Source organism: Roseibium aggregatum IAM 12614, assembly GCF_000168975.1.
GTDB lineage: Bacteria > Pseudomonadota > Alphaproteobacteria > Rhizobiales > Stappiaceae > Roseibium > Roseibium aggregatum.
Map to the genome: position 1 here is coordinate 55,768 of NZ_AAUW01000020.1, position 98,397 is coordinate 154,164.

At 60.0% G+C, this 98,397-nt stretch carries 87 protein-coding genes (1 of these 87 only partly in view); 58 read left to right on the forward strand and 29 right to left on the reverse strand.

Translation table 11 applies throughout. The annotated features are described in order from the left end of the window. The 3 genes from SIAM614_RS23610 to SIAM614_RS23620 all read left to right on the forward strand — a co-directional run. Positions 1-784 carry the 3' portion of an ABC transporter substrate-binding protein gene (locus SIAM614_RS23610; protein WP_006938466.1) on the forward strand. The gene continues 158 nt to the left of window position 1, outside the view, so 784 of the gene's 942 nt are visible here — the last part of the coding sequence; its start codon lies beyond the left edge, outside the window; it ends in the stop codon at positions 782-784. 74 nt (positions 785-858) lie between these two features. Continuing rightward, positions 859-1,650, forward strand: coding sequence for an ATP-binding cassette domain-containing protein (locus SIAM614_RS23615; RefSeq protein WP_006938467.1), 792 nt, complete (start codon positions 859-861; stop codon positions 1,648-1,650). Further along, positions 1,647-2,684 (forward strand): zinc-binding alcohol dehydrogenase family protein, encoded by a 1,038-nt coding sequence (locus tag SIAM614_RS23620; RefSeq protein ID WP_006938468.1) that lies wholly within the window; start codon positions 1,647-1,649, stop codon positions 2,682-2,684. Before SIAM614_RS23615 ends, SIAM614_RS23620 begins: the two co-directional genes overlap by 4 nt. A gap of 59 nt (positions 2,685-2,743) precedes the next feature. On the opposite strand, the gene SIAM614_RS23625 is transcribed toward SIAM614_RS23620, so the two are convergent. Genes SIAM614_RS23625 through SIAM614_RS23645 form a run of 5 tightly spaced genes read right to left on the reverse strand, consistent with a single transcriptional unit; the run spans position 2,744 to position 8,055 of the window. Then, positions 2,744-3,655, reverse strand: coding sequence for an SMP-30/gluconolactonase/LRE family protein (locus tag SIAM614_RS23625; protein WP_006938469.1), 912 nt, complete (start codon positions 3,653-3,655; stop codon positions 2,744-2,746). After that, positions 3,652-4,614, reverse strand: coding sequence for an ABC transporter permease (locus SIAM614_RS23630; protein ID WP_006938470.1), 963 nt, complete (start codon positions 4,612-4,614; stop codon positions 3,652-3,654). The genes SIAM614_RS23625 and SIAM614_RS23630 overlap by 4 nt, the downstream gene beginning before the upstream one ends. Then, positions 4,607-5,548, reverse strand: coding sequence for an ABC transporter permease (locus SIAM614_RS23635; RefSeq protein ID WP_006938471.1), 942 nt, complete (start codon positions 5,546-5,548; stop codon positions 4,607-4,609). Before SIAM614_RS23635 ends, SIAM614_RS23630 begins: the two co-directional genes overlap by 8 nt. Further along, positions 5,545-6,996 carry a sugar ABC transporter ATP-binding protein gene (locus SIAM614_RS23640; protein ID WP_006938472.1) on the reverse strand — a complete coding sequence of 484 codons (1,452 nt, stop codon included), beginning with the start codon at positions 6,994-6,996 and terminating at the stop codon, positions 5,545-5,547. The genes SIAM614_RS23635 and SIAM614_RS23640 overlap by 4 nt, the downstream gene beginning before the upstream one ends. 42 nt (positions 6,997-7,038) lie before the next feature. After that, complete coding sequence (locus tag SIAM614_RS23645) at positions 7,039-8,055, reverse strand: ABC transporter substrate-binding protein (protein ID WP_006938473.1); 1,017 nt, start codon at positions 8,053-8,055, stop codon at positions 7,039-7,041. Positions 8,056-8,312: 257 nt separating this feature from the next. Here SIAM614_RS23645 and SIAM614_RS23650 point away from each other — a divergent pair, with 257 nt between their 5' ends. Together SIAM614_RS23650 and SIAM614_RS23655 are read left to right on the forward strand one after the other, a co-directional pair. Continuing rightward, on the forward strand, positions 8,313-9,551 hold the full coding sequence (locus SIAM614_RS23650; protein ID WP_157140038.1) for a GAF domain-containing sensor histidine kinase: 1,239 nt from the start codon (positions 8,313-8,315) through the stop codon (positions 9,549-9,551). Further along, the gene (locus SIAM614_RS23655) at positions 9,548-10,291 is read left to right on the forward strand and encodes a response regulator transcription factor (RefSeq protein WP_006938475.1); all 744 of its coding nucleotides are present in this window, start codon (positions 9,548-9,550) and stop codon (positions 10,289-10,291) included. Before SIAM614_RS23650 ends, SIAM614_RS23655 begins: the two co-directional genes overlap by 4 nt. 76 nt (positions 10,292-10,367) lie before the next feature. Here the strand turns inward: SIAM614_RS23655 and SIAM614_RS23660 are convergent, their stop codons facing one another. Further along, positions 10,368-11,297, reverse strand: a complete 930-nt coding sequence (locus SIAM614_RS23660; protein WP_006938476.1) for a LysR family transcriptional regulator — start codon at positions 11,295-11,297, stop codon at positions 10,368-10,370. Positions 11,298-11,382: 85 nt separating this feature from the next. Here SIAM614_RS23660 and SIAM614_RS23665 point away from each other — a divergent pair, with 85 nt between their 5' ends. Further along, positions 11,383-12,297 (forward strand): PhzF family phenazine biosynthesis protein, encoded by a 915-nt coding sequence (locus SIAM614_RS23665; protein WP_006938477.1) that lies wholly within the window; start codon positions 11,383-11,385, stop codon positions 12,295-12,297. A gap of 42 nt (positions 12,298-12,339) precedes the next feature. Here the strand turns inward: SIAM614_RS23665 and SIAM614_RS23670 are convergent, their stop codons facing one another. The 3 genes from SIAM614_RS23670 to SIAM614_RS23680 all read right to left on the reverse strand — a co-directional run bounded on the left by SIAM614_RS23670 (position 12,340) and on the right by SIAM614_RS23680 (position 14,585). Next, positions 12,340-13,518, reverse strand: coding sequence for a PAS domain-containing protein (locus SIAM614_RS23670; protein WP_006938478.1), 1,179 nt, complete (start codon positions 13,516-13,518; stop codon positions 12,340-12,342). Between the two features lie 264 nt (positions 13,519-13,782). Continuing rightward, a complete protein-coding gene (locus SIAM614_RS32150; RefSeq protein WP_157140039.1) occupies positions 13,783-14,076 on the reverse strand; it encodes a hypothetical protein in 294 nt (97 codons plus the stop codon). A 131-nt stretch (positions 14,077-14,207) separates the two neighbouring features. After that, the gene (locus tag SIAM614_RS23680) at positions 14,208-14,585 is read right to left on the reverse strand and encodes an ArsR/SmtB family transcription factor (RefSeq protein ID WP_006938480.1); all 378 of its coding nucleotides are present in this window, start codon (positions 14,583-14,585) and stop codon (positions 14,208-14,210) included. Positions 14,586-14,635: 50 nt separating this feature from the next. Here SIAM614_RS23680 and SIAM614_RS23685 point away from each other — a divergent pair, with 50 nt between their 5' ends. Then, positions 14,636-15,082 carry an SRPBCC family protein gene (locus SIAM614_RS23685; protein ID WP_006938481.1) on the forward strand — a complete coding sequence of 149 codons (447 nt, stop codon included), beginning with the start codon at positions 14,636-14,638 and terminating at the stop codon, positions 15,080-15,082. Positions 15,083-15,109: 27 nt separating this feature from the next. Continuing rightward, positions 15,110-15,442, forward strand: coding sequence for a hypothetical protein (locus SIAM614_RS23690; RefSeq protein WP_006938482.1), 333 nt, complete (start codon positions 15,110-15,112; stop codon positions 15,440-15,442). A gap of 102 nt (positions 15,443-15,544) precedes the next feature. On the opposite strand, the gene SIAM614_RS23695 is transcribed toward SIAM614_RS23690, so the two are convergent. After that, positions 15,545-16,234 carry a LytR/AlgR family response regulator transcription factor gene (locus tag SIAM614_RS23695; protein WP_006938483.1) on the reverse strand — a complete coding sequence of 230 codons (690 nt, stop codon included), beginning with the start codon at positions 16,232-16,234 and terminating at the stop codon, positions 15,545-15,547. Between the two features lie 43 nt (positions 16,235-16,277). Then, on the reverse strand, positions 16,278-17,423 hold the full coding sequence (locus tag SIAM614_RS23700; protein WP_006938484.1) for a sensor histidine kinase: 1,146 nt from the start codon (positions 17,421-17,423) through the stop codon (positions 16,278-16,280). A gap of 281 nt (positions 17,424-17,704) precedes the next feature. Between SIAM614_RS23700 and SIAM614_RS33345 the strand changes: the two genes are divergently transcribed. Beyond that, on the forward strand, positions 17,705-24,340 hold the full coding sequence (locus SIAM614_RS33345) for an autotransporter outer membrane beta-barrel domain-containing protein (protein WP_006938485.1): 6,636 nt from the start codon (positions 17,705-17,707) through the stop codon (positions 24,338-24,340). 74 nt (positions 24,341-24,414) lie between these two features. Here the strand turns inward: SIAM614_RS33345 and SIAM614_RS23710 are convergent, their stop codons facing one another. Next, on the reverse strand, positions 24,415-25,257 hold the full coding sequence (locus tag SIAM614_RS23710) for a universal stress protein (protein ID WP_006938486.1): 843 nt from the start codon (positions 25,255-25,257) through the stop codon (positions 24,415-24,417). Between the two features lie 253 nt (positions 25,258-25,510). On the opposite strand from SIAM614_RS23710, the gene SIAM614_RS23715 reads away from it, so the two are divergent. Continuing rightward, entirely contained in the window at positions 25,511-28,207 is a 2,697-nt protein-coding gene (locus tag SIAM614_RS23715; protein ID WP_229598005.1) for a cation-translocating P-type ATPase, read from the forward strand. 93 nt (positions 28,208-28,300) lie between these two features. Here the strand turns inward: SIAM614_RS23715 and SIAM614_RS23720 are convergent, their stop codons facing one another. Both SIAM614_RS23720 and SIAM614_RS23725 read right to left on the reverse strand, forming a co-directional pair. Then, on the reverse strand, positions 28,301-28,774 hold the full coding sequence (locus SIAM614_RS23720) for a fasciclin domain-containing protein (RefSeq protein ID WP_006938488.1): 474 nt from the start codon (positions 28,772-28,774) through the stop codon (positions 28,301-28,303). A gap of 274 nt (positions 28,775-29,048) precedes the next feature. Then, a complete protein-coding gene (locus SIAM614_RS23725) occupies positions 29,049-29,579 on the reverse strand; it encodes a Crp/Fnr family transcriptional regulator (protein ID WP_198137388.1) in 531 nt (176 codons plus the stop codon). A gap of 65 nt (positions 29,580-29,644) precedes the next feature. Here SIAM614_RS23725 and SIAM614_RS30795 point away from each other — a divergent pair, with 65 nt between their 5' ends. Then, positions 29,645-30,238, forward strand: coding sequence for a hypothetical protein (locus SIAM614_RS30795; RefSeq protein WP_157140040.1), 594 nt, complete (start codon positions 29,645-29,647; stop codon positions 30,236-30,238). Here SIAM614_RS30795 and SIAM614_RS32155 read toward each other — a convergent pair. From SIAM614_RS32155 to SIAM614_RS23745, 3 genes are all read right to left on the reverse strand, one after another. Beyond that, a complete protein-coding gene (locus tag SIAM614_RS32155) occupies positions 30,159-31,295 on the reverse strand; it encodes a hypothetical protein (protein ID WP_157140041.1) in 1,137 nt (378 codons plus the stop codon). The two genes, SIAM614_RS30795 and SIAM614_RS32155, sit on opposite strands and share 80 nt — an antisense overlap. A 48-nt stretch (positions 31,296-31,343) precedes the next feature. Beyond that, positions 31,344-32,660, reverse strand: a complete 1,317-nt coding sequence (locus tag SIAM614_RS23740; RefSeq protein ID WP_006938491.1) for an APC family permease — start codon at positions 32,658-32,660, stop codon at positions 31,344-31,346. A gap of 66 nt (positions 32,661-32,726) precedes the next feature. Then, complete coding sequence (locus SIAM614_RS23745; protein WP_040440994.1) at positions 32,727-32,933, reverse strand: heavy-metal-associated domain-containing protein; 207 nt, start codon at positions 32,931-32,933, stop codon at positions 32,727-32,729. A 160-nt stretch (positions 32,934-33,093) separates the two neighbouring features. On the opposite strand from SIAM614_RS23745, the gene SIAM614_RS23750 reads away from it, so the two are divergent. Then, positions 33,094-35,601, forward strand: a complete 2,508-nt coding sequence (locus SIAM614_RS23750) for a heavy metal translocating P-type ATPase (protein WP_006938493.1) — start codon at positions 33,094-33,096, stop codon at positions 35,599-35,601. A 159-nt stretch (positions 35,602-35,760) separates the two neighbouring features. Here SIAM614_RS23750 and SIAM614_RS32160 read toward each other — a convergent pair whose 3' ends face one another. After that, positions 35,761-36,120, reverse strand: coding sequence for a hypothetical protein (locus SIAM614_RS32160; protein ID WP_157140042.1), 360 nt, complete (start codon positions 36,118-36,120; stop codon positions 35,761-35,763). A gap of 166 nt (positions 36,121-36,286) precedes the next feature. Between SIAM614_RS32160 and SIAM614_RS23760 the strand changes: the two genes are divergently transcribed. From SIAM614_RS23760 to SIAM614_RS23810, 11 genes are all read left to right on the forward strand, one after another. Further along, the gene (locus SIAM614_RS23760; protein WP_040440972.1) at positions 36,287-36,922 is read left to right on the forward strand and encodes a c-type cytochrome; all 636 of its coding nucleotides are present in this window, start codon (positions 36,287-36,289) and stop codon (positions 36,920-36,922) included. A gap of 3 nt (positions 36,923-36,925) precedes the next feature. Next, positions 36,926-37,816 carry a c-type cytochrome gene (locus SIAM614_RS23765; protein ID WP_006938496.1) on the forward strand — a complete coding sequence of 297 codons (891 nt, stop codon included), beginning with the start codon at positions 36,926-36,928 and terminating at the stop codon, positions 37,814-37,816. A 41-nt stretch (positions 37,817-37,857) separates the two neighbouring features. After that, the gene (locus SIAM614_RS23770; protein ID WP_006938497.1) at positions 37,858-38,346 is read left to right on the forward strand and encodes a c-type cytochrome; all 489 of its coding nucleotides are present in this window, start codon (positions 37,858-37,860) and stop codon (positions 38,344-38,346) included. A gap of 96 nt (positions 38,347-38,442) precedes the next feature. Beyond that, the gene (locus SIAM614_RS23775; protein ID WP_006938498.1) at positions 38,443-39,777 is read left to right on the forward strand and encodes an MFS transporter; all 1,335 of its coding nucleotides are present in this window, start codon (positions 38,443-38,445) and stop codon (positions 39,775-39,777) included. Then, entirely contained in the window at positions 39,774-40,487 is a 714-nt protein-coding gene (locus SIAM614_RS23780) for a HoxN/HupN/NixA family nickel/cobalt transporter (RefSeq protein WP_040440995.1), read from the forward strand. The genes SIAM614_RS23775 and SIAM614_RS23780 overlap by 4 nt, the downstream gene beginning before the upstream one ends. Positions 40,488-40,749: 262 nt before the next feature. Then, positions 40,750-41,124, forward strand: coding sequence for a hypothetical protein (locus SIAM614_RS23785; RefSeq protein WP_157140043.1), 375 nt, complete (start codon positions 40,750-40,752; stop codon positions 41,122-41,124). A gap of 86 nt (positions 41,125-41,210) precedes the next feature. Next, complete coding sequence (locus SIAM614_RS23790; RefSeq protein WP_006938501.1) at positions 41,211-43,424, forward strand: efflux RND transporter periplasmic adaptor subunit; 2,214 nt, start codon at positions 41,211-41,213, stop codon at positions 43,422-43,424. Further along, positions 43,424-46,606: an efflux RND transporter permease subunit gene (locus SIAM614_RS23795; protein WP_006938502.1), complete on the forward strand. Its 3,183-nt coding sequence runs from the start codon at positions 43,424-43,426 to the stop codon at positions 46,604-46,606. The genes SIAM614_RS23790 and SIAM614_RS23795 overlap by 1 nt, the downstream gene beginning before the upstream one ends. 40 nt (positions 46,607-46,646) lie before the next feature. Further along, complete coding sequence (locus SIAM614_RS23800) at positions 46,647-46,988, forward strand: copper-binding protein (RefSeq protein ID WP_006938503.1); 342 nt, start codon at positions 46,647-46,649, stop codon at positions 46,986-46,988. Between the two features lie 272 nt (positions 46,989-47,260). After that, positions 47,261-48,370 (forward strand): COG3904 family protein, encoded by a 1,110-nt coding sequence (locus SIAM614_RS23805; protein ID WP_006938504.1) that lies wholly within the window; start codon positions 47,261-47,263, stop codon positions 48,368-48,370. 222 nt (positions 48,371-48,592) lie between these two features. Then, positions 48,593-51,088: a DNA translocase FtsK gene (locus SIAM614_RS23810; RefSeq protein ID WP_081455328.1), complete on the forward strand. Its 2,496-nt coding sequence runs from the start codon at positions 48,593-48,595 to the stop codon at positions 51,086-51,088. A 72-nt stretch (positions 51,089-51,160) separates the two neighbouring features. Here SIAM614_RS23810 and SIAM614_RS23815 read toward each other — a convergent pair whose 3' ends face one another. After that, the gene (locus SIAM614_RS23815; RefSeq protein ID WP_006938506.1) at positions 51,161-51,619 is read right to left on the reverse strand and encodes a MarR family winged helix-turn-helix transcriptional regulator; all 459 of its coding nucleotides are present in this window, start codon (positions 51,617-51,619) and stop codon (positions 51,161-51,163) included. Between the two features lie 122 nt (positions 51,620-51,741). On the opposite strand from SIAM614_RS23815, the gene SIAM614_RS23820 reads away from it, so the two are divergent. Genes SIAM614_RS23820 through SIAM614_RS23855 form a run of 8 tightly spaced genes read left to right on the forward strand, consistent with a single transcriptional unit; the run spans position 51,742 to position 60,015 of the window. Beyond that, entirely contained in the window at positions 51,742-52,674 is a 933-nt protein-coding gene (locus tag SIAM614_RS23820; protein WP_006938507.1) for a PDR/VanB family oxidoreductase, read from the forward strand. Between the two features lie 27 nt (positions 52,675-52,701). Next, positions 52,702-54,012, forward strand: coding sequence for an aromatic ring-hydroxylating dioxygenase subunit alpha (locus SIAM614_RS23825; RefSeq protein WP_006938508.1), 1,311 nt, complete (start codon positions 52,702-52,704; stop codon positions 54,010-54,012). Further along, positions 54,012-54,485 carry an aromatic-ring-hydroxylating dioxygenase subunit beta gene (locus SIAM614_RS23830; RefSeq protein WP_006938509.1) on the forward strand — a complete coding sequence of 158 codons (474 nt, stop codon included), beginning with the start codon at positions 54,012-54,014 and terminating at the stop codon, positions 54,483-54,485. The genes SIAM614_RS23825 and SIAM614_RS23830 overlap by 1 nt, the downstream gene beginning before the upstream one ends. Further along, positions 54,482-56,095, forward strand: a complete 1,614-nt coding sequence (locus SIAM614_RS23835; RefSeq protein ID WP_006938510.1) for an AMP-binding protein — start codon at positions 54,482-54,484, stop codon at positions 56,093-56,095. The genes SIAM614_RS23830 and SIAM614_RS23835 overlap by 4 nt, the downstream gene beginning before the upstream one ends. Then, positions 56,095-57,270: a thiolase family protein gene (locus SIAM614_RS23840; protein WP_006938511.1), complete on the forward strand. Its 1,176-nt coding sequence runs from the start codon at positions 56,095-56,097 to the stop codon at positions 57,268-57,270. Before SIAM614_RS23835 ends, SIAM614_RS23840 begins: the two co-directional genes overlap by 1 nt. Beyond that, a complete protein-coding gene (locus tag SIAM614_RS23845; protein ID WP_040440973.1) occupies positions 57,267-58,523 on the forward strand; it encodes an SDR family NAD(P)-dependent oxidoreductase in 1,257 nt (418 codons plus the stop codon). Before SIAM614_RS23840 ends, SIAM614_RS23845 begins: the two co-directional genes overlap by 4 nt. Next, positions 58,520-59,293: a cyclase family protein gene (locus tag SIAM614_RS23850; protein WP_006938513.1), complete on the forward strand. Its 774-nt coding sequence runs from the start codon at positions 58,520-58,522 to the stop codon at positions 59,291-59,293. The genes SIAM614_RS23845 and SIAM614_RS23850 overlap by 4 nt, the downstream gene beginning before the upstream one ends. Continuing rightward, positions 59,290-60,015: an SDR family NAD(P)-dependent oxidoreductase gene (locus SIAM614_RS23855; protein ID WP_006938514.1), complete on the forward strand. Its 726-nt coding sequence runs from the start codon at positions 59,290-59,292 to the stop codon at positions 60,013-60,015. Before SIAM614_RS23850 ends, SIAM614_RS23855 begins: the two co-directional genes overlap by 4 nt. 61 nt (positions 60,016-60,076) lie before the next feature. Here the strand turns inward: SIAM614_RS23855 and SIAM614_RS23860 are convergent, their stop codons facing one another. Further along, the gene (locus SIAM614_RS23860; protein WP_157140044.1) at positions 60,077-60,505 is read right to left on the reverse strand and encodes an acyl-CoA thioesterase; all 429 of its coding nucleotides are present in this window, start codon (positions 60,503-60,505) and stop codon (positions 60,077-60,079) included. Between the two features lie 380 nt (positions 60,506-60,885). On the opposite strand from SIAM614_RS23860, the gene SIAM614_RS23865 reads away from it, so the two are divergent. The 5 genes from SIAM614_RS23865 (at position 60,886) to SIAM614_RS23885 (ending at position 67,987) form a co-directional block, all read left to right on the forward strand. Beyond that, positions 60,886-61,902 carry a TRAP transporter substrate-binding protein gene (locus tag SIAM614_RS23865; protein ID WP_006938516.1) on the forward strand — a complete coding sequence of 339 codons (1,017 nt, stop codon included), beginning with the start codon at positions 60,886-60,888 and terminating at the stop codon, positions 61,900-61,902. A 53-nt stretch (positions 61,903-61,955) separates the two neighbouring features. After that, positions 61,956-62,453 carry a TRAP transporter small permease gene (locus tag SIAM614_RS23870; protein WP_006938517.1) on the forward strand — a complete coding sequence of 166 codons (498 nt, stop codon included), beginning with the start codon at positions 61,956-61,958 and terminating at the stop codon, positions 62,451-62,453. Then, positions 62,446-63,759: a TRAP transporter large permease gene (locus SIAM614_RS23875; RefSeq protein WP_006938518.1), complete on the forward strand. Its 1,314-nt coding sequence runs from the start codon at positions 62,446-62,448 to the stop codon at positions 63,757-63,759. Before SIAM614_RS23870 ends, SIAM614_RS23875 begins: the two co-directional genes overlap by 8 nt. 78 nt (positions 63,760-63,837) lie before the next feature. Then, complete coding sequence (locus SIAM614_RS23880) at positions 63,838-66,186, forward strand: cytochrome P450/oxidoreductase (protein ID WP_006938519.1); 2,349 nt, start codon at positions 63,838-63,840, stop codon at positions 66,184-66,186. 328 nt (positions 66,187-66,514) lie between these two features. After that, positions 66,515-67,987 carry a PAS domain-containing methyl-accepting chemotaxis protein gene (locus SIAM614_RS23885; protein WP_006938520.1) on the forward strand — a complete coding sequence of 491 codons (1,473 nt, stop codon included), beginning with the start codon at positions 66,515-66,517 and terminating at the stop codon, positions 67,985-67,987. Positions 67,988-68,278: 291 nt separating this feature from the next. On the opposite strand, the gene SIAM614_RS23890 is transcribed toward SIAM614_RS23885, so the two are convergent. From SIAM614_RS23890 to SIAM614_RS23905, 4 genes are read right to left on the reverse strand one after another with little or no spacing between them, the layout of a single operon-like run. Continuing rightward, positions 68,279-69,664 (reverse strand): tripartite tricarboxylate transporter permease, encoded by a 1,386-nt coding sequence (locus tag SIAM614_RS23890; RefSeq protein ID WP_006938522.1) that lies wholly within the window; start codon positions 69,662-69,664, stop codon positions 68,279-68,281. Between the two features lie 14 nt (positions 69,665-69,678). Beyond that, on the reverse strand, positions 69,679-70,116 hold the full coding sequence (locus SIAM614_RS23895) for a tripartite tricarboxylate transporter TctB family protein (RefSeq protein ID WP_006938523.1): 438 nt from the start codon (positions 70,114-70,116) through the stop codon (positions 69,679-69,681). After that, positions 70,113-71,063, reverse strand: a complete 951-nt coding sequence (locus tag SIAM614_RS23900; protein WP_006938524.1) for a tripartite tricarboxylate transporter substrate binding protein — start codon at positions 71,061-71,063, stop codon at positions 70,113-70,115. The genes SIAM614_RS23895 and SIAM614_RS23900 overlap by 4 nt, the downstream gene beginning before the upstream one ends. Positions 71,064-71,089: 26 nt before the next feature. Then, entirely contained in the window at positions 71,090-71,818 is a 729-nt protein-coding gene (locus tag SIAM614_RS23905; RefSeq protein ID WP_006938525.1) for a GntR family transcriptional regulator, read from the reverse strand. 87 nt (positions 71,819-71,905) lie between these two features. Here SIAM614_RS23905 and SIAM614_RS23910 point away from each other — a divergent pair, with 87 nt between their 5' ends. Further along, a complete protein-coding gene (locus SIAM614_RS23910; protein WP_006938526.1) occupies positions 71,906-72,673 on the forward strand; it encodes an amidohydrolase family protein in 768 nt (255 codons plus the stop codon). Positions 72,674-72,871: 198 nt separating this feature from the next. On the opposite strand, the gene SIAM614_RS23915 is transcribed toward SIAM614_RS23910, so the two are convergent. Both SIAM614_RS23915 and SIAM614_RS23920 read right to left on the reverse strand, forming a co-directional pair. Then, positions 72,872-73,327 (reverse strand): MarR family winged helix-turn-helix transcriptional regulator, encoded by a 456-nt coding sequence (locus SIAM614_RS23915; protein WP_006938527.1) that lies wholly within the window; start codon positions 73,325-73,327, stop codon positions 72,872-72,874. Positions 73,328-73,478: 151 nt separating this feature from the next. Further along, entirely contained in the window at positions 73,479-74,519 is a 1,041-nt protein-coding gene (locus tag SIAM614_RS23920; protein WP_081455330.1) for an AraC family transcriptional regulator, read from the reverse strand. 164 nt (positions 74,520-74,683) lie between these two features. Between SIAM614_RS23920 and SIAM614_RS23925 the strand changes: the two genes are divergently transcribed. The 8 genes from SIAM614_RS23925 to SIAM614_RS23960 all read left to right on the forward strand — a co-directional run bounded on the left by SIAM614_RS23925 (position 74,684) and on the right by SIAM614_RS23960 (position 84,132). Further along, entirely contained in the window at positions 74,684-76,051 is a 1,368-nt protein-coding gene (locus SIAM614_RS23925) for an aminotransferase class III-fold pyridoxal phosphate-dependent enzyme (RefSeq protein ID WP_006938529.1), read from the forward strand. Then, complete coding sequence (locus tag SIAM614_RS23930) at positions 76,048-77,124, forward strand: maleylacetate reductase (protein ID WP_006938530.1); 1,077 nt, start codon at positions 76,048-76,050, stop codon at positions 77,122-77,124. Before SIAM614_RS23925 ends, SIAM614_RS23930 begins: the two co-directional genes overlap by 4 nt. 27 nt (positions 77,125-77,151) lie before the next feature. After that, a complete protein-coding gene (locus SIAM614_RS23935) occupies positions 77,152-78,009 on the forward strand; it encodes an intradiol ring-cleavage dioxygenase (RefSeq protein WP_040440974.1) in 858 nt (285 codons plus the stop codon). Between the two features lie 223 nt (positions 78,010-78,232). Next, on the forward strand, positions 78,233-79,078 hold the full coding sequence (locus SIAM614_RS23940; protein WP_208984086.1) for a tripartite tricarboxylate transporter substrate-binding protein: 846 nt from the start codon (positions 78,233-78,235) through the stop codon (positions 79,076-79,078). 50 nt (positions 79,079-79,128) lie between these two features. Beyond that, positions 79,129-79,668 carry a tripartite tricarboxylate transporter TctB family protein gene (locus SIAM614_RS23945; protein ID WP_006938533.1) on the forward strand — a complete coding sequence of 180 codons (540 nt, stop codon included), beginning with the start codon at positions 79,129-79,131 and terminating at the stop codon, positions 79,666-79,668. Positions 79,669-79,680: 12 nt separating this feature from the next. After that, positions 79,681-81,189, forward strand: a complete 1,509-nt coding sequence (locus tag SIAM614_RS23950) for a tripartite tricarboxylate transporter permease (protein WP_006938534.1) — start codon at positions 79,681-79,683, stop codon at positions 81,187-81,189. A 27-nt stretch (positions 81,190-81,216) separates the two neighbouring features. Further along, positions 81,217-82,722 (forward strand): aldehyde dehydrogenase family protein, encoded by a 1,506-nt coding sequence (locus SIAM614_RS23955; protein WP_006938535.1) that lies wholly within the window; start codon positions 81,217-81,219, stop codon positions 82,720-82,722. 255 nt (positions 82,723-82,977) lie between these two features. Then, a complete protein-coding gene (locus tag SIAM614_RS23960) occupies positions 82,978-84,132 on the forward strand; it encodes a muconate/chloromuconate family cycloisomerase (RefSeq protein ID WP_006938536.1) in 1,155 nt (384 codons plus the stop codon). A gap of 123 nt (positions 84,133-84,255) precedes the next feature. Here the strand turns inward: SIAM614_RS23960 and SIAM614_RS23965 are convergent, their stop codons facing one another. Together SIAM614_RS23965 and SIAM614_RS23970 are read right to left on the reverse strand one after the other, a co-directional pair. Further along, the gene (locus tag SIAM614_RS23965; RefSeq protein ID WP_040440999.1) at positions 84,256-85,146 is read right to left on the reverse strand and encodes a LysR family transcriptional regulator; all 891 of its coding nucleotides are present in this window, start codon (positions 85,144-85,146) and stop codon (positions 84,256-84,258) included. A gap of 95 nt (positions 85,147-85,241) precedes the next feature. Further along, positions 85,242-86,111 carry a dioxygenase family protein gene (locus SIAM614_RS23970; RefSeq protein WP_006938538.1) on the reverse strand — a complete coding sequence of 290 codons (870 nt, stop codon included), beginning with the start codon at positions 86,109-86,111 and terminating at the stop codon, positions 85,242-85,244. A gap of 239 nt (positions 86,112-86,350) precedes the next feature. On the opposite strand from SIAM614_RS23970, the gene SIAM614_RS23975 reads away from it, so the two are divergent. From SIAM614_RS23975 to SIAM614_RS23995, 5 genes are all read left to right on the forward strand, one after another. Beyond that, a complete protein-coding gene (locus SIAM614_RS23975; RefSeq protein ID WP_157140045.1) occupies positions 86,351-86,725 on the forward strand; it encodes a hypothetical protein in 375 nt (124 codons plus the stop codon). After that, positions 86,722-87,570: an alpha/beta fold hydrolase gene (locus SIAM614_RS23980; RefSeq protein ID WP_006938540.1), complete on the forward strand. Its 849-nt coding sequence runs from the start codon at positions 86,722-86,724 to the stop codon at positions 87,568-87,570. Before SIAM614_RS23975 ends, SIAM614_RS23980 begins: the two co-directional genes overlap by 4 nt. 393 nt (positions 87,571-87,963) lie before the next feature. After that, on the forward strand, positions 87,964-88,998 hold the full coding sequence (locus SIAM614_RS23985; protein ID WP_006938541.1) for a TRAP transporter substrate-binding protein: 1,035 nt from the start codon (positions 87,964-87,966) through the stop codon (positions 88,996-88,998). Positions 88,999-89,049: 51 nt separating this feature from the next. Continuing rightward, on the forward strand, positions 89,050-89,562 hold the full coding sequence (locus tag SIAM614_RS23990; RefSeq protein ID WP_006938542.1) for a TRAP transporter small permease subunit: 513 nt from the start codon (positions 89,050-89,052) through the stop codon (positions 89,560-89,562). 6 nt (positions 89,563-89,568) lie between these two features. Next, entirely contained in the window at positions 89,569-90,894 is a 1,326-nt protein-coding gene (locus SIAM614_RS23995) for a TRAP transporter large permease (RefSeq protein ID WP_006938543.1), read from the forward strand. 68 nt (positions 90,895-90,962) lie between these two features. On the opposite strand, the gene SIAM614_RS24000 is transcribed toward SIAM614_RS23995, so the two are convergent. After that, the gene (locus tag SIAM614_RS24000; RefSeq protein WP_040440976.1) at positions 90,963-91,526 is read right to left on the reverse strand and encodes a nuclear transport factor 2 family protein; all 564 of its coding nucleotides are present in this window, start codon (positions 91,524-91,526) and stop codon (positions 90,963-90,965) included. 159 nt (positions 91,527-91,685) lie between these two features. Between SIAM614_RS24000 and SIAM614_RS24005 the strand changes: the two genes are divergently transcribed. From SIAM614_RS24005 to SIAM614_RS24040, 8 genes are read left to right on the forward strand one after another with little or no spacing between them, the layout of a single operon-like run. Then, positions 91,686-92,837, forward strand: a complete 1,152-nt coding sequence (locus SIAM614_RS24005) for an amidase (protein WP_006938545.1) — start codon at positions 91,686-91,688, stop codon at positions 92,835-92,837. Beyond that, entirely contained in the window at positions 92,834-93,973 is a 1,140-nt protein-coding gene (locus SIAM614_RS24010) for an acyl-CoA dehydrogenase family protein (RefSeq protein ID WP_006938546.1), read from the forward strand. The genes SIAM614_RS24005 and SIAM614_RS24010 overlap by 4 nt, the downstream gene beginning before the upstream one ends. 25 nt (positions 93,974-93,998) lie before the next feature. Then, positions 93,999-94,370, forward strand: coding sequence for a hypothetical protein (locus SIAM614_RS24015; RefSeq protein WP_040441000.1), 372 nt, complete (start codon positions 93,999-94,001; stop codon positions 94,368-94,370). Between the two features lie 3 nt (positions 94,371-94,373). Next, positions 94,374-95,654 (forward strand): aromatic ring-hydroxylating oxygenase subunit alpha, encoded by a 1,281-nt coding sequence (locus SIAM614_RS24020; RefSeq protein ID WP_006938548.1) that lies wholly within the window; start codon positions 94,374-94,376, stop codon positions 95,652-95,654. A gap of 1 nt (position 95,655) precedes the next feature. Continuing rightward, positions 95,656-96,138: an aromatic-ring-hydroxylating dioxygenase subunit beta gene (locus SIAM614_RS24025; protein WP_208984087.1), complete on the forward strand. Its 483-nt coding sequence runs from the start codon at positions 95,656-95,658 to the stop codon at positions 96,136-96,138. Beyond that, positions 96,138-96,899: an SDR family NAD(P)-dependent oxidoreductase gene (locus SIAM614_RS24030; RefSeq protein WP_006938550.1), complete on the forward strand. Its 762-nt coding sequence runs from the start codon at positions 96,138-96,140 to the stop codon at positions 96,897-96,899. The genes SIAM614_RS24025 and SIAM614_RS24030 overlap by 1 nt, the downstream gene beginning before the upstream one ends. A gap of 6 nt (positions 96,900-96,905) precedes the next feature. Beyond that, positions 96,906-97,853 carry a PDR/VanB family oxidoreductase gene (locus SIAM614_RS24035; RefSeq protein ID WP_006938551.1) on the forward strand — a complete coding sequence of 316 codons (948 nt, stop codon included), beginning with the start codon at positions 96,906-96,908 and terminating at the stop codon, positions 97,851-97,853. A gap of 20 nt (positions 97,854-97,873) precedes the next feature. After that, complete coding sequence (locus SIAM614_RS24040) at positions 97,874-98,371, forward strand: flavin reductase (RefSeq protein WP_006938552.1); 498 nt, start codon at positions 97,874-97,876, stop codon at positions 98,369-98,371. The last annotated feature ends 26 nt before the right edge of the window (positions 98,372-98,397 follow it).

Consider the following 98,397-nt stretch of genomic DNA (forward strand, 5'->3'; position numbering starts at 1 on the left):
CGCCCATACGATGACGTTCAATGGCCCGGCATCGGAATCGGCTGTCGCCGATCAGGTCAACCTCGTTGAAAACGCCATCAACCGCGGCGTATCGGGCATCGTCCTGGCTCCGTCCGATCCGGAAGCCCTGATCCCGGCAGTGAAGAAGGCGTTTGAATCCGAAATCCCGGTCGTCATCATCGACTCCAGCCTCGCCGACAACGGCAAGGAATATTACCAGTCGTTCCTGTCGACCGATAACTGTGCGGCAGGACAACTGGTTGCCGACAAGATGATTTCGGAAGTGGGAACCGAAGGCAAGGTCGCCGTGATGTCCTACGTCGCCGGTGTTGGCTCCGAACTCGGCCGCGTTGGCTGCTTCGTCAAGCGGATCGAGGATCAGTCCAAGATCGAGATCGTCGGCCCCTATTACTCCCAGTCGCAGATGGCCACTGCCTTGAACCAGACCACCGACGTTCTGGCGGCAAACCCGGATCTCGTCGGCATTTTCGGTGCCAACGAACCGACAGCCATCGGCATGGGCCGGGCCCTGGCGCAAGCTGGCAAGGCCGGCAAGGTGACCGCAATCGGCTTTGACGGCAACACCGACCTGCAGGATTTCGTCCGTGACGGCACCCTGGCCGCAACGGCCGTTCAGGGCTCGTTCCAGATGGGCGAGATCGGCGTTCAGACCATTCTGAAGCTGTTGAACGGTGAACAGGTGCCGAACTTCATCGATACCGGCGTTGTCCTGGCGACCAAGGACAACATCGATCATCCGAGCGTTCAGAACGTCCTGTACTAACGCCATAAAACACGGCCGGAAGCCTGACATTGCCAGGCTTCCGGTCCTTTCAACCGTCGATCGGGACACGGAATATGAAACCAGATGCTCAGTCCGCGACACCGCTGGTGCAGATGGACCAAATCGAAAAGCACTTTGGCGGCATCAGGGCCGTGAACGACGTCTCCCTTGACCTTTATCCGGGAGAAGTCGTCGGCGTTCTCGGCCATAACGGCGCCGGCAAGTCGTGCCTGATGCGGATCTTGTCCGGAGCCATGATCCCCAACTCGGGGACGATCAAGGTCAACGGCGAAGTTGCAGATATCCAGTCGCCTCATGATGCGCGTGATCTGGGTATCGAGACCATTTATCAGACACTGGCACTGGCAGATCATCTGAACGCGCCCGCCAACCTGTTTCTCGGCCGGGAGCTGAAAACAAGGTTCGGCAATCTGGACGACAGCAGAATGATGGCTGAAGCGGTCCGTGTTCTAAAAAGGCTCAACCCGAATTTCAAGAACCTGAACGACCCTGTGTCCAGCCTGTCCGGCGGCCAGCGGCAGGTTGTTGCCATCGCCAGAGCGATCTATTTTGACGTCAAGATCCTGATCATGGACGAACCGACCGCCGCTCTCGGCCCTTCGGAAACGGCCATGGTCGGATCCTTGATCAGACAGTTGCGCGAGGAAGGGATCGGTATCCTTCTGGTCAGTCATGACATGCATGACGTGTTCGAACTTTGCGACCGTGTCATTGTCATGAACAAGGGCCGTAAAGTCGGCTCGCACCGGATTGAAGACGTGACCAAGGACGACGTTCTCAGCCTCATCATCAAGGGCGATCTGCCTCATGACTGGGCTCCCCGGAGCCAGAAAGCCGTTCAATGACACTTGAAAACACCAAGTCGCCGGCGGTGGCACAATCGATGGTCTGCGGCACCGTTGTCGAGCCGGGCGTCTTCACGCTCGAAACGCGGGACCTGCCGGACCATGCCCCGGAGGGTTGGGCACTCATCGACATTCAGGCTGTCGGCATCTGCGGTACCGATTATCACATCCTGGAAGGCAAGCACCCATTCCTGAACTACCCGCGCGTGATCGGGCATGAACTGAGCGGCAGGATCGCGGAAAGCACCGGATCCTGGACGGCGGGCCAGTTGGTGGTGGTCAACCCGTATCTGTCGTGCAACGCCTGCCGGGCCTGCACGCGCGGCAAACCGAACTGCTGCAGCAATATCGAGGTTCTCGGCGTTCATCGGGATGGCGGCCTGTGTTCCCGCATCGCCGTTCCGCAGCAGAACCTCTATCCGGCAACCGGCCTCACCGAACTGCAGGCCGCGATGGTCGAGTTTCTGGCTATTGGGGCCCATGCAGTGCGCCGGGCAAACCTGACAGCCGAGGACCGGGTTCTGGTCACCGGCGCCGGTCCCATCGGCATTGGCACGGCCCTTTTCGCCCGCCTTTCGGGAGCCGAGGTCCATCTTATGGACATGAGCCGCGCGCGTCTGGACCAGGCCACGGCAAAATTCGGCTTTGAAAATACGCATCTTGCCGGCACCGATATTCTGTCGGGCCCGCTGCAAGATGGTTTCGATGTGATCTTCGACGCCACCGGCAATGCGGCCGCCATCGAGGCCGGTTTTCCCCTGCTCGCCCACGGCAGCCGCTACGTTCTGGTCAGCGTCGTCAAGGAAACCATCAGCTTCAGTGATCCGGAGTTCCACAAACGCGAAACCCAGATCATCGGCAGCCGGAACGCAACCCGTGAAGATTTCGAGACCGTCATGTCGGCAATTCGCGAAGACAGGATCGATACGGGGGCGCTGTGTACACTGACCCTGCAGCTTGAGGAGCTACCAAACAAATTCAGCGAGCTTGCGAAAGACCGGGAAGGCCTGATCAAGGCCATCGTGACTTTGTAAGGGCCTGACCGGCGATCCCGGTCAGACCCTCAACACGGAGTTTTTCTATCGGCGATCCTTCAGATCGCCGATTTTGCGTTGACTGCAATCTCGTAGACCGACGTGGTTGCGGTGATCAGCAACCGGTTGCCCCGAACGCCGCCGAAACAGAGATTGGCAACCACCTCCGGCACCAGGATCTTTCCGAGGCGCGTGCCGTCCGGGTGGAAGCAGTGGATACCATCGGAGGCCGAACTCCACAGATGTCCTGCGGCGTCGACCCGCATGCCATCAGGCAGGCCCCGGTCTATCGTGGCGAACACCTCGTCCGACAGGATCCGGCCGGTGGCGTCCAGTTTGAAGGCGCGAATGATGGAGGGGACGTCCGGATCGTGACTGGAACCGGACTCCGCTACATAAAGAACGCGCTCGTCCGCAGAAAACGCCAGGCCGTTCGGCTGGGTGAAATCGGCGATCATCGCCTCCACCTCACCCGTTGCGGGGTCGATGCGGTAGACGTTGCGCGCGGTCTGTTCCGGCTCTGCCAGGAAGCCTTCATAATCGCTCAAGATGCCGTAGGTCGGATCTGTAAACCAGATCGCCCCTGTCGACTGGACAATGACGTCATTGGGCGAATTGAGACGTTTTCCCTGGTAACGGTCGGCAAGTACGGTCAGGCTGCCGTCCAGCTCGGTGCGGGTCACCGACCTTGTTCCGTGCTGGCAGGAGACCAGGCGTCCCTGGCGGTCCCGTGTGTTGCCGTTGGCATAATCCGACGGCTGGCGATAGGTGCTGACCTGGCCGTCGAGGGTCAGGCGCATCATCCGGTTTGCGGGAATATCGGAGAACAGAAGAAGCTGCTGGTCAGCGAACCAGACAGGGCCTTCCGTCCACTCGAAACCGGTCGCAAGCTGGCGCAGCCTGGCATTCTTCTGGATCAGGGCTGTGAACCGCGGATCATCGATCTGATAGGGGGACGAGAAACTGTTCATGCGGATCTGCCCTTTCCGGATGCGGCAGCGACAATGGCGATAATGATTGCGCCGGTCATGATCAGGCGCACGCCTGCGCCAAACCCGTAGGAATTCAACATCGAGACGACCAGGAACATCAGCAGCGCCCCGCCCCAGATGCCCGGCACATTGGAATTGCCGCCGGCGATGGAACAGCCGCCGATAACAACGACGGCGATGGAAATCAGAAGATATTCCGTGCCCATGTTGAGCGCAGCCCCTCCCGAGAAACTTGCCAGAAGGTAGCCCGTGAACGAAGCGAGCACGGCAGACAGAACATATGTCACCGCCCTAACCGTCTCCACCGGTATCCCGCTCAAACGGGCTGCACGCGTGTTCTGACCGAAGGCAGACACCCAGCGGCCGAAAATCGACCGTTCCAGAACCACCCAGCTCAACAGCGCGATCAGCACGCCGATGATCGTCAGGTTCGGCAAGCCGGCGATGGAACCGGTCGAGAAATCCGCAAGCGCTTCAGGCGGTTTGATCCTGAGACCGCGGTTCCACCAGATCGCCAGCGACTGATACAGGAAGGACGCCGATAGGGTCGCGATGATCGGCGGGATCCGCAACAGACGGATCAGCAGGTAATTGAAGATGCCTGTGGAAATGCCAACGGCAATCGCAAGCGCCAGTCCCGGCAAGATGAGATCCGCCGCCCCGTCCATGAACTTGAGAGACAAGGTACCGGCCAGCGTCATGGTGGCCGGTATCGACAGATCGACATTGCCGGGGCCCAGCGTGATGACGAACATCTGGCCCAGCCCGACAATGGCCGAGAAGGAAGCAAAGGTCAGTGCCGCAGACAGAAGCTCTCCGCCGCCCCGCCCTTCTGTCAGCGAAAGGGTTGCGAGATAGGCGATGGCACTGGCCGCGAACGCCCAGAACCAGGGGCGCTTGGGGATGGCAAGCACTGTCGAAAGACGGGAGTTATCCATTTTCGGCTCCCTTCCATTTCCGTCCGCGGCGGGAGAAGATCAACCGCACGGCGAGCACGAGGATGAGGATGGCGCCCTGGGCGCCGATCTGCCAGTCGGGGGACAGGCGCATGAACGACAGGAAGCTCCCGGCAAGGGCAAGCGTCAAAGCACCCAGAACAGCACCGACAGGCGAAACCCGTCCGCCGGTAAACTCCCCTCCCCCCAGGATCACGCCCGCAATGGAAAGCAACGTGTAGCGCAGGGCAATGTTGGCATCAGCCGAAGTGGTCAACCCGACGAGACACACTCCGGCGAGAACACCGAAGAAACCGGCGAGCGCATAGGCCCCCGCTTTCAGTTTCGTGACAGACCAGCCGGAGCGTGCGACCGCCTGGGCATTGCCACCGACTGCCCGCAACAGCGTCCCTGTCGAGGACCGCATGATCAAAAGATGCGTTAGCCCGGCAATGACGACGCAGGCCACCACCGCCATCGGCACCAGCGGTGGCTTGACGGTCATCACGGTCCGGATCCACGCCGGAGCCGCACCACCCGGCGAAGGCAGCAGTAAAACCGCCAGACCACCCCAGACGAACGACATGCCGAGCGTGACCACGATCGCCGGAAGCTGGCGAATGTGAATCAGCGCGCCGATAGCCGCATAGGCAAGGATCGACGCCAGCAGAATGGCGACGCCCAAGAGAGGTGCGTCGTTCAGGAATGTTGCCGTCACGCAGGCAACGAAGCTGACGAAGGTCCCGACCGACAGGTCAATATCGTTGACCATGATGATCATCATCTGCGCAATCGTTGCCAGCGCGATGGGCACGGCGAGATTGAAGAGCAGGTTCAGGCCGAAATAGCTCATCGCCCGGGGCTGAAGGTAAAAGACGGCCGCCAGCAGAACCGTCAGGGACAGAACCGGAAGCAGAATGCGGTACTTGCCGTTCATGCGCCGGTTCCCTGCATCTGGAAGGAGGCTGCCAGAATGTTTTCTTCCGTGATGCCGTCCCCCGACAGTTCCGCTGAAATCTGACCGTTTCGGAACACGAACACCCGGTCACACTGGCAGACTTCATCCGTTTCCGTGGAATACCAGAGGAAGGTTCGCCCGTAGGCAGCTTCCGTTCGGATCATGTCGTATGCTTCCTGTTTGGTGCCGACATCGACACCGCGCATCGGATCGTCCATCACCACGATGGGCGCGGTGGAGGCCAGGGCACGGGCGAAAAGCACTTTCTGCTGGTTGCCGCCGGACAGGGACAGGATGAGGTTGTCCAGATTGTCCGTCCGAATGCCGATACGCTTCTTCCAGTCTGCGCCCAGAGCCTGTTCCGCAACCGCGTCGACCAGCCCGCGCCGGGTCAGGCTTGGCAGGTGGGTCAGGGTGAGGTTTCGAAGGATCGACCAGAGCGGCATGACGCCGTCCCGGCCGCGGTCACCGGCAACGAAAGCCACTTCAGGGTCTTTCACCCGTCCGAGTTTTCCCGACCGGGACATGAAAAACCGGGCGAGCGCTTCGGCCTGCCCATGTCCGGCAAGCCCCGCCAGACCGACGATCTCGCCTTTTCGCGCGTTGAGGCCTTCAGGGGTTTTCAGAACTTCCCCACCAATGCGCTGGTCGCTTTCCACGGCGGTTCGGGCCGCGGCCTTTTCGGCAGCGACATGTCCCATGGCATCGATCAGGCCCTGCTGCGTAAACTCGGATGCCGGTCTGCTGGCGATGATCTTGCCGTCTTTCATCACGTCAATGCGCGATGCGACTTCGAAAACCTCGCCCAGCATGTGCGAAATGAAAATGACCGCACCGCCCTTGGCGCAGAAACGGCGCACATGCTCCAGCAATTGCCGGGCGATGGAGGCATCAAGCGACGACGTCGGCTCGTCAAGGATGACGAGGCGCGGCGGTGTCGGACCACTGGCAAAACCGGCCGCGATCTCGACCATCTGCCGTTCGGCCAGGGTCAGGTCGCCAACGATCATGCCCGGTTCGATCCGGTGCCCCGGAAAGATCTCGTCAAGCGCACCGGCAATCCGCGCCGCTGCGGTTTTGCGCCAGCCGAACCCCGTCAGATCACGATGTGGAACCCTCAGGTTTTCCAGTACGGACAAGTTGGGGCACAGCGAGAGCTCCTGAAAGACGCTTCGGATACCGCATGCCCGGGCCCGAGCCGCACCCGTGCCGTGCTTGCCATCTTCATTCCCGTACCGAACGTGCCCTTCCGTCGGTGTCAAACCGCCGTTGATCACGTTGACGGCAGTCGACTTGCCCGCTCCGTTGTGTCCCATCAGACCGACACATTCGCCGGGACTGACAGTCAGACTGACCCCGTCGAGCGCGCGCATTGCACCGAAGTGAACGCACGCGCCCGATAGGGCAACCAACGGGACATCCGGCATCGACCTGCCGGCGCCAGTTGCCACTTCCAATTCCGTCACTCCTTAATTGGCAGCAGCAATGACGGACTTGGCGTCTTCCTGACTGTATTCGACGTTCGCCACCGAACCGGCCGGTGTCGCGGCGAGCGTTTCATCGAGCGTGTCCTGGGTCACCTTCAGGAAAGGAACGGTGAGGTCCTTCGGCACTTGGGCCCCATCGAGAACCTGCTGGGCCACCCAGAACGCAAGCGTGCCGACACCCGGTGCGATGGAAAGCGACAGGGTTTCATAACCGTTTTCGTCACGGGCTTCGGCCCACCATTTCATTTCGTCCTGACGGTTGCCCATCACTATGATCGGCATATCCCGGCCGGCGGCCTTGATCGCCTGTGCGGCACCATAGCCATCGCCACCCTGGGTCACGACCCCGACGATTTCCGGCAGGCTCGGCAAAACGCCGGCAACCGCTTTTTGAGCGACATCCTGCGCCCAGTCACCGTGGACCGAGCCGACGATCTTGAATTTCGGAAACTCCGCAACGCCCTGTTCGATACCGGCATGGATTTCGTCATCCACGAAAACGCCCGCAAGACCGCGGATTTCCAGAAGGTTGCCGCCATCCGGCAGGTGTCCGGCAAGGTATTCAACCTGCTGGCGGCCCATTTCCTTGAAATCGACAGCGATGCGCCATGCGCAGGGTTCGGTGACAATGCCGTCGAAAGAAACGACGATGATGCCTGCGTCGCAGGCTTCCTTGATTGCGCCGTTCAGGGCGGTGGGCGAGGCTGCGTTGACCACGATTGCGTCGTAGCCCTGCAGGATCATGTTCTGAATCTGGGCGGCCTGTTCGGTGGCCTGGTTTTCGGATGTGGTGAATGCGTCGGCCGCAGCGACCACACCGTCTTCAACGGCCTTGTCGCCAACTTTGGCCCAGCTTTCCAGCATGGCCTGCCGCCAGGAATTGCCGGCGTAGTTGTTGGAAAGAGCGATACGTTTGTCGGCGGTGTCCGCGACAGCATGGCCCGGCAGGGCAACCGCAACGAGCGCGACAGCCCCCAAGAGCTTGGCTTTGGTGTTCATGTTTCCTCCCTGACGCCAACAGGCGTCTTTCAAAAAGGGACACGGTTCTCCCAACGCATCCCGGGTTCAGATTGCTGAGCAGAAGGAATTGCGTAAAGCAGGAGAAACGCATCACGGTTGCGGGAACCCGCAACCGTGATGCACTTGAACGCCGAACAGATGGGTTGCCGAGGCAGGCGGCGTACCGCACACTGGCGAACAAGAAACGGGAGGAGCTTGTTGTTGCCATGCGACAGGAAGCCAATGAAAATCAAGAGATGTCAGAGCCGACGGCTCTGGTCTCGCTGCTGCGCATTTCCAGCCATCTGGCCGGCCAGGTGGAAATCCGGGCCGCCCTGAGATCGGTCAAGGCCGAGATCGAGAACCTGCTGCCGATCGATCACCTGGATGTTTGCCTGGTCGATGACAAGGTCACCTGGAACACAAGTTACGAAGTCGGCATCAAGACGCGCTGGAGCCTGTCGCGCACCCCTGTGGTCATCTCGCCCGTGCGCAGCATCCTGCTTGGTGAAACGGACTACATGCTCACCGGCAACGCGATGGAAGACGAACGCTACACCTACGAAGGCGCGCTCGCCCAGCCGATCATCAAGCACAAATTGCGCAGCCGGGTGAATGTTGCCATGAAGGTGCTCGGCCGCACGATCGGCGCGCTGAACTGTTCGTCCTGCACCCCGGATATCTATGACGAGGCAACGGTCGTACGCGTCAGGCAGATTGCCGATGTGCTTGCGCCCTATTTCTATTCCCTGCGCGCCAACGAAAAAGCCAAGCGCGCCGCTGTTGTGCGTGCGGAAGCCCAGGCCCGCGAGGAAGGCCTGCGGCAAGGTGCGCTGGAGCTGACACGGGTTCTCGAACAGGAACGCCAGCGTATCGGCATGGATCTGCACGACCAGACCCTGGCAGATCTGACCCGGATCATGCGGGATGTCGAGAAAATGGATACGGCTGCGGACAAGGCGCGGGTAATCAGCAGCATTCAGCATTGCATCGGCGATCTCCGGCGGATCATCGACACCGCCGTTCCGACGATCCTGGATCTGTTCGGATTTGCCCACGCCTTGCGGATACACCTGGAGCGCGCTGTGGAGGATGTCTCTTCCACGTCCCTTGAAACGCTGGACGAAACCGACGGGTTGATCGATACACTTGATCCCACCATCCGCATCGCCCTGTTTCGCATTGCCCAGGAAGCCATCAACAATGCCGCCCGCCATTCCGGCGCCGACCAGATTGGCGTCACCGTGAAGCGCCTGAAATCCGGCCTGCAGATGACGATCAAGGACAATGGCAAGGGGCTTCCCGGTTCCCGCTTCGGTCGGCAGACCAGCAAGGCAACAGGCGGCATCGCCCATATGCGCACACGGGCCCGGCTGATCGCTGCGGATTTCAGCATGTCGAGCAAGGAGGGCACCACCATTACGGTGAAGCTGCCGCTGACCTGCGCCCCCAGCCAGGAGAATGCACCGCAGACTTTCGAGGAAGAACTGGCATGAAGGTGCTTCTTGTCGAAGACGATCAATTTCATGCCGGGTACCTGAGCGAAGCCCTGCAACTGGCGTTGCCGGACGTGAAGGACATCTTTCACGCGACCAACGGCCTTGAAGGTGAATTGCTGGCGCGCAAGCACTCCATTCAGTCGGTGGTGATGGATCTGCAGATGAAGGAGCGCAACGGCATCGATGCGGCCCGGACGATCTGGCGCGAACGCCCGCAGACACGCATCCTGTTCTGGTCCAACTATTCCGACGAGGCTTATTTGCGCGGCATTGCGCGGATCGTGCCTCAGGAAACTTCCTATGGCTACGTGTTGAAGACCGCCACGCAGGAGCGGCTTCATCTGGCGCTGCGCGGCGTGTTCCTGGAATCCCAGATTGTGGTGGATCAGGAAATCCACCGGGTTCAGCAACGCCACATCCGCACCCACGACACACTCACCGACAGCGAATATGCGGTACTTCTCGACATGGCCCTCGGCCTGTCGGACAAGATCATCGCCGTGCGGCAAGGCTTGTCGCTGCGCACGGTCCAGAACCGATTGTTGTCGCTCTACGACAAACTGGGCGTCGACAATCTTGAAACAGTTCCCGCCGACTTTGCGATCAACAAGCGGACGCGCGCCATCACGCGTGCCCTGAACCTGCGCGCCATCAACGCCGAAAGCCTGGAGAGCGCCGAGCGGGACCTGCAGAAGTGGCTGGATACCTACCACGACCAGATCGAGAAGGTGCGCTGAAGCAGCAGCGCGGCGCATAAGCCTCACCGCGGAACCGGGCGGAGCCTGATGGATAGACCCTGAAGAGTGACCGCGCTCAGAGCCCGGCGATCAATTGCCTGAACTGGGCCCGCGCCATCTCGACCTCACTGCCAAGCCAGGCGCGCAGGTCCCGATATCCTTCCGTGCCGGCATAGGCGGGTGTGGTGACCAGCCAGTATTTCGATCTGGATGCGACAGGCTCACCGACGACCTCCAGAAACCCAGCCTCGATGTCGTTTTCGACTAGAAGTGTCCGTCCGAGCGCGACACCCATGCCGCTGATGGCAGCCTGGATCGCCAGATCCGCCCGGGCGAAGGAGCTGAGAGGCCTTGCCGGCGGTTCCATCCAGTTCCTACCCTTGAAATAGTCGTTCCAACTGAAGCCCGTGCCGTCCGACATGCCTGCCCGGTCGGCAAGAAGGGCAGCCCCCGGCCCGCCAGGGGTCATCTGCCCTTTCAACAGACCGGGCCGGGCAACCGGAACGAGATGTGCGGTCAACAACGCTTCGGCGTGAAAACCGGGATAGGGCCCGGCACCGTAGCGGATTGCTGCCTGGGCTTCGCCCGCGTGCAGGTCAACAAGCCTGTCCTCCACGTCGACCACCAGATCGAGACCAGCGGCCTGTGCACGGTGGAGGGCCGGGATGACCCATTTCATGGCAAGCGAAGACGACACGGACAGGCGGATGGTTCTGGAGGTCCTTACGTCCGCTATCCGGGACAACGCACTATCCCAGACCTCCTGACAGCGCTTGGCGGCGGCGCAGACGATCCGTCCCGCTTCAGTGGGTACGATCCGCCGGGTCGTCCGCTCGAAAAGCCGGATGCCGAGCGCGGCTTCCAGAGACTTGATGCGATGGCTGACAGCCGATTGCTCCAGCCCAAGTGCAACGGCCGCCCGGGAAAAGTTTCCCTCTTCCGCAATGGCGTTGAGCAGCACTGCGTTCAGCATCAGGCGACTTTGCAGGTCGTCCCGCTCATTCATGAATCTCACTCATGTATTCAGGCATTGAAGTAGCAATAATCCGACATCATTCTTGTGTCCAGTTAATGATGGAAAGGTGCATGAAATGAATGGCGCAAAAGAAGTTATTGCCCGCATCGTGAACGGGTTCGTGACCCGCCAGAACGACTCGGACGCCTTTGGCGGGAATCCGGCGGGCGTCGTTCTGGACGCTGACAACCTGTCGGAAGCGGACATGCTGGCTATTGCCGGCAAGATCGGGCTGTCTGAAACAGCCTTCGTGTCGAAATCGGCGACAGAGGGCTTCAAGCTGGACTTCTTCACGCCAAACCGACGGATTGCCCATTGCGGCCATGCGACGATCGCGACCTTCAGCTACATGGCCGAACTGGGCAAGGTGCGGGAGGGTGTAACCTCTAAGGAAACCGTCGATGGCCCCCGAAAGATCGTCATCAAGAACGGTGCGGCCTACATGGAACAGCTCGCCCCGAAATATGAACAGAGCCTCGCCTGGGCCGACCGCGCTGTTAGTGAAGCCGAGGTTCTGGCTTCGCTCGGTCTGAAGGAAGGCGACCTGGATGAGCGCCTGCGACCGGTGCTCGTGAACACAGGCAACAGCTTTGTTGTCGTTGCCGTCCGCGATGCCGCTGTCCTGAATGAGATCGCACCGGACCAGCAGAAGATCAACGACATCAGCACCAGGCTGGACCTGATCGGATACTACGTCTTCACCTCCGATCGGAGCGCGACACAGGCCGACGCCACCACCCGCATGTTCGCACCGCGCTATGCAATCGAAGAGGAATCAGCCACCGGCATGGCAGCAGGTCCCCTCGCCTGCCTGCTTTATGACCTGCTCGACGAGAAGAAATCACGGTTCGTCATTGAACAGGGTCACTTCATGACCCCGGCTTCGCCAAGTGTCATAACCGTTGAGCTGGACCTTGAGGATGGCAACATCACGGGCCTGATGGCGGGTGGTTACGGATCCGTCATGGAGGAAATGATCGTCACGATCTGACGGCAACCGACCGGCAAGGTTTGGCGCACAACGGCCGCCGTTTCAGTTGAAACTCATGTCCAGCAGACGCGTAAAGAAGTTCTGAGCCTTCTCATTGCCGGGTTTGTCCTTTTCAAGCCGGACTGGAAGAAACTCGAGCACGATTTGCCGGGCCGACTGTTTGCCGATGAAGCAGGTACGAATGCGGTAATGCCGTTTGAGGCCGATGTGGCTTTGAACCTGCCACACCCGGCCGGCATCCCAGCCGACCTTGTCGAGGACAAGGGTAAGATCGCGCACATCGTTCGCGCTCATCAACGTGTCGGAAAGCCGCTCGGTGCCGATCTGCCTCGCGGACAGGCCAAGTTCGCCGCGCCCGGCCTTGTTGGCGTATTTGATCCGGCGGGAATCCAGATCGGCAACCAGAATGGGCGTCGGCACCGCATCCAGAACTTCAGAGGCCGAGATCTCCATCGAATGGGCCGCAAGTTCGCCAGCGAAGATGATACCGCCGTTTGGATTGTCGAGCGCCATCGGATGCAGATCGTAAAGGACTTCGACAGGCTCCCCTGCCGCCTGAGGCAGTTTCAGCGTTCCCTGCGCAGCAAGACTGCTTCTTAGGATATCGGTGAATGCCGAAGCGAGCTTCTTGCCGATGTAATTGGGGATCGTTCTGGCATCCCGGCCGATGATCTGCTTGGCGTTACTGATGCCAAAGAGTTTCAGGAACTGGCGATTGGCGGACCGGACCACACCCTTGGTGTCCGTAATCAGCACCGCACTGGCGTTGGAAATGAAGACGTTGGACAGGTTCTCCAGGATGTCCGGCAGTTCCGCGTTGACAGGCGCTTCCGGCAGGCACTCCTTCATCAGTCCGATGATCAGAAACGCCGGTTTGCCTGAAATTCGGGAAGCAACCAGATCATAGGACTTGTAACTGCCATCCGCTTTCATGGTGACGCGGGTGGTCTGGGACAGACCATGCTCGACGGCGTTGGAAATCACCTGCAGAAAGCGGGTTCTGTCCCGTTGAATGTAGAAATGGAGCGCCTTGTGAATCGACAGTTTTGCCAGACGATATCCTCTGACCGACGTCGGATCCGTTCTTTGCCAGCACAGCTCTTCGGCAACAGGGTCATACGCCCAGTAGGAAACACCCATGGCCGTCAGAATGGCGCTCGTTTCCGGGTTGGGAACGAGCTGACGCATGGACCGAATGAGAACGTTGACTTCTGTAGGCATGCTGCGACTTCGTGATTGGCGCCAACTGCATCAGATCATTGAGCAACCCAAAGCTGAAGAAAGGCTGAATCCTTCTAATTGAAACCGGTTCATCGATGCCAAAATGACGAAAAAAGTCCGGTGTCACATCGATTGGCCCGAAAATGCCGCTTATCCGCTTGCAAAAACGAACGTACAGCGGAGCACGATCATTATTTCGAATTATACTTAAGTAGTCCCCCGAATTGAGATCACTTCGCAACACACGTAAAACAAGACCTGCTTTCAAGTGCCCCATCGCCTAAAATCAAAAAAACAAGGCATTGAAACTGCTTGAGCCAATAGCAACGGTGCGCCCAAATGTCTTGCAACGTCAGAATTCTTGAGCCTTTGGACACGAGTCACTGCACGACGCTCGAGGATTTGCAGGAAAAGGGATATACGCTCAGCAGTTATTGCAAGACCTGCAATAATCTTGATAATCTGGAAATTGATTACTGGATTCAAACGCTTGGAAGAGCGTTTCCGCTTTATCTCATCGGAACCAAGATCGATTTGTCCGGCACTGCGCAGTGCCATCCCGAAGCCAGGGTCTGCTGTCTGTCGCGCAGTGCCGATCAAGCGTAAGCGCTAGGGGTGATTTCCCCTTCCAGAAAGCTTCCGCAGCAAGTGCCCCGCCTCAAAGGGCGCATGTACCGGCCAGTGACACGTCACCCGTTTGCGCTGTCGTCACTGCCACCTTCTGCCCTCACTGGCGTCTTGCCGCCTGTTTCCACGTTCTTGCGGAGAGCGCCCAGCATATTTGCTGCATAAGCAGCGTATGGACCGATCCAGCGCTCATGCACCCCGTGGATAGGAAGCGCATCCAGGTGGTTCCATCGTTCCCGCCCACGCCGCTCAACCACCACCAGGCCGGCTTTTTCAAGAACTTTGAGATGCTGCATCACGGTGCAGCGATCCATCTGCGGTATGGCTTCGCACAGATGGCCGGTGGTTTGCGGACCGTTCTTCAAAAGGTCGAGAATGTGTCTGCGGGCCCTGTGGCCTAGCGCCTTGAAAAGCGCGTCATCCTGATCGTCTGTTGACATGTTATAATTATATAACATAATCTCTCTGAGAGGCAATAAGGAACACTGCGATGGACCTCAAATTCACTGTTGGCGGGCGGATATCAAAACCTATCGCTGAGGTGTTTGAAGCTGTCGTCAACCCGGACCAGCTCTCGGAATTCTTCACCACTGGCGGCGCGCGTGGCCGCATCGAGCCAGGAACCGAGGTCACATGGGATTTTCACGACTTTCCCGGCGCCTTCCCTGTGCGGGTGCAGGAAGTGGTGGCAAACGAAAAGATCGTCCTGCAATGGGAAGCAGATGGCGCGCCTGGAACCTGGACGACGGTGACCATCACCTTTCAAGCCCTTGAAGACGGGCGCACTTATGTTCGCATCAGCGAATACGGTTGGCCAGGAACCGACACGGGTTTGAAATCCTGCCTGGGAAATTGCGAAGGCTGGACGGGAATGCTCTGCGCAATGAAGGTCTGGCTCGAACACGGCATCAGGCTTCGGGACGGATTTTATAAATAGGGATCATGCTGCGAGAGGTGGTCAAGGATGGAACCTGGCAAAAACATCGCAATCAAGGTGCCCCTCTACAGGTGGGACGAAACCGTTGCGTTCTACCGGGACAAAGTGGGATTGAAGGTGACGCGGGAACTGGAAAACAGTACCGGATTTTCCTTCGGATCGATGACCTTGTGGATCGACCGGGTGCCGCATCAAAGCCAGACGGACGTGTGGATAGAACTGTTCGACGACGCGCCTGAAACTGCGCTGGCAGCCTTGGGAACTCCCAGACGCGACGAGCTGGAACCGTTGGACGGCGTCACCGGTCACTGGACCTGCGACCCAGCCGGGACCGTCATTCTTCTGCGCAAGAATGCCTGAGGGTCACACAACGCATCAAGGCAGCGGCCATCGCTCCTACGGCAGCGCAAAGGCGGAGAGGCTTCCGTAAGCCGGCAAGCATTGTCGTCTTCCTTCAGGCTGTCATCTCGCACGTGATCCCAGGATGGCCCGCAATCGTTTTGAAGCGGGACGGCCGATTTCAACGACATGGGCATTGGTGGTGAAGTGGATGGTGCTGCGCCCGGATAGCTGCCAGTTGACACGCTGAATCTGTGCGCTGTTCACGATGGTGGAGCGGTCCAGACGGTGAAACGGCGGTGACGGCAGTTTCGTTTCGAAGACGCGCAGCAGTCCGGTTGCCAGATGGTGCTGGCCGTTTTCCAGATATATCCGCGTGTAGTCCCCTTCTGCCCGCAGAAAGGAGACTGCGTCGTAGGAAACGAGGATCGAAGCCGAGCTGGTCTTGAGCTGAAGGCGGTCTGTAACCGCTTCCTGGGCTTGCGCGCCGGATTTATCCGGCGCTGACGGACGGTCCGGCAACCTGTCGCGCAAGCGGCCGATTGCGGTTTCCAGCCGCTCCGGCTTGACCGGTTTGACGAGAAAGTCGAGCGCCGCAACGTCAAAGGCCTCGATTGCATAAAGATCATACGCACTGACGACGATCACGAAGGTTTCGGGCGGCAGATCCGCTGCAAGGTCGAAGCCCTTGCCGTTGGTCAGCTCCACATCCAGGAACACCGCGTCCGGGCGAACCTCCCGCATCAACTGCCGTGCGGATACGAGATCACCCGCTTCCCCGGCAATCGAAACGTCGGAAAAGTCGGCAAGCATGCGCTTGAGCCCGCGCTGGCGGAGGGTTCGTCGTCGACCAGGACTACACGGAAACATGCCGAGACCCTTTCAGCAGGATGCGGGCGATCACGGTTCCCTGATGTTCGCTGAGACTGAATTCATGCTTGTCTGGATAGTGAAGCTGCAGGCGTTTTCTGAGATTTGCATGGCCGATGGACTTTCGCGTCGGATCCGTTTCTGAAATCTCGCCCGAATTGGTAACGGCAATCTCGATGCCGTAGCTGTCCAACTCGCGGATGGTCACCTGGATATCGATCTGGCTGGACTGATGTTTCAACCCGTGCTTGACCGCATTTTCAACCAGCCCCTGAAGCATCATGTGCGGAACAATCGTGTTCCTGACGGATTCATCAACGCTTACAGTGCATTGAAGCTTGTCCTCGAAGCGAATTTCCTGGATCCGCAAATAGGCATTCATCGCCTCCACTTCCTCCGAAAGCGGACAAAGGTCGCGCCGCTGCTGGTTGAGGCAATAGCGCAGGTACCCCGCGATTTCCCGCACCATTTCAAGGGCCGTGTCCGGCCTTTCATGAATTTCCGATGCAACGGAATTCAGCGCATTGAACAGGAAGTGCGGCGCAAGTTGCAGCCGCAATTGTTCAAGTTCCGACCGCGTGGTTTCCGCGAGAGCCTCGCTTTGCCGCAGCCGCGCAATGCGCGCATCGTAATCGGACCTCAGACAGAAATAGGCCAGCATCCAGCCGAGAAGAACAGAGGTGTAAAAAACCACCGGCGTCAAGGGCGTGTTGAAAGGCAGCGCATCGGGAAAGAAGGTGTCACGGATCACCCATGCCACACCCATCTGCATGGTGCCGCCGATGAGCGAGAACGCCGCGGCTGCCAGAAATACCGGTATCGTGATGAGCCGCTGAACTCTACGGAAGAAATAAAGATGCGCCGCGCTTGTGAGCAGAAAGCCGACGGTGTCCATCGAAAGCGTCAACGTGAGAGCGAGCTTGACGTCGGAAAACGTCACCATCCGCGCGAAGAAACCGTAAATGGCGATGAACAGCCAACCGCCGATCTGCAGTTTCCAGAAGAGATGCTCCGTCTCGGGCTGCAGGCTTTCGCCTGAACGAAGCGTGCCTGCTTCTTGCGGGTTTCGAACGACCTCTGTTGTCGCGAAGGTCCCGCGCACCTTGCCCGGATGGGCTTCGTCTAACAGCATGTTTAAGGCGATCTCAGTTGGAAATGACTTTGCTCACTATAGGATAGCCATGTCGGAGCGGCTGACAACTTCATCGAAGATTTCAGCAGGTTCATCGAATTTGCAGTGAAATTCATGAACCGGCAACCATAGTGCCTCCTGAAAAAGATCAAAAATACCGACTGCACATATTTCAAGACAATTGCTTCAGGGAAACGACCATGGGCCGCGGCGTCGTAACCGCAGGAAAAGACCAGGCTTCTCGCCCGTACACCAGGGAAAATAGCCTAAAAAAGTCTCTTATGCTTTCCACCGCTTCCCTGGCAAGTCTTTGCCTTGCGTCCCCAGTGCTGGCGAATTCCCTGTGCGATCAGTCGGGCGATCCGTGGGTCTGCACATTCGATACAAACTCGGATGTCAGTTACGTAGATCTGACCTCTTCCGGCGCTTCCGCCGGAGCGAAGGCCCCTGGGATTACGATCCAGAATGACGGCCAGCAGAACATGGTCATCCCAACAAGCGAAGGGCTTTACGCAAACTGGTATGTCGAATCCAGAGGCGCGGACGGCGAGGACTCCGGCGCGGCCGGGGCAGGCGGAACGGTTACGATCGTCAATCAGAGCAGTCTCGACATTGATGTGTCGGAAGTCAGCCAATTTGCCATGGGCATCTTCGCCCGGTCCAGCGGCGGCGAAGGCGACCAATCCAACGGAGACAACAATTCGAACGGCGGCTCCGGCGGCAATGGAGGCTCGGTTCAGGTCACCAACACAGGCGTCGCAAGCTATTCCGCCGTCGGCTACGCCAACTTCGGATTTGCCATCTTCGTTGCCGAGAGCAACGGTGGAACCGGGGGCAACCAGAACAACAGCATCCTGTCGGACCAATACGGCGGTCAGGGTGGCAGCGGCGGCAGCGTCACTGTCAACAACTCCGCCCCGAGCAATTTCACCGTCGGGTCGAGCACCAACCGTTTCCAGGGCCTTGGAGAAGGCGGCGGGTTCATCGCCAGATCCTTTGGCGGCAGTGGCGGCGACAACAACGGCAATGCCGGTGCCGGTGGAACGGTCACGATCAACAACGCCATGAATGGCGACATCTACTGGGATGTCACCACGATAGACGGCGACGGCCTGTTCGTTCTCTACGGATTGAGTTTAGGCGGTTCTGGCACCGCTTCGACGGACAACAGCGACGATGGCGGCGATGGTGGCAACGGCGGCACTGTGTCGATCACCAACTCTGCAAGGCTGGTTCTCGACGTTACCGGCGGCAGCTACGAACCAAGCGCTGCAATCGGCGCCAAAAGCCTTGGCGGCAAGGGCGGCACCGGCCCCACCAAGGATAGTAGTGGCGGCGATGGCGGCACGGCAGGTTCTGTTTCAGTGTCCCTTCAAAATGGAAAATCCATCGAAACGAGCGGTGCCAATGTGTACGGCGTGCTGGCACAGAGCATCGGCGGTGAAGGGGGCGACGGCGGCGACGGCACGGCTCTCGCCGGCACCGGTGGCGGCGGCGGTTTCGGTGGCGATGCCGGCGCGGTTTCCGTCGCGGTTTCGGGCGGCACCAGCATTGAAACAAGCGGTGCCTTTTCCGCGGCCATCGCGCTGCACTCCATCGGCGGCGGCGGTGGAACGGGGAGCGATTTCCAGAGTGTTCTTGGCGGTCAGAGCGGCAACGGCGGCAATGGCGGCGATGCCGGAAACGTCACCCTCTCGCTTGGCAATGCCACAGTTTCAACGGCTGCGGATCATTCCTTTGGTGTCGTCGCACAGTCGATCGCGGGAAGCGGCGGCACCGGCGGGATCGATGCCTCCACCCTGGTTGGACTGGGCGGCGATGGCGCCGGTGGTGGCGCTGCCGGTACCGTAACGGTCAACTCAAGCGCCGACATCACGACCAACGGCTTCAACTCGCTCGGCATCATCGCCCAGTCGGTCGGCGGTGGCGGCGGTGCCGCCGGCTCTTCCAGCGGGTTTGTCAGCATCGGCGGCAGCGCTGCCGGATCGACAACGTCCAATGGAAGTTACGTCGGCGTTTCGAATACGGACACCGTCAGGACCAAAGGCGCTTCCTCAGCCGGTATTCTGGCGCAATCGATTGGCGGCGGCGGCGGGTCCGGCGGCGACAGCACCGGCACTGTCGGCGTTGGCGGTCAGGGATCGGCTGGCGGAAATGGTGGCACGGTCGCCATTCCGAACATCGGAACCATCGTTACCTCCGGCGGCTATTCGCCGGGCGCCATCTTCCAGTCCATTGGCGGCGGCGGCGGCAACGGCGGCAGCGTGCAAACCCTGTCGACCATCGCCTCCATCGGCGTCGGCGGTTCTGCAGACCTAGGCGGTGACGGCGGCGAAATCTGCGTCGACAACACCGGCGGATGTGTTTACGCCGACCTCTCGTCCCTGGGTGCCGCCACAAGCAACGGCAACGCCAACATCACCACCACCGGCGTATTCGCGCCCGGGTTGATCGCCCAGTCCATCGGCGGCGGTGGCGGCAACGGCGGCAGCGTCAAGAATTTCAGCGTCCTGTCCTTCCTCGCCTTCCAGATGGGTGGCAGCGGCGGTGATGGTGGAGACGGGGGAACCGTTTCCCTGACCCAGAACCAGTTTTACGCCGCGACCTCGGGCGCTCAGTCGACAGCTGTCCTCGCACAGTCCATCGGTGGTGGTGGGGGCACAGGTGGCAGCGCCAATTACTTTGACGCGACCATCGGCTTCAACGCCGCCTTTGTCCTCGGTGGCAGCGGCGGGGCCGGAGGCGACGGAGACGACGTCACGGTCGACCTTTCGAATGGCACCATCGCCACCGGACTTTCCGCGTCGTCCACCTCCAAATACGCCCCCAACAATGCCACCGGCATCCTGGCTCAATCGATTGGTGGCGGTGGCGGCAATGGCGGCTCGACATCCGCCGGCGATTTCCTGGTTGCCGCACCAACCGGCACCGGGGTTCCCCTCGCCTTCAACTATGTGGCAACCGTTGGTGGCAACGGTGGTAATGCGGGAGCCGGCGGCAACGTAACCGTCACCTATGACCAACCCTCCAGGCTCACCACAATCGGCGATGCCTCTCACGGGATCCTGGCCCAATCGGTTGGCGGCGGCGGCGGCAACGGCGGCGACGCGTCCGCGCTGACAGCAACGCTCGGCGACAAGGACACGGTGGAATCCACCGCTACCGTTGCTCTGGGGGGCGGCACCGGCAATGCCCTGAGCGACTTCAATTCGGATTATGCTTTCACGACATCCGGTGGCGGCAATGGTGGGGAAGTCAACGTAACCCTCGGAACCTACGGCTCGTCCTCCAATTCAGGCGGCACCACCGCAACGAAACTGACAAACCTGGCCCCGGAAAGCACGCTCTTTACTTTCGGCGACGGTGCCCATGGCGTTCTGGCCCAATCGATTGGCGGCGGTGGCGGTAACGGCGGCCTGGGCAACAGCAACGCCTATTCGCAAGGTGGTATCGCGTCGCTGGAAGCGAAGATTTCCCTGGGTGGCCAGGGTGGTTCGGGCGGCGATGGCGCTTCCGTCGAGATCCATAACTTTGCCGGCTACACGGTCCAGACGCAGGGATCGGGCTCCAAGGGGCTGGTAGGACAGTCCATTGGTGGCGGTGGCGGCAACTCCCAGGGCGGTACCGTCTACCTTGGCGTTGGTGCCGGCAGTGTCTCCGGCAGTATGAGCCTGGGCGTTGGAGCGATTGGTGGCAGCGGGGGCGACGGCGGCACCATCTACACCGAACAATACGGCCGCATCGAAACCTTCGGCGGCGACGCGGACGGTGTCGTGCTGCAATCCATCGGCGGCGGTGGCGGCATTGGCGGATCGCTCGGCAATGACGCGTCGTCTCACAAGGTTCTTGACGCCATTGGGGCCTTGAAGAAACAGATCAAGCGCCTGTCGGATGCGGGAGCTTCCTATTCGTTCACGGTCGATGTCGGTGGTGGTGGCGGGTCCGGCGGTGACGGCAATCAGGTCAAATATTACCATGATGGCCAGATCATCACGCAAGGTGCCTGGGCGGACGGGGTCGTTCTGCAATCGATTGGCGGCGGCGGCGGTCAGGGCGGCTCATCCACGGCCAGCGGCAGCGAAGTCAGCGCTTCTGTCGAGCTTGCCGTCGGCGGCAGGGGCGGCTCCGGCGGTGACGGTGGTGAAGTCGCCGTCTGGCTGGCTGACGGTGACAACAATTTCATCAACACCGCCGGTTTTGCTGCCACCGGCATGACGATGCAATCCATTGGTGGCGGTGGCGGCCAGGGCGGCGACGGCTCGGACAACCAGACCGGCACACTGGCAATCGGCGGTGACGGCGGCGGCACGGGTGGTGCAGGCGGCGATGGCGGCGAGGTTCACACCTATGACACAAGCGCGGTAACGATCACCACCAGCGGCAACGATGCCACTGCCCTGGTTGCCCAGTCGATCGGCGGTGGCGGCGGGACCGGCGGGGTCGGCAGCAGTGCAGAAACAACCCGTGTCGACGGTAGCGAGCTGAGCGTCTCCGTTGGCGGTTCAGGCGGTGTGGCCGGCAATGGCGGCACAATCGACCTGACGATGGACACGACGATTGCCACCTACGGCAACCGCTCTCACGGCGTTCTGCTCCAGTCCATCGGCGGCGGCGGTGGTTATGGCGTCACCGGTAGCGTCGAAGGCGGGCTTGATCTGGCAATCGGCGGCACGGGCGGTGCGGCGGGCAACGGCGACGCGGTGACTTTCCAGCTAACCGGTGGCGCAGGCATCCAGACCCGCGGTGATGGCGCTTTCGGCCTGGTGGCACAATCCATCGGTGGCGGCGGCGGATTGGCGGGCGATGCGACCGGCGGTTCCATGACCAACGCCACGGCGAACCTGACCTCCGGCGGCGCCAGTGGCAACGGCGGCCAGATCACACTGGATATCGATGCACCGATCTACGTCACGGGGGACGAGGCCATCGGTATTATCGCCCAGTCCATCGGTGGCGGCGGCGGTATATCCGGAACCGGCAACGGAGGCTTGGCGGGCCTCATGTCAACGGACAGCACGGGGACCGCGGGCGCTATCGATCTGGAAATCGCAAGCCAGGTGACTGCCACCGGGTCGCGCTCGTCAGGCGTCTTCGCGCAAAGCCAGGGCGCAGACGGCAACGGCACAATCGGGATCACGGTTGATGGACAAGGCAACGTCCAGGGGGGCACGGATACGGACGCCGCCGCCATCAGGGTCTCCAACGGGCTCAACAACACGCTGGTTCTGAACGACAATGCCATTGTCCAGTCAGGCGCATCGCGCAACGGCACCGACGACACCGGCTCCTATGCGGTCTGGTATACCGGCACGGGCACGACGGCTGACGGGGCAATCCTTGACGTGACCGTCAACGACACCGCGTCCCTTTACGGGGATGTCGTCCTCACCAATGCCAGCGGTGGCAGCGCCGGTACGGTCACCAACAACTCACCCAACACCCTTGCTGACGGCTATCTGTACGATGCAAATGTGGTCAACAACGGCCGCTTCGTGCTGGGCCGCGCACGCGACCCCGGCAAGACCGTGATCACCGGCAACTTCACGCAAAGCGCACAGGGTTTTCTGGTCGCGGACATCGACCTGAACAACTCCGATTCCGATTGGCTGGAAGTGCGCGGCGACGCAACGCTTGCAGGAACACTCGGTCTCAAGACCATCAGCCTTCTGCCGGACAGGAAGACGAAGGTTCTGTCGGTCGGCGGGTCTGTTACAGGCACCCTCACCCCGCAGGACTCTCTCATATTCGATTACCTGTTCAATCCGGAAGGCTCCGACTATTATTTCCAGGTGACCGGCGCCGACTTTACGCCCAACGGCAAGGTGAAGCTCAACCGGGATCAAAAAGCCGTTGCGGAAAACCTTCAGGATATCTGGGATCGCGGCGGCAACAACATCTTCGGCACGTTGTTCGGGGCCATTGCCGATGAGGTCGACAATCAGTCCGGCGACTACGCGGACACCCTGAACCAGCTTCTGCCGCGCACCGGGCTCGCCGCCGTCGTTGAACAGACATTCGAAATGCTATCCTTCGGCGACAGCCTGATGAGTTGCCCCGTCTTCGAAGGCGATGGCGCGGGCACAACCGAGGGCTCCTGTGGCTGGGCACGGGCAACCGGCGGCACAGGCCACCGTGCCGCCATCGGCAATTCGCCGAGCTATAACGCCGACGCGCTGACCTATCAGCTCGGCGGGCAACGGGAAATCGCCCCGGGCTGGTTCATCGGCGGCGCTGCGGCCTTTCAGCAGACTTGGATTTCCCAGGCCTCCGGAACCGTCAAGGGAGACGGCAAGTCGGGTTATCTCGGGGCAAGCCTGAAGCGGGAGATGGGCCCCTGGACCCTTTCGGCCGCGGCTGCCGGCAGTTACGGCAGCACCCGGTTCGATCGCAACCTGTCGATTTCAGACCTTTCCGAAACCATCTCAAGCTCTCCCGACGTGCTGGCAGGCTCCGTCAGGGCACGGATCGCCCGCACGTTTGCGGCAACCAATGTCTACGTCAAACCCTACATCGACTTTGACGCGATCTATTCCAGGGTCGGCAACTACCGGGAAAGCGGAGATTACGGGCTGGAGTTCGACTCCACAGGCCATTGGAATTTCGCCGCAACGCCCTCTGTCGAGTTCGGCAGCCGTCTGCGCTACAAGGACGGCAAGGACCTGCGGGTTTACGGCAAACTCGGCGTCTCGTTTCTGTCCAGCAACGAGTGGCAAACCGATGCCCGCTTCACCAACCGCTCCGGCGGAACCGGGTCTTTCAAGACATCTGTCGAGCATGAAGACCTGTTTGCCACCATTGGCGCCGGTCTGCAGCTCACGTCCATCGAAGGGGTCGACCTGCGGCTTGAGTACAACGGCCGCTTCTCGGAAAAACTGGCCACCAACAGCGGCTCTCTCAGGCTCAGCATTCCCTTCTAGGTCTGTGCGTCCTGGGCTGGCGATGTGACCACCTCAAACGTGACGAGCTTCGCGAGACCTAATGCGAGACGCAGTCAGTGCGACAAGAACAGGGGTACGCTGGTTTGCTCCAGCATTTCCCGGGTTGTGCCTCCCAGAATGTTCTGCCGCAGACGCGAATGGCCGTAGGCTCCCATCACCAGGAGGTTGGCACCCAGTTCGCGCAGGCTGTCGAGAAGAGCCTCAGACACGGCTCTGTCGGCAGACACCACACTTTGAACGTTGACGCCGAGGCCATGGCGGGCAAGCACCGTGGCGATGTCGCTGCCGGGATCTTCGCCGTGATCATTGTCTCCGACGACCGGATCAACCAGCAGCAACGTGATTTCCTCAGCCCCCTTTAGAAAGGGCAGTGCATCTGAAACAGCGCGGGCAGCCTCCCGCCGGGAATTCCAGGCGATGGCCACTTTGGTGCCTATGCGGTCTGACTTGAATACATTGGGCACATAGAGCACAGGCCGGCCGGAATCGAAAAGCGCTCCATCGATTGCATTCTTTTCGATGCTGTTCAGACCGTTTTCGCCGGAACGCAGGACAACGGCCAGATCGCAATAGATGGCGTGGCGCGCGACAAGATTGTCTTCACGGGCCTCTGAAGACAAGACTGGTCTGACATCGAAAGAGATCCCCTCCCGTGTGAGCTGATCCTCAAGCCGGGAAGCAAGGGTGATCAACTCGGTTTTGCGCTGATCGAATTCCTTCGCCCAGATATCGATGTAACCATGACCTCCGGAGCCGTAGAACGGCAGATTCGGAACTTCGCCGATGGGAAGCAGCGTGAGATGGGCGTCAAAAGCTCTGGACACGCCCAGGGCCTTTCCGATGGTATCGGCCGAGACATCGCGTTCCGTGATGGCAAGTATCGTCTTGTAGGTCATCGTTCCAGCTCCCTCACGGACGCCTACCACACGCGCCCTACCTGACATGATCAGTCTATTGTCAGGGAAATCAATGCAGAGGCAAGCTGGTGGTGATTACGTAGGCTGCCGGAGTTATGTTCCCGTGCGGCGTAAGCATTGATCCCGACTTGGCGGGACAAGATGAATCCACAACCAAGTGTCTTTATCGGCTACGGTATGCCTCGTGCGGCGATGCCGCTGTTGAAAACACATTCCTTTGGACCAGACCCGGTTGATCCAAACCAGCATGGACATCCCCTTCGCACAAGACGCCGACGTGCTTGCACAAGAGCTTTCGGTTCAACCGACGACTGGGCTGGCAAACGATGACGTTGCCAAACGCCGCGCGTTGTACGGTCCCAACACATTCCGGAAACTGAAGTCCAAGAGCGCCCTTGCGATCTTTGCCCACCAGTTTGCCAGCATCATCGTCTGGCTTCTGGCTGCTGCCGTCGTCATGTCGCTGCTCCTCAACGACATCGCGGACGCTATCGCGATATCAATCGTCCTTGTTCTGAACGGTGCGATCGGGTTCTTCACCGAGTTGCGCGCAGCCCGGTCGATGGAAGCTCTGCTGCGGATCACAACGACCCATTCCCGCGTGCGCCGAAGTGGCAAGGTTTACGAGGTCGAGGCTACGGAGCTCGTCCCCGGCGATATCGTGATCCTGGAGGCAGGGGATGTCGTCACGGCTGATCTTCGTCTGACTGCCGCTTCGGATCTACATTGCGATGAATCGCTGCTGACTGGAGAAAGCGTTCCGGTCGAAAAACAGACCGCGACGATGCCCGCAGACACGTTGCTTGCTGAACGCCTCAACATGGCCTTCAGCGGAACCGCAGTCACTCAGGGCCTTGGTGAAGGCATTGTTGTGGCAACGGGAATGACCACCGAACTTGGTCGCATCAGCACCCTCGCGCAGGAGGCGGAGGCCGAAGTCTCGCCGTTGGAAAAGCGACTGGACAGGCTGGGGCGGAAGCTGGTCTGGCTGACGGCTGCGCTGGCAATGCTGACCATTCTTGCCGGCATTCTCTGGGGCCATCCGCTGCCGGACATGCTGAAGACCGGGATCGCGCTAGCGGTTGCCGCCATTCCGGAAGGTCTGCCTATCGTGGCCACGCTCTGTCTGGCACGGGGCATGTGGCGCATGGCGGCGCGCAACGCGCTTGTCACGGAGCTCTCGGCTGTTGAAACGCTCGGCGCGACGACGCTCATCCTGACCGACAAGACGGGAACGCTCACCGAAAACCGGATGTCGGCCGCGCGTTATCTTCTCGATGGCACCTCCGTCGACATTCTGCAACAGGACAAGGGCCTTCGCTTTTGTGCGCAAGGCCAGGACATTGCGCCGGCTGCCATGGAACCTCTTTCGGCCGCGCTGAGAATTGGCGCGCTGTGCAACACGGCGGAATATGGAGAAAGCGCCGATGCCACCCGGATCGGTGATCCGATGGAAATATCGCTGCTGGCCACGGCCGCCGCGGCAGGTCTTGCAAGGTCTCAATTGTTGCAGACCCTGACCCCGGCCGGCCAGCATGCCTTCACGCCGCTGCGCAAGATGATGGCAACGGTGCATCACGACGGTGAAGATCACTTCCTCTATGCGGTCAAGGGCGCCCCGGAAGCCGTGCTCGATGCATCGGAGGCCGTTCTTGGTCCTGCCGGCACCCGGCTCTTGACGGATGAGGATCGCGCCTCGTGGCGCAAGCGTCAGTCGGAGGCGGGCCGTCGCGGAGAGCGCCTCCTCGCCCTCGCCTTCAAAACAGCAGCAACACCTTCCGAAGACCCCTATGAGGGACTGACGCTCATCGCCCTGGTCTGTTTTGTCGATCCGTTACGCGACGACGTTCCGACGGCGATCCGGGCAAGCCAGCAGGCAGGTGTACGCGTTGTCATGATGACCGGCGACCATGCGGAAACCGCTGCGAAGATTGCCGAAGATGCGGGCATCGGAACGTCCGGGCTGAAAGTCTTGTCCGGCCGGGACATAAGCGGGTTCGACATGGAGACGGCAACGGCCGAGCAGCGCGCGCAGCTCATGACGACCGATGTCTTCGCGCGGGTGGCCCCGGACACCAAACTGAACCTGGTTTCGCTGTTTCAGAAGGGCGGTCACGTGGTCGCCATGACGGGCGACGGCGTCAACGATGCTCCGGCTCTCAAGAAAGCGGATATAGGCATTGCGATGGGCAAGCGCGGCACTCAGGTCGCCCGCGAAGCTTCCGATATCGTGCTCAAGGACGACGACTTTGCGACGATCATCGCCGCGATGCGCCAGGGCAGGATCATCTTCGAGAACATCCGCAAATTCGTCGTCTATCTGATGTCCTGCAATGTGAGCGAGGTGTTGATTGTCGGCATTGCCGTCGGTGTCGGCCTGCCTGTCCCGCTGTTGCCGCTTCAGATCCTGTTCCTCAATCTCGTCACCGACGTCTTTCCCGCCTTTGCCCTGGGGTTCGGCAAGGGCGATGACGGGGTCATGCAGCGACCACCGAGGGACCCGCGCGAGCCCATTGTCGACCGATCCCGCTGGATTTTGATCGGATATGTCGGTTGCCTGATTACGATCTCGACGCTTTCCGCATTTGCCGTTGCGCTGTTTCTGCTTGGTCTGGAAACCGACAGAGCCATTACGGTGGCCTTCCTCACGCTGGCGCTGTCTCAGCTCTGGAACGTCTTCAACATGCGTGTGGCGGCGGGATCAGTCTGGAAAAGCGATGTGCTGCGTAACGGTTATGTCTGGGGTGCTATTGCCCTGTGCCTGGGGCTGATCGCCCTTGCCATGCTGAACAGGGATCTGGCCGCACTTCTGGCATTGCCCTGGCCGGGACGACTCGGCCTAACGCTGGCGGTTGTGACCAGCTTTGTGCCGCTGGTGTTCGGGCAAGTGTGGATCTGGCTGATGTCGAGGAACTGCGGTTCCAGGTGAGTGGCCGGCCTTCCAGCCGCAGCACTTTGTTGTCGGGAGCAGGTTTGCCGGTGCTTGTTTGTGCCCCGGCAAACCTGCTTTTCCAGGGCCGGATTACATCGGCGGCATGATGACCTTGTCGATCACGTGAATGACGCCGTTATCGGCTGCAACGTCTGCGGTCACGACATTGGCATCGTTGACCATGACGCCGTTATCGAGATCTACCGAGATTTCGCTGCCTTCCACGGTCTTTGCCGTCATTCCATCCGAAAGATCCGTCGACATGACTTTGCCGGCAACCACATGGTACGTCAGGATGGCGACAAGCTTTTCCTTGTTTTCCGGCTTCAGAAGATCGTCGACGGTGCCGGCGGGCAGCGCGGCAAAGGCTTCGTCGGTGGGTGCGAAAACGGTGAAGGGACCGTCGCCTTTCAAGGTGTCAACAAGGCCTGCTGCCTGAACGGCGGCAACGAGCGTACCGAACGAACCTGCATTGACCGCCGTGTCGACGATATCGGCGGCTTTGGCCGGAAGAGACATCACGGATGCTACGAGACCGATTGCAAGATACTTGGCAAATTTCATTTGATCCTCCTTGTCACGTACTCAAACTGGCTTTGCACCAGCGATCCCGATACGTGACCGCGTGAGTGGGAGATCTGCGCAATAGACGGATCTTTGAACACATTAATGTCAGCTTAATTTGATGATCCAAAAGTGATCCAAACCCCGGATAGCGCAATCAGTGATAGGCGCTAAGAACGAACGCATCTCCAGTTGCGACCTGCGCGATATTTCCAGCCGAGACCTGGCATTCAACGTGAAGCGAATTGAGCTTTCATTCGATGAACAGGCTCTTTCACCTGCGGCGTCTCGCAATTTCCCGGTAGAGCGCTTCCGGGCTGACGGCTATCTGCCGGGCGATTTGATGCCACTCCCCTTTCGGCGGCAAGGAGCCGTGCCAGGCAAGCCAGGCGTCCAGCCTGTCTGCCACTGTCTTGAGCGCCAGAATTTCGCTCCTCAAACGGGTGGTCTGGACCTCGCGTGCGAGCTGCGCCGCCCAGGCTTCCGCAAGGTTCGGGTCCGTTCGAAACAACTCCAGAAAACGAGGCTTGGAGATCCCGCGCACCGATGTGTCCGGTCCGGCGACCGCATCGCAGTGATACGTCTCGGCGAAGGCAGAGGCTTCAGCCACGACGGCTCCGACAAAGGCGCGCTGCAGAACGAGAGCGTTGCCTGCGGTCTGATGACGGACAAGCTGTATCTCACCGGCCGTTACCACAAACAGGCTTTCCACCTTTTTGCCCTGGTGGAACAGATACGCTCCGGGCGACAGCCGGCGCTCAAAGGTCCCGGCCGTTCTGAAGAGTGAGGGAATATCCATTAACATGATAGCTATCATGTTCCGATTTGCGCCTCTGCGGCAAGATGGAACGCAAAGCCAAAGGAGACATCATGAACCGGTACATTCTTGCCCTGACAGCCGCCATTGCGTGCACAGCTCCGGTCCAGGCCCAAGTCCAGGCCCAGACAACGCAGCATCATGACCATACAGCCATGCAGCATGCCGCGCCCGGCGCTGGACTGTCATCCGCAACGGCGGTGCCGCGTGAGCCGGGGCAATCCGCCTTCGCGGCGATTCAGGAAATCGTGACTATCCTGGAGTCAGACCCGGAAACCGACTGGTCCAGGGTCGATATCGAAGCCCTGCGCAACCATCTTGCAGATATGGACAACGTCACCCTGCGGGCAGATGTGCAAACCACGCCGGTTGAAGGCGGCTATCGTTTCACCGTGACGGGGGAAGGCAAAGTTACCAGCTCGATTAGACGCATGCTGAACGCTCATGCGGCCACCATGAACGGCACCCGAGGTTTCAGTTACGAAGTGGCGGAAACGCCGGGCGGTTCTATTCTCACCGTTACTGCCAGCGAGCCCTCGGACCTGCAGATGCTCTCGGGTCTCGGGTTTATCGGGGTGATGACGCTGGGTGCGCATCATCAGGAACACCATCTCGCGCTGGCCTCCGGACAATCGCCCCATCATTGATCTTCGACGTGATTTCCGTATCGATATCAATGGCCATTGACGGCAACAGATTGCGCAGTCTCGTCAGGGCGGCCTCAACCGGCATGTGGTCGGAAATGGTGGTCAGCCCTGTCCGGTGAGCGTCGCCAGAACCGACCTGCAGCAAGGTTGCGACGATCGTCGCGGCGGTGAGGTCGGCCTGGTCGCCTGCCGTCAGGCGGCTCGTTCCGACCCGGCTGCCGTCCGATGAAAAGCCTTCAACGGCGAGCCGCGTTCTTGCTCCGCCCAGTGCGGGTAGAGCCAAGGTAACCCTTGTCCAGGCGCCTGCATGGCGGGCGAGAGAAGGACCGAGGCCAAGTCGCAGAAGCCCACCGACAAGCCTGGTCACCAGCGGTGGATCGACGGCAAGAAAAGTTCGTACGCCGGTTTTGGTGCCAGACGTTGCGATGCCCTGGTCCGGGAAACCTATCCCGACCGCGAGTTGCGGCTTTCCGGACCTCCCGAACAGGAACGTCCGTTGCAGACTGCCAGGCAATATACTGTTCGTTCGGTCGGGTCCGGAGGGACAATACGGCGTGCCGAGCGCGTGGAAGAACCATTCGGTTGCGGCGCGGCCATAGTGGCGCCCCATGCCCAATTCAATTCCGACATCAACCAGGGTCGCGCCTGTTCTTGCTGCCAGATCGGCCGCCAGAAGCGTGCTGAGCCCCGGCGCCGTGCCGACGCACAGAATTCCTGTTCCGGGGCCTTCAACCGCCGATATTTCCCTCTCAAGAGCCGAAACATAATCGGGAGACGCGGATGTATCGATGAACACTCCGCCCTTCCGGACAACCGCGGCAGAAAGAGCGGGAGGAGTTGTTTCCGTCAGGTTCACGACCGCCGCACCATCGGGGATTTCTTTCCGGGCGTCTTCCGCTCCGAGGTCGATTTTCAGATGCCTGACCCGATCGGTCTCCGTCCCCCCTGTTCGCGAGACCAGAAAAATCCGGCAATCCGTGTGCTCGCTCAGCAGTTTGACGACCCGGCGGCCGACGTCACCGGTGCCACCCAGCAAGACAATTGACGAAAACTTCATGCGATAACCCGAAAATGGCTGCCGGTGTTGCGATCAGGGGCATTCAGCTCAGTGCGAGTGCTTTTCCTGCGCGTCCGGCGGATTGAAATGCAGAAAGGCCTTCACGAACACGAAGACCACGGCGATACCCACAACGGCGTAGACGACAATCGCCGGGTCCTGCTGCCACTTGAGCAGTGCAAAGGCAGTGAGAACGACAGCGTCGAGACCGATTGCCGTGAGCAGGACCCATCCTCTGGCGCCGATATCGGAGCGCAGATGCCTGAACACGCCCCAATGAATGATGATGTCCATCACGAGATAGAAGAATGCCCCCAGCGAGGCGATCTGGCTAAGATCGAAGAAGACGGCCAGCAAGCCGGCGAAAACGACCGTGTAGACCAGCGTGTGGTCCCGGATCACGCCTGGCATTCCAAAATGGCTGTGCGGGATCAGCTTCATCTCGGTCAGCATCGCAAGCATCCGAGAGACCGCAAACATGCTGGCGATCAGGCCGGAACTGGTTGCGACAAGCGCAAGCGCCACGGTCAGATAAAAGCCGACCGACCCGAGCGCCGGCTTGGCCGCTTCCGCCAGTGCATAGTCCTTGGCCTGGATGATTTTCTCCAGCGGCAAACTGGACCCGACGGCAAAGGCAACCAGCAGGTAGACCAGGATGCAGACGATGATCGCCGCGATGATCGCCCTGCCGACATTGTGGTGCGGATCGGTAATTTCCGCGCCACTGTTGGTGATTGTCGTGAAGCCCTTGAACGCGAGAATTGACAAGGCGGTTGCGGCAATGAAGCCCGTCAGTCCTGACTGGTCCGCGCCGCCACCCGTCGCTTCGAAAGAAAAGCCACCGGCCCATAAGGCGGCAAATCCGAACAATGCAATGCCGCCCACCTTCAGGGCCGCCATGATGGTGGAAAACAGGCCTATCGACTTGTTTCCCGAAATGTTGATCAGGAAAGCGAACAGGATCACCCCGACGCTGATGGCCGGAAGTAGCCAGCCCGAGGGAGACATGTCCAGGCCGCGCAGGAGGTAACTTGCAAAGGTCCGTGCGACGAGGCTTTCGTTGATGACCATTGAAAGCGCCATCAGCAGCGCTGCCCCCGCCGTCACTGTTGTCGGACCGTAGGCTTTTTTCAGGATCATGCCGATGCCGCCCGCCGACGGATAGGCATTCGACATCTTGATATAGGTATAGGCGCTGAAGGCGGTGACGACCGCACCGGACAGGAAGACAAAGGGGAAGAGAGGACCGGCCAGTTCGGCGATCTGACCTGTGAGGGCGAGAATACCCGCGCCAATCATGACACCGGTGCCCATGGCAACCGCATCAAAGAGTGTCAGGCTGTTTTTCTCATAGTCTGATGACAAGGCCCGTCTCCGTCAAAACAAGGTCCCGGATGTGCCGATTGGCCAATCCGGGACGACATGTACCCTTCAGCGTGTTTGCTGAAGCAGTTCGGAGCTGTAGCCCGCCTCCTTGAGAACGCCCGCAATTTCATCTGCAGACCGGGTGCTTGTTACGGTCACTGTCCTGTTCTCCATGTCGAACTCGACCTGGGCAGTGCCATCCGCTTGCTCAATGGACTTGCCGATAGTCGCCTTGCAGTGACCACAGCTCATATCTGGAACGCTGAACTTCATGATTGGCTCCATGGTTGGTTGATTTCCCGCTTGTCGCACTTCCAGCGACTGGAGGGTCAAGAAGAAAAAGTTCGGAAAAAATTGGCTCTGGTTCTTGACCTTCCAGTGACTGGAAACCTCATTTGAGAGACATCGATCAATTCATGCCGGAGTTGGACCCATGTCTGGGCAACAGAAAATCTCCTTGTCGGTTCAGGGAATGTCATGCGCATCCTGTGTGGGGCGCGTCGAGCGCGGCCTCGCGTCTGTCGAGGGGCTCGAAGAGGTCGGCGTGAACCTGGCAACTGAAAGTGCGCAATTTACTGCCGCCCCCGACAAGATTGCGGCGGCCGTCGCCAAGCTGGACGATCTCGGCTATCCGGCGCGAACGCAAACAGTCACGCTGACCATCCAGTCCATGTCCTGTGCTTCCTGCGTCGGACGCGTCGACAAGGCGCTGCAGGCCGTTCCCGGCGTCATCAGCACCAGCGTCAACCTTGCGGCCGAGACGGCAACGGTCGTCTTTGCGGAAGGCACTACGACCGTTCAGGATGTGATCAAGGCCAGCACCGATGCCGGCTATCCGGCAAGCCTGGCAGACGCGGGCACGTCACAGGACCGCAGTGAACGCAAGGCCGAAGAAGCACGGGAACTGGCGCGCAAGATGGCACTCGCCGCCGCCTTCGCCCTGCCCGTTTTCCTGATCGAAATGGGCGGGCATCTGATCCCCGCCTTTCATCATCTGATCGCAGTGACAATCGGTCAGCAGGCGAGCTGGATTCTGCAGTTCGTGCTGACAAGCATCGTGCTTTTCGGTCCGGGCCGGTCCTTCTACCAGAAGGGCATTCCGGCCCTTTTGAAAGGCGCACCCGACATGAACAGTCTGGTGGCTGTGGGAACCGGGGCCGCCTATCTCTATTCGGTGGTTGCCACGTTCCTGCCGGAACTGGTTCCCGCCGAAGTTCGCGCAGTCTATTTCGAGGCTGCGGCCGTGATTGTCGTTCTGATCCTGCTCGGGCGCTTCCTTGAAGCGAGAGCAAAGGGGCGCACCGGCGCGGCCATCCAGAGCCTGCTGGGCCTGCAGGTCAAGTCGGCCCGCGTGCTGCGGAATGACGAGATTGTAGAAGTGCCCATCGAAACGCTGGCCATAGGTGACATCGTCGTCGTGCGCCCCGGAGAGCGGCTCGCGGTTGACGGCGAAGTGGTCGAGGGCTTCTCTCACGTCGATGAAAGCATGATCACCGGTGAGCCTGTGCCTGTCGCGAAGACGGCCGGCAGCGCGGTGACCGGCGGCACGGTGAACGGCACCGGCGGACTTCAGTTCAAGGCCACGCGTGTCGGCGCCGACACGACGCTGTCGCAGATCATCCGCATGGTCGAAGAAGCTCAGGGCGCCAAGCTGCCAATTCAGGGGCTGGTGGACCGCATCACGCTGTGGTTTGTTCCCGCCGTCATGGCCGTTGCCCTGGCGACAGTCCTGGTGTGGCTGATCTTCGGCCCGGACCCGGCGCTGACACTTGCTCTGGTGGCCGGTGTGTCGGTGCTCATCATTGCATGTCCGTGTGCCATGGGTCTTGCGACGCCCACCTCCATCATGGTGGGCACAGGCCGGGCTGCGGAAATGGGCGTTCTGTTCCGCAAGGGCGACGCGCTCCAGCAACTTTCCGACGTGGACATTGTTGCCCTGGACAAGACGGGCACCGTGACGGAAGGCCGTCCGGAACTGACCGACCTGGTTCTGGCCGACGGTTTCGAACGTGCATTCGTGCTGTCGCGCATTGCTGCCGTCGAGGCCCGCTCGGAACATCCGGTTGCCGAGGCGATTGTGCGGGCAGCAGGCAAGGAAGGCGTGGAGAGGTTCGCGATCAGTGACTTCAACTCCATCACCGGCCATGGCGTCTCCGCTGTCGTGGACGGTCAACGGGTGCTTGTCGGTGCTGATCGCTTGATGGCGCGCGAAGGTATTGCGACCGGTGCCCTTTCCGACGAGGAGACCAGGCTGGCGAGACGCGGCCGCACGGCGCTCTATGCTGCCATTGACGGCAGGCTTGTCGCTGTTGTCGGAGTTGCCGACCCAGTCAAATCCTCGAGCCGGGCCGCAATTGCAGCTCTTCATGAGCTGGGGTTGAAGGTTGCGATGATTACCGGCGACAAGCGGGAAACCGCTGAAGCGATTGCCGCGGAAACCGGGATCGACACCATCATCGCGGGCGTCTTGCCCGACGGCAAGGTCGACGCCCTGACGGACCTCAAAGGCAACGGCAGCCGCATTGCCTTCGTCGGAGATGGCATCAACGACGCCCCAGCCCTCGCCCATGCCGATGTCGGCATCGCGATCGGCACCGGTACGGACGTGGCCATTGAATCGGCGGACGTCGTCTTGATGTCAGGCGATCTGAGGGGCGTCGTGAATGCTTACGAAGTCTCCCGCAGGACCATGCGCAACATCAGGGAAAACCTGTTCTGGGCGTTTGCCTACAACACGGCCTTGATCCCCGTGGCAGCGGGGGTGCTCTACCCCGCCTTCGGCGTATTGTTGTCTCCCGTTCTGGCGGCCGGTGCCATGGCTTTGTCATCGGTGTTCGTGCTGACGAATGCGCTGCGGCTTCGCCGGATATCGCCGGTGATGGATGAAGCAAGAACCAGAATCGCTGCCGCCCCAAGTACAACGGCGGTGGCTGCCGAATAGGAGGTTGCTCCTGTCAGCCATGGCCATTTGCGTCATCAAGGGAACCTGCCTCATCAGCCCGCTAAGACCGGACATTTTTTACAGGGCGCTTCAGGATCGCCGCCGTTGTTCGGCTTGTCTTCGTGGCGGCAAGGACATTTGTTCTTGCCGCCATAGCGCTTAAAGGTGTGCTTTAGCCATATCACGGCTCAAGAAGGGTTGACCGAGGCGCGACTTCACCGGATTGTGAAAGTTGTTCAGGTTCGACACAGGCAAACAGGAGCCGACAGGTCTTTGCTGATACGGCAGCAGTCTTTCTTTTGGACGACTTTGAAAATGGTCCTCGTGGCAGCATTCGTCGCTGCCGGTGGATCGTTCAGCCATTCGTTTGCCGAAACGGCCCATGAACATTCGCATCAAACCGCCAGCGGCGGCGGTCATGCCCACGACCATGCCTCGAGCCAAGCCGACCATCAGGTGGCGGATCATGAGACGGTGCATTGCGGCGCCTATCTCCTGGCGCTGACCTATGATGAGCATCTGAGCCTCCCGGACCTCGTTGACGAAAGTATCGGCGAAGCTGCGATATCCACCGTATCCCGTGCCTGGAAGGTCGAGCCACCACCTCCACGACGGGCTCCTTTATCCGTTTGAAATCGCTTGGGGCGGTGTGTCCGCCACGCAATCTGGATACAGGAATTTATCAATGAAATTTACGGTTATGTCCGTTACCGGCGCTCTGCTGCTTGCAGGCGTGGCTGGTGCTTACGCCCATGGAGGGGCGTCTGGTATCGTCAAGGAACGCATGGAAGCAATGGAGGAAATGGGCGACGTGATGAAATCGCTGACTGCCATCATGCGTGGAGACAAGGACTATGATGCGGATGCGGTGCGTGCAGGCGCCGCCGTGATCAAGTCCCATTCCGGTGAAGCCTTGACCAAGCAGTTCCCCGAACACAGCCTTGAAGGCCCGTCCGAGGCAAAGCCGGAAATCTGGACCGACTGGGAGGAATTTGAAGCGCTCGCGAAACAGTTGGACATTTTTGCCACCGGGCTTGGCGCGGCAGCCGGCAATGGACTTGCACATGGCAAGGGCGGCGCCGGCATGATGGGTCAGACGGGCATGATGGGGCAGGACACCATGATGGGTGGAAATTCCATGATGTCCCAGGGCGGGATGATGGGCTCCGGAGGAATGATGGGTTCGGGCGGCATGATGGGGAACGCGGGCCACATGGCCGATCCGGACATGCTTGCCCAGATGCCTGCGGACGGGCTCTTCAACATGGTCGCGCAGACCTGTTCAGCCTGTCACTCCCAATTCAGGGTCGAGAAAAACTGAGCGATGCGCCTTTGGCTCGTTGTTGCGATTGCTGCTCCCGCGTTGGCGGGTGCGGCGGTCGCCATGCTTTACCTCTGGCCTGTCGATAAACCGGAACCGATCGAAACCCTGGCTGGCGATCCGGGGCGGGGTGCCTATCTTGCCAGAATGTCGGGATGCATCGCCTGCCATACTGACACGGAAGGTGGCGGGAAACCTCTGGCTGGCGGGGTCAAGTTACCGACAGACTTCGGCACGTTCTATTCGCCCAATCTGACGACCGATCCGGATCACGGCATCGGAAACTGGAGCTTGCAAGATTTCGCAACGGCGGTGCGCCACGGTATTTCGCCGGACGGGGAGCCCTACTATCCGTCCTTTCCCTACCCGTTTTATGGCTCCCTGAGCGATCAGGATGTCGCGGACCTGTGGGCAGCCTTCAAGACGGTTCCTCCTGTTGCCGAGGCTTCGATACCGCACGAAATGTCGCCGCCCTTCAATCTCAGAATGGGCCTGAAACTCTGGCGCGGTCTGTTTCACCATCCAAACGCCTTCGTCCCGGACCCGGAACGCGGCGAACTCTGGAACCGGGGCAATTTCATTGTTCAGGGCCCTGCCCACTGCGGAGCCTGCCACACACCCAGAAATTTTCTGGGTGCCCGACAGGCGGAAATGGCCTTGCATGGCGCCGGCAAACTGCCTGACGGCGGCAAGTCTCCGCCAATCACGAGCGATGCTTTGAAGAAGCAGGGCTGGACGGTAAGCTCACTGCAATATGCATTGAAAACCGGGATTATGCCGGATGGGGATGTCTTCGGCGGCTCCATGGGTGAGGTCGTGCGCGACGGCACGGCTTTCCTGTCCGAAGAAGACCGGGAGGCAATTGCAACCTATCTGATGGACACGGACGGCTGACCACGTTCAGCTTGCACAAGACCAATCGAAGGAAAGAAATCATGACGAGGCGCATCCGGTTCGGCGCCCTTGCCGCAGTGTTGGCGATTGTCATTGGCAGTGCGGTTTTCTTCCTTGCAAAACCCGGCGCCGAAAAAGACATCGTCCGGCTTCAGCCGGACGCAGCGGAGCTCGTTCGTTTGGGAGCTGACATTTACATGCAGAATTGCGCATCTTGCCACGGAGACGACCTGAAAGGAGAGCCGGACTGGATGGACGCCAATCCGGACGGCACCCTGAAGGCCCCGCCGCATGATGAAACCGGACATACCTGGCATCATCAGGATGAACTGCTGTTCCGCATTACAAAGCACGGAACTGCCAAGGCTCTCGGCCTTCAGGATTTCAAATCGAACATGCCGGCGTTCGACGGCGCGCTGACAGACACCGAAATCATCGCCGTCCTGTCCTGGATCAAGGCACAGTGGCCGCAGGAGGTTCGCGCAAGACATGACCTCATCAATGCGCAGGGAGGGGCTCCATCGTCTTGAAGGCTGGGGGTTTTCGCCATACGGGTATGCGTGCGATCCGGGTGTTGCTCAGGTTTGATCGTACGCTGTGGTGTATCTGAACGGCTGGAGAAATAAGTGTTTTCGGTTCTTGCCAATCAAACCTACCGCCATCTTTTTTCCGCGCAGGTCATCGCGTTGTTCGGCACGGGTCTGATGACGGTTGGCCTGGCACTGCTCGCCTTCGATCTTGCGGGCGATGAGGCTGGAGCCGTGCTGGGAACGGCCCTTGCGATCAAGATGATCGTCTATGTTGGCATCAGCCCGATTGCCGCCGCTTATGCCGGCCGTTTTCCGCGACGGATGTTTCTCGTCACTCTGGATATCGTCCGGTCTCTGACCGCGATAGCCCTGCCCTTCGTTGACGCCATCTGGCAGATCTACGTTCTGATTGCCCTGTTGCAAACCGCGTCCGCAGCCTTCACCCCTGCCTTCCAGGCCAGCATTCCCGATATCCTTCCGGACGAAAAAGACTACACAAACGCCTTGTCGCTCTCGCGCATGGCGTACGATCTTGAAAATCTGCTCAGCCCGATGATTGCCGCCGTCCTGGTGGGACTTGTCGGCTTCCACTGGTTGTTTGGCGGCACCGTTGCCGGGTTTCTGATATCGGCCGCCTTGATCCTGACCGTTCGGCTCGTCTCGCCGCGGGCTGACGAAGAGGAGCCCGCCTTCCGCAGAACCGTCAAGGGCCTGCAGATCTATCTGAAGACACCACGCCTCAGGGGCTTGCTGGCCCTCAATCTCGCGGTTGCAGCGTCTGGAGCCATGGTGATCGTCAACGGTGTCGTCATCGTGAAATCCTATCTTGGTTTCAACGACACCGACCTGGCCTTGTCGATGGCCGCTTACGGCGGGGGCTCCATGGTCGTCGCCCTGACGCTGCCAAAGCTTCTTGCAAGTCGCTCCGAGCGCACCGTGATGCTTGCCGGCGGTGCATTGCTTCCCGTTTCATTGCTGATATTCGCCGGCCTGTTGAGCGTCTTGCCCGGAACCCTCGTGTGGCCGACCCTGCTGCTCATCTGGTTTGCCATGGGGGCAGGTATGTCGGCGGTCCTTGTGCCCTCCGGAAGGCTGCTGAAAAACTCTGCCCATCCGCAAGACCGACCATTGGTGTTCGCGGCGCAGTTTGCTCTTTCGCACGGCTGCTGGCTGATTGCCTATCCGCTTGCCGGCTGGCTTGGTGCAAACACCTCGCTGTCTGCAACAATGGTCGCGCTTGCTGGTTTGGCTGTACTTGGCTGGGCTGCAGCGGCCGGGTTTTGGCCTGCAGAGGATCAAAGTGTTCTCGACCATACCCACCCAGATCTGCCCGCCAACCATCCGCATCTGGCAAAAGCGCACGGAAAACGTCACGCACATGCTTTTGTGATCGACAGCCTTCACCACACATGGCCGGACCGGCCGCCATGATGGATTTTCTCATTTCCTGGCAACGCTGGATCTATGGCGGTGTGCGGGCTTCCCTGCTGGAATTCAGCCAGTCGGGAGATCTCTGGCTGCTCGCAGGCATGATGGCGACCGGAGTGCTGTTCGGCGCCATCCACGCTCTGACACCCGGACACGGCAAGACGATCCTGGCAAGCTACGTTGCCGGAGCCAGAAGCAGCTTTGCCCGCGCGTTCACGGTATCGGCACTGCTGGCGGCTACACATGTCCTCACCGCCGTTCTGATCGCCTTCTTTGCCTCTCAGCTCGTGGAAAGATCCTTTGTCGGCGGTGGACGGGCCCCTGCCCTTGAAATGATCAGCCGGGTCACGCTGATCGGGATCGGTGCCTGGCTCTTCGTCCGGGCCATTCGTGCGAAGCCCGGCAGGAAGCGGGCGGAAGGCTTCTGGGTGGCCCTTACGGCCGGTCTCGTACCATGCCCTCTGACCTTGTTTGTCGTCGTGGCCGCCTTGTCTCAAGGCGAGCCTGGTGCGGGCCTGGTATTTGCGGCGTCGATGCTCGTCGGCATCACCCTCACGCTCAGCGCCGTTGCAGGGCTGACGGTTGCCGGCCAGCGACTGTTTCTCGATGTCGCTCTCAGGAACGGTGCGACCATCAGCGTGGTTTCCCGGGTCCTCGATGCGGCAGCCGGATGTCTCATCATGCTCTTTGCCGGCCTCCAGTTGCTTGGCTAGATGCTGGTCTCTGGGAAACCGTTTCAATCCCTCAGGTCCTTACGAAAATTTGATTGGGTGTCCGGCATATTCACTTCTGTTTTCGCACGCACCAGCGTATGCACGATGAAGGTTGTCTTGTGAGCCGACGACCTGCCGGAGCGCCGGTAGTTTCCCGATTATGGACCAACAACGGGCAATTTGTTCACCGTTGTTCGAAGGCGACCTGAAGAGTACCTATCAAGCACTTGTATTTGTGCTGGACTGGATTATATCGCGCATCATGACCCGACCCGTGCATCACATCAGCAGACTGGCCGCGACGTTCCTGTTCGCGATTGCCTTGCTGTTTGCGGGCTTTGCACCGGCTCACCAGGCAATGAAGGCTCCCGGCGAACATGTCGCGGCCAATGCCTACATGCCGTGTGAAACGATGATGGGTCATGCACCGGCAATGATGGCCGATGAAATGCCGGACAACGGCCAGACGAATTTCGATCTGTGCTGCGGCGGTGCCTTATGCGCAGCCGATACGATCCGCGACGGCCAGGACATCACTCTGGGCGTGCCCCAGACCCTTGCCTTCGCGCAGATGCCGCCCGATGCCCTGCACGTGTCGGATAATGCCCTTCCCGAACGACCTCCCCGCCTCCTCTGAAAACATCGTTCCTCTGCGGACTTCCGCGGAGCCAGACATGATGGACATGCCTTCGGCTGACCGCCGCTGGCAACTCAGAGGTTACAATGCGTGGACGCTATTATGCGCTCAGCATCATCGCCCTTGCCGCAGGTGTGGCAGGCGGGGTGTTTCTTGAGCGCCTTTATCTGAACCCGGGCGACGGCAACGCGTCGGGGGAAGCTGAAATTCTCTATTGGGTCGCTCCCATGGACCCGAACTTCCGCCAGTCAGGCCCCGGCAAGTCGCCCATGGGAATGGATCTGATACCGGTTTACGCCGGACAGGAACCTTCGGCCGATCCGGCTGAAGTCAGCCTGTCGGCAGCCGAGGTCAATGCCATCGGCGTGCGTACCGCGCTGGCCCGGGTCGGCGAAATCTCCCAGCAGATCGAAACCGTCGGCTTCGTCGGCTACGACGAACATCTGACCAGCCACGTTCACACCAGAGTGGACGGCTGGATCGAGACGCTGAATATTCGCGCCGTTGGCGACAGGGTGAAAAAGGGTGAAGTGCTCTTCGAGCTGTTTTCGCCCGAATTCGGCATTGCCAGTTTCGATTTCCTGCGATCACTTTCGAACGGCAACGGGCTGTCGGTGGAAGCTGCCCGAAACAAGTTGCGCAGCCATGGAGCCTCCGAGGAGCAGATTGCCGAGATCGAGGCAGACCGCAAGGTCGCCCGCAGGATCAAGGTTGCCGCACCGCGCGACGGTGTCGTCATTGCGCTCGCGGCCGCCGACGGGATGTTCCTGCAACCCGGTGCGCAGGCCATGTCGATCACAGACCTCAATCAGGTCTGGCTGATTGTCGATGTCTTCGAGCGCGATATCGCGCGACTGACAGAAGACATGCGTGCGGTCGCCCGGTTCGAGCATCTGCCGGGGCGCACCTTCGAGGGGCAGATCGATTACATTTATCCGGAACTCGATCCCAAAACACGAACCCTTCCGGTCCGGCTTCTGTTCGACAACACGGAAGGTCTGTTGCGGCCGAACATGTTCGGAACAGTCCGGCTCTTTCCGAACGAAACCCGCACCGCTGTCACCATTCCGTCCGAAGCCGTTATCCGGACCGGAACGGCCGAGCGGGTTATCATCAAGGTTGACGAAGGCACCTTCAAGCCACGGCTGATTACCAGCGGGTTGCGAGACAATTTTGGAGAAAACGGGCGAACCGAAGTCGTTCAGGGTCTGGAGCCCGGTGAAGAGGTCGTCGCGTCGGCCCAGTTCCTGATCGACAGCGAAAGCGCGCTCAATGCGGGCCTGATGCGCATGGCGCCAACCAACGAAGCCCCTGCCCGGGGAACGGGCGACCTGATCGCCCTCGACCGCGTGTCCCGGATCGCGACCATCCGGCATGACAGCCTGGAAAGTCTCGACTGGCCGGCGATGACAACCCGTTTTCCGGTTGCAGCGTCCATCCCTCTCGACCGGTTGCGTGAAGGCGAGCAGGTTTCATTCAAGGCAGCGCGTGGTGCGGACGGCCTGTTGGGGCTGATCGACCTCAGCACGTCCGACGGCATCGCAGCCACCGGGTCGGGAACCGTTCTTGCTGTTACCAGCGACGGCAAACTGACAATGGAACATGGCCCGATCCCGGATCTCGGCTGGCCCGCCATGAAGATGGACCTGGATGTTGCCGGTTTCGATCCCCAGACAGTTCCGGTGAACGTTCCGGTGGAGTTCGATCTGGCCAAAGGCGAAGGCGGTCTCTTTTCGATTGTAGCAGTAAGGCAGCCGGGTGAAGCCGAGAAAGCTGCCGACAATCCGGCAACGAAGCCCGCTGAGGAGGTTGCCGAAGATACGCCAGCCGAAGCCGCACCGATTGTGGTGACAGGCACGATCGACTCGATCGATACGGAAAACGCGAAGGCAACGATCACCCATGGCCCCATTGCCGAGATCGGCATGCCGGGCATGACCATGGCCTTTGCCGTAGACGAGGATCTGGATCTTGCCGCCATTCCCGTTGGCACGGAAACCACGCTCACCTTCGCAAGACCCGACGGAATGACGATGGTCCTGGCAAAGGCAGAGCCGGTCACCCCGCCGATGGAGGTTCGCGGCACCATCAACGCCCTTGATCAGGATGCCGGCACGGCCAACATCACCCACGGGCCGATGGCAGAGATCGGCATGCCGGGCATGACGATGGATTTCGCAGTCGCTCCAGCCGTAGCCGTTGGTGATCTGCCTCTGGATCAGGAGGTGACCCTCCTGCTGCAGCGCAATCCGGACTTCTCCATGACATTGGTCGGCGTCCGACGTGAGGAGGGTTTGTGATGATTGCCGCAATCATTCGTGCCTCCATCGCCAACCGGGTGATCATTCTGGCGGTCGCCGCCATGATTGCCGTCGCCGGGATCTGGGCGGTCCGCGAAACGCCTGTCGATGCAATCCCGGACCTGTCGGACGTTCAGGTCATCGTCCGCACCCCCTACCCCGGACAAGCGCCGCAGGTGGTGGAAGACCAGGTCACATTCCCGATTGCCACGGCGATGCTCGCCGTGCCCGGTGCCAGTGACGTTCGTGGTTTTTCGTTTTTCGGGGACAGCTACGTCTACATCGTTTTCGAAGACGGAACCGATCTCTACTGGGCCAGAACCCGAGTGCTGGAATACCTCGGGCAGATTGCTGCAAACCTGCCTGACGATGTTTCGCCGCAGCTTGGCCCCGATGCGACGGGTGTCGGCTGGATTTACCAGTACGCCCTGATCGACCGCACCGGCAACCATGACCTTGCCCAACTGCGCGCCCTGCAGGACTGGTTCCTGAAATACGAACTCCAGACCGTCGACGGCGTGTCGGAAGTCGCCACGATCGGCGGCATGGTGAAGCAGTACCAGGTGGTTGTGGATCCCAACAAGCTCAGGGCCTACGACATCACGCTGTCGCAGATCCGCGGAGCCATCCAGGCCGCCAACCGGGAGACCGGCGGCAGCGTGATCGAGATGGGCGAAGCGGAATTCATGGTGCGTTCGACCGGTTACGTCGATGAGCTTGCCGATCTTGCCAAGGCACCGCTGATGGTCAACGACCGCGGTGCACCACTGACGCTCGGAGATGTTGCCGACATTCGCCTCGGCCCGGAAATGCGCCGCGGTGTCGGTGAATTCGGCGGCGAAGGCGATGCTGTCGGCGGGGTTGTCATCCTGCGCTGGGGCGGCAACGCGCTGGCGGCCATCAAGGCGGTCGAGGCAAGGATAGGAGAACTGCGCAGCAGCCTGCCCGAAGGGGTCGAGATCGTCACGACCTATGACCGCTCCGGCGTTATCGAGAGGGCTATCGAAAATCTTCAGACAAAGCTGACGGAAGAGTTCATCGTTGTCGTTCTGGTCTGCGCGGCCTTCCTCCTGCACTTGCGCTCATCGCTCGTCATCCTGTTCTCCCTGCCCCTCGGCATTGCGGCGGCCTTCATCATCATGAAGCTGCAAGGCGTGAACGCGAACATCATGTCGCTCGGCGGCATCGCCATCGCCATCGGCGCGATGGTGGATGCGGCCATCGTGATGATCGAGGCGATGCATCGGCGGCTGGAACACGAAAAACTGACCGCGGAGAACCGATGGCGGATCGTGGGGGAATGTGCTTCGGAAGTCGGCCCTGCCCTGTTCTTCTCCCTTGCGATCATCACCGTCAGCTTCCTGCCGGTGTTCGTTCTGGAGAGCCAGGAAGGAAGGCTCTTCAAGCCGCTGGCTTTCACAAAGACCTACGCCATGGCGGCCGCGGCCATCCTCTCCATCACGCTGGTTCCGGTGCTGATGGGCTACTTTGTCCGTGGGCGCATTCTTGCGGAGAACAAGAACCCTCTCAATCGCATCGTCATCTGGCTCTACCGGCCCTTTCTGGATGCGGCCATTGCCTGGCCCTGGGCAACGACCATCCTTGCAGGTGTCCTGGTTGCCTCCATGTGGTGGCCTCTTCAGAGGATCGGTACGGAGTTCATGCCCGCCCTCAATGAAGGCGATTTCCTCTACATGCCGACGCTGTATCCCGGCGTTTCCATCGGCAAGGCACGCGAAGTGCTGCAGCAGTCGGACCGCCTTATCGCAACCGTGCCGGAGGTTAAGACGGTCCACGGGAAGCTCGGCCGTGCCGAAACGGCAACCGACCCTGCCCCGCTGACGATGATCGAGACGACCATTCAGCTAAAGCCCCGCTCCGAGTGGCGAGAGGGTATGACGATGGAGCGGATCCGCGACGAACTTGACCAGGTCGTCCAGATACCGGGCGTTACCAACGTCTGGATCCAGCCCATCAAGAACCGCATCGACATGCTGGCTACCGGCATCAAGACCCCTGTCGGGGTCAAGATCACCGGTGCGGACCTTGGCGTCATCGAAAAGATCGGCATTGAAGTCGAAAACGCGGTTGCGGGGATCGACGGGACGGCTTCGGCCTACGCCGAACGGCCTGTCGGGGGTCGCTTCATCGAGATCGACGTCGATCGGGAAGCGGCTGCCCGCTTCATGATGAGCGTGCGGGACATTCAGGACGTCGTGCAGACCGCGATTGGCGGCATGCAGGTGTCGGAGTCCGTTGAAGGTCTGGAACGCTTTCCGATCAACCTCCGCTACCCGCAGGACTGGCGCAACAGTCCCGAGCGCTTGCGGGAACTTCCGGTGGTCACACCGTCTGGCGCCCATATTCCACTTGGAGCCCTGGCGGAGGTCAGCGTTGTAGACGGACCAGGCATGATCCGGTCTGAAAACGCCCGTCGGACCGGATTTGTCTTCATTGACATCACCGGCCGGGACCTCGGTGGTTATGTGGATGAAGCGCGCAGGACGGTTGCCGAGAAGGTTCAACTGCCGCCCGGCTATTCGATCGCCTGGTCGGGCCAGTATGAATACATCGAGCGCATGCAGGAACGGCTGAAACTCGTGGCCCCGGCAACCTTGCTGATCATCACCTTGATGCTCTTCATGGCGTTCAACCGGGTTATTGAAGTCGGCATCATCCTTGCGGCCCTTCCCGTAGCGCTCGCCGGAGGTGTCTGGTTCCTCTGGTACCTCGATTTCGACATGTCGGTCGCGGTGATCGTCGGCTTCATCGCCCTTGCCGGTGTTGCGGTCGAGACAGCCATCGTGATGCTGCTCTACCTCAATCTGGCCTGGGAAAAACGCAAGAAGCTTGCTGCTGCCGAGGCCCGTTCCCTGACGAGTGTCGATGTCGAAGAGGTCGTCTTTGAAGGTGCGCTTCTGCGTGTCCGACCGAAGGTGATGACCGTGGCGACGATCTTTGCCGGGCTGATCCCGATCATGTACGGCGACGGCACGGGCTCGGAAATCATGCAGCGGATCGCGGCTCCCATGGTCGGCGGGATGGCAACCGCCACCCTTCTGACCCTCTTCGTCATTCCCGCCATTTTCACGATCTGGAAGCGTCTCGCTCTCTCACGGGTCAACCGTGAGCTGAGCGTTGCCGCCCCGGACATGAAAGGTGCAGTCCAACCGGCCGAATGAATTGGCAACTCACAAACAAACCCAAAGAAAGGCAACTGAAATGAAGACCCTCATCCTCGCAGCGTTCCTGTCCATGACAGCCACACCGGCCGTCCTTGCCCAGTCATCACATGGCATGGACCATTCCAACATGCCGATGACCGATGAACAGATGGACGGCGCGATCCATGCCAAGGCTGTCGTCAACTCAATTGGCGACGGTACCGCCAATGTCAGCCATGATCCCATTCCGGAAATCGGCTGGCCGGCGATGACGATGGATATGACCGTTCTGGAAGGCGCACAGATGTCGGATGATCTGGCCCCGGGTGACAGCGTGATCCTGATGTTGGTGAAAGGCGACGACGGCATGTACGCAATTGGCGCGATGATGCCGAACTAAGCCCCCAGACAAACGGCAGCAGCCCGTGGCACCTGCCTCGGGCTGCTGCCGATCCCCTTCCAGACCCCTTCCACCTTCCCCAAATAGGGGTTGGCGAAAAACGCTTCCCCCTTTCCTGTTCTCCCGGTCACATCGCGGCAAAGCCATTGAATATTGAAAAGACAACGGCCTGAGGGATCGCTGTCTTGCCCTGATTTTTCAGGTTCTTTTTAATGACTACATTGTTTTGTGTTTTGACTGTTATTCAGGGTCAAACGGTTCAGGGAAACGAAATGAAGAAGTCTTTTGGGCGGATTTCTGCCGCGCACAATTCGCGGGCGGCAATGTTCGCGGTTCTTACCTGCCTTGCACTGTTTCCAGGTGCAGCTCTTGCAGAAAGCATGACGTTCGAAAACGTGTGCAAGGGCAACAACGCGGCAAGCTGTTATGTGCGGGCCGAGGGGCAGATTACCGACGAAACACCTGCGCAGTTTTCCAGCTATCTCGAAAACGAGCATTCCGACGGCAACAAGGTTCTGCTGCACAGTCCCGGCGGCAGTCTGATTGCGGGGTTGAAGCTGGGTGAACTGATCCGCGCCAGGGGGATGGAAACGGAAATCGGCATCTGGAAACCAGAGGGCGCATTCGGCGACACCGTCGACGGCGGCTACTGCATGAGCGCCTGTTCCTACGCATTTCTGGGCGGCGTAGTCAGGCGTATTCCCGCCGGCAATCGTCTGGGGTTTCACCAGTTTTTCTTGTCCGGGGAGAGGACCGGTCAGGTGTCATCGAGCCAGGTGGACCAAGCCCTGATGTCTGCGCAGGAACTGTCCAGCCGGATCGTGCGCTACCTGCTGGAAATGGGGATCGATGCCCGCATTTTCGTTCTGGGAACGGGGGCGAAGCCGGACGACATGTTTGTCCCCGACGCGGCACAGCTCGAGGAGTTTGCCCTTGTCACACCGGAGGGGTTCGGGGCTTTCTTTCTCGAGCCCTACAAACAGGGTCTTGTTGCGGCAAGCAAACGCAAGAGCACCACGCGCCTTTACGATCTCGCCAGCCAGTTCTCCAGCTACTGCCGCAAGAACAAGCCATATGTGCTGATTACGACCGATGGCGGCATTCTGAACCCGGATGACCTGCCGGAAACCAGAATCAACATGTATTCAAAGGGCCGCGGCATCACGGCGACGGCGACAAAGGACCTCCTGCGTGTCGTCGGCGATCGCAGCGTCGAGGTGGAAATCAACGACAAGGTCGTTGACTTGTTGTCGGCGTCCGAGCGCATCGAGTTCAACATGTTTCTTGGAATGGCATCCGGCGGCGAAGTGCGCGGCGCTATCGATCTGAGCGACATGGATCGCAAGATCATCGCCGCCAGCTTTCGTTTTTGCATCGGCTAGACAGGCGCAGCCCGGCAAAAACTCTCAACATATAAAAGCGGCACCGATAACGCTGATCTCAAGGCACTTTTCGTTGGATTTCCGCCGAAAAGTGCCTGTCAGGCGCACCGGTAGAAAGGGCTTTCAACACACGAAGGACACGGTTTGGATAGAGACTGTTAACCTAAATTTCCTACATCTCTCTCAAAGGCGTTCAACCCGAAACACTAGTCTTCTTTGTCCATGCGTATTTCCCGGAAGAATTTCTCAATTTCGAATTCGAACGATGCCGGCCAGCCTGCTCCCGACGATGAAACCAATCGGGAAGCTCAGGGTGGGCCTCTGCTCGGACAAAGCGTCCCCCTGGAAGGGGAGCGGGTCGCCGAGGCGCGCCGGACACCGCACGTTACCGGCAATCCGCAACAAACGGCAGCAGACTCAAACCGGGCAATAGACACATCTTCGGACGAGTCCTGCCAGAGTTACTTCTATCTCGCACCCAACGTCCGGTTCACCCGGACACCGGACCGTGGCGCGAAGCAGCGGTCCGTTCCGGCGGAAAGCGCAAGCGAAGTCACGGCTCCTGAGGTGGTTTCACCGGTCGAGGCAGAGCACCTAACGCAGGCTCCCCTTACCGCCTCGACGCCTTCCCCAGCTGTCGCGTCATCAGTACCGGTCACGCACATGCGTAGCCCTGTCGTCGATGGCAGACCAGTGGACGTGCAAGCCGTCGCCAACGATACCGGGTCCGGTGTGGCCCCCCTTGGTTTCCTGTCTGATCACGCCTTCTTTGAATTCATGTCCGACGATGCCCTCGCCCCGCAGGCGAGCACCGCGGCACCCGTTCAGAAAGTTGAAGAACCGGTGCTGCCCGTCAGGACGGTTTACGAGGAGGTTCCCGTTGCCGGACAGGTGACCTGTTCAGCAGAAGGTATCGTATCGCTCTACCGGGTCGTCGAATGCAACGGGTCCGCATCGGCAGCACCAGAGCCTGCGTCTGCCAGACAAGTTGCGGCTAAGCCTTCAAATCCGGCAACGCAGCCAGCAGACCAGAGGCTGGAAGCGGTTTCTGGTGTCGAGAGCACCGACCCTGCACCTGCTCCGTCGAAGGTGCAGGTCTCGATGCCGAGCCCCACATCCCGGTCCCTGTCCTCCAGCACGCACGCTCTTCCGCCAATTGGTGCAAGATCCGGGCAGCAATCGATGTTCGGCAGCTACGAGTTTCCGTCGGGCGATCTTCTGCAACTCCCTCAGGATGGCCCCGGCTTCCAGATGACGCAGGAGCAACTGGAACGGAACGCAGGGCTTCTAGAAAGCGTTCTGGAAGACTTCAAGGTCCGCGGCGAGATCATTCACGTCCGGCCCGGCCCTGTTGTCACACTCTACGAGTTCGAGCCGGCTCCGGGCATCAAGTCCTCGCGCATCGTCAACCTGGCCGACGACATTGCCCGCTCCATGTCGGCCATCTCGGCACGCGTTGCGGTCGTCCCCGGCCGCAATGTCATCGGGATCGAACTGCCGAACACGGAACGCGAAACCGTCTACTTCCGCGAGATGATTGATTCCAACAGCTTCCGCGCCACCAATTGCAAGCTCGCGCTGAGCCTCGGCAAGACAATCGGCGGAGAGCCCGTTGTCGCCGATCTGGCAAAGATGCCGCATCTGCTGGTGGCCGGCACGACCGGCTCGGGCAAGTCGGTTGCCATCAACACCATGATCCTGTCGCTGCTCTATCGCCTGAAGCCGGAAGAATGCCGATTGATCATGGTTGATCCGAAGATGCTGGAACTCTCGATCTACGATGACATTCCACACCTTCTGACGCCCGTGGTCACCGATCCCAAGAAAGCCGTGACAGCGCTCAAATGGGCGGTCCGCGAGATGGAGGATCGCTACCGCAAGATGGCGCGCCTCGGTGTGCGCAACATCAACGGCTTCAACCAGCGAGCTGCCGTTGCAAGTCAAAAGGGCGAACCGGTTGTCGTGACCGTGCAGACCGGGTTCGACCGGGATACGGGCGAGCCGCTCTACGAGCAGCAGGAAATGGACCTCGCTCCGATGCCCTATATCGTCATCATCGTTGACGAGATGGCCGACCTGATGATGGTCGCCGGCAAGGAGATCGAAGGGGCAATCCAGCGGCTGGCGCAGATGGCCCGCGCCGCGGGCATCCATCTGATCATGGCAACGCAGCGCCCGTCGGTGGATGTGATCACCGGCACGATCAAGGCGAACTTTCCGACGCGGATTTCCTTCCAGGTGACCTCGAAGATCGACAGCCGCACGATCCTGGGTGAGCAAGGCGCAGAGCAATTGCTGGGCATGGGCGACATGCTGCACATGTCCGGCGGCGGCCGCATCAACCGTGTCCACGGCGCTTTCGTCTCGGATGAGGAAGTCGAGCAGGTTGTCGCTCATCTGAAGAGCCAGGGCCGTCCCGCCTATCTCGAAACCGTGACCGCGGAAGAAGAGGAAGAGCTGGAAGAAGACGAAGCAGTCTTCGACAAGGGTGCGATCGCTTCCGAAGACGGCGACGACCTCTACGACAAGGCAGTGAAGATCGTCCTGCGCGACAAGCGCTGTTCGACCTCCTACATCCAGCGCCGTCTCGGCATCGGGTACAACCGTGCCGCCACGCTGGTGGAGAAAATGGAAAACGAAGGCCTGGTGGGTGCGCCCAACCACGTCGGCAAGCGCGAAATTCTGGCTACGAAAAAAGAGCCGCCTTCCGAAGAATAGGAAGCCCGGCTCGCTTGCCGGTATGGGCTCAAGGTGTCAGTTCAAGGTGTCAGGGAAACTTCAGCCCTGCACCTACTCCCTGGTGCTGTTCCAGCTGTTGAGGGACGCCAGAAGGCGTTCCAGAGACGGCTTGATCCTGTCCGCATCCGCCTGGTTCAATGCCGAAAGCAGGGTTCTTTCGTGCTCCATTGCTTCTTCGACCACATCTGAGCTCAGTTTCTGCCCGGCATCCGTCAGATGGACGCGAACACGGCGGCCGTCGCCCTCGTCGCTTTTGCGAACCACCAGACCACGCTTTTCCATCTGGTCGACAATGCGCGTCATTCTGGATTGTTCCATCAGTGAGTATCGCGCCAGCTGCGTGATCATCAGTCCGTCCTGATCGTAAAGGCAGGCGAGGACGCGCCATTCCGGAACGCGCAGGCCCAACTCGCGGACACGAATGTGAAACTGGTGGCTGGCCGCTTCGCTCGACGCCGCCAGCAGGTACAGCAGATAAGAAGAAACGAATTTTCCCGGCGTCTGGGTCAAAACCCTCCCCCCAATTATGTACCTCTTTTGAAGCTGTCCTTTATCCCGGACCGACCGGGAAAAAAAGAGGCTTGACTCATATTATATGAAATTTCATATTTTTACAGGAGGAGGCAGTACAGGTGAATCTTGTTCTTCAAAGTGTGGAACCGGAAACCGATCAGATTCGTGTTTTCAGGTTTCGGGCGGAAGCGGGCGCGCCGTTGCCCGGCTATGAGCCAGGCGCTCACATAAAATTCGATCTCGGTTCTCTGGGGGAACGCGAGTATTCGCTGATCGACTGGCCGGAGCCGGATGAGCTCTATACCGTGGCTGTGCAGCGGGAAGACGATGGCCAGGGCGGCTCCAAGGCCATGCATGCCTTGACCGCAGGCCAATCGATCTCCGTCAGCGAACCGAAAAACGACTTCCCACTTGCAGAAGATGTCCCGCACGTCCTGCTTTTGGCAGGCGGCATCGGCATCACGCCGCTGATCTCCATGGCAACGCGCTTGAAAGCGACAGATCGTTCTTTCGAGCTGCATTATTCTGCCCGCACGGCATCCCGGATGGGCTTTGCCGACAAGCTGACAGCAGCCTTTGGCGACAGCGCCCATTTTTATTTTGACGACACCGCCCCTCTCGACCTGGCCGCTCTGATGAAAGCGCAGCCTTCCGGAACGCATCTTTACATCTGCGGCCCCAAGGGAATGATCGATGCCGCACGCACGGCCGCAGCCGATGCGGGGCTTCCGGAAGATGCCATTCACATTGAACTCTTCAGTGCACCGCAGGCGCATTCCGGCGACGCGGCCTTCGAAGTGGAGGTTCACAGTACGGGACAAGTTGTGACCGTTGCCCCGGACCAGAGCATCATCCAGGCATTGGAGGATGCCGGCATCGACGTGATGTATGACTGTCAGCGCGGCGACTGCGGCATCTGTCAGACGGATGTGATCAGCGGTACGCCCGATCACCGCGACGTCGTGCTGTCGGATGCCGAAAAGGCATCGGGAAAGGTCATGCAGATTTGTGTCAGCCGCGCGAAATCCGCGCGGCTTGTCCTCGACCTATAAGGTTTCGCATTCCAGGGAGGAGCCAGCATGCGAACGGCCAGCCAGATCGCCGCTCTGTTTACAGGGCCACAGGTCCATCGGGACGTCTACACGTGCCCGGGAATCTACAAGCTGGAAATGCAGCACCTGTTCGCAAACACCTGGGTGTTTGTCGGTCATGAAAGCCAGACCCCGAACAAGGGCGACTATTTCACCACGCAGATCGGCGACCAGCCGGTCATCCAGGTGCGCCACTCGGACGGTGAGATCTACGTTCTTTACAATCGCTGCCCGCACAAGGGCACGAAGATCGCCATCGACCGGGAAGGCAATACGGGCAAGTTCTTCCGATGTCCCTATCACGCCTGGTCGTTCAAGACGGACGGCTGCCTGCTCGCGATCCCCCTGAAGAAGGGCTATGAGAACACCGGTTTCGAAGACACCGAGAATGCCAAGGGCATGACAGCCGTCGGGGCGGTCCGCAACTATCGCGGTTTCGTCTTTGCCCGCCTGGCTGCCGAAGGCATCGGCTTTGAAGACTATTTCGGCGACAGCCTCAGCTCCATCGACAACATGGTCGACCGGTCCCCGGAAGGGCGCCTGGAAATCGCCGGTCCGCCGCTGCGCTACATGCACAAGTGCAATTGGAAGATGCTGGTCGAAAACCAGACCGACACCTGCCACCCGATGGTTGCCCACGAAAGTTCCGCCGGAACGGCAGTAAACATCTGGAAAGAGATGGGCAATCCGGAACCGCGCCCGCCCGCGATGGAAATCATCGCGCCGTTCATGTCGCCCTACGAGTTTTTTGAGAACATGGGCATCCGCACCTGGCCGAACGGCCACGGGCATACGGGCGTCCATCATTCGATCCATTCCGACTATTCCGCGATACCGGGCTATTTCGAGGCTCTGAGCGAGACGCATGGCAAAGAGCGCGCGAAGGAAATTCTCGGCGAAAACCGGCACAACACGGTCTATTTCCCGAACATCATGATCAAGGGTCCTATCCAGCAATTGCGGAACTTCATTCCGCTGGGGCCCGACAGGACGCTGGTCGAAAGCTACATCTACCGGCTGGTCGGAGCGCCGGACGAACTCCTGGCGCGCACCGCCATGTACAACCGGATGATCAACGCACCGACGTCGATGGTCGGGCACGACGATCTGGAGATGTACGAACGCGCCCAGGAAGGCCTCATGTCGAACGGCATGGAATGGGTGAACATTCAGCGCCTGAGAACCGGCGAGGAAGATTTCACCGAGGAGGCCGTGGAAAACGGCACCACGGAACGGCAGATGCGCAACCAGTTCGATGCCTGGGTGAAATTCATGACAGCGACGATGGAGAAGGCGTGATGGCAATTTCCAGAGAAGAGGTCATCGACTTCATCTATGACGAAGCAAGAATGCTGGACGAGGGGCGCTACAGCGAATGGCTGGCGCTGTGGCTGGAGGACGGCCACTACTGGATGCCGCTCGACTACAAGCAGACCGATCCGCATCTCGTGACGTCCCTGCTTTACGAAGACATGTTCATGCTGCGCTTGCGCGTGGAACGACTGAACGGGGCGAGAACCTTCAGCCAGAAGCCCAAGAGCCGTTGCCATCATGTCATCCAGCGGCCCTTCATCGACGAAATGGACGGGGATCGGATCGTCACCAACACATCCATGCATTACGTCGAAACACGCCTCGACGAACAGTTCCTGCTGGCGCTAACGGCCACGCACGAACTGAGGGTAGTCGACGGCGCGCTCAGGATCGCCAACAAGCGGGTCGATATCCTCAATTGTGACGCCGCTTTCGGCAATATTCAGTTGCTGCCATGACCGCGACACTACCTGACACAGTCTATGCCGCCTTCGCTGCCACTGCGGAGAGATATCCGGATCGGCCGTTTCTGAACGTTCTGCCCGGGACTTCTGACATCTACGGCATCCCGGCCGGGGAAATGACTTATGGCGCCGCGCGCCAAGAGGTCGACACGCTCGCACGGGATCTGGCAGAGGCCGGCTATGGTGCGGGCATGCGCGTTGCCCTGCTTCTGGAGAACCGGCCAACGTTCTTCCTTCACTGGCTCGCGGTGAACCGGGTCGGCGGGTCGGTGGTGCCTATCAACCCGGATCTGAGGGCCGCGGAGCTGGAATATCTCATCGGTCATTCCGAACCGGCACTGATCGTTTCGATTGCGGACCGCAAGACGGAGCTTGAGACCGCTGTCGCCGCTGCCGGGATCGATGCGGCTGTGATTGCTCCCGGAGAGCCAATCCCCCGACCACTGGATGAAGCGGTGACCGCCCGGCCGCTGGAGGGCGAAGCCCGCGAGGCTGCCATCCTTTATACCTCGGGCACCACCGGCAAACCGAAGGGTTGCGTGCTGCCCAATACCTATTTCCTGCTCGCCGGGCGCTGGTATGCCGACGTCGGCGGACTGGCAACGCTGACGGAAGAGGGCGAACGCATGATCACGCCCCTGCCCGTCTTTCACATGAACGCCATGGCGTATTCCCTCATGGCCATGGTCACGGTTGGCGGGTGTCTTACCGTTCTGGATCGCTTCCATCCGCGTGCCTGGTGGCAAGATGTTGCCGCATCCCGGGCCACCTGCCTGCACTATCTGGGCGTCATGCCGTCCATGCTGATGGGGTTTGATCCCTCTCCCGCAGAGCGCGCGCATCAGGTGCGTTTCGGCTTTGGCGCAGGCGTCGATCCGAAGCTGCAGATTGCCTTTGAGGACCGCTTCGGCTTCCCCCTGGTCGAAGCCTGGGCGATGACGGAGACCGGCGCCGGCGCCGTGATTGCAGCCTCTGGCGAAGATCGGCTGGTGGCTCAGGCAAGCATCGGCAAGCCGAGCACGGGCGTCGAATGCCGGATTGTCGACGAGAATGGCAAGGAGGCGGTTCAGGGGGAACTGCTGGTGCGCCATGCGGGGCCGGATCCGCGCTACGGCTTCTTTTCGGAATACTACAAGGACGCGGCTGCAACGGATGAGGCCTGGAAAGGCGGCTGGTTCCACACCGGCGACATCGTCCGCCAGGGCAAAGACGGCAACCTGTTTTTTGTCGACCGCAAGAAAAACGTCATCCGGCGGTCGGGCGAGAATATTGCAGCCGTTGAGGTGGAATCGATCCTGATGCGTCATCCGGACATCGATGCCGCCGGCATCGCGCCTGTTCCCGACCCTGTTCGCGGCGATGAGGTGTTTGCCTGCCTGAAAGTGAAGAACCCGAGCCGAGAAAAGGCCGAGGCGATCACACGCTGGTGCCTGGAGCAGATGGCCTATTACAAGGCGCCGGGCTACATCGCCTTTGTAGACAAGCTGCCGTTGACGCCGACACAGAAGATCCAGCGGGCCGCCCTGAAGGAATTGGCCCTGCAGCTTCTGGACGATCCCGATACAATCGCCACCGGACACATGAAAAAGCGACAGGCCAGTTGATGGGGAAACGTCAGAGCTATGAGGGGGTTGCGGTCACCGCACCGGTTTCAGTTCCCTACCAGCGATATTCCATCGAGACAGCCCATTGGTGGATCGCAAGCGCGCTGCGTGGATCCCTTCAGGCCGCAGGTTTGAGACCGGCGGACATCGACGGGTTTTCGGTCGCCAGTTTCACCCTGTTTCCGGACACGGCCGTCGGGCTGACCCAGCATCTGGGTCTCTGCCCCAGGTGGCTGGAAAACATTCCGATGGGCGGCGCCAGTGGCGTGATCGCCCTGCGCCGCGCCGCGCGCGCGGTGCAGGCGGGCGATGCCGACATCGTGGCCTGCGTTGCCGGCGACACCAACCACATCGACAGCTTCAGAAATCTGCTGTCGAGCTTTTCCCGCTTTGCCCAGGACGCTTCCTACCCCTACGGCTTTGGCGGCCCCAATGCTAATTTCGCACTTCTGACCGACCGCTACATGCAGGAATATGGCGCAACACGCGAGGATTTCGGCATGATCTGTGTGGCGCAGCGCGACAACGCCCTGCGCAATCCGAACGCGTTGATGAAGAAGCCGCTGACGCTCGAGCAATATCTCGAAGCCCGCCCGATCGCCGATCCGATTGCCCTGTTCGACTGTGTCATGCCTTGCGCCGGGTCCGAGTGCTTTCTCGTCATGTCCGTTGAAGAGGCGCAGCGGCGGAACCTGCCTTATGCGGTGATTGGCGGCACGATCGAACGTCACAATGCCCATGCCCAGGATCCCGTGCAGTTGCGCGGGGGCTGGACGCTCGACGTGGAAGAACTTTACGCCATGGCGGACTGCACGCCGGACGACATCGATCTCCTGCAGACCTATGACGATTATCCCGTGATTTCGATGATGCAGATCGAGGATCTCGGTTTCTGCGACAAGGGCGGCGCTCCCGATTTCGTCAGGAACCGCGACCTGACGATTACCGGAGATTTTCCGCACAACACATCCGGCGGACAACTGTCTGCCGGTCAGGCTGGCGCTGCGGGCGGGTTCATCGGCCTTGTGGAAGCGCTTCGCCAGGTTCTGGGCAGTGCCGGAGGCACGCAGGTGGCAGACGCGACGACCGCGATGGTCTCCGGCTTCGGCATGATCAATTACGACCGTGGTATCTGTACGAGCGCGGCCATTGTGAAAACAGGGAGCCCGGCATGAGCTCACCGCTTTCCCCTCCCCTCAAGAAAGATCCGCAAAAGCGCACGCAGTCCCCGCTACGTCCCCCGGAGGCCCGATCCCGCGCGGCACTTGGTCTTACGGCGGCAGCAGCGGAGGGTCGCTTCGCGCTGCAGGTCTGTGACGACTGCGGCACCGTGCAATATCCGCCCCGGGACGTTTGCGGAAGCTGTTTGTCGGCCGCACTGGAATGGCAGGACATCTCGCCGGCGGGCACTCTGCTGGCGGAGACGCGGATCCGCACGTCGATCAATCTATACTTCCGGGAACGCACGCCCTGGCGCATGGGGTCGGTACAACTGGAGGCCGGCCCCGTGGTCCTGTGCCATGTGCATGGTGACTGCGAGCGCGGCGGGGCAGTCACCCTTCTCAACCGTCTGGACGCGTCGGGCCAGGGCGTTTTGCTGGCAGTGCCCAAGGACAGGACAAGCAATATGGAAGACGATCCGCAAATGCGTGCCCTTTCAGCCGCCCCGAAACACAGGCGTATCCTGATCACGGACCTGCGAAACCCGAACACGCCGGCTCTGGTATCCGCGCTGCTGGAGGCGGGAGCCTCAACCATCTTTGTCGGCGAGGCCGAAAGCTGGCGCCCACATGCCAACCGCGATCTGATTTCCGGATTGGAAAAGGTCAGCGTGCTGCCGCTCGACGTGACGGACACGTCTTCGGTGCAACGGCTGGCCGGGGAAATCGGCGGCAAGACGGACATTCTGGTCAACAACGCCCGGTTCCTCAGGCCGGGCGGCGTTCTGGCAAGAGGCGACACCGCCTTTGCGCGCGAGGAAATGGAGACCAACTATCTCGGTCTGATGCGCCTTGCCCAGGCCTTCGGGCCGGGCATGTGCACCCGCACCAACGATGGCGTCAATTCGGCGGTGGCCTGGGTGAATGTCCTTTCCGTCTTTGCCCTGTCCAACACACCGGATTTCGGCTGCTTTTCCGCCTCCAACGCGGCGGCCTATTCGCTGTGTCAGTCCCTGCGCGGCGAATTCCGCGCCTCGGGCCTGCGCGTCATGACCGTCTTCACCGGGCCGGATGACGATGACTGGACCCAGCCGGTACCGCCGCCCAAGGTCACCTCCAAGGCACTGGCAAAGGCGATCGTCTCAGGGCTGCAGCAAGGTCTTGAAGACGTGTGGTGCGGCGATGTTGCCATGGAGATCCGCGAGCGTTGGCGGCGGGACCCGAAGGTGCTGGAACGTGAACTCACGCAAGGGGGAGAAGGCGCATGAGCAGTCTGAACCAGCTGGTCTCCGGCCTTGCCTCCGGAGCCGTCAGGATTGTGGATCTGACCCACACGCTCGATCCGGACTTTCCGGTGATCGTGCTGCCGCCCGAGTTCGGTCAGTGTGCACGTTTCCGGATGGAGGAAATCAGCGCCTACGATCATCGTGGCCCGGCATGGAAATGGCACAACATTTCCATGAGCGAACACACAGGCACTCATTTCGATGCGCCCTCCCACTGGATTTCCGGCAAGGACGTGCCGAACGGCTCGGTTGACGAAATCCCGGCAGAGGCTTTTGTAGGTCCCGTGGTTGTCATCGATTGTTCGAAGGGCGCCGCAGAAAACGACGACTTCGAACTGACACCGGAGATCATCGCGGGCTGGGAAAGTGAGCATGGCCGCATTCCGGAAGATGCCTGGGTGCTGATGCGTACCGACTGGTCCAAGCGCAGAGGCGCCGACTACCTGAACATGCGCGCGGACGGGCCGCATTCGCCCGGACCGACGCCGGAGGCCATCCGCTTCCTGATAGAAGAGCGGAACATCCGGGGCTTCGGCACAGAGACGGTCGGAACGGATGCAGGCCAGGGCGCACATTATGTTCCGCCCTACCCCGCTCACTACTTACTCCATGGCGCAGGAAAATACGGTCTGCAATGTCTGGCCAATCTGGATCAGCTGCCCGCGACAGGCGCCGTGCTGATCGCAGCCCCCCTTAAAATCAAGAATGGAACCGGCAGCCCGCTTCGGGTTCTGGCGATGGTGACGGAATGAGTGAATTTACGGCAGTCGTTACCGGCGGCAACAAGGGGATCGGTGCGGATCTGGCCGAACGCCTTCTTGGGCGCGGCTACAGGGTGGTGTCCGTTGCCAGATCCGCCCCGGAAAAGTCTCACCCCAACCTGCACTCGGTAGAAGCCGATCTGCTTGACGCGGATGCCGTTGCAAACGCCGCCCGCGCCATCGCGGCGGAGTTCGAAGTCACCCACCTCATCCATAACGCCGGCCTGATCTGGCCCAACCTTGTCGAGGATGCCAAGCCCGAGGACATCACCGGCCTTGCACAGTTGCACCTGGGATCGGCGTTGACACTTCTGCAGGCGGCCCTGCCGAACATGAAGGCCCGACAGTTCGGCCGGGTCATGTTCAACGCCTCCAGGGCGGCGCTCGGTGCACCGACTCGCACGGCCTACAGCGCCAGCAAAGCCGGTATGATCGGCATGGCCCGCACCTGGGCCCTGGAGCTTGCTCCCCACGGTATCACCGTCAATGTGGTCGCCCCCGGGCCGATCCTGACCGACAATTTCTGGGGCATCGTCGAAAAGGACAGCCCGCAACAGGAAGCCCTTGCCAAACGCATTCCGGTCGGTCGCATTGGCAATGTGCGCGACGTGACCAATGCCTTCCTGTTTTTCTGCGATCCCGAAAACAGCTTCGTGACCGGACAGACGTTATACGTCTGCGGCGGCGCAAGCGTCGGAACCCTGACGATCTAGCGTGCGTCGCGTTTGACAGGAAACAACTTGCACCGCGACTTGCTCTGAAGCGTCTGAGCGCTCAGCTATCGTTTTGATCTTGCGGCATGCAGGCCAGAAGGGCCGCCTTCACGTCGTCCGGCCAGGGGATGGAGCAATGCTTGTCGAGATCGCTGGCCGCCAGCACCTGGGTGCTCGACCAGCGCTTTTCGCCCTTGCAGCTAATCTCGTGATGCATGGTGACGGACGACCGCCCGACCCGCTGCACGGTTACCTCGAATTCCAGCTCTTCGCCGAAAAAGGAAGGGCTTGAGAAGTCGCTGGAAAGATGGACGGTCGGGGTGCCCCAGCGTTCCTCCCAGATAATCTTGTGCCACGGATAGCCGAGTTTCAGCCAGAATTCCTCGTTCACACCATTGAGAATGTTCAGATACGACGGGAAATAGGCTGTCCCGGAGATATCGCAGTCTCCGAAGTTGAGCATGCGGGTGGTTTTGAATGGAACGTCCAAGTTGCCTGTCTCCCTGCGTGTTGCCAGCCTGCCCCACAAGGGTGGCCGGACTGTAATTTATTTGATTTTGCACATATCGCAGACAGGCTTCAACACAGGCCTCATCCTCGAAACAGGGCTCTCCTTCCCCAAGCCAGTCTGATCCAGGTTTATGAAACCACTGCAATTCATTGATTTCATGTAATAAACCGGAACCACTCCACGATTCCATCCCCTAAAAATCTGATTGTGCATTTTCTCTATATTCTATCCTTGATTGCAAAAAATACATGCAGTTTCATATTTATTGACAAGACATGCTCATCAATGAAAGTATTCAAAACGGTCTCGGCATGCGGAGGAGCCCAGCCAGACAGACGCATCATTCAAGGGAGAGGAAGATGAAGTCGCTTTTCAGGATTGTTGGCGCTGCCGCAGTTTCACTGAGCCTCAGCGTTTCGGCACTTTCGGCAGAAACCGTCCTTAAGATTTCGAGCTGGCTGCCGCCAACACATGGCGTGAACACCGATATTTTTGCAAATCTCATCACGATGATGGAAGAAGCTTCCGGGGGAGAAGTCTCCGGTGAACTCGTCTTCGGTCTGGCCCCGCCGCCGGCCCAGATGGATCTGGTTCTCGATGGTGCCGCGGACATGGCTATCATCTTCCACGGCTACCAGCCGGGCCGTTTCATCGGTACAAAGCTGATTGAGCTGCCGGGCTACGAAGGCAACGCGGAAGCAGCATCCGTCGCCTATTGGCGCGTCTATGAAAAGTACCTCGCCGACCTGAACGAGCATCGCGGCGTCAAGGTCATTTCGCTCAATACCCATGGTCCCGGCCAGATCCATTCCAGCAAGGAAGTCAGCAGTCTTGCCGAGATGAACGGCCTGAAAACGCGTATCGGTGGCGGCGTTGCCGGTGATGTTGGGTCCGCGCTCGGCCTGATCGGCATCAACGTTCCGGCTCCCAAGGTTTATGAAACCCTGGAATCCGGTGCCGCCGACGCAGTGGCGATGAACGTCGGCGAGCGTGTCGGCTTCAAACTGAACGAAGTTGCCAAGTATCTTTATGACATGCCGGGCGGCCTCTATCGCGGTTCGTTCGCCATCATCATGAGCCAGGAAAAGTTCGACAGCCTGCCGGAAAATGTCCAGAAGGCCCTGGACGAGCAGGTCTTCGGCGAGCCTGCCAGCCGGATGGCAGGTGCGGCCTGGGACAAGTCCGACAAGATTGCCTATGAAGCGACCAAGAACGCCGAGGGCACGAAAATCACGCCCGCGAGCGACGATGACATCGCCGCGTTCAAGGAAATCAGCAAGGAAGTCACGGACAAGGTTCTGGCCGAACTGCAGGAAGCCGGGGTGGACGCAAAAGCCGCCTACGAGATGGTCAAGCAGGAAATGGCCGGAAACTAACGAGACCGGGCGGTCCGGTTCGTCCGGACCGTCCGTAGCTGAAGGATCTGGACGTGTCCCGTCTTCTCAAGTTTGCGGCCAGTCTGCCGGCGCTGCTTGCCTCGTTTGCCTTGTTCATCCTCATGGTCATGACGTTTTGCGACGTGGTGCTCCGGTCGGTGTTCAACGCACCGATTGAAGTTGCCGCCGACATGACGCGCCTGCTCATGGCAATCATGGTTTTCTCCGTCCTGCCGGTCGTGTCCGCAAAGGACGGCCATATCTGCGTCGACCTGACGGACGGCATGTTCAAGCGGGCCGGACTGACCCGCTGGCGCAACGCCTTTACCGACCTCTTTTGCGGCCTGATGCTGATCCTGCCGGCCATGCGCGTGTTTGATCTGGCCGAACGCAGCCGGTCTTACGGCGACGTCATGGAGTACCTGCGCCTGCCCCTGCACTATGTCGGATGGTTCATCGCCATCGTTACGGCAATTACCGCCGCAGTCCTCATTTTCCGTGGGCTCGGCCATATTTTCGCACCGAAATTGATGAGCCCCCGGCATGCTTGAAGGAATTCTTGGATTCGCAGCGGTTCTCGCACTGGTTCTGCTGCGCGTTCCCATCGCCTTTGCCATGGGCTTTGTCGGCATGATCGGCTTCATGATTGAATCGGGTTACCGTGCCTCGATTTCCATGACCGCCCGCCTGATCATCGACACCAGCCAGGACTACGGCCTTTCGGTCGTGCCGCTGTTCATCCTCATGGGCCTGTTCGTAAACAAGGCGGGGATCAGCCGCGAGCTTTACGCGGCTTCCAATGCGTTTCTGGGTCATTTCCGCGGTGGACTGGCCATGGCAACCATCGTTGCCTGCGGCGGTTTTGCCGCCATTTCCGGATCGTCGCTTGCAACCGCCGCTACCATGTCGAAGGTTGCCATGCCGGAAATGCGCCGGTTCGGCTATGCCGACAAACTGTCGACGGCCTCGATTGCCGCGGGCGGAACGCTCGGCATTCTGATCCCGCCTTCGGTGATCCTGGTCATTTACGGCCTCCTGACCGAAACATCTATTGGCAAGCTTTTTGTCGCCGGCATCCTTCCCGGGCTTCTGGGTGTCGTGCTCTACCTCGTCGCCGTCCAGTTCACCGTCTGGCGCGATCCGGAAGCCGGTCCGGCAGGCGAACGCGTCAACCTGCGCGGCAGACTATCCGCCTTGAAGGAAGTCTGGGCCGTGCTGTTGTTGTTCTTCCTGGTGATCGGCGGGCTTTACGGCGTCTTCGACGTGCCGCCGATCAACTTGAGCTTCTCGCCGACGGAAGCGGCCGGGATGGGCGCGATGGGAGCATTTCTGATTGCCCTTGCCCGCAGGCGCCTGTCTCTCGCAGATGCCCTGGAAGCCCTGCGTGAAACGGCCATGACCGCAGCCAGCCTGTTTGCCGTGCTGATCGGCGCCTGGATCTTCTCAAACTTCGTCAACATTGCAGGCCTGCCGACCGCGCTCAGCGATATGGTGACCGCCTACAATCTGCCGCCGTGGATGGTCATGGGGCTGATCCTGCTGATCTATATTGCGCTCGGCTGCGTCTTCGAAAGCCTGTCGATGCTGCTGTTGACCGTGCCGATCTTCTTTCCGGTCGTGACCGGGCTTGGCTATGATCCGATCTGGTTCGGTATTATCGTCGTGGTGGTGACGGAAATCAGCCTGATCACACCTCCGGTCGGCCTCAACGTTTTCGTTTTGCGGGCAGTTGTCGGCGATGTGCCGACGGCCACCATCTTCAAGGGCGTCACGCCTTTCTGGATGGTCGACATTCTTCGGCTGATCATCTTGCTGACGTTGCCGGGGCTTGTGCTCTTGCTGCCAAATCAGATGTAGCGCCAGAGGCTGACAACGATCGCACAATCACCGTATCTTTCGGGTTGTGCGATCAGGAAATTTTCCTGGGAGGAGAAAATGGAACGTACTGCGAACCCTGCAGACGTGCCTGCAGGCGGAAAGTCTTCGGAAGGCAAAGCGGGCACTCCGCCTGCAGCCGAAGCCCAGTGCCCGTTTTCAAAGATGGCGGCCGATTTCGATGCCTTCGCCGGTCCCTACCAGGCGGACCCGGCAGAGGCGCTACGCTGGTCGCGCGACCAGTTGCCCGTCTTCTACAGCCCCAATCTCGGCTATTGGGTGGTCAGCCGCTACGACGACATCAAGGCTGTCTTTCGCGACAACATTCTTTTCTCGCCCCGCAATGCCCTTGAGAAAATTACGCCGGCAACACCGGAGGCCATGGAGGTTCTCAAGGGCTACGGCTATGCCATGAACCGGACCATGGTGAACGAGGACGAGCCGGTGCACATGGAGCGGCGGCGCGCCCTGATGGGTCATTTCCTGCCGGACAATCTGGAAGCCAGGCAGGAGATGGTGCGCCGACTGACCCGCGAAAAGATCGACGCCTTCATTGACAGCGGCCGGGTCGATCTGGTCGAGGCCATGCTCTACGAAGTTCCGCTGAACGTCGCCCTGCATTTTCTCGGTGTGCCGGAAGACGACATTGCCATCCTGAAAAACTTCTCGGTCGCACACTCGGTCAACACCTGGGGCAAGCCCACCGACGAACAACAGGTCGCCATCGCGCATGACGTCGGACAGTTCTGGAACTATGCGGGCAAGATCATCGAAAAGATGCGCAAGGAGCCGGACGGAACCGGCTGGATGCATGAAACGATCCGCAAGAATGCGGAAATGCCCGACATCGTGCCGGACAGTTACGTGCATTCAATGATGATGGCGATCATCGTTGCCGCCCATGAAACGACGTCGCTTGCCTCGGCGGGCATGTTCAAGACACTGCTCACCCACAGGCAGGCCTGGCAGGACATCTGCGAGGATCCGAGCCTCATCCCGAATGCGGTGGAAGAATGCCTGCGCTATTCAGGCTCGATCGTCGCCTGGCGGCGACAGGCGACGGCGGCGACCCGTATCGGCGGCGTGGACATCCCGGAAGGGGCGAAGCTGCTCATCGTTCAGGCATCCGGCAACCAGGATGAACGGCATTTCGAAGATGGCGACAAGTTCGACATCTACCGCGACAACGCCGTCGACCATCTGACGTTCGGTTATGGCAGCCACCAGTGCATGGGCAAGAACATCGCCCGCATGGAAATGCGGATCTTCCTTGAAGAGATGACCCGCCGGTTGCCGCATCTACAGTTGGCCGAACAGGAATTCACCTACCTCTCAAATACCTCCTTCAGAGGCCCCGATCATGTCTGGGTCGAGTGGGATCCGGAAAAGAATCCCGAAAGGGCGGATCCATCGCTTGCAAACGGGAACCATCGTTTCCCGGTCGGGGCGCCTGCACGCCGAGACATCGCCCGCAAGATCCGCATCAAGACTGTCCGCCGGGAAGCAGACGGTATCCTCGGGCTGACGATTGAAGACGCCAAGGGACGGTCCCTGCCACGCTGGAGCGCCGGGGCTCATATCGAAGTGTGCGTGGACGGCTTTGACCGCAAATATTCGCTGTGCGGCAGAGCGGATAGCCGGGACTACGATATCGCCGTGCTTCTGGAAGAAGGTGGGCGGGGCGGGTCCCGCCGTATTCACGAAGTTGCCGCAGAGGGGCTGGAACTGCGCCTTCGCGGGCCCAGCAACCTCTTCCGGCTCGACGAGCAGGCCAGATCATACGTCCTGATTGCCGGAGGGATCGGCATCACGCCAATCCTCGCAATGGCAGACCATCTGAAGGCATTGGGACGGGACTATACAATCCATTATTGCGGACGGTCCCGTCGAAGCATGGCGTTTCTGGATCGGTTGCAGGCCGATCACGGCGAGCGGCTTTCGGTTCATGCCGGAGACGAAAACCGGCACGCAGAGTTGGCAGGCATCGTCGCCAGCTTGCCGGAAGGCGGGCAGATCTATGCCTGCGGGCCGGAACGCATGATTTCCGAGCTGGAAGATCTCACCGCCAGGCTTCCCCACGGTACGCTGCATTTCGAGCATTTCTCGGCGCAGGAGACCGCTCTCGACCCATCGAAGGAAAACGCCTTCCAGGTCGAACTGAAAGACTCCGGCCTGACGCTTGAAGTCGCCGCCAATGTCACCCTGCTCGATGCGCTACTTGCTTCAGGTATCGACATTTCCTGCGATTGCCGGGAGGGCCTTTGCGGGAGTTGCGAGGTCGAGGTTCTCGAAGGAGAGATAGATCATCGCGATGTGGTGCTGACGCGCACCGAACGCGCGGAAAACCGGCGCATGATGTCCTGCTGCTCGCGTTCGGTGAAGGGCGGCAAGCTGAAGCTGGCGCTGTAAATCTGCCCAATCCTGAAATGTGCGGACGCTCTCCTTCCCGATTTACGATGCACGAAGGGCGTGACGGCTAATTACAATTTCGGTGAGTGCGTCATGCCGGACACGTCGACACAACCGCCCCGCAATTTTTTACGAAAAATTCTACCATTAGTAGTAAATCTACGTTTAATCAGATTAATTTCGATTGTTATTTTCTAATTTATACAACCTATATTGCGATAACCACGTGAAATAATCTAACAAATTTACGAATAATTACCTATAGACAGTCTATTAATACATCGCTGGCAAAATAAAATTGTTAGATCCAGTTTTATGGAGCCTGGGGATGTTTGGAAAAGCGCAAAGCGCACTTGTTGCTGCTGCCGTGGAAAAGTTGACCGCCAATGTCATGATCGCCGATGGCAACTACAACATCACTTACATGAACTCGGCGGTCCAGGAACTTTTGCAGGATGCGGAAGAGGAAATTCGAAAGAAGTTCCCCGACTTTCGTGCTGATGAACTTCTAGGGAAGTCCATTGACATCTTCCACAAGGACCCTGCACACCAGAGAAATCTGCTGGACAGCCTCACCAAGACGCATCGGGCAACCATCAAGATCGGTCAGAAGTCCTTCGACCTCGTTGCCAACCATGTCTGGTCGGGCAAGAAGCGCATCGGAACTGTCGTTGAATGGGCCAACGCCGAGGAACGGCTGCAGAACCTGGAATTCAAGGAAAAGCTGAACGCCATCGGGCGATCCCAGGCCGTCATCGAATTCGACATGGAGGGAACGGTTCTCCATGCAAACGAGAATTTCCTGAACGCACTCGGCTACACGCTCAACGAGATCGCAGGCAAACATCACAGCCTGTTCGTGGATGTGAAAGAGCGCGAGACCGCGGACTACCGCCGCTTCTGGGAGGACCTCAGAGCGGGAAATTTCCAGTCAAGCGAGTTCAAGCGTATCGGCAAGGGCAACAAGGAGGTCTGGATTCAGGCGACCTACAATCCCATTTTTGATCCTGCGGGCCACCCTTACAAAGTTATCAAATTTGCCACCGACATAACCGAACAGGTTATGGAGCGTCAGCGCCGGCTTGTCCTGCAGGAACAAATCGACAAGGACCTTTCGGAGATCGCAATGGCGATTTCAAATGCGAAAGATCAGGCCACGAGTTCGGCCTCCGCTTCGGAAGAGACGTCCTCCAGTGTGCAAACTGTGGCCGCCGCCGCCGAGGAACTGGTCGCCTCGATCCAGGAAATCAGCCGCCAGGTGCAGACCGCGCTCGATGTATCAAGAGACGCTGCCACTGAAGCGCAGCGCTCCGGAGAAATCATGTCCGGGCTTTCCGAGAATGCCAAGACAATCGGGTCTGTCATTGAGTTGATCGATGGCATCGCCAGCCAGACCAATCTCCTGGCCCTGAACGCGACGATTGAAGCCGCACGCGCCGGTGAGGCAGGCAAGGGCTTTGCCGTGGTCGCCTCGGAGGTCAAGAACCTGGCCTCGCAAACCAGTAAAGCGACCGAAGAAATATCCAGTCAGATCAATTCGATGCAGGACACCACCGGAAGTGCCGTGATTGCCATCGAAGCCATTATGGCGGTGATCACAAAGATCGGTGATATTGCCGCCAGCATCGCCTCTTCCGTGGAAGAACAGACAGCAGTCACAAACGACATTTCCGCCAACATGCAATCCGCGGCGCAAGGGGTTGAGCATATCACCACCAGCATGCAGTCGATTTCCTCGGCAACAGCTCAAATCGATGTCGCAACGAAGAATGTCAGGGAAGCATCCCAATCATTGATGTGACCAAAAGGCAAAACACTCGTCACATGAGTGTTTTGCCTTGAAGTTGACCTTTGCCCGCGAAGGGCAAGAGCTGACTGAAAATCGGATTTGACCTCATAAGGTCCGCGCTTCAGCAAACCGAGCCGGCAAAGTGATGCTATGCCGACTTCCGGAAGAGACTACTCCTGTACGTCTCCGTCCAGCATTTCGCGTGCTGCCTTCCTGCGCCGGAAAAGGGCCGAGCCGATGGGCCACACGATGAGGCCGAGGGTGGCGATCGCGATGGTGGCTGATATTGGCCGCGTCACCAGGTCACTGAAGTCCCCCCGGCTGATCAGCAGGGCGCGGCGGATGTTCTGCTCGGCCATCGGCCCAGGATAAGGCCGAGACGATCGGGGCGAGAGGCACTTCCATCTTTTCAAGGAAATAGCCGCAAGCGCCGGCTGCAAACATGATCCACAGATCGATGACACGGCCGTTGATGACATAGACACCGACAGCCATCAGAACGAGAACGGTTGGAACGAGAAGCACGCCGGGCAGACGCTGAACCTGCGCGAAGACGCGCGTCGCTGCCGCGCCCCCGACGATGAGGATGATCAGCGACGTGAGCAGCATTTCGACCATGAACCCGCCGACCAGTTGGGGGTTCTGGTGGAACAATTGCGGCCCCGGCTGCAAGCCGTGGATCAGAAGAGCTCCAAGCACGAGGGCTGCCACGACGTTGCCCGGAATACCAAGTGCAAGCGCAGGGATCATCGACGCCGCGTTGTCGGCGTTGTTACCGCATTCGGCGGCAGCAACGCCCCTGGGGTTGCCTTCGCCGAAGCTCTTCGGGTCGTCACTGGCGTTCTTCGTCGCGTTGTAACTCAAGAAAGCCGCCACATTGCCGCCAGCACCCGGCAGAATGCCTACGCTGATGCCGATCAGTGACGAGCGTATCCACGTCGGGATCAGCGATTTGACTTCGCTCCAGAGAACCCGAACGTTGTCGAGTTTGAGATCGCTGGCCGACAGGCCGGACAGATCCGCCTTCTCGGCGAGCGAAAGAACAGGCGGCAGTGCATAGAGACCGACGAGGATCACGATCAGGTCCAGCCCGCTCAGCAGCCAGGTCTGGTCGAAGGTGTAGCGCGGCACGCCGGAAAGCTGGTCGAGCCCGACCGTCCCGAGCAGCAGGCCGAACACGGCGGCCATCAGGCCCTTTACCGCGTCGGTGCCCACCAGGACGCCGACGGAGGCCATGCCGAAGACGGCAATCCAGAAATATTCGGCCGGCCCGAAGGCGAGCGTGGCGCGGGCAAGCAGAGGGCCGACGGTGATCAGCGCAATGGCCGATGCCGTGCCGCCGATCGCGGAAGACCAGCAGGCGATCTTCAGCGCGCGTGCGGCTTCGCCCTTCTGCGCCATCGGGTAGCCGTCAAAGGTGGTCGCGATTGCAGCCGGTGTACCGGGAATACGCAGCAGGATCGCGGGGATCGCGCCACCGTACATCGAGCCGTTATAGATGCCGGCGACCATCGCAAGGGCAACCAGCGGATCCATGGAATAGGTCAACGGCAGCAGCAAGGCGATCGCCATCACGGGGTTCAGTCCCGGCAGCGCGCCGATGAAGACGCCAAGAATGGAAGAGCCGATCATGGCCAGGAACGGTCCCGTGGCCAGAACGCTGGAAAGTATAGATGCAATCATTTCCATGAGGGTCTCCAGACCTAGAACCGCATCCAGATTTCAGCGGGCAGCGGCTTTTCGAGCAAAAGCGAGAAGACCGACCAGACGATGCCGATGAAGACGATTGTGACCACGCCCAGATAGACTGGCTGCCGGAAGCCAAGCACAAGGGGCAAGGCGATCACGACCAGTGCCGACGTGGTGTAGAAGCCGAGAACGGGGACGAGCGCAAGGTAGAGCGCACCGCACACGAGTGTCAGAAGCATGCGCGGCATGTGCTGCGTAAGCGGCCTCGCGTCGAGCCGCTTTTCATTGAACGCCTTCAGGGAAACGAGGCAGCCGAGCCCGGCCAGCACCAGTCCCAGCACCATCGGATATCCACCCGAGGCACCGGGATAAGCGGCGGCTTTGAAAGCCGCCGCCGCCCCTATCACCGCAAAAACGGTGCCGAGCAGTATATCTTGCCGCTGCTCGGTCACTGCGAGAGACCGAGCTTTTTGGCAGCTTCCGCCAGACCGTCGAATTCGGACTGCAGCCGCGCCGTGAGCGCCTCTCCGGCAACGACGTTCGGAAGCTCGCCCTTGGTTGCGAGAAACTTGACATATTCCGGATCGTTCACGGTTTTTTCCAATGCGGCGACGAGCCGATCGGCGATAGCCTGGTCAAGCCCGGCCGGTGCAAGGAACATGCGCCACAGCAACGTTTCCTGAGCCCCCAGACCGAGGCTTTCAAGACCGGCTGCTTGCGGAAGTGCCTCAACCGGGGCTGCCGACGTGACGATCAGGCATTTTGCCTCGCCGGATTCCACATAAGGGAGAACCGGAGAGATCGAACCGCCATAGATGTCGATATGACCGCCGAGGAAGTTCTGCAGCGTTTCGCCGGCTCCGCCGAAGGGAATGGCCACGGCCTTGATGTCACGCTGCTGGAAGATACGTTCTGCGGCGAGCTGCATGGTGCCGCCGATGCCGTCGTTTCCATAGGTGTATTTGTCCGGATTGGCTGCCAGCTCATCCAGGAACTGCGCGCCGTTTTCCGCCGGAAAATCCGGTTTGACACACATCGTGTATGCGGTTTCCGAAGTTGACGCGATGGGCGTGAAACTGTCGAGACCATAGGCGGTCTTCTGAACCTGCGGCACCGTGGTGATCGGGCTGTTCCAGGTTGCCAGCAGCGAGTAGCCGTCGGGTTTTGCCTGCATGAACTGCGTCACGCCAACCGAACCGCCGCCACCAGCGACGTTCAGAATCGCCATCGAGACGCCGAGTTCCTTTTCGAGCAGGATCGCCAGCTTGCGGGCACTGGTGTCGGTGCCGCCGCCGGCCGGCGCGGGCACGGTAACCTCAATGGCGCGTTCAGGGTATTCCGCCAGTGCCGGCGCAGAGACCAACGGCAACAGGGCGATGCCGATTAGAAATTTTTTCAAGGTTTTTCCTCCTGGTTGTGTTTTTATCAGCCGATGCGGCTGCGATAGCGGAACCGGTTCGCCGGGCCGCGAGCGATACGCCATTCGAGCGGCGTACCCTTGATGGAATAGGCGGTGCGTTCGATCACGGCGATTGCCTCACCTGGCTTGATTCCAAGCCGGGCGGCCGTTGTTTCGTCCGCAGTTCCAAAACTGACCTCATCATCGGCCGACGCGACGAAGACATCGAAACGGTCGAGATAAACCGGGTAGAGAAGCGGTCCGACTTCATTGTCCGGGATCGTTTCGAAGCCTGCGAACAGACTTGCCGGGATGTAGATTTCCTCGCTCAGGAACGGCCGGTCGGCAAAATCGCGCAGGCGTTCGATCCGGATGACGTCATCGGTGCCCAGCACCTTTGCCACGGCTTCCGGTGCCTTCACGCGTGTCCGCGACAGCAGTCTGCTCGTGGGAATGCTCTGGCCACTGCCAGCGTCGCGCATCTGGAAGAAGCGGAACAAGGTCGCGTTGAAGGCGGGTTTGCGAAGATAGGTGCCCGAGCCCTGACGCCGCTCGAGAAGACCTTCGTCCACCAGCATCTGGACAGCCTTGCGGACTGTGCCGACGGAAAGGCTACCCTCGCGGGCGAGGCGGTTGTCTGAGGGAAGCGCTTCATCGGCACGCCATTCACCAGCGGCAATGCGCGCCGCAAGTTCGTCCCGCAGCCGCAGATAAGCGGGCAGTCTCGTATCGATCATTGACGCCGTTTCGACCATACGCTCGTCCTCCTCGTGGCACACGAAACATCATTTGACCTCTACAGTCAACCAGTTCTATATAGGACTTGGATTTGAGGAGGTGGAATGTTCAGGTTCGATTGCCACGCACATGTCTATGAAAGCGTCGTGCCAGTGGGTACCGTCCGGTATCTTCCGGAGCGCCCTGCTCCGCTTATGCAGTGGCTTTCGAAGATCGCTTCAAACGCTCTGACGGGAGGTGTGATCGTTCAGGTAAGCTTCCTGGGCACCGACAACAGCCAGCTTCTCTCGGCGTTGGCGAACCTGGACAAGCGCCGTTTCGCAGGAGTTGCGGTAACAGGCCTCGATGTGAGCGAAAAGGAACTCGAGGCGCTACACCAGGGCGGAGTGCGCGGACTGCGCTGGAACCTTGTCGGGGATGCCCCGCTTCCGGATCTGGGATCGGACGACATGCGCCGTTTTGCCGACCGCTTGCGCGCGCTTGGAATGCATGTCGAAATACAGCTTGAAAGCCCGAGGCTCGCAGACTGGCTGCAGCCGCTATCGCGTCTCAGGCTGCCTGTCGTAATCGATCATGTCGGACTGCCGGTCTCGAAAGATGCACAGCGCGAACCCTGGATCGAGGCCCTGTCGACGCTGTCTGACCGCTCTTCCTTTTTCGTCAAGCTGAGTGCTCCTTATCGGGGCATCGCCGACCCTCGCGACCATATCTCGCGCCTGCACCGGTTGCTGGGCGACGGACGCTTCGTCTGGGGCAGCGACTGGCCACACACCAGGCACGAGCATTGTGCCCTCTACGAAGGATTGCTGGCGCTCGGTGAAGACTATGACGACGCCAGTGCCGCCAAGGCCCTTTACGGCATCACGGCCTGACGGGCCCGGTCATGGCAGCAGTCGGCGCCGCCGGAGTGCGCTTTCCGCAAGAAGGCCTTTAAAACTGCGAGAGCCTGACCCCGACAAGGTCGAGACAACCGAGTAAATCCTGAACAAATACGGAAAGTGATCCGGTTGGGAAGCTGATGTCTGGGCTGTCCCGGGTGTGCGCCGTCGACACTTCCAGCTTTTGCAGCCTTAGAGCTTGCGCAATTTTTTCAGCACAGACGACAGCGTTGCGTTGAGCGTATCGATTTCTTCCTGGGTCAACTCTGAAAACGAGTTGTCGAAGAGATAGCGTGCTTCAACGAAGGCCTCTTTGCGCAAATTGTCGCCTTTTTCGGTCAGGCAGACTTCCGTAACCCGGCCGTCTTGCGGGCTGATGCGCGTTGTGACCAGTCCGTCGTTGAGCATCCGCTGAATGACCTTTGTCGTGGTGTTCAGCTTTTGCGCGGAATACTGAGCGATTTCCGACACAGACAGATATTTGTCTTCATAGAGGCTCATCATGGCCCGCCAACGGGGAATATCGATGCCGTGCAACTTGATTCTGCGCTCCAGGGCATCGGAGTAGGCCGCATTGATCTGGCTGATCCAGTAAAAGGGCCAGTTTTCCTTAAGGTGTGCAGGGCTGTCGTATCGACTATTTGTCATTGTATGCCTGTCAGTTCTTCGCAACCTGCGGATATATGATTTCTTTCCCGTTGTGAATGCGGTGTCTCCCTAATTTCTTTCAAGATACCTTTTGGTCTTGGAAAGCAATCGGACCTCCGATCCTTGCGACCGGACACACAAGTGTGTCCTTTCAGGTCCCAGCCGGAGGCCTCGCCTCCGAGGGGGGCGCTCCGGTCCAGTCGCGATAGGCACGCCAGAAGGCGGTGGCATCTCCATAGCCCAGCGCCATGGCCACCTGGTTGACCCTGGTGCCGGGCATGGCCAGCATTTTTTCTGCTTTTTGCCGGCGCGTCATTTCCACAAGATGTCTGAGGGTAGTCCCTTCGAAGGCGAGTTTGCGCTGTAATGTTCTTGGCGAAAAGCCGAAGGCCTGGGCAATCCGTTCCACTGAAACAGGTGCCAGTCCGAGATTCACCTCGACGATCGCCGTCACCGCCTGCGCAAGACTGTCGGCTTCCTTACCCGGCGAAATGAGATCGGCAACATGGCGCTCCAGAGTGGCAAGCAAGTGCGGATCTTCCGTCCGCACAACCGCACTGCAATCACTTTGCCTCACGAAAAGCCTGTTGATCGGCTGGCGAAAAAGCACGGGACAGCGGAAGAATTTTACAAGAAACGCAGGATCTTCCGACTCTGAATGCTCGAAATGAACTTCCTGGGGCGACCATCCGCGGCCGAAATTGTCTCGCACCACCTGTATCAGCGAGGCCAGGGAGAACTCCGCGTCCTGCCGCCGTGGCCAGATCCGGCTATCTGTCAGCCGGTAACTGAACACCCATTGGTCATCGACCTGGATCCATTGGGACTGGGTGCCGCTTTGCAAGGCGTTGGTGTAGCGCACGAAGCGCGAAATTCCGACCTGAATGCTTTCCGACAACGACAGAACGATCCCCAGCGGCCCCATGTCACCGGCCTTCAGGCCAGCTCCGATGCGCGCACCAAGCACCGGGTCTTTCACCGATGCACTGGCCCCCTCGAGAAACGCGACGAACTGCGGCATTGGAATGAAGCCATAAGGATCGGAGAGTTGCGCCGGACTGAGACCGATACGGTTGAGGATCGGCTGGGCGCTCTCATTGCTGGCTTCAAGCCGGTCGATCAGAGCCGTCAGCAAAGACGCCCGTATCGCCGAAAACTGCGGAGTTTCGCCTTTTGACGCGCGAGACGGCATTCACTCTCCCCCTGTTTGGCGCTAATTATCGGATAAATGGCGCAACAATCAATGGTGATGCTCTTCAACTGGCCTCATTGTTTTCCAAAAGCCGGGCGCAAAGACCCGACATCTTCCAGCACATGAGACACATCTCACAGCCGTCTCAAAACGGGGTTCTACGAATGTTCGAGAACGAAAACTTCCTGCGGGAGAAAAATGCCCGTCATCAGTTTCATCCGATGATCCATCCGATGACCAGCACGGAGCACCCGCCCCAGATCATCGTGGAGTCCGATGGCTGCTACGTCACGGATATCGATGGCAACCGTCTGGTGGATGGTCTTGGCGGCCTTTGGAACGTCAACGTCGGCCATAACCGCAAGGAAGTGAAAGACGCCATTACCGCGCAGATGGACCGGATCAGCTATTATTCGTCCTTTGCAGGCACCGCGACACCGCCCTCCATCGAGCTGTCGGCCAAGGTCTGCTCCATGGCGGCTGAGGAAGACGTCGAAAAAGTTCTCTTTTCCGCGAACGGATCGGACGCGGTCGAAACGGCGCTGAAACTGGCGCGACAGTATTGGCAGCTCGTGGGCGAGCCCCTGCGCACCAAGTTCATCTCCTTGAAGCAGGGCTATCATGGCGTTCACTTCGGCGGTCTTTCGGTCAACGGCGCCTCCTACTATCGCAGCGCCTACGAACCGCTGTTGCCGGGATGTTTCCAGGTCGACAGCCCCTGGACCTACCGCAATCCTTATTCGGAAGATCCCGACGTATTGGCCGATGCGGTCATCACCCAGATCGAGCGGTTGATCGAGTTCCAGGGTCCGCACACCGTCGCGGCCTTCATCGCCGAGCCGGTTCAAGGCGCCGGCGGCGTCATCGTTCCGCCAGCAGGCTTCTGGAAAAAACTGCGCGCAGTTTGTGACCGCTACGGCGTGCTGCTGATTTCCGACGAGGTTGTCACCGGCTTCGGCCGCTCCGGGTCCATGTTCGGCGCCCGCGGTTGGGGCGTCAATCCGGACATGATGTGCCTGGCGAAGGGTATTTCCTCCGGCTATGTCCCCCTTGGAGCGACCACACTGAACAAACGTGTCGCCAGTGCCTGGTACAAGGAATTCAGCCCGCAGGGCGTCATCATGCACGGCTACACATCCACCGGTCATCCGGTGGGCTGCGCCGCCGCACTCGCCTGCCTGAACATTGTCGAACAGGAAGACCTGCCCGGCAATGCGGCGAAGATGGGGGCCCGTCTGATCGAGGGTCTCAAGCCACTGGCCGAAACCTGCTCTATCGTCGGCGAAGTGCGCGGCAAGGGCCTGATGGTCGGTATCGACTTCGTCTCCGACAAGGCAAAGAGAACGCCGATGGATCCGGGCAACGGCATTGTCGAGCGCATCGCCGCCTACGCCCGCGAGGAAGGGGCCATCGTGCGCCCGGCCGGTAACGTTATCATCCTGTCGCCGCCGCTGGTGATCACCGAAACCGAGATCGATACGATCGTGCGTTCGCTGACAGTCGCCTGCAGCCGGTACGAGAAAGAAAAATGACCTATCCCGGGACAATCCGCAGAAAGACATTCCAGTTCGGGCCGATACAGTCCCGGGTGCTGTTCGGCAGCGGCACGCGCAAAAGCCTGGAAGAGGAACTTGCAACCGCCGGCCTGTCACGGATCATGGTTCTGACCACGCCCGGACGCGCCGTGCTGGCCGACGAGGTCCGCTCACTTGCCGGTTCCCGGGTTGCCGGTGTCTTCAACGGCGCGGCCATGCATACACCTGTCGAGGTGACGGACAAGGCGTTGAGGGAACTGGAAACTCTTAAGGCCGATGGCATCCTTGCCATCGGCGGCGGTTCGACCATTGGCCTTGGCAAGGCACTGGCCGCTCGCACTGGCTTGCCGCAGACCGTGCTGCCGACCACCTACTCGGGGTCGGAAATGACGCCGATCCTCGGCGAAACGAAGGATGGCATCAAGACTACGCGCTCGGGTCCGGAGATCCTGCCCGGTACCGTGATCTACGACGTCGAGTTGACCCATGGGCTACCGGTGGCGACCTCTGTCACCAGCGGCATCAATGCCATAGCGCACGGGATCGAGGCGCTTTACGCAGTCAATGGCAATCCGGTGGTCGATACGCTGGCGCTGGAAGGCATATCAGCGCTGGTCAAGGCCCTGCCCGACATTGTTGAGGATCAGGCATCCGACACCGGACGCGAGAATGCGCTCTATGGCGCCTGGCTCTGCGGCATCTGTCTTGGCAGTGTCGGCATGGCCCTGCATCACAAGCTGTGCCACGTGCTGGGCGGCAGCTTCGGTCTGCCCCATGCGGAAACCCACACGGTCGTTCTGCCACACGCCCTTGCCTATAACGCGCCCGCCATTCCAGCGGTCATCGAACGGCTGCAGCCTGTGCTCGGCACCGACCCCGCACGTGGTCTGCAGGACTTCGCAAGACGGCTCGGTGCTCCGAAAAGCCTCGCCGAGATCGGCATGCCGCAGGACGGCATCGACAAGGCGACCGAATTGGCCCTGAAGGCCAGATATCCAAACCCGAGACCGCTGGAAGCGGAGGCCATCCGAAGCACGCTCAACCGTGCCTGGTCGGGAGGCCCTGCCTAAGCAAGACGGCGAACTGAGGAGGGGAATATGACATACCTGTCGGAAGACGGATCGCATGAGGCTGTCAATGCGCGAATGTCGCCACAAACGCCCGAGCGCCTGAAGCAGGTGATGGAGTCGCTCGTCCACCATTTGCACGATTTCATCAAGGACGTGCGCTTGACCGAAGCAGAATGGGAAACCGCTATCGCGTTTCTGACGCAAACGGGTCACATGTGCTCCGACACGCGTCAGGAATTCATTCTCTTGTCCGACGTGCTTGGTGTCTCCATGCTCGTTGATGCCGTCAACAACCGGAAACCTGCCGGTTCCACCCCCTCCACCGTCTTCGGCCCGTTCCATGTCGATGGTGTTCCCGAACGGGAGATGGGCGCGTCGATCTCTCTCGACGGCAAGGGCGAGCCGTGCCTCTTCGAAGGCCGGGTTCTGGATCTTGACGGCAATCCTATCGAGGGTGCCTGCGTTGATGTCTGGTCAGACAACGCGGACGGATTTTACGACGTCCAGCAACCCGACATTCAGCCGCAACACAACAACCGCGGCATCTTCAGAACCGGCCCCGACGGACGCTACTGGTTTACCGGCATCAAACCGGTGTCCTATCCCATTCCGGACAACGGACCTGTCGGAAAAATGCTCGGGCATCTGGGCCGCCATCCCTACCGCCCGGCGCATATGCATTTCCTGATCACCGCACCAGGCTACCAGCGGCTGATCACGCATACCTTCGTGGCGGGCGATCCGTATCTCGAGAGCGACGCGGTTTTCGCCGTGAAAGCCCCGCTGATCACGAGATTTCAGGAACGGGATGCGAGTGACGGAAGCCCGAAGTGGAAGGCGGCCTACGACTTCGTCCTTCCACCGGAAAACTCTGCAGAAGCCTGATCAAACCTTCGCCAATTGCCAAAAAAACAAGCGCGAACGGTGATTGATCATGTCCGTATTTCAACGTAAAACTATAACTATAACGTGAAAAATCACGCAAATAAAAAGACCTACCAGACGGGACATCAAAATGAACAGACTTGCAAAAACATGTTTGGCAGCTGTCATAACTGCCCTCCCCCTTCCGGCCGCAGCCGAATATCCGGAAAATCCGGTTGAATTCGTGATCCCCTTTCCTCCGGGGGATCTGGAAGACGTGCTGACGCGGATGATCGCTGACAAATTCCAGGAAGATTACGGCGTGCCCGCGGCTGTCGTGAACAAGCCCGGCGGCGGCGGTGGTCCCTTCCCAGGCGCCGTATCCGTGGCGCTTGCTCCCGCGGACGGCTACACTGTCGGTTCCTTCGTCATCGACGTGCCGCTCGTTGGCCCGCACATCGGCATTGCGCCGCTTGAGGGCAATCCGTTCGATCCGATCGGGATTTTCCTCAGCTATCCCTTCGTGCTGGCTGCCAAGGGAGACGCGCCCTACTCCACGATGGAAGAGCTTGCCGCCTACGCCAAGGACCACAAGGTAACGCTCGGACACTTCGGCGATGCGACAACCCCGGCACGCCATACCAAGGCCACAGCAAAAGCCCTGGGCTTCAGCTTTGCAACGGACGCGGCCTTCGATGCCCTGGACTGCAACACCCTGGCGTCCGGCGACGTCGACATGATCAACACGACATTGCAGTTGATCCGCCCATGCCTGGACGACCTCAACATTCTGATGAGCGTTACCAACGAACGTATCCCGATCCTGCCGGACGTTCCCACAGTGGGCGAAATCTATCCGGACCTGGCCCTTTCCACCTGGAACGGTCTGTTCGTTCGCAAGGATACGCCGGCAGAAGCTCGCGCCGCCATCGCGAAGGCGGCGGTTGAGGTGATCAACTCGGATGAAGCCAGGAAGGTCGCCGAGGAAACCGGCGCCGAGATCTACTGGCTCGACGCGGATGCCTCGAACGCGCAGATCAAGAAGGACGAGGCCACCCTGGCCCGAATTTCTGAAATCCTGGGCGAATAAGCCTCTCGGGCCGGGGGGAACCCCTCGGCCCCGATCAGGGTGGTCACTTCATGAAACGCGTTCTTTCCTTTCTCGCGATGTTTCGTCGCGAGCGGCGTCCGGGCGATCTGGTTTTCGCTGTCGCCTTTCTGGTGGTTGCGGTTCTTGCCGCAGCCGCTCTTCCGAGCCAGGCCAGGTTTCTTGGCAACAAGGAGTTCGTCTCCGAACCAGGCTTCTGGCCCCTTATCGGCGTCGGCATGATGCTGCTGTTCGGCGGGTTCCATCTGATGACCACGCTGAATGCTCCGCGTCTGCCCGGCCGGCTGAAAGAGGTCCTGCTGTGGGGCCGCTCGCTGGAATATGTCGCCTGGTTCGCCGTTTACGTCTTCGCCGTGCCTTATCTCGGGTACCTGCCGGGAACCGTCGTCTTTGCCGTCGTGCTGTCGGCTCGGCTCGGCTTCAGATCAAGGCTGGAACTCGGTCTTGCGGCGCTCTTTGCCGTCGCTGTCGTGCTCGTCTTCAAGACCGGTCTCGGCGTGAAGCTGCCCGGCGGCGCGATCTATCAGTATCTGCCGCATTCCCTGCGCAGCACCTTCATGGTGAATTTCTAAAGGACGCTTCCGATGCATGTTCTGCTTCAAGCGCTCGATCTTGTCCTGTCCTGGCAGGTTATTGCCGCCTTGCTCCTGGGGTCCATCGGCGGCGTCATCATCGGCGCAATTCCGGGGGTCGGACCGGCAGTCGCCATCGCCGTGCTGCTTCCGGCAACTTTCTCACTCGATCCGCTGGTCGGGCTGACCCTGCTGCTCGGCATCTACGGATCGTCCATGTATGGCGGCTCGCTGCCGGCGATCCTGATCAATACCCCTGGCACGGCGGTCAACGCGCTCACGACCTACGATGGATACCCGATGACCCAGCGCGGCGAGGCCCTGCGTGCTCTGGGGCTGGCTTACGGCGCTTCGTTCTTCGGCGCCATCCTTTCCATCGTGCTGCTCATCCTGCTCTCGCCCGTTCTGGCGAAAATTGCACCGATGTTTGGCTCCCGCGAGATCTTTCTCGCCGCACTGCTCGGCATCACTCTGGTGATTGTGGCGCACAAGGGTCAGGTCGCGGCCGCCGGCATGCTTGCCGGTCTCGGGATCCTGCTGAACTCGGTCGGCATGGAGCCGGTGAATTTTACAATGCGCTTCACCTTCGGACTGAATTGGCTGACCTCCGGGCTGGACCTGATCGTCGTGGTCCTCGGTCTGTTCGCAATCAGTCAGGCTTTCCTGCTGATGGTCGAACCGAACGCGTCCCCTAAGATGGATGGGATCAAGGGCAAGATGAGCTCTGCGATCTGCGAAGTCTTCCGGTACAAGCGGGTTGCGGCCACGGGCGGCGGCTTCGGGGTGCTGATGGGCATGATCCCGGGTGTCGGCGAGTTCACCGCACAATTCTTCAGCTACACGGCGGCGCGGCGCGCCTCCAAAGATCCTGATCTTTTCGGCAATGGCAGTCCTGAAGGGTTGGTGGCCTCGGAAAGCGCGAACAACGCGGTTCCGGCAGCGGCTCTCATTCCCCTTCTTGCCCTTGGCATTCCGGGCGAGGCGCTGACGGCCATGATGCTGTCTGTGTTCTACGTCCACAACGTGGTGCCGGGCCCCGCCCTGTTTCAGGGCCAGCTCCACTTCGTCTACGCGCTCTATATCGCGTTGCTGCTGCTCAATCTGATCGTGATCGTCTTCATGCTCGGGTCTTCCAACCTTCTGATCCGGTTGATCAAGGTGCCCACAAGATTTCTGGGCATGGGCATCCTGATCCTGAGTTTCGTCGGGGTCTATTCCCTCAGGAATTCGTCGATCGACTGTCTGATCGCCGCAGGCTTCGGCGTCTTCGGGCTGATTTTGAAGCGGCTCAACCTTCCTATCGTGCCGATCATCCTCGGCATGGTGCTCGGCAGCATCATGGAAGTGAAGCTCAGGGCTTCCATGGCCCAGATCAACGGACCTCTCGACTTCGTCAACCGGCCCATTTCCGGCCTGCTGGCGACAGCCATCGTCGTCATCGTCGTGGTCAGCGCACACAGCAGTATCCGCGAACGGCTGCAGCAAAAACACGAAAAGCAAGCTCCTGCCGAAGCGCAGTGAAGCAGACTACCTGAAGGAGGATCAAGCATGCGTATTGGCGCACCAGACCAGGCCCCGTCCGGCATCAGCGCGGATGTCACCAGCTTTCTGCAAAATCCGCAGATGCTCATCGGCGGCATGAGCGTTTCGGGCTCCGGAGGGGCGTTCGACGTTCACAATCCGGCGGATGGAAGCGTTCTCGCCTCCGTTCCGACCGCCAGCGAGGCAGATGTCGACAGCGCGGTCAAAGCCGCGCGCGCTGCCCTTGATGGCGCCTGGGGTGGAATGCCGGCGTCCGAACGCACCCGGCTGATGCTCAGGCTTGCAGATATCATCGAGGAAAACGGCGAGGAACTCGCCCAGCTCGAAACGCTGGAAAACGGCAAGTCGATCATGATGTCGCGCCTGATCGAGGTGATGTCGTCGGCCGAATATCTGCGTTACATGGCCGGATGGGCCACCAAGATCCGGGGCGAAACCCTCGACGTGTCCATCGCCATCCCCCCGGGCACGAAATACACCGCCTTCACACGCAAGGAACCTGTCGGTGTCGTCGCCGCCATCACGCCCTGGAACTTCCCGCTCAACATGGCAGTGTGGAAGATCGCCCCGGCACTTGCCGCCGGTTGCACGGTCGTACTGAAGCCGGCCGAAGAAACGCCGCTGACGTCAATGCGCCTGGCCGAACTGGTGCGCGAAGCCGGTTTCCCGGATGGCGTCGTCAATGTCGTGACCGGCGGTGGCAGCACTGGGGCCGCCCTGGTCAAACATCCCGGCGTCAACAAGATCACCTTCACAGGGTCCACCGAGACCGGCAAGCTGATCGGCGTCCAGGCGATGCAGGACGTCAAATCAGTCACGCTGGAACTGGGCGGCAAGGCACCGATGGTGTTCTTCGATGACATGGACCTGTCGCTGCTCGGCCCGGCAACCGGTATCGGCATCTTTCTGAACACCGGCCAGACCTGCTGTGCGGGCACCCGGCTCTATATCCAGAAAGGCATCTACGAGGAGGCGCTCGCGACCCTGAAGGGCATCGTTTCAAGCTTGTCCATCGGCTCCGGCCTCGACCCTGTGCATCAAATCAATCCGCTGGTCTCCGCCAAACACCACAAACATGTCACCTCCGCCGTCGAAAAAGGCATCGCGGACGGAGCGACGCCGCTTCTGGATCTGTCCGTGCCTGACGGCGGCGGGTATTACGTTGCCCCGCAACTGTTCACCGACGCCCGCAGCGGCTCCAGTCTGATGCAGGACGAAGTCTTCGGCCCGGTCGCCACGATCACGCCGTTTGAAAGCGAAGAAGACGCCGTGGCAATGGCAAACGACACCCGCTTCGGGCTGGGGGCTTCCGTCTGGACCCGCGACATCAACCGGGTGATGAACCTCGTACCGCGCATCAAGTCGGGAACGGTCTGGGTCAACAGCCATAATATTCCGGACCAGAACATGCCCTTCGGCGGTTTCAAGCAATCCGGCCTTGGCCGCGAACATGGCTCCGGCGCACTCGACAATTATCTGGAGACCAAGTCGGTCTGTGTTGCCTACTCCTGAAGCAGGCCACTGGCTTTCTACCTGCTGGCACCGGTGCCCTACCCCTATGCGCACCGGTGCCAGCCCCGCGCCGCGAGATGGCTGTCCTGTCGGCAACATCATGTTTCGAGGGAACACAGTCTATTTTTTGAATAAGCGGACATTTCGTCAACATTCACGTTTTGCCTCATCTGAGTATTACCTGAGACCACAGCGGTGATGGATCGAAAGGGCTAATTCGGTCACTCTCCGGGAAAACACTCCCGGAGGAAACTCTTGCCCCATATCGACACGATTGAAGTCATCATTCTCGACGTGCCGACCATTCGCGGTCACGTCCTTGCGATGACAACCATGCGGAAACAGTCGTTTGTGATCGTCCGGATCCGGTTTTCCGATGGCTCTCTCGGCACGGGAGAAGGCACCACGATCGGCGGGCTGAGCTATTGCAGCGAAAGCCCGGAAAGCATCTGTTCGGCGGTTCATGACTACATTGCCCCGTTGCTCCTCAAGGCCGATGGGGACAATCCCAACGCCCTGATTTCGATGATCGAGCGGTCCGTGCGCGGCAATCCCATAGCCCGGGCAGCGGTCGAGATGGCCCTTTGGGATGGCTACGCCCGCCGGCGGAACATGTCGTTGAGTGCCCTGTTCGGCGGTGCCCTGCGTGCCTCCATGCCCGTCGCCTGGACCCTCGCCAGCGGCGCGGCTGAAACAGACATTGAAGAAGCGCAGGAGATGATCGCCTCGCGCCGCCACAACATCTTCAAGCTCAAGATCGGCAAGCGGCCGGTTCGCCACGACATCGAGCATGTGGCGGCGATCAAGACCGCGCTCGGCGATCAGGCAAGCATCCGGGTCGATGTCAACCAGGCATGGTCGTTGACCGACGCGCGGTGGGGCGTGGCTGGTCTCGATGAAATCGGTATCGATCTGATCGAGCAGCCGGTGGCCGCAACCGAGATCGCGGCCATGGCGGAGCTGACGGCCGGGTCCCGCGTCGCGATCATGGCGGACGAGGCACTGAGCGGCCCGGTGACTGCGCAGAAGGTCGCAAGTGCGCGCGCGGCCGATGTCTTTGCCGTCAAGGTGATGCAGTCTGGCGGTCTGAAACGAGCCCAGGAGGTCTGCGCGCTGGCCAATGCCTCAGGTATCGGCGTTTATGGCGGCACCATGCTGGAAAGCGGTCTGGGAACGGCCGCAGCGCTGCATGTCTTCGCCTGCACCGACCGGCTGGACTGGGGCAGCGAGTTCTTCGGTCCGCTTCTTTTCACCGATGAGATCCTGCAACAGCCGATCCGGTACGGCGACTTTCACGTGCACGTGCCGCTAGGGATCGGCAACGGCGTCGAACTGGATATGGACAAGGTCAATTTTTACCGTCGCGACTCTGCGATTTGCGACGGGCGAACAGTGGCGAAGGTTTCCTGACGCCTCTCAGTGTTGAGGATGCCCGCCGGAAAAAGCCTATGGGTTCCGGGATGCTGGGGTGCTGGGTGCTGGGTGCTGGGTGCTGGGTAATCGGCCCCAGCATCCGGCTGCAGAGGCCACACCCTAGATGGTCTTTCGCGCGACCTGCTGGGCAATGGTGACGAATTTATTGACCTGCACACCACGCTCGTCCAGCCGATGGTTCAGCGACAGGGCCGTCTGCTCCAGTTCCAGGCCGATCTTCATGAACTTTATGCCGATCCGCCGTGTGCTGGAAACGGACGCCGGTACAATGCAAACGCCTTCACCGATGGCAACGAGACTGAGTGCGGTCTGCAGATCCATCGTGAAGACGCGTTTGGTGAGCTGAATGCCCTGGCGCTCGAAATTGTCGATGATGAAATCGGCAAAACTCGGCCTTGGATATTCCGGATAAAGAATAGCGTTCTGGGCAGCGACTTCCTCGCCCGAGATAACGCCGTTCAACGCCGTTTCCAGCGTGTCCGGCACTGCGGCGACAACATCTTCCTTGCCAAGATGGCGAGTCGTGAATTCAAGATCGTTCAGCGCTGGCCGGGCGAAAGCGATATCGATTTCGCGCCGGATCAACGCCCGGTGCAATTGGGCATTGTTCATGGGCAGCAGGCTCAGGTTGACCTGAGGAAAATTCGCTCTGAACGACTTGATGATGGTCGGCAGCAGACCATAGGTCGAAGACCCGACAAAACCGATCCGCAGACGGCCTTCTGCCCCCTGGCCAAGGCGCCGGATTTCCAGCTTGGTGTCGTCCAGATCGGCAAGGATCTTCTGCAGCCGGACATAAAGCCGTTCCCCCGCCTGGGTGAGCGTGACTGCGTTGCGCCCCCGGTTGAAAAGCAGGGCGCCGAGCTCTTCTTCGATCTGCTTGATCTGACGGCTCAAGGGAGGCTGGGCGACATTCAAACGTTCAGCCGCGCGGCCAAAATGGAGTTCTTCAGCGACGGCGATGAAATAGCTCATTTGCTTGATATTCAAGCTTTTCTCCATCGGTTCATCCATCTACATGGACACATCCCTCGATAAAAGAAAAGCCCCGGCAAAGCCGGGGCCAAAGGTTGGGCTGCAAATTGTTATTCCGCGGCAACCGCGGCGACTTCCCGTTTGAGGGTGAAGTCGAATTCCACGTGCAAATCGGTGTCGAGATCGTCGCCAGCCGGTTTGAATTCGCCGACCAGGCTTTCCTTGACCGCAAAGACGCTGTCATCGTCGAGCCACGCGCTGGTGCTGTCGTAGATCTGGCTGACAAGCGGCCGGTAACCGTCCTTGGACAGGATAAAGTGCATGTGGCCCGGGCGGTTCGGGTGATGGCCCATCGCGCGCAGCAGTTCGCCTGCGGTTTCGTTGTCCGGGATCGGATAAGGCACAGGGCGCACGGCACGGAACGCATAGTGTCCGTTGTCGTCGGTGATGAACCGTCCGCGCAGATTGTAGTCCGGCTGGTCCGGGTCGTGGTTCTCGTAAAGTCCGTTCGGCGCGTCTTCCCACACGTCGATGATCACACCGGCAAGCGGGCTGCCATCCGCATCGCGAACATGGCCTTCGAAATAGACCGTTTCCTCGTCGTCAAAATGCTTCTGGACCGTGGAGGCTCCCTTCGGCAGAACCGGCGGGTTTTCGCGGTAGAACGGGCCGATAACCGTGGATTCGCTCTCGGTACCCTCGACACGGTTGGTCAGCATGTCGACCAGCACTTCAACACCCAGGATATCGCCCAGAAGGATGAACTCCTGCCGCTTGTCATCACACACGTGACCGGCCCGCGCCAGGAAGTCACACGCTCCGAGGAACTCGTAATGCTGCAGGTTGACCTCCTTGCAGAATTCGTGGAGATGGCGAACCAGCGCGGACAGGATCTCACGGTTCCTCTCGGTGATCTCGCCGTTCTTTCCAAGTGAGCCGATCACGACATCGGTGACGTTCTCAATGGTGACATTCCGCATTGGTTCCTCCTCTAAGACCCTCAAACAGCGGCGGCTTTTCTTCGCGTTGTCCGCCGGTATCGAAACCCATGTTTCCGCAACCGAGGGTGCAGTCCAATACGCGGTTTAGTATCGTTCGATACTTTTGCCCCACATGGCCGTTATCTCCAAGTATCGGCCGATACTTCCAGCGGACTTGAATCCGGCCGATGTAGCGGATCAACCTGTCACCAGACTGGATGAGCGCCCGGAAGGTTCATATGCTTGAAATGTTGCAGGAAATGGCGCGGCTCCTTGCCGGAAAAGCGCATCTTCGAAGACTGGGAAGCCTGTTTTCCGAAACCGTGCTCCTGCAGGTTGGAGAGGAAGAGTATTACCTTCAGTTCGACCGCGGCATAGTGACATCCATTCGCGCCGAGATCAGCCGAAAGACGCCCTGGCGCTTTGCGCTCAAGACCGACAGGGCAGCGCTCGATGCCTTCTGGCGGGACCTCCCGGAGCCGGGCTATCACGACATTTTCGGCCTGGTCAAAATGGGCCGCGCCCGCATCGACGGGGACATTCTGGCGCTGGTCAAGAACCTTAGGTTTTTCAAGGAATTCATGGCTCTCGGACGCGAGGTGAAAAACAGATGAGCGCGAAAATCGAGAGCATTTGCGGGCGTTATGTCACCATCGAGGTGGGCGGCCGGAAGAACAGGCTGTATTTCGAAGAAGCCGGCAATGGGCGTCCTGTCCTTTGCCTGCATACGGCCGGTGCGGACAGCCGCCAGTGGCGCCGCCTCATGAACGACCCCGAAATCAACGCTTCCAACCGGCTGATCGCGTTCGATATGCCCTGGCACGGCAAGTCGTTGCCACCCGAGGGATTCGAGACCGAAGAATATCTTCTGACGACAGAAGCCTATATCGAGACCGTTCTGGGGATCGTCGACGCGCTGGAACTCGACCGGCCGGTGCTGGCGGGATGTTCGATGGGCGGGCGCATCGCCCTCCAGCTCGCTGCCCTGCACGCAGACCGCTTCTCCGGTTTCATCGCCATTGAGGCCAGCGACTTTCAGCCGGCCTGGTACGACATCGACTGGTTTCACCGACCGGACGCGCATGGCGGCGAGATGGGCGCCGCCCTCGTCTCGGCGAATATTTCTCCCCACGCGCCCATTGCCGAGCGCTGGAACACACTCTGGATGTTCATGATGAGCGGACCAGGGGTGTTCCGGGGTGACCTGAGCTTCTACACCCGCGACGAAAGCCTGATCGCCCGCTTGCCGCAGATCGACACAAAGGCGACGCCGGTTCATATCCTGGTCGGCGCTTATGACCTTACCTGCACTCCGGAAGACGCCAGGCGGACAGCCGATGCCATTGAGGGAGCAACACTGACGGTGATGGACGAACTCGGCCATTTTCCGATGAGTGAACATCCCGATGGCTTCCGGCCCTTTTTCCTGGACGCCCTTAGGCGGATGCCCGGTTCCTGACGGCATAGGCCACTCGAACAAACTGGCCAAACAAACTGGCTGAACAGCGTTTGCAGACCGTCGATCCGTCACTGCGTCATGACGCCGGGTGTGAAACCGGCGGGCGCAGGGCTCGCATGGTCTTTCTCCCCATCTCGGTTCGCCGCAGTGTCCGTCTTCAGCTGAAGCCGCCGGATGATGCGATTTCGCTCGGCCGACCACTCCCTCGCGGGAGGTATCAGTCAATACCGAACCGGGCATTGGAGAGTGGAGCGCACTTTGTTCACCTGTTCCCCGGTGAAAGCGTGCGCACGCGGACAAGCTGAGCGGGCGGACCGTTGTCTCCGACAAATACAGAAACAGAGACCCGGTTTCGAGGGGATCCGGGTTCATCTGACTTCCGGAGTGTTTAATATGACATCCTTCAAAAGTTCCATCGGAGCCCTGGCTCTTACGATGATCGGCGCGGTCTCCCTGTCACAGGTTGCCAGCGCGGAAAGCCTGGACATTCAAAGCGCCTGGCCACTTACCATGCCGGCCAGCGGCGCAAACGCTGACTATCTCGGAACGCTGCTAAACAGTGCCTCCGACGGGTCTCTGGAGGTCAAGGTCTATAGTGCCGGCAAGCTGGTGCCTTCGCTTCAGATCTTCGACGCCGTGCAGCAAGGCACCCTGGACGCCGGCATCACCTCGCCGCTTTACGTTGCCGGACGGTTTCCCGCCGTACAGCTTTTCGGAGGCATTCCTTTCGGCCCCGACGCGCTGACCCATGCCGGCTGGATTTACGAAGGCGGCGGCCGCGAGATCTGGGAGGAGATCTATGCCAAGCAGGGCGTCAAGACGATCCCCTGCGGCCTGATGGATAGCGAAGCCGGCGGCTGGTACAATTTCGAGATCAACAGCATCGATGATTTCAAGGGCAAGAAGCTGCGCTTTGCCGGCCTTGCAGGCGAAGCCATGGCGAAGGTGGGAGCTTCCATTGTGCTGCTTCCGGGCGGCGAGATCTATCCATCCATGGAAAAGGGCATCATCGACGGCACCGAACTCTCCATGCCGGCCATCGATATCACCCTGGGTCTGCAGCAGGTCGGCAAATACTACTATCTGCCGGGCTGGCACCAGCCGGCCGCGATGAACGAACTCATCGTCAACATGGACAAGTGGAACAGCCTGTCTGAAAGCCAGCAAGACCTGATCGAGGCAAGCTGCAAGGCGGTGAACCTGAAGTCCGTCCTGTCGACGCTGACCCAGAACGCCGATGCCGTCGATACGTTCGAGGCCGCTGGCGTCGAGATCAAGTCTTTCCCGCCGGAGGTTCTGGATGCCTTGCAGGCAGCGTTTGACGGAACGATCTCCGAACAGGTTGAAAACGATCCCGACTTCAAGCGTGTCTGGGAGTCCTTGCAGGCTTACCGCGCCTCCGCCGCAGCCTGGACAGAGCGCCGCTGACCTCTCGCATGGCAGGGACTGTCCCTGCCATGCAATCCAGCTGGAGCGATCATGCACATCCTTGTCATTTTTCTTGAGCGCGTGGTCCGCCTCGTCGGCCAAGCCGGCGCGCTCTTTCTACCGCTGTTGATGATCACGATCCTCGTCAACGTTGTCGCGCGCTATGTCTTCGGAATCGGATCCATCGAAATCGAGGAACTGCAGTGGCACTTGAACGCCGTTGCGGTCATGTCCTGTCTGGCCTGGGCCTATCAGCGCGACGCGCATGTGCGCGTCGATGCCCTGCACGCCCGCATGAGCCCGCGAACCAGGGCCGTCGTTGAGCTTTGCGGGGTCCTGTTCCTCCTGTTGCCGTTCCTCTGGTTCGTGACCGGCAGCAGTTGGAAGATCTTCGAATATAGCTGGAAGCTCAAGGAAGGCTCGCCCATGCCGTCGGGCCTGCCGGCCCGCTACATCATCAAGTTCGTCATGGCTGCCGGCCTTAGCTTGCTGTTCGTTCAAGGCATTGCCGTTGCTTTGAAATCCATCCTGACGCTGTTGCCGTCATCAGCGCGGAAGGGATAGCGCGCCGTGGATATCCTGTTCGTTTTTCTGCTGTGTTCCGTGTTCCTGCTGGTGATGTTCTCGGGCTACCCGGTCGCCTTTGTCCTCGGTGGTGTCGCGGTGGCCTTCGCCGCGCTTGGCACCTTTCTGGACGGTTTTTCCATTGATGCCGACATGGCGTCCTTGCGGATGATCGGCTTTGTGGCCAACCGGATTTTCGACAGCATCTCGAGTTACTCGCTGATCCCAATTTCCATGTTCATCTTCATGGGAATGATGCTCGACAAATCGGGTGTCGCCGAGCGGCTGTTGAAGCAGATGCACAAGGTGCTGCGCGTGATACCAGGCGGCATGGCTGTTTCGGTCATTCTCATCGGTGTCGTGCTGGCGGCTTCCACCGGCATCATCGGTGCCTCGGTGGTTCTGCTCGCCACCATTGCCATGCCCGCCATGCGCGCGGCCGGTTATGACGACAAGCTGGGCCTCGGCACCGTCGGGGCCACGGGCTGCCTCGGGATACTGATCCCGCCATCGATCATGCTGATCGTCATGGGCGACCAGTTGCAGATCCCAGTTGGGGACCTGTTTCGCGGCGCCCTGCTGCCGGGCCTTCTGCTTGCCCTGCTCTACATCTGTTACGCAATCTTCACCGCCATCCGGCGTCCGGACCTGGCTACCGCCATGCCCCTTGATCCGAACAGTTCTCTCGGCGACATGCTGCGCGGACTGGTCGGATCCCTGCTTGCGCCGCTTCTGCTCGTCTTCGCCGTCCTCGGCTCGATCATTTTCGGCATAGCAACACCGACCGAGGCTTCCGGCATCGGTGCGGCGGGGGCGACACTTCTCGCGGTGGCATCGAAGCGGTTGTCCTGGTCGGATTTCCAGGAGGTCTGCGAGAACACCGCCATCACGACGGCGTTTCTGTTCGCATTGATCTTCGGGGCATCCTGCTTCTCCGTCGTCCTGCGCGGTTACGGCGGCGACGAACTTATCGAAGCGGGACTTCACGCAATTGCCTTGCCGCCGATCGGAACCTTGATCCTCATTCTGGCGATCGTGTTTCTGCTGGGCTTCTTTCTCGACTGGATGGAAATCATCCTGATTGTCGCCCCCCTTGTCCTGCCCGTCCTGACATCTCTCGGCTATGAACCGGCCTGGGTTGCGATCCTGCTGGCCATCTGCCTGCAGACGTCCTTCCTGACACCGCCGGTCGGCATGGCCCTGTTCTACCTGAAGAACACTGTGCCGGACGTGTCCATTTCCCAGATTTACAGGGCGGTCATCCCCTTCATTGCCATGCAGATCGGAATATTGGTGCTTGTCATGGCCTTTCCCGGGTTCGTCTCATGGTGATGCCCGGGGCACAGCAAAAAAGGCGCCCGCGGGCGCCTTTCCAGCAAGTTTGCGCTCGGCGCAGGCCCTTACGGCTTCATCAGAACCGATTTCGACGGGTAGTCGGACGCCCAGGTCGCCGGCAGCGGCGCCACGAACACATTTTCGGTCCGGTTGCGGGTAAACCGCCACTTGCCGTCCTCACACTTCCGGTAGCTGTTGAACAGGCGCGAAGACCGCAGCAGAGCCTTGCCGTCGGAGAAGAGCCACGGCTGCATGTGCACCCAGTTGCCTTCTGCGGTCATGGCGTCGTCGGCAACCCGGATCTGCTCGGACGTCAGATAGTGGCAGTTCAGGATCAGTGCCGGATCGGTCTTTCCGCCCCAGAACCCCTGAAAGTGCTTCTTCACGGCGTCCCAGCCTTCGGCGCGGCCGAACTGGTTGTCGTAATATTCGCCAACGCCTTCCCAGACGGCTTCCGGCGCGAACAGCTCCATGATCAGGTCGATACGCTCGGCATCGCCGTCGCATCCGAATTCGGGGTTTGGTGTGTCGCACAGGAACATGTAGCGCGACTGTACACGCCGCACTTCGGCTTCAGCTTCAAGGATCGCAAGACGCTTTTCCAGGACGGCGAGGCGTTCATCAGACATTCGGTCGGTCTCCGGTCGGTTGGTTTGGTTCAACGCGACAGAGAGTGCCTCAAGCGAACATATATATCAATATTCACGTGAATATTGATTGACATGAATCAATGAAACAGTAATATTACCGCAAATGCCCGTAAAAACAGGGCAACCAGAGGGACTAAAATGATCAACGAGAGCGCAGGGACGCATGCGCTCATCCGCCGCCTGAACCTGGGCGGGGATGGGTTGAGTGTTGCCGTAAAGGATTGCATCGACATCGCCGGCGAAGTGACCGCGTGTGGCTCGGCTGCCGTCTCTCACGCACCGTCCGAACATGCCGATGTGGTCAAATCTCTCCTGGCTTCCGGGTGCAAGATCATCGGCAAGGCGAACATGCACGAGCTTGCCTTCGGCGTAACCGGCGTCAATACGGTGTTCGGCACGCCCGTCAACCCCAATTGGCCAGACCGCATTCCAGGTGGCTCTTCCTCAGGCTCGGCCGTTGCCGTTGCCGCGGGCCTTTGCGATTTTTCGGTCGGCACCGACACCGGCGGCTCGGTTCGCCAACCCGCAATATGCTGCGGCATCTATGGCTTGAAGCCAACCTTCGCCCGCATCAGCCGCAAGGGATGTCACCCGGCTGACAGTTCGCTGGATTGCGTCGGCGTTTTTGCCCGGACCTCAGCCGGGCTGACGCAGGCCATGGCAGCCAGCGACCCTTCCTTCAAGACGGAAACCTGCACAACCGCACCGCGCCTGGCCTGGGTCTCGACCGATCCGGACCCGAGCGGCGATAGTTTTGCGACGCTGAGCCGAAAACTGCCGGGTCTGGAACGGATCACGCTCGACGCCTTCGACGAGGCCTTTGCCGCCGGCATGACAATCATCAGCTACGAGACCGCACAGGCTTTCGGCCATCTTCTGGAGGCTGAACCACCGCTCGGACAGGATGTGAAAGCGCGCATTGCCAAGGCGCAATCCGTCAAATCTGCAGAGGTGAAAGCCGCAGAGGCGGTTCGAACCCGGTTCACCGAGGCTGTCGACACTGCGCTCGAGCAGTGCGACGCGCTGATCATGCCGGCGTTGCCGACCGTTCCCCCAACCCTGGAAGCCGCTTCGGATCCAGCCCAGATCATTCCGCTGACGCGGTTTTTGAGGCCGTTCAATCTGAGTGGCCATCCATCGCTCGTTCTGCCTTTTGCCATTGTCGACGGCTCACTTCCAATGGGCCTCCAGATCGTCGGACGCAAGGCGGACGATGCACGGCTGTGCGCCATCGCAGAATGGTTAGCCGACACGTTTCCCATGTTTCGCGAAGAGGATAGAAGCCAATGAGCGCAGAAGGAGCCGTGGCAGCACGGCCAAAAACCAAAGAAGACATCCTTGCAGGGATCAAAGACCGGGCCAGCGAATTCAACAAGTTGCGCCATATCCCGCAGGACGTGGTCGATGACTTCAAGACGCTGGGTGTCTACCGCGCCTTCGTGCCGGCACGCTACGGCGGCGACGCACTCAGCCCCGCCGACTTCTGCCGGTTGATCGAGGATATCTCAGCCGCCGATCCGTCGGCCGGTTGGGTGGCAAGCTTCGGTGTTTCTGCCACCTATCTCGCCTCTCTGCCGCAAGCGACCTACGAGGCGATTTACAAGAAAAACCCCGACACGGTTTTTGCCGGAGCAATGTTTCCGCCCCAACCCGCCAAGATAGTGGACGGCGGCTACGAGGTGCGCGGCCAGTGGCCCTGGGGATCGGGCATCATGGGCGCAGATCTCGCCGGCGCCGGCATCAAGGTTGAAGACAACGACACCAAGCTACCGCTGATCGCCATCATGCCGCGCGACAAGATCGAAGTGGTCGATACCTGGCGCACGGTCGGGCTGGCCGCGACCGGAAGCCATGACATCAAGGTCAATGGCGTTGTGGTGCCGAAGGAGTGGACGTTCATTCGCGGCGGCGCGCCGGCGATGGACGACAAGGTGTTCCGCTACCCGTCCATGGCGCTCGCGTCTCAGGTGCTGGCGGTCGTTGCCCTGGGCGCGGCGAGAGCTGCCCTCGACTACATCTACGAGACCGGGTCGCGCAAATCGGTCACCGGTGCACCGCCCCCTGGTGCCAGGCCGTATCTGCAGACCGAATATGCCAAGGCCAAGGGCGTTTATCTGGGCGCAGCGCATCTCTTCTACGATACCCTGGAAGAAGCCTACGAAGAGCTCGAACACAACGAGAAGGTCAGCCGCAACACGCACATCCGCCTGCGGATGGTGGCCTCGAAGGCAGCGCGCGATGGTGCTGAAGCAGCCCGCATGGCCTTCGCGCTCGGTGGCTCCAACGCCATCGACATCGGGCATTCGCTGAACCGTTACTGGATCGACGCGGCCGCCGTGGCTCAACACGCCTTCCTGTCTGAGGGAACCTGGACGGCTGCAGGAGCAGCCTTCTTCGAACAGGCGACCATGCCCGGATATCCGTAAGCCCAGACCCGTCAGAGGAATGAATATGACTGAGAAAAAACCGGTCCGCACGTTGTTGTGCTTCAACAATCATCCGACCTTTTTCAGCTTGCCGTTCGATCAGATCGGGCCGGTCTGGAAGGCGACCCAGGAACTGATGTCCTCCATCAACGCGATGGAGGGCGTGGAGATCATCGGAACGTTCGACGATGACCAGACCATGGTCGGCGCAACGAGCGGCTTTCCCTTCACCTGGTACATGCTGGTGGATTTTCCCGATCGCGAAGCCGTTCAGAGCGCCTGCAATCTGCTGCGCACCATCGAAGTGGGCGAGGAGAACCATCGCCTCTGGAAATACATGACGGTCGAGGCCCGCATGGGTCGCGCCCTGGAAATTCCCTCTGCACACAGGAGTTGAACGATGACAGCCGCAATGCCGAAATTCAGCGATCTTGACGCGCTCTATTCCAATGAAGAGGCGAAGGTCGCGACGGAAATGTATGAAGATCCGGATCTCTTTCAGGAAGAGATGGAAAAGATCTTCAAGAACACCTGGGTCTGGGTGGCCCATGAAAGCGAATTTCCCGACAAGGGTTCCTTCAAGCTTTCCAATGTCGGCCTCGACCCGGTCATTGTGGTCCGCGACCGCAAGGGCGTCATTCATTGCATGGTCAACCGCTGCCGCCACCGCGCAGCCACCGTGTGCGAAGTCAAGAAAGGCAAGACCTCTTCCTTCCAGTGTCCCTACCACGGCTGGGGTTATGGCCTCGACGGCTCGCTGCGCGCCCTGCCCTATCCCGAGCAGTATGGCGACGACTTCGACAAGGCTCAGCACGGTCTGTTGAAGCTGCGCACCGAAAGCTACAACGGCATGGTCTTCGCGACCTTCAAGGAGGACATCGAACCGCTGGTCGATTTCCTCGGTCCGAAAGTCTGCAAATACATCGATCTGTTCATGAAGCAGGGTGGTGGTTTCCCGGTGAAGGTGCTTGGCGAACATCAGTTCACGGTGCCGATGAACTGGAAGGTGCAGCTCGAAAACACCACCGACGCCTACCACTTCCCGGTGGTCCACAAATCCTTCCTTCAGTCGCTCGATGAGGCCACCGAGGACATGTTCGACTTTCTCGACAAGGGCCGCGGCTGGGTCGAGGACCTCGGAAACGGCCATTCCGTCATGATGATGATTCCCGAGCGGGAAGACCTGGATTCAGGTCTCGATGAGCCGATTGAGGACCGCTTCCAGGAGCTGGCCGAGGAAATCCGCGCCGAAGGCTATTCCGAGGATCAGGTCAAGAAGATCGTCAAGGCCGTCGGCGGCGCCGGCTTCAACCTCAACCTCTTCCCGAACGTGTCGTTCAGCCTTGCGTTTTTCCGCGTCCTGACACCGGTCAGCGTCGACCAGACCGACATCCGTCACATCGCCATCGGCATGGACGGCGGCCCTCAGGCGGCCAACCGGATGCGCATCCGCCTGCACGAGCATTTCCAGGGCCCGATGGGCTTCGGCTCTCCCGACGACGCTGAAGTCTGGGAACGGGTCCAGCGCGGCACAAAGGGGGGCGGACAACTTCCGATCCTCGTCAACCGCGGCATGGTCGACGAAGAGCCGGGCGATCTCGGACCGCGTGGTCACATCAGTGCCGAAACCGGCATGCGTGCGGCTTACGGAATGTGGAAACGAATGATGGTTGGTGCCTAAGATGACAATGGTAGATGCAAACGTCCTGACGGATGTCACCGAGTTTCTCTGGAAAGAGGCTGACATCCTGGATCGCAAGGACTACGACACCTGGCTTGACCTGTGGACGGATGATGGCCTGTACATCATGCCGATCGGCGACGGCGAGGACTACGCCGACCAGTTGAACCTTTGTTATGACAACGCCAAGATGCGGAAGGATCGTGTCGGCCGCTTCAAGGCAGGCTTCTCGATTTCCTCCGCGCCTCCGGCAAGGACCGTCCGCACGATCAGCCGGATCGTGGTGGAGGAGATGTCGGGCGATCTCATCAAGGTTCGCGCAGCCGAACACCTTGTCGAGGATAAGTTCGGACGCCAGCGCGTGTGGGCGGGCGATGCCTACTACACGCTCAAGCGCAGCGGCGGCGGCTTTCTTCTGCACCAGAAGATCGTCAAACTCCTGAACTCAGACGGGATGCTGAACTCGTTCAGCTATTTGTTCTGATGGCGGTCCCGCTGCCCGAACAAGTCCAGACTGCTGTTGTCACGGGCGGTGCCCGTGGCTTCGGCAAAGAGGTGTGCCGTTCGCTCCACCGTGCCGGTTTTCGCGTCGTGATCACCGACGTCGATCCGGGAGAGGAAGCGGCCGCGCTTGCCTCGGAGCTGGATCTTGCCGGCGAAACCGGCTGGACCGCGACCCTGGACGTCAACAAGCCGGAAGATTTCCAGTATGTCCTCGATCAATGCGTCGAGCGCTGGGGCTCGGTCGAGGTTCTGGTCAACAACGCTGCACGGACGGAAGCGCAGGCGGTGCTCGACATCGATCCGGCGAAGTTCAACGAAATCCTTGCGACCAACGCCGGCGGAACCTTTACCGGTTGCCAGATCTTCGGCCGCCACTTCAAGGAGCGCGGCTATGGACGGATCGTCAACATGGCCTCGCTTGCCGGACAAAACGGCGGCACGGCGACAGGCGCCCATTATGCGGCGTCCAAGGGCGCGATCCTAACCCTGACCAAAATTTTCGCCCGCGATCTGGCGCCGTTCGGCGTCACCTGCAACGCGATTGCTCCAGGACCGATGGACACCCCCATGGTGCGGGCGGTTCTGGGCGACAAGATCGATGCAGCCATCGCGAACATTCCGGTCGGCCAATTGGGCGATCCGGCATTCGTGGCCGACATGGTCACCATGCTCTCCTCTCCCGCAGCGGCCTTCGTCAACGGTGCCTGCTGGGACGTCAACGGCGGGATCTACGTACGGTAAGCACTCATGACCAAGACCTTGCACCTGACAGTAGAGGAAAGGATCGACGACCGCGGAGACATCGCCCGCATTCGCCTGTCCGGCAATGATCTGCCGGAATTCTCGGCGGGGGCGCATCTGGATGTCTATCTGCCGGATGTCGACCTGTGGCGGCAGTATTCCATCTGCTCGGACCCGGCTGAAACCGGGTACTACGAGATCGGCGTTCTGAAGGATCCAAACTCGCGCGGCGGTTCGCTTGCCGTGCATCGGTCGGCCAGCGTCGGCGCGAAGTTCAAGGTCGAAGGCCCAAGAAATCATTTCCCGCTTGAGGAGACGGCCGAGAGGACGATCCTCCTCGGTGGCGGGATCGGTGTCACCCCGATGATTGCCATGGCCAAGCGCCTTCATGCGCTCGGCAAGAATTTCGTCCTTCACTACTGCACCCGGTCCAAGGACCGGACGGCCTTTTTCGACGAACTCACATCCGCCCCCTTCGCGGACCGGATCGTGTTTCATTTCGACGATCAGGACGAGGCACAGCGTCTCGACCTGAAGCGGGATCTGCCGGCGCCGTCCCCCGGTACGCATCTTTATGTCTGCGGGCCCCAGGGCTTCATGGACTGGGTGATTTCGACAGCCGAAGCCGCAGGCCATGCAAGTGCCAACGTCCACCGGGAATACTTCAGCGCGGATGTGGACGTCACCGGTGACAGCTTCGAGGTGGAAGCCCGGGCATCCGGCATCACGGTGACGATCGGACCGGACGACACCATCGCCAAGGTTCTTGCCGCCCATGGCGTGAAGATCGAGGTGAAATGCGAGGAAGGTGTTTGCGGAACCTGCGTCACCGACGTTCTGGAAGGCGACATCGACCACCGCGACCAGTTTCTCACCGATGAAGAACGCGAGGACGCGGACCAGATCTGCGCCTGCTGCTCACGCGGCCGCGGCAAGCTGGTGCTGGATATCTAATCGATAAGGAGGGAGCGCTCATGGAACTCAGTCAGGAACAACTCGATTTCCGGGAAGGCATGAGCAGGATGGGCGCCGCCGTCAACCTGATCACGTCCGACGGCCCCGCCGGAAAGCACGGCCTGGTGGCGTCGGCGGTCTGCTCCGTCACGGACACTCCGCCGACCGTTCTCGTGTGCATCAACCGCAAGGCTTATGTGCACGACCGCTTTCTGCGCAACGGGGTTCTTTGCGTGAATGTTCTTGCATCCCAGCATCAGGAACTGTCTGGCGTCTTCGCCCGCTTTGTCGAAGGTGTCGACAGGTTCGCTCAAGGGGAATGGATGACCCTGGCAACCGGGTCGCCCGTTCTGAAGGATGCCAATGTCTCCATGGACTGCCGGATCGGTTCCGTTTTCGAACAGGGAACGCATTCCGTCATGTTCTGCGAGGTCAAGTCGGTGCACCTGGGAGAGAAACCCGGAAAGGGCCTCGTTTACTTCAGCCGCGATTACCACCACCTGGCGGCGAACCGCTAGCGGCTGTTTGTGCCGAAATCCGGGAA

What these genes read in the sequence shown, in the direction of transcription:
- SIAM614_RS23785 (WP_157140043.1), top strand. Translation starts at nt 40,750, where the DNA reads ATGACCCGACCCGTGCATCACATCAGCAGACTGGCCGCGACGTTCCTG.
- SIAM614_RS23950 (WP_006938534.1), top strand. Translation starts at nt 79,681, where the DNA reads ATGCATGTTCTGCTTCAAGCGCTCGATCTTGTCCTGTCCTGGCAGGTT.
- SIAM614_RS23680 (WP_006938480.1), bottom strand. Translation starts at nt 14,585, where the DNA reads ATGTCAACAGACGATCAGGATGACGCGCTTTTCAAGGCGCTAGGCCAC.
- SIAM614_RS23805 (WP_006938504.1), top strand. Translation starts at nt 47,261, where the DNA reads ATGAAGAAGTCTTTTGGGCGGATTTCTGCCGCGCACAATTCGCGGGCG.
- SIAM614_RS23760 (WP_040440972.1), top strand. Translation starts at nt 36,287, where the DNA reads ATGAAATTTACGGTTATGTCCGTTACCGGCGCTCTGCTGCTTGCAGGC.
- SIAM614_RS23640 (WP_006938472.1), bottom strand. Translation starts at nt 6,996, where the DNA reads ATGCCGGATGTCCCGTTGGTTGCCCTATCGGGCGCGTGCGTTCACTTC.
- SIAM614_RS23935 (WP_040440974.1), top strand. Translation starts at nt 77,152, where the DNA reads ATGACATACCTGTCGGAAGACGGATCGCATGAGGCTGTCAATGCGCGA.
- SIAM614_RS23665 (WP_006938477.1), top strand. Translation starts at nt 11,383, where the DNA reads ATGAATGGCGCAAAAGAAGTTATTGCCCGCATCGTGAACGGGTTCGTG.
- SIAM614_RS23670 (WP_006938478.1), bottom strand. Translation starts at nt 13,518, where the DNA reads ATGCCTACAGAAGTCAACGTTCTCATTCGGTCCATGCGTCAGCTCGTT.
- SIAM614_RS23745 (WP_040440994.1), bottom strand. Translation starts at nt 32,933, where the DNA reads ATGAAGTTCAGCGTTCCAGATATGAGCTGTGGTCACTGCAAGGCGACT.
- SIAM614_RS23690 (WP_006938482.1), top strand. Translation starts at nt 15,110, where the DNA reads ATGGAACCTGGCAAAAACATCGCAATCAAGGTGCCCCTCTACAGGTGG.
- SIAM614_RS23885 (WP_006938520.1), top strand. Translation starts at nt 66,515, where the DNA reads ATGTTTGGAAAAGCGCAAAGCGCACTTGTTGCTGCTGCCGTGGAAAAG.
- SIAM614_RS23635 (WP_006938471.1), bottom strand. Translation starts at nt 5,548, where the DNA reads ATGAACGGCAAGTACCGCATTCTGCTTCCGGTTCTGTCCCTGACGGTT.
- SIAM614_RS23990 (WP_006938542.1), top strand. Translation starts at nt 89,050, where the DNA reads ATGCACATCCTTGTCATTTTTCTTGAGCGCGTGGTCCGCCTCGTCGGC.
- SIAM614_RS23830 (WP_006938509.1), top strand. Translation starts at nt 54,012, where the DNA reads ATGGCAATTTCCAGAGAAGAGGTCATCGACTTCATCTATGACGAAGCA.
- SIAM614_RS23850 (WP_006938513.1), top strand. Translation starts at nt 58,520, where the DNA reads ATGAGCAGTCTGAACCAGCTGGTCTCCGGCCTTGCCTCCGGAGCCGTC.
- SIAM614_RS23840 (WP_006938511.1), top strand. Translation starts at nt 56,095, where the DNA reads ATGGGGAAACGTCAGAGCTATGAGGGGGTTGCGGTCACCGCACCGGTT.
- SIAM614_RS23920 (WP_081455330.1), bottom strand. Translation starts at nt 74,519, where the DNA reads ATGCCGTCTCGCGCGTCAAAAGGCGAAACTCCGCAGTTTTCGGCGATA.
- SIAM614_RS23685 (WP_006938481.1), top strand. Translation starts at nt 14,636, where the DNA reads ATGGACCTCAAATTCACTGTTGGCGGGCGGATATCAAAACCTATCGCT.
- SIAM614_RS23865 (WP_006938516.1), top strand. Translation starts at nt 60,886, where the DNA reads ATGAAGTCGCTTTTCAGGATTGTTGGCGCTGCCGCAGTTTCACTGAGC.
- SIAM614_RS24015 (WP_040441000.1), top strand. Translation starts at nt 93,999, where the DNA reads ATGACTGAGAAAAAACCGGTCCGCACGTTGTTGTGCTTCAACAATCAT.
- SIAM614_RS32160 (WP_157140042.1), bottom strand. Translation starts at nt 36,120, where the DNA reads ATGCTCATCATAGGTCAGCGCCAGGAGATAGGCGCCGCAATGCACCGT.
- SIAM614_RS23955 (WP_006938535.1), top strand. Translation starts at nt 81,217, where the DNA reads ATGCGTATTGGCGCACCAGACCAGGCCCCGTCCGGCATCAGCGCGGAT.
- SIAM614_RS23725 (WP_198137388.1), bottom strand. Translation starts at nt 29,579, where the DNA reads ATGTTAATGGATATTCCCTCACTCTTCAGAACGGCCGGGACCTTTGAG.
- SIAM614_RS23620 (WP_006938468.1), top strand. Translation starts at nt 1,647, where the DNA reads ATGACACTTGAAAACACCAAGTCGCCGGCGGTGGCACAATCGATGGTC.
- SIAM614_RS23845 (WP_040440973.1), top strand. Translation starts at nt 57,267, where the DNA reads ATGAGCTCACCGCTTTCCCCTCCCCTCAAGAAAGATCCGCAAAAGCGC.
- SIAM614_RS23880 (WP_006938519.1), top strand. Translation starts at nt 63,838, where the DNA reads ATGGAACGTACTGCGAACCCTGCAGACGTGCCTGCAGGCGGAAAGTCT.
- SIAM614_RS23695 (WP_006938483.1), bottom strand. Translation starts at nt 16,234, where the DNA reads ATGCTTGCCGACTTTTCCGACGTTTCGATTGCCGGGGAAGCGGGTGAT.
- SIAM614_RS23905 (WP_006938525.1), bottom strand. Translation starts at nt 71,818, where the DNA reads ATGGTCGAAACGGCGTCAATGATCGATACGAGACTGCCCGCTTATCTG.
- SIAM614_RS24000 (WP_040440976.1), bottom strand. Translation starts at nt 91,526, where the DNA reads ATGTCTGATGAACGCCTCGCCGTCCTGGAAAAGCGTCTTGCGATCCTT.
- SIAM614_RS23625 (WP_006938469.1), bottom strand. Translation starts at nt 3,655, where the DNA reads ATGAACAGTTTCTCGTCCCCCTATCAGATCGATGATCCGCGGTTCACA.
- SIAM614_RS23925 (WP_006938529.1), top strand. Translation starts at nt 74,684, where the DNA reads ATGTTCGAGAACGAAAACTTCCTGCGGGAGAAAAATGCCCGTCATCAG.
- SIAM614_RS23780 (WP_040440995.1), top strand. Translation starts at nt 39,774, where the DNA reads ATGATGGATTTTCTCATTTCCTGGCAACGCTGGATCTATGGCGGTGTG.
- SIAM614_RS32150 (WP_157140039.1), bottom strand. Translation starts at nt 14,076, where the DNA reads ATGGCACTGCGCAGTGCCGGACAAATCGATCTTGGTTCCGATGAGATA.
- SIAM614_RS23615 (WP_006938467.1), top strand. Translation starts at nt 859, where the DNA reads ATGAAACCAGATGCTCAGTCCGCGACACCGCTGGTGCAGATGGACCAA.
- SIAM614_RS23655 (WP_006938475.1), top strand. Translation starts at nt 9,548, where the DNA reads ATGAAGGTGCTTCTTGTCGAAGACGATCAATTTCATGCCGGGTACCTG.
- SIAM614_RS23630 (WP_006938470.1), bottom strand. Translation starts at nt 4,614, where the DNA reads ATGGATAACTCCCGTCTTTCGACAGTGCTTGCCATCCCCAAGCGCCCC.
- SIAM614_RS23795 (WP_006938502.1), top strand. Translation starts at nt 43,424, where the DNA reads ATGATTGCCGCAATCATTCGTGCCTCCATCGCCAACCGGGTGATCATT.
- SIAM614_RS23645 (WP_006938473.1), bottom strand. Translation starts at nt 8,055, where the DNA reads ATGAACACCAAAGCCAAGCTCTTGGGGGCTGTCGCGCTCGTTGCGGTT.
- SIAM614_RS24025 (WP_208984087.1), top strand. Translation starts at nt 95,656, where the DNA reads ATGACAATGGTAGATGCAAACGTCCTGACGGATGTCACCGAGTTTCTC.
- SIAM614_RS23790 (WP_006938501.1), top strand. Translation starts at nt 41,211, where the DNA reads ATGCGTGGACGCTATTATGCGCTCAGCATCATCGCCCTTGCCGCAGGT.
- SIAM614_RS23710 (WP_006938486.1), bottom strand. Translation starts at nt 25,257, where the DNA reads ATGACCTACAAGACGATACTTGCCATCACGGAACGCGATGTCTCGGCC.
- SIAM614_RS23700 (WP_006938484.1), bottom strand. Translation starts at nt 17,423, where the DNA reads ATGCTGTTAGACGAAGCCCATCCGGGCAAGGTGCGCGGGACCTTCGCG.
- SIAM614_RS23660 (WP_006938476.1), bottom strand. Translation starts at nt 11,297, where the DNA reads ATGAATGAGCGGGACGACCTGCAAAGTCGCCTGATGCTGAACGCAGTG.
- SIAM614_RS23985 (WP_006938541.1), top strand. Translation starts at nt 87,964, where the DNA reads ATGACATCCTTCAAAAGTTCCATCGGAGCCCTGGCTCTTACGATGATC.
- SIAM614_RS23835 (WP_006938510.1), top strand. Translation starts at nt 54,482, where the DNA reads ATGACCGCGACACTACCTGACACAGTCTATGCCGCCTTCGCTGCCACT.
- SIAM614_RS24040 (WP_006938552.1), top strand. Translation starts at nt 97,874, where the DNA reads ATGGAACTCAGTCAGGAACAACTCGATTTCCGGGAAGGCATGAGCAGG.
- SIAM614_RS23970 (WP_006938538.1), bottom strand. Translation starts at nt 86,111, where the DNA reads ATGCGGAATGTCACCATTGAGAACGTCACCGATGTCGTGATCGGCTCA.
- SIAM614_RS23910 (WP_006938526.1), top strand. Translation starts at nt 71,906, where the DNA reads ATGTTCAGGTTCGATTGCCACGCACATGTCTATGAAAGCGTCGTGCCA.
- SIAM614_RS23915 (WP_006938527.1), bottom strand. Translation starts at nt 73,327, where the DNA reads ATGACAAATAGTCGATACGACAGCCCTGCACACCTTAAGGAAAACTGG.
- SIAM614_RS23980 (WP_006938540.1), top strand. Translation starts at nt 86,722, where the DNA reads ATGAGCGCGAAAATCGAGAGCATTTGCGGGCGTTATGTCACCATCGAG.
- SIAM614_RS32155 (WP_157140041.1), bottom strand. Translation starts at nt 31,295, where the DNA reads ATGAAGTTTTCGTCAATTGTCTTGCTGGGTGGCACCGGTGACGTCGGC.
- SIAM614_RS23855 (WP_006938514.1), top strand. Translation starts at nt 59,290, where the DNA reads ATGAGTGAATTTACGGCAGTCGTTACCGGCGGCAACAAGGGGATCGGT.
- SIAM614_RS24035 (WP_006938551.1), top strand. Translation starts at nt 96,906, where the DNA reads ATGACCAAGACCTTGCACCTGACAGTAGAGGAAAGGATCGACGACCGC.
- SIAM614_RS23650 (WP_157140038.1), top strand. Translation starts at nt 8,313, where the DNA reads ATGTCAGAGCCGACGGCTCTGGTCTCGCTGCTGCGCATTTCCAGCCAT.
- SIAM614_RS24020 (WP_006938548.1), top strand. Translation starts at nt 94,374, where the DNA reads ATGACAGCCGCAATGCCGAAATTCAGCGATCTTGACGCGCTCTATTCC.
- SIAM614_RS24005 (WP_006938545.1), top strand. Translation starts at nt 91,686, where the DNA reads ATGATCAACGAGAGCGCAGGGACGCATGCGCTCATCCGCCGCCTGAAC.
- SIAM614_RS23890 (WP_006938522.1), bottom strand. Translation starts at nt 69,664, where the DNA reads ATGGAAATGATTGCATCTATACTTTCCAGCGTTCTGGCCACGGGACCG.
- SIAM614_RS23770 (WP_006938497.1), top strand. Translation starts at nt 37,858, where the DNA reads ATGACGAGGCGCATCCGGTTCGGCGCCCTTGCCGCAGTGTTGGCGATT.
- SIAM614_RS23800 (WP_006938503.1), top strand. Translation starts at nt 46,647, where the DNA reads ATGAAGACCCTCATCCTCGCAGCGTTCCTGTCCATGACAGCCACACCG.
- SIAM614_RS23825 (WP_006938508.1), top strand. Translation starts at nt 52,702, where the DNA reads ATGCGAACGGCCAGCCAGATCGCCGCTCTGTTTACAGGGCCACAGGTC.
- SIAM614_RS30795 (WP_157140040.1), top strand. Translation starts at nt 29,645, where the DNA reads ATGAACCGGTACATTCTTGCCCTGACAGCCGCCATTGCGTGCACAGCT.
- SIAM614_RS23875 (WP_006938518.1), top strand. Translation starts at nt 62,446, where the DNA reads ATGCTTGAAGGAATTCTTGGATTCGCAGCGGTTCTCGCACTGGTTCTG.
- SIAM614_RS23930 (WP_006938530.1), top strand. Translation starts at nt 76,048, where the DNA reads ATGACCTATCCCGGGACAATCCGCAGAAAGACATTCCAGTTCGGGCCG.
- SIAM614_RS23720 (WP_006938488.1), bottom strand. Translation starts at nt 28,774, where the DNA reads ATGAAATTTGCCAAGTATCTTGCAATCGGTCTCGTAGCATCCGTGATG.
- SIAM614_RS23750 (WP_006938493.1), top strand. Translation starts at nt 33,094, where the DNA reads ATGTCTGGGCAACAGAAAATCTCCTTGTCGGTTCAGGGAATGTCATGC.
- SIAM614_RS23975 (WP_157140045.1), top strand. Translation starts at nt 86,351, where the DNA reads ATGCTTGAAATGTTGCAGGAAATGGCGCGGCTCCTTGCCGGAAAAGCG.
- SIAM614_RS23945 (WP_006938533.1), top strand. Translation starts at nt 79,129, where the DNA reads ATGAAACGCGTTCTTTCCTTTCTCGCGATGTTTCGTCGCGAGCGGCGT.
- SIAM614_RS24030 (WP_006938550.1), top strand. Translation starts at nt 96,138, where the DNA reads ATGGCGGTCCCGCTGCCCGAACAAGTCCAGACTGCTGTTGTCACGGGC.
- SIAM614_RS23765 (WP_006938496.1), top strand. Translation starts at nt 36,926, where the DNA reads ATGCGCCTTTGGCTCGTTGTTGCGATTGCTGCTCCCGCGTTGGCGGGT.
- SIAM614_RS23810 (WP_081455328.1), top strand. Translation starts at nt 48,593, where the DNA reads ATGCGTATTTCCCGGAAGAATTTCTCAATTTCGAATTCGAACGATGCC.
- SIAM614_RS33345 (WP_006938485.1), top strand. Translation starts at nt 17,705, where the DNA reads ATGCTTTCCACCGCTTCCCTGGCAAGTCTTTGCCTTGCGTCCCCAGTG.
- SIAM614_RS24010 (WP_006938546.1), top strand. Translation starts at nt 92,834, where the DNA reads ATGAGCGCAGAAGGAGCCGTGGCAGCACGGCCAAAAACCAAAGAAGAC.